A 115,343-nucleotide genomic window follows, 5' to 3' on the forward strand; every position below is an offset into this window, starting at 1 on the left:
CATCATACTTATTCATATCGTTCCCTCCCCGAAAAAATGAAAAAATTCCCGGCCGACGAATAGGGTATACCAAAACTGCCCTATTCGTAGCCGGGAATTTACGGTTCCCTGTAGAGACCCTCAAACCATATTTCTGAGGATATACGAATACAAATTACTATTTCATTCGTCAAGCCTATGTTGTTCTTCACAACAATATGTATAGTAGCTTATAAGCTGAATCAAGTCAATCGAAAACAACCCATTCATTCGTCTTTTAAAGTTAATTTTATCGTAAACATGCCTTTACAATCCGTAAATACAACAAAACACGAACGTTAAAAAACAAACATTCGTCATTTCTGTTCATGCCCCTCATTTGTCAGGAAGGAATCAAATATAAACGAATAGAATAGATAGAATTTTAAGAAATATTTGCAATTCATTATTTCATTCAAATCGCGTGCAAAAAAGGATGAGGCCTGTACATGCGGGATTATCGCTATTATCAGTCTGCCTTTGCTGGTGTTCCCAAGCCGTTCGCTTTCGTCGATCTAGATCTGCTGGAGGAAAATGCGGAGCAAATCAGTTTGCAAAGCAATGGAAAACCCGTTCGAATCGCGAGCAAGTCGATCCGAAGCGTTGCCATTCTCAAACGTGTATTGCAGGTGAACGATTGCTTTCGTGGTCTCATGTGCTATTCCGCTCCTGAGGTGCTTCACCTGTGCGAGGCAGGCTTCGATGACCTGCTACTTGGCTATCCGCTCTGGGAAAAAAGCTGGCTTTTGTCAATCGCCTCCGAGATTAAGAACGGACGCTCCATTACTTTGATGATCGACTCTCTCCCTCATGTCGAACAGCTCGAACAAATCGCCCGGGAAACCGGAACCAGGCTGCCTGTCTGTCTCGATATCGACATGTCGTCTGATGTGTTGGGGCTACATTTCGGCGTCTGGCGCTCGCCACTTCGCTCTCTCGAGGCGTCCCTCTCCCTAGTCAAGCGCGTTGCTTCCTCCGATCATCTCTACCTAGATGGTGTCATGGGGTACGAAGCTCAAATTGCTGGCGTAGGTGATCGATACCCTCGTCAATTCCTGAAAAACAGCATCATCCGTCTCCTCAAGCAATATTCCGTGAAAGAAGTGGCTGCTCGACGTGCCACACTGGTGCATGCCATTCGCGAGCTAGACATTCCTCTCCGCTTCGTAAACGGTGGAGGAACGGGCAGCTTGCACTTGACCGGGAAGGAAGACGCCGTTACAGAGGTTACAGCAGGCTCCGGATTTTTTTCGCCAGGGCTTTTTGACTACTTTCAGGACTTTCGGTTTCACCCTGCCGCAGGATTTGCTTTGGAAATTATCCGTAAGCCCGCAGCGCATATCTACACATGTGCGGGCGGGGGCTACATCGCATCTGGTTCTGCTGGGCGTGACAGACTCCCTAAGCCTTACTTGCCAGTGGGAGCAAAGCTGTTCCCCAACGAAGGAGCAGGTGAAGTACAGACACCCATCCACTATCAAGGCATCGAAACGCTGGAGCTGGGAGACCCGATCTTTTTTCGCCATGCCAAAGCAGGAGAGCTCTGCGAACGTTTTACCCGGCTGTATTGTATCTCTGGCGGGAAAATCATTGAGGAAGTGACCACCTATCGGGGGGATGGATTATGCTCACTGTAAAGAAGCACGCGAATCACTGGACCAATTGGACAGGAAATGTACAAAGCCAGCCGAAACAAATCGCGATGCCAAAGTCCGTAGATGAGGTCGTGCAGCTTGTCCTTGCTTGCAAGAAGGCAGGCACACGGATTCGAGTCGTCGGCTCCGGTCATTCCTTCACTCGTCTCGTCCAGACAGAAGACTGCTTGCTATCCTTGGATCATCTCCAAGGAATCGTCAGTGTAGACCCTGCCTCTGATACCGTTGAAGTCTGGGCAGGCACCAAGCTCAAGACACTCGGACAACTCCTGCATCAAGCGGGCTACTCTCAAGAAAACCTCGGAGACATTAACGCCCAGTCCATTGCAGGGGCTGTCAGCACCGGAACGCATGGCACTGGCGTTCATTTTGGCAGCATCTCCACGCAAGTCGTCGGGCTGACAGTCGTGACCGCATCCGGGGAGGTTTTGGAAGTATCCGAGCAGGCCCAACCGGACCTGTTCAAAGCCATGCAAGTCTCGCTTGGTCTCTTGGGCATCATCGTACGTGTCAAGCTGCGTGTCCTCCCAGCCTATCGCCTGCGCTACCAAAGCCGCCGCATGCAGGTAGAGGAGTGCTTGTCTTCTTTAGAGACGTTTAAAATCGAGCATCGGCATTTTGAATTTTTTATCTTCCCGTATTCGGACACCGTCCAGGTGAAATTCATGAACGAAACCAGCGATCCCCCCAGCGGCAATCAACGATGGAGCTATTTGAAAAAAATGGTGGTAGAAAACGGGCTGTTTTGGCTCTTGTCGGAGAGCTGCCGATTGCGTCCTTCTCTCACCAAAAGCGTCAGCAGGCTATCCGCTCAAAGCGTTCCCTCTGTCCATGAGAGCGGCTACAGTCATCAGCTTTTCGCCACTCCTCGGCTTGTTCGTTTTTACGAAATGGAATACTGCTTTCCTGCCGAGCATATGGGCGAAGCCATACGGGAGCTGCGTCGGGCGATTGAGCAGGAACGCTTTGCCGTTCATTTTCCGCTCGAATGCCGGTACGTCAAAAAGGACGACATCTGGCTCAGTCCCGCCTATGAGCGTGATAGTGCCTTCATTGCCGTCCACATGTACAAGGGAATGCCGTACGAAGCGTACTTTGCCCGGATGGAGGAGATTTTCGCCCGATATGGTGGACGTCCACACTGGGGGAAGATGCACAGTATGACCACCGAGAAGCTTCATCAGGTCTATCCTCGCTTGCCCGATTTCCTCGCCATTCGCTCTGAGCTCGACCCTGACGGCTTGTTTGTGAACCCGTATTTAGCCGAGTTGTTCGGCATCTCCTGAAACACTACGACCTACACATAAAAATGCCCCGACCACATTACCCGGGCTGTTTACAAAATCTTTACCCATAGATCTTCAAATGAAATATTCATACAAAAACACCATATTCACCTTTTATAGACATAGAGGACAATAGACCAGGTGGGCGTTTTAGGCAGTATGGACAACAAAACAGATGTACTTGGTCGATCTTGCTGTTGCCATAGGATTTTGTACTAGAACAATTAGATTAGCAGAAGCTAATAAACTTAAATTTTCACCCGAGCCTAAGACGACTCTCCAAAGTGCTTGGCGTCTCAGTTGCTTTTCTCAGTTGTTTTGAGAAAGTACCGGAATCAACTTTTGGGGAACGTATTATTAAAGCGTGCGCTTGTACTATGGGTACTCCAAGAAAGAATTTGCTGCGCTTTTAGAAATAAGTGAGCGTACTCGGCCCTTTTCTCATTTTAAAAGGGCTTTTTTCATTTAATTAACCGGAGACCTATCTCCATAAAGCAGGACAAATGATTTTGTTGCCTTTAGGAAGAAAGTGGTATTTGCAAAGAAACTGTAAAATGATACCATTAAGTAACGCTACAATTAATCCCGTTTAATTTTTCCACAGAAGTCTGCATTTCCTGTCTTGTTAAGGAGATGCTCTTATAAAGGAGATGTAAGCCGTGAAAAAAGTCTATATCCTTATTCTCTCTCTCATAGGAATATTTGCGCTGAGTAGCCTTATTTACTTTCCTGGATTAAAAGTAAAGTCATTTGACGAGCTTGGTTGGTTCAATAAAGAGAAGATCACTTATCTGAGTATTAATAAAAATAATGATAATGAAAACGTAGAACTAACTGCCGGAGATATCCAAAAGGTACTAAATGATTTCTCTAAAATGGAACTTCAAAAAATAGCAAGAGAATCTGATGCTTTTGATTCTGATCCAAAAAAAACAAATGAAGAATCTCCTAAATACGTTATTGACCTGAAAGAAAATAATCAGGACATTGGTACAATATATCTTAATGACACCAATTATATAAAGTTCTATCAGAATTCTAAGGAAGAAGTCGACATATACAAAATTGTAAATAACCCTGACCTAGAAATTCATTCTGTTTTCGCATCTGCAAAAAATAAATGACCTGTCTCCCACCTACAAAAGGGGTTGTTCGGTTTATCTTCCGAACAACCCCTTTTTAAATTACATCTCTACCCAGCCGCCCTTACCGTACACGCGAGTAACTAATCCCTTACCAGTAATGAGGCGAATGTCGTCATAGTCCATAAACGGAAATTCGATCTCAATCTTTGTGTATTGCGGATTATCCCTCATGAAACGACGAGTTTTATGCAAGTCTTTAACCGCAATCTCGATATTTTTTTCAAGATCTCCCCGCAAATTTATTGATAAAGATGTAACCAAACTAATAATACCTACCGCGATGGCGGCCGGTCTTGAAAGATTAAACACGATGCCAGCTAAAGCAGTTCCAAGAGAAATATTACTTTCCAGTTTATTATCATCCATCTGGATTACACCATATTCCAGAACAGCCTCCATGGTTTCAGCCAGATCATCAAGTTGCCTTTCGTTCACAATAATCGTATCTGAGTATTGTTTGAGTTTTGTTCGTGCCATATTTTATCTTCCTCCAATTTTTTATTCCAAGCTTATTTTCCGCGCGGTTATTCACTTGGTATTAATTAAAGTGAATCGAAGATGAAAAATAACAACCCGAACTCAAAAAAATTTATTTTTTTCTTATAAATGAGCGATTTCTGTACTATGACGGCTCTAATCATCCGAAATACTATCTCTTGACGTATGTCCAAGGCTGAAGCTAATAAACTTAAAGTTTCACCTCCAAGCCTAAGGCTGCTTTCCTATGTACTAGGATGTGTTAGTTACTTATTTAGGTGGCTTTGAGAATTTACAAAGCAATTAGTAGTGTCTAATAAAAAATTCGGCCTTTTTCTCAATTTTAAAAGAGCTTTTTCATTTAATTAACCGAAGACCTATCTCCTTAAAGCAAGACTTGTACTTTTGTTGTTTTTAGGAAGAAAGTGATATTTGCAAAATTACTGTAAAATGATACCATTAAGTAATGTTTCAATTAATGCATTAATTTCCCATCAAAGCTATGCATTTCCTTCTTGTTTAAGGAATGCGCTTATAAAGGAGATGTGAAACGTGAAAATAGTTCGAATCCTTATTTTCTCCCTCATCGGAATTTTTGCACTCAGTAACCTTATTTATTTTCCTGGATTTAAAGTTTGGGCATTTAATGAGCTTAAGCTGATTGATAGCGAGAAAGTAACCTCACTTACGATTAATAGAAGAGAAGAAAAAGTAGAGGTAGAAATAACCGATAAAAAAGAAATTCAAAAGGTCCTCAACGATTTTTCCAAAATGGAACTTCGCAAAATTAAAAGAGAGTCTGATGCAAATGACTCTGATACGAAAGCTGTAAAAGAAAATAATTATACTTATAACATCTATGTTTATGAAAATAATCAGGATGTAGGGACAATTTATCTCTCTGGTACGAGTTACATGGTGTTTTATAGTAAATTTTCAGATGAAATCCCTATTTATAAAATCGAAAACAATCCAGACTTAGAAATCCACGAAGTGTTCAATTCAGCAAAAAACAAATAGCTTGTCACCATACAACTTATTACTCCCTGCAATATTTAGATCACGGACAAAGAACAAAAGGAGATATTCAGCTAGTTAGCCGGATATCTCCTTCCTCATTAATTACAGGGTTTCCCAACCGTCTTTACCAAGTACGCGAAGAGCTTCTCCCTTACCTGTGATCAGTCGAATGTCATCATAATCCATAAACGGGAATTCCATCTTAACCTTTTTGTATCCATTTCGTTTCATGAAACGACGAGTATCATCCATATCGTTAATAGCAATCTGAATATTTTTTTCCAGTTCATCTCTCAAATTCGTTGTTAAGGATGCAGCCAAACCAACAACACCAACTGCAATACTGAGAGGTCGGACAAGATTGAATACGATCCCAATTACAGTCGCCGTAAGTGAAGTCATAGTCGCCAGTTTGTTATCATCCATTTTGATTACACCGTATTTGAGAACGTCCGACATAGCTGCGGCAAGATCATCAAGGTCGTCTTGGGTAACAGTAATCGTATCAACGTATTGTTTCAATTTTGTACGTGCCATATTTTATCTTCCTCCAAATTTTTATTCCAAGCTTGTTTCCCGCGCGGTTATTCACTTGGTATTTATTAAAGTGAAGCGAAGATGGAAAATAACAACCCGAACTCAAAAAAATTTCTACTCTTAACATGATCGATTTTTTATGCTATAGGTTTTGACAGCTCTAACCATCCGAAATACTATCTCTTGACGTATGTCTTCACGTACACCTATATCTGTGAATTTCAAGGACTTCCGAATCTTTGGCTCAAATCTTTCTATGATCTCTACCATTGCACTATCATCATTATTTTGTGCTCGCTTTACCAGTGTTAACAGGCTCATGTACTATCCGCCCCCCTCTAGCTGTTTTCTGAGCTTCAGTAGCGCTCGTTTCTTTGTTTTAGATACCGCTTGCTGGCTAACACCTAACAGACTCGCAGCTTCCACTTCTTTGAGATTCCTCAAGTATAGAAGTGTAAGCATCTCCTGTTCCTTTTCTGTAAGTGTTTGAACAGCATCCAAAATTCTTTTGTCTGCTAATACATCTTTCCACTCAAAATTGTCCTCCCGCTCACTTTTATCAGGGTCACTAACAAGACTGTCTATCACCCTTTCAATTTCGTCAGTAGGCTGGCATACGTTGCTAGTCTTTTGGTTGCGTACAGCCAACTCGATAGCTGTAAAACGGATGAGCGAGGAGATAAACTTAGTAAATCGGATTTCACCGTAGAATTCCTGAAATCTACTATCCAATTCATCGTTCCTCTGCGTATCGTCCGGCGAATTAAACACTCGTTCATATAGCTGTTGATTGTCTTCTTGCGCTAGAAATGCATCCAGCAGCCTCCGATTAGCTACGTCTGTAAATTTGATATCTAAATCTCTCCTCACCATTAGTATTTTCAGGCAAAAAAATAGACGTGCCGTATTCACACAGCACGTCCCGAACCACTCTATCCATTTTACCAAACAGCCCTCTTTTTCCGCTTAATATCCCTGTAGTGTAAACTTTTGTAAACGTGTGTAATTTCGAATACTCATGCTTTACAATTAAATCCAATTGGAAGCTGTTTACAAATCTTTTACTAATAGAGTTTCCAAGGGACCGTGTAGAGTTAAGTTATAAAAGTCTTTGCAGCATAAGATACCTGCCAGTTCACATACGCTAAGAATACAAAATGGGTTAGGGACAAAAATCCCTAACCCATTTTGTCTACAGCCACTTTATCCATCGCAGGGGCATTTTTCTATCGAGCAGGACAACTTAGCCTTGCGTGGGGAAATTCGGTTTATGCGCCTTTTTGCGTCCATAGCGCACATAGTAGAAGGTATAGAACAGCACCAACGCACCAATTCCATAGAAGAGTCCAATTCGCTGTGTCGGGTCAAACGCCGGGAAGATAAGAATGAACGTACAAAGAGCCAGACACAGGAGCGGCATCACCGGGTAAAACGGTGCTACGAACTGCAAATCTTCTATTTTTCCACCCTCTCGCAAGTATTGACGACGGAAATTAAATTGAGAGAGAGCAATCCCCATCCACGTGAAGGTGACCGCAATACCGGATACAGACATGAGCAGCACGTATACCGTATCCGCTGCAACCACGCTGGTTAATAGGGACAGAAGTGAAAACGCCAGCGTCGCCAAGAGTGCGTTCAAAGGCACTTTACGCTTGGTCAGCTTTCCAAAAGCAGGATGGGCCATATTGCTATGGGAAAGGGACCACAACAAACGCGTGGCTGCGTACAAGCATGAGTTGCCGACAGACAACAGAGCCGTCAAGATGACGAAGTTCATGATATCCGCTGCAAAAGGAATCCCCACTGCATCAAATACCGTCACAAACGGACTTTCCAAGAGCCCCAGCTCGCTTGAGGGAAAGAGGGCGGACAAGATCGTGACCGACGCCACATAGAACACGAGAATGCGAAACACAATGTTGCGGATCGCCCGCGGAATGGTCTTTTGCGGGTCTTCTGCTTCCCCGGCTGCAATTCCGATCAATTCAGAGCCTTGATAAGAGAATACGACGTTCATCATCGTCACAAAGACGATCGCAATGCCAAACGGGAATAGTCCCCCATCTGCCGAGAAGTTGGAGAGAAACGGAGCGGGTCTTCCTTCCATACTGACAATACCGAATATAGCACCTAGTCCGACAATGATAAACATAAGGACAGCCAATACTTTAATTCCGGCAAACCAGTACTCCGTTTCTGCAAACCCTTTTGTCGTCAGCGCATTGAAGGCAAAGAGCAAAACGATAAAGAGCGCGCACCAAATCCAGATCGGTGTATCCGGGAACCACCGTTGCATGACCATGCCCGCGGCAGTGAACTCTACCCCGGCCGTTGTAGCTGACCCTAGCCAATACATCCATCCCAGTGTAAACCCGCTCGCCGGACCAATATACTTGCTGGCGTAGGCTTGGAAAGAGCCTGTTACTGGCATTTTTACAGAAAGCTCACCCAGGCACGTCATGACCAGATACAGCAAAATCCCGCCGACGATATAGGCAACAAGCGCTCCGCCAGGTCCAGCCTGATTAATCGTGAAGCCAGCGTTGAGGAAGAGCCCTGTCCCGATGACACCGCCTAACGACAGCATAAACAAGTGGCGACTTTTCATCGAGCGTTGCAGCTGTGTGTCTCTTTCATTCCCAGTGTTCATATGATTCCTCTCTTTCACCTGCTTTTTAAGAGGTCTATCAGGAGTCTATAAACGAAGAGAGAACTGCCTGCGCTAGAAACGCAGGGACAGGCAGCTCAATCCTCCGTCTTGTTTCTGGAATTCAGACATATCCAGCTCAATCACATGGTAGCCAGCGTCAGTGATTTGCTTTTTCGTGCTCTCAAAGCCTTTTGGAATAATGACATAGTCGTTGATATGGATGCAGTTCGCAGAGTACTCGACTTCTTTTTCCACGACCAGATGCTTGTACATGCTAAATACTTCAGAATCAATGAACTCCCCAGCCAGAACCAGCAAATCATTGCCAAGGTAAGCGATTCCTGTTTTCAGGTGAAAAAACTCTTTCAACGGTACAATGGTGACCTCATATCCGTATTTGGAGAGAATCTCGCGGAACTGGATGGCTCCTTCTTCATTGGTGCGTGTAGACAGACCGACGTAGAAATGGTTGTCTACCTGCATGACGTCTCCACCATCGAGGAAGCCTGGGGCTTGAATATACTCAATCGTGTCATAAAAACGAGGAAGCACTAATTTCATATCCTCAATTTCACCATTGCGGCTCTCTGCACCAGGATTGGTGATGATGGCGCACTTTTCCGTGAGAACAGCTGAATCTTCCACAAACGTAGAATCTGGGAAACGCTCGTCCGCTTCCAGAACGGTTACATCCAGACCTGTCTGTTTCAGCGCTTCTACATAAGCGGCATGCTGTTTAAGAGCAAGTTCAAAATCAGGTGTACCCAAATCAGAAGTCGTCAAACCATTTACATAACTCTTTCCCGGTTTTCTTACAATCGCACGTGAAAATTTCATGATGATAGATCTCCCTTCTGTTTTTGAATCTTGCTTTTGTCTAACAGTATTCATTCTCCTCTGAGCAATCACCCAGAAATATTCCGCATTGTGGAATCACTTCTGCAATACAAAATTACACTCTTAATGTAAAATAGTTTCAAATTTTTTGTCAACGGATTTTTATCTAGTTTAAATGATATTGATTCGGTTGAAAAATTCTGATAGATTGAGGTCATATTAAGCTGGCGTGACTTTCAACGAGTGGTCACTATGCAACAAAGCCAGGAGGTAACCCACGTTGGTACAATCGATTGACCGGGCGATGAGCATCATCTCCGTCCTGGTATCAGATCCAAACAAGCAGCATTGGTCCATCTCGGAAATTGCTGAACAAACGGACCTGCCGCTTAGCACGGTACACCGTTTAATCAGCAGCCTCATCAAGCATGGCCTCATCCTCCAGCTTCCTGAGAGCAAGCAGTACAAGGTCGGCTATACGTGGATGGAAATCGGGCTGCGCATTCTCGACAAAATGGATATGCGTGCTGTCGCACGAACTGTCATGGAGCGATTGGCAGCAGATGTACGAGAAACTGTCTATCTGAACATTCCACAGAACTCTCATGCCATCGTAGTCGAACGAGTGGAAGGTCCCATGTCTGTCAGAAGCATGGATAATCTGGGCGAGCGTATTCCGCTACACATCGGTGCGGCAAACAAAACGATTCTCGCCAGCATGAATCCGAACGAAGCAGAGCAAATCGTGACCGGTTTAATCCCGGATGGAGAAAAACGTCACGAGCTGTTAGAACGATTGCCTGAAATCAGAAAAAACGGCTATGCAGTCAGCTACGGTGAGAAAACCGAGGGCACCGCATCCATTGCCGCTCCTATCTTCGGTGTCAACCAAAAGGTCGTAGGCGCTTTGAGTATTGGTGTGCCGAGCTACCGGATCAACGAGCAGCTCTTGTCCTCACTCATTGAACAAGCCCAACAAAGTGCCAAAGAAATTTCCCACAAAATCGGTGCCTTACCTTAATTTTTTTGCCCACTAACCGGAAACAGTTTTCACTATACGGAAAACGGAGGCGTTTTTTATGCAAAAATGGCAAACAAAAGAGCAGCTCGTTGATCTCTTGTGCAATTTGGTAAGCATCCCAAGCATTACAGGATCATCTGCCGAGAAGGACTTGCCTGGCTACGTCGTCGATCAGCTGCGTACCCTGCCTTATTATCAAGCCAATCCCGATCATGTACGTGCGAATCCGACTGAAGACGGGCGCCATTTTGTCACTGCTTTGGTCAAAAAAGAAGGCGTACGGGACACCGTCATTCTCGTCAGCCATTTTGATGTCGTCGACGTCGAGGATTACGGTGCCTGGATGAAGCATGCTTTTGATCCGAAGACCCTCACTCCTCTCTTCCAGCAAAACCAAGCGGATATGCCAGCAGACGTTCAACAGGATATTCGCACCGGCAACTGGCTGTTTGGCCGTGGCACTATGGATATGAAGTGCGGACTGACACTGCACATGTCGATGATTGAGCAAGCGATTGCTGGTGAGTTCGACGGCAACATTTTGCTACTGACCGTCCCTGACGAAGAGGTGAATTCTGTCGGGATGCGGGCAGCAGTCCCAGCACTTTTGAAAATCGCCGAAGAGTTCGACCTGAGCTACACCACCGTGCTCAACTCCGAGCCGATGTTTACCCGCTATCCAGGGGATACGAATACGTACTTGTACACAGGCTCCATCGGAAAAGTGCTGCCTGGCTTCCTCTGCTACGGAAAAGAAACACATGTCGGCGAGCCTTTTGCTGGGTTAAACGGTAATTACATGGCCTCTCAACTGACATGTGAGCTCGAGCTTAACACATCCTTTTGCGAGGTCGTTGAGGGGGAAGCATCTCCTCCGCCGACGAACCTGATTCAAAAGGATCTGAAAAAAGAGTACTCTGTGCAAATTCCGCACCGTGCCGTGACGCTGTTCAACCTGTTCCTGCTGGAAAAGCAGATGGAGGATGTCGTAGAACCGCTGCTGGAATCGGCAAGAAATGTCGCAGAGCGCATGAAGCAAAACTACCTCAAGCACGCGAGCCAGTTTGCCAACTTTGCGCCGTTTAGCCCGCGTGATCTGTCCATTTCCGTCATGACTTACGAAGAACTGTATGCCTACGCGAAGAAAACGTACGGGGAAGAAAAGCTACGCCAGCTGGAAGCAGATGTGATCGCCAACCGCGGCGACAAGGACGACCGCGACACCACGATTGAGCTGGTGGATCAATTAGCGATTCTGTGCAAAGAACTGTCGCCGATGATGATTTTGTTCTTCGCTCCACCGTTTTACCCGGCAGTCAGCTCGCGCAATCATCCTCTGATCCAACAAACGATGGAAGAGATGAAAGCATACGCGAGAGATCAGCACCAGGTCAATTTGGTGAAACAAAACTACTTTGGCGGAATCTCTGACTTAAGCTACGTCGGACTCCAATATCCGGCTGCATCCATGAAGCCATTGGTAGCAAACATGCCTTTGTGGGACAACGGCTACTCCATTCCGCTTCAGGAGCTCGAAGCTTTTGATGTACCTGTCATGAACCTCGGTCCAGTCGGACGTGACGCCCATCAATGGACAGAGCGTCTGGACATCGACTATGCATTCGATACGTTAAAAGACATGCTTCCTCGTTGCATCCAGTCTCTCTTGCAAAATGGGAAAGCAGTAAAGGAATAGCAAAAGAGAAGAGGTTCCCGTACCGATAGATGACTGTCGCACGGGTGCCTTTTTCCTTATAATGAAGAAAAACCATTTCAAGGGAGGGTTACCCATGGAATTTCAAGCGAAAGAAAATGGCTTTGTCACTCAACTGTCCTACGGTGAGCTGCACGTATCGGGTGATGAACAGTATGGATTTCGCCCCTATCAGCTCTTGGTCTCTTCCATCGCTGTTTGCAGTGGCGGTGTTCTGCGAAAAGTGTTGGACAAGATGAGAATGCCGTGCACGGATATGAAAGTAACAGCAGATGTTCAGCGGAATGAGGCAGAGGCAAATCGCGTTGAAAAAATTCACCTCCACTTCATCATCTCGGGTGAAAATATGAAAGAAGAAAAAGTACAAAAAGCCATTGAAGCCGCGAGCAAAAACTGCCCGATGGTCCAATCTGTCAAGGGAAGCATCGTCGTAACCGAGTCCTTCGAATTGGTATCATGATAGGAAAAACCGTGCTACCGCCCACTCCTTTGTTTCTACTTCAAGACATACAGCAGGTCACCTTGTCACCGACAGAAGCATGGACGTTTTCCGGCGAATCAACCCATGCTGTGCTCATCGTGACAAAAGGATCGGGTCGGATGCTGAACGAGTCGGATCAAGCCGATCTACTTGATGGAAGTGCGCTGGTTCTTTCGCAAGAATCTGCGAGACAAATAAGCGCTGATACGGATGATCCACTCCGTTTCCTCGTATTTTATTTTGACACCCTGCAACAGCAAGATCAGGTCAGCAACGACTACAGCCCGAGTCTTTCCTGGCATCTCGGCCACAGCTCGTGTGCATTTCACCAGGTAGATAACAGTACGGAGCTTGCCCTCACGCTGTATGCCCATCGACAAGCCAATGATCCGTTGGAAGCTTTTCAAAATCAAATTCGCTTTCAACAATTGCTGCACCTGATTTGGAGCCATGCAGAACGGCAGGCTACCGTAGAAACTTCAAGCGTTGTCGATCAGACGATTTCTTACATGCATACGAATTATGCGGAGCCAATCACCTTAGATGATTTAGCAAATCGAGCTGGCCTTACCCCTCGGTATTACACCGAGGTTTTCAAGAAAAAGGTCGGAAAAAGCCCGATCGAATATTTGACGAGCTGTCGGATGGAGCATGCAAAGACACTTCTGCGAGAATCGAATAAGCGATTGCGCGAGGTAGCACGTCTGGTCGGGTATGCCGATGAGTTTTACTTCAGCAGACGCTTTAAGCAGCAGGTCGGCGTGTCCCCGACTGTCTTTGTCCGCATGAATCAGAAGCAAATGGCACCCGTCACCTTCCACTATGCCGAGTATTTATTGGCACTCGGAATCAGACCGATTGGCGCTCCGGAAGAGCAAGTCACTTATTTACGCGAGCAATTACGGATGAAAGAGGCAGATGAGATTGTCAGCCTGCCCGAAAACACACCAGACTTGATCAAATCATTGCAGCCGACGTTTATTTTGACCGAATCGACGGGAGATAGCGCTGCTTTCTCCAAGGTTGCACCTACTCTTGCCCTTCCATGGCTGGATCATGATGTATTTGGTCATTTGAACATACTAGCCGACGTGCTTGGCTTGAAAGACCAGGCACACCTGTGGCTCAAGCAGCATGAACAGAAGGTTCTGAAGGCGAAGCGATGCATCGATGCTCATATTCAGAAGAAAGAAACATTCTTGATCCTCAATGTGCGTCCACAGAGCCTATTGGCATACGGTGCCAGAAATATCGGGCATGTGCTGTACAAATCCTTGAAGCTGACGCCACCCAAAAAGATTCAAGAAGAGTTAACACGCAACCCCAATTTCTGGGCAACTCCCATCAATGAGGATCAATTAAGCCAGTACGCAGCAGATTGGCTGTTCGTTCATATTTTTGATGATGATCTCTCACGGGCACACTTCCTAGAGTTGATGAAACAGGATGTCTGGCAACGAATTCCTGCTGTACAAAAAGGGCAAGTAGTCATTCTCAACCCGATTTGGTTCTCGTATGACCCCCTCTCCCTCGACATCCAGCTGGAAGAGGCCGTCCAAATTCTGACCCATGCAAACACCGCCACATTGTCCAAAGAAAAACGGAACATTCTCCATGGATGAAAAGAGTACGTTCAAGGTAAGATGGACTCTATTAATGAGAATCATTTTCATTCACGGAGGATATACGATGAAACGATTACGCATACGAGCTTGGTTGCCCGGATTGATGATTCTTTCCTTGTTCTTGCTCACGGCATGCGGCCAGACAGCCAGCCCCAATCCAACGGCACCTGCCCAAGAAAATAAAAGCAGCGAGACTCGTGTCCTGAAGCACGCAAAGGGCGAAGCCACCATTCCTGTGAAAGCTCAGCGCGTCGTAGCCTTGCAATATTTGGGCCCCATGCTTGCTCTTGGGGTGAAGCCAATCGGTGCAGTTAAGGGACATATGGAAGGTCCAGACATGGAGCCACTGGTTAGTGGAATCGAGGTCGTGGGAGATTATGATGCCTATAATCTGGAGAAAATCCTCGAGTTGCAGCCTGACTTGATCCTCACCGGAACCGAAGTCGAGCAACAGGTATATGAAAACCTCACAAAAATTGCGCCTGTCGTGGCGATCGCCTTCGATCAATATGATGTCTACGGGCATGTACAAAAGGTAGCGGAAGCGCTAGGTCGCGAGGAAGAAGGAAAGGCTTGGGAGCAGAAGTACAAAGCAAAGGTGGAAGAAGCGCGTAAGCTGGTCCATGCCAAGGTCGGGAAGGACGAGACCGTTGCAGCATTAAACGTCCGTGCGAAAACAATCAAAATGTACGGTGCTCGCAACATGGGCCATGTTTTGTACAACGATCTTCAGTTGACTCCACCGCCACTCATTAAGAGCGAGATCGATAAAGACCCACTGTTCTGGTCAAAAGACGTGTCTATGGAGCTTTTACCGGAATATGCAGCCGACCATATTTTCCTGATGCTGTTCCCAGGAGAGGATGCCGCTCAGTATTTGAAAGAAATCGAGCAAAGCAGTCTGTGGAAGAGCTTGCCCGCTGTCAAAAAGAATCAGGTTTATGTAGTCAATGTGGATAGATGGCTTGGCTACGACCCCATTCTGATTGAAAAGCAGCTGGATGAGGCTGTGCAGGATTTGACTGGAGCCAAGAAATAATAAGATAGGGCATTCTGGTTTGAGTCAACATAGGGGAGGAGAAGAAAAAGCACAGTTCTCTTCGACTCTGACACGCCCGCAAGGGAGGGTTGACTGTCCGTCTCCACTTCAAAAAGGGGACCTTCGAGCCAAAGCCACCCTACGGGCGGAAGGTTCTCAAAGAAGAAGTGTTCGACAAGCGGGTCCCCTTTTTGAAGTTCCGACTGGGTAGGCGTTGTCAAGGTCTGCGAGTCCTGCGCTTTTTCTTCTCACCAGCTTTATTGGTTCATCGATACCTTTTAAAACTTAGGATGATCATAACTGCCGCATCCGATGGGAGTTACGTTAGAAACCGCATAACGTGACGAAGAAAGGACCTGCCAGCCCGTGTTTGTTCACATAGGCTAACAGGTCCTCTCTTACTTTCCAGTCCAGCTATTATAAAAGCGGAGACAACAGGCGTGCCAACGATTCCAGCAAGCGCAAACGCAGTGGTCGGTTCACATACTCTCCCAATGTCATTTCCCGGCAATCAGCCAGATCGGAGACGAACAGTTCCTCCAGCTCCTTTGCCATCTGCGAATCGTACATAAACGCATTCGTCTCGAAATTCAGCTTGAAGCTGCGAATATCGACATTGGCCGTTCCCACAGACGACAACTGGGTATCGACCACGATGGCTTTAGCGTGCATGAAGCCTTTTTCGTAGAGGAAGCAGCGCACACCGCTCTTTAACAAATCGCCGAGATAAGAGTGAGTTGCCCAGAATACCAACAAATGATCTGGCCTTCCCGGGACCATCACCCGCACATCTACCCCAGACATTGCCGCCATTTTCAGAGCGGTCAGCATACTTTCATCGGGAACGAAATAAGGAGTCTGCAAGTAAATCTTCTTCCGTGCCTTGTAAATCATCTTCAAAAAGGCATGCTTGATTTGCTCTTTTTCCGAGTTTGGCCCGCTCGATACGATCTGAACGCCAATCGTGCCCTCGGCCTCATGAAGCTCCGGAAAATACGCGAGTGACTCATGCATTCTTTTCGGTGCAGACAAATTCCAGTCCAGGAAAAAGCGTGCTTGCAGCATGTATACCGCTCTTCCATCAATCAGCAAATGGGTGTCACGCCAATACCCCAGCTTCTTATCCTTGCCCAAGTATTCGTCACCGATGTTGAAGCCTCCAATGTAGCCGATCTTGCCATCAATAATCGTCAGCTTGCGATGATTCCTGAAGTTGACCCGAAAGTTCAGGAATGGAATCTTCGCCGGGAAAAAGGAGGCGACTTCTCCCCCCGCTTCTACCAATGGGCGCAAAAATCGGGATGAGACACCAGAGGAACCTACCGCGTCGTAGAGCAATCGAACCTCGACGCCCTCCTGTGCCTTCTTCGTCAACAGTTGAATGAGCTGTTTCCCTAAATCATCGTCATTCAAAATGTAGTAGAGCAAATGTATATGCTCCCGTGCTTCCTCCATCTGTTTGAACATGAGCTCGAACAGACTATGGCCTTCCTTAAAAACCTGAATGGTATTATCCTGCGTATAATACGCGCCATCACTTACCACGTTCATGAAAATCATGTCGCGGTGTTTCTCCATTTCCGGGTCGTTCACTTGTAGTTCACCATGGGCAAGCAACTGCTTTTGTCTATCAACCGCAGCTCGAAAATGGGAAAACTCCCCTTCCTTGAGCCGATACAGCTTTTTCTTGCTTAGCTTATGTCCAAAAATCAGGTAAACAATAAACCCAATACCCGGCAAAAACAGCAAAACCATCAACCAGGCCCAGGTTGCCGCAATGTTACGCCTCTCCATGAAAATAAGAACGGCACCCAAAATCAGGTTACCTATTGTTACTATCACAATTATCTTTTCGGACAATGCCATCACACCACATCCAGCTCTAGGATTCCTCCCATATTACAACATTTGCTATCGGGATTCATCCTTCCTATCCATCTAGTTTATCCTATGTTGCCAATAGTTTTCCGTTCTTCATGATACATTTGTCGTCCAAATACACATCCGGGTCTTTGACAACCAGATCAATATGTACCCCCGCAACAATCGTCCCGCCAAACGTGTTGTTGCTGCCAAAGGCTACGTGAATCGTTCCGTACACCTTCTCGTCCTCCAGCACAACTCCCGTAATACGCGCCTTATCATTCGTTCCGATTCCGAATTCACCCAGCATCCGCCCGTCTTTGTCTCCAAGCATTTGCAGGAGGCGTTCAGCCGATGTTCCTTCTGCCTCTGTGATCCGACCATTTTGAACCGTCAGTAGCAAGGGTGAATCGATTTTTCCGATACCTGCGATAGAGCCATCGACGAGGATTTGTCCCTCTGCTGCCCCTTCCAATGGGGCGATATACGCTTCCCCGGAAGGTAGGTTGCCCGATTCTCCAGGATTGACGTACATGCCTGTACTCGGCACCCCATTGCGCTCTGCGATGGAAAACGTCAGTGACTTGCCCGCTTTTTCGATTCGCACGGTACTTGCCCGCGTCAGCATCTCGGTCACGCGCTCGGTGAGTGCCTTTACTTGTGTATAGTCAGCGGAAATCGCTCCCGCAAGGAACATGTCTTCCGTAATAGCTGGCATGGTAGCCAGTCTCGTACCATTTGCTGCTGCTTCTTTGCGTGCTTTTGTATGCGTCAAAGAGTGCTGGGTCACACATACGACCACATCCGCGCTCTTCATCGCCGCTGCAACAGCCGCAGGTGGCTCCTGACCGGACTTTTCCCGCTCCTTCATGACCATCAGCATCGCTTCTGCCCCGAGCTGTTTACCAGCCTCCCAGATCGCCTCACCGATGTCCCGCTTCCGCTCGTCGGCCACCACTAAAAAGGTCTCATTCGCTTGTAATGCCAAGCAATTCATCAAAATGGCTTTGCTGGATTCTATCAACGTCATGTCAGAATCATTCCTTTTCATCTATCTTATGGTTAGATTATATCCACTTTTTTCTTGCAAACTCTTCTGTCTTCGCTAGATCGGATCGTTAGTCCTGCCCTTATTATGTTTATCGGAATCTTCTTGCTTTTGCTGTTAAATTTAGTATGATTAGAATACAAATGAAAACGCTTAAGACAATGAGGTCTTCTACCCGCGCTTTATCCATAGGCGTGGGGAAGACCTTTTTCTTTTGAAAAAATGATAACGTTTTCATTTGGGGGATCGAGAAAAAGAAGAAGGGGATGACAACATGTCACACAGAAAAACACAACCCAAAACGTGGTGGCTGACCATGCTGATGATCGTCGCTCTACTCGCGATGCAGATGCCAGCATTGGCCAAGGACACCAACGTGCAGATGCTCGACAAGGGAAAATGGGCACCTGCGACTTATCAAGCCGTCCACGAAATGATTGAGAAAAACGGCATCAAAAGTGCCTCCTACAATGCCAAAAAGAAACCGTATGCCGTTTTTGACTGGGACAATACGAGCATTATGCATGACACAGAGGAAGCTCTACTTGTTTACCAGATCAACCATTTGGCTTACAAGCTCACACCAGAAGAATTCGGGAAGGTTATCCGCACGAATGTACCAGAAGGACCGTTTTCCGATTCGTATAAAAATGTCGACGGCAAGCCTGTCACACTCGATGCCATCGCGACTGATCTCGTAGCAGACTACAAGTACTTATATCAAAATTATCAAGGTCTTAAAGGAACAAAGTCGCTGGAGGAAGTGACAGCAACAGAGCAATTCGCAGATTTCAAAGCCAAACTGTTTTTCTTGTATGAAGCGATCAATGATACGCACAGCACCTCAATTGGCTATCCGTGGATCCTCTACCTCTTCACGAACATGACAGTGGAAGAAGTGCAACAATTGGCGGAAGCATCCAATGATCTCGGCCTGGGTATGGCGATTGAAAAAGTAACCTGGACGAGCCCGAAATCGTTGGCAGGCAAAGCAGGCGTGGTGAAAGCCTCCCATACAACAGGACTCCGCCTCACTTCCGAAGTCGCAAACCTGATGAACACCCTGCGTGCCAATGGCATCGACGTATATGTCGTGAGTGCCTCCTTGGAGGATGTCGTTCGTGTCTTTGCCACTCTCCCGAAATATGGCTACAATCTGCCAGCGGAGAACATCATCGGCATGCGTCTGAAAACAGACAACGGACTGATCACGAATGTGTACCAGCCTAACTACCCGATCACGGTCGGCCACGGCAAGACCGAAGTGATCCAGGATGTATTGGTGAAAAAGTATGGTCATGGGCCTATCTTCATCGCAGGCGATAGCAACGGTGATTTCGAGATGATGACAGAGCTGGACAGCGTGCAGCTCGCGCTCGTCGTGAACCGCGTCAAGGGCGGCAAAATTGGGCAGCAAATTGCCAAAGGTGCCGAACAGATGGGTAAATCCAACCCGACGGTAGTCCTGCAAGGACGTGACGAGAACACAGGCATGTGGATTCCCGGCGAAGCCACGATCCGACTTGGGCAGACAGAGCCGCAGTTGGTCGCGAAATAAACAGGAAAAACCGCCCTTTGTACGGGGCGGTTTTATCTTTATGGACGGGTAACCGGAATTCGCCACTCGAATGGATATTTTTTCTGTACGGCATCTAGTCGTAGTGTAAGCTTCTCCGGGAGCTTGTCAATTTCGTCTTCTTCCCAGCTTTTGCTGTCCACTATCAAAAATTTGTACGTTACTCGCTCGCGTCCTGACTGGTCAGTAGGTCCTGTGGATTGAGTACTTCTTCTAGCACGGTAAGTGGTTCCTTGCCCATCTTGGGCTACCCACCAAGGCAAATAAATTTCTGAAATATCTTTGGATAGTACCTCAACCTCCATTTCTATTTGCTGTTTTTCCGAAAACTCATCTTTTGCCAGCTTGATGCCTTTCACTGTGAAGATATCTTCTCCCACTTGTTTGATTACGGGCTTCTTGTTCAACTCATCTGGACGGAAGGTGACACTCATATCATACGGTATTGCCTTGTGGAAGCTGTTTAAGACAAGCGTCGCTGCTTTGCCTTTTGGCAAAGGATCGTCGTCCATGATCCAGCGGAAATGCCCATAGCGATCAATGGCATGTGATCGTTCTATGAGCCATTCCTTCCCCTTGCTGCCATCTGCTCCCTCGTAATAATATCCCAGCTTGTACTGCTGATACGGAAGAAATGGAGCATAATCGGGGTCCGTCGTCTTTCCGGTTAGCTTTTTCGCTTCTTGTTCCAGCTGTTTTTTGGCCGCCTCTGTCCACTGTGTTTCCAGCTCAATTCGGGTTGTCGTTGGCGTGTTGACGATCTGGTGCAAGGTCATCTTCAATCCATGCTTCGTCACTTGCGTTTGATTGACAGGCAGCACAGTCGTTGCGGCCGTTGTTTTTGCCATCGTGACCGGAACTTGCAGCTTCCAGTTTCCTTTTCTATCACCGATTTTATCAAAATGAATCGACAACGTTTTCGGAAGGGGCTCCTGTCCTTTTTTACCAAGGATAAACCGGATGAATCCGACATTGTCTTCAAAGCTTGTTCCCCCATCGTCAGAGATGACCGTCCCTTTGGCATCCAGCAATTCAACGGCATTGGATTGAGAGTTACTTGCTGTCTTCCATTCAGGACCGAGCTGCTTGCCATCCGACTGTTTAATCATTAAAGCTACTATTACCTGCACCGGATCAGCAATGATTTCCTTTACCTCCAAGGTGATCCCTTGATCGGTAACAGAAACATTCGATGTTTCAGAGAAGCCTTGTCTCGCCGCCTGTTGCAGTCCTTCGTCATTGAACACACCTTGAGCAAAGATCGATTTGACATAGGCCGCAAACGTTGGGGACACTTGCATGGTTCCGAGCAGCCCGAGTACGACAGCGGAAGCGATGCCGATGGAAGCCCATTTTTTGCTTCGGTAAAACGGACGCCTTCTCACCTGCAACGCGTTATTCTGGCTTGGCATTTGAAAACTCGGCGTATCAACAGCTCCCGCTACTTTCCTAAGCGTCTCTTGGATTTGCCGCTCCTCGTTAGTCATGCGTCATTGCCCCTTCCCGCAAAAAATCAGATCGTTTGCAATCCTTGTCCAATTGTTGTGCGATCAGCTTCCTCGCCTTGTGCATGCGCGATTTGACCGTTCCCTCGAAGGAGCCCGTAATTTTGGCGATCTCCGACACACTGAAGCCCTCATAATAGTAAAGAATAATGACCGCGCGATGCTCCGCCTTCATGCTGCGAATCGCCTGCCATATTTGCCGCTGCTCCTCACGCTGGATCACGTTGTCCAACGGCGTCATCGCTTCTTCCGGGATCATCTCTTCGTATTCCACCACAGGCTTCTGCTTACGTACCAGATTCAGAGCCCGAAACGTAATGATCCGGTATAGCCAATTGCGAAAGGCCACTCCCCGTTTTTTATCGAGTCGGTCTATGTGCTGATACGCTTCGATGAGCCCTTCCTGAACGGCGTCCTGCGCCAGATGCTTGTCATGAATGATCAAGTACGCTGTCCGGTATGCCATCTCCAGATAGGGCTTGACCAATTGTTCAAAGGCCTCAGGCTCGTTCTCTTGGCATTTGGCAATCAACTCCCACTCATTCACAGCGTTCCCTCCCCTCGTTTTTCTCTACTGTATATTCACGAGAACGCGGAGTTTGGTTCACGTTACATAGGCGAAAAAATATGAAACACGGAAAAAAACGTCCCCTGAACAGAAAGTATGCTCCGCTATGCCATTACAACAAAAATAGGGAGCACCTAGGCTCCCAGTTTCCTTTGTAATTATCCGTGATCTCCTTTTTCTATCTCCTTCGTAATGATCTTACGGTTGAGAGAACCTTTGGGGAGTTAATTGGGAGAGGATGCAATGAGTTGTTCAACTTCGTTTCTAAGTTCAGAAATATTCTGCCCTGAATAACTTTCCTGGAGGAAATAAAGATTACCATGCTGATCTATTGTCTCTAGAGAAACTTGTGAAACCAGCGTGTTCTCGTTATTAATTTTTATCTTTCCTTGAACGGACCCTACTATGTTATAGACGTCATTTTTATCTTCTGTTAAGAAAACAAAATATGTATTTCCTTCTTTCATAGGAATACTTCCTCCAATCCCTACCATTATTATTCTAGGATCACCAAGATTATCATTCAATTCAAATCCTCGCTTTCCTGAGAAATATTTGGTCACCTCTCTTTCATCGAATTCCCCTCCAGTTTCCAGTACAGATACTGTATCATCTATCTCTACATCACCTTTATAGACTTTCGTTAATCTTAATTCAGAGACTGTATACACATCTAATCTTTCATAATTAGGGTTATTTTTTTGAGAAATAACTTCAGCTTCGGCAATGATATCTGCATTTTCAGCGAGACCCTCCACGTCAGTGAATGTCTCAGTAAACATTGCTTCACCAGAAACTATTCTATATTCTGTATCACTGGAATAAAGAAAACTCTGTTTTTTCAAGTCACCTATATAGTAAACAGCCAGTCCTGCAATTGTTATAAAACCAATAGTAGCCAATGCTATTTTTTTTTGGGATTTTAAATTCTTAATGCTAATCATTCGTATTCTCCTTTCTACAAAATGATAGATAGAATAGTTTGAACCCATCTAAGTTACTAAAGCGATTGATCAGTAGTAGAGGTTCGTTAGTCAGTCTACCGAAAGAATAGCGTATTTCCTTTTGAGAAGGTAGCAAATTCCTTCGCTTGATGGGCATGAGGTTTGCTCACGAAAAAAAATAAGATATGAACCGAACCTTTTTCCGCTAAAGAGGCAATATAGTGTGTAAGCTGCTTATTCAGAAAACAAATAGAACAATCCAATTCACATTATTTACAACAAAAAAGGAGCGAATTAATTATGAAAAAACGTTTAATTGGTGGAGTGGTTGCTACTGCGATTTTGATTCCAGTTGCAGCATTTGCGGCTTCTGGCGTGATTGACATGCCTACAAGAACACCGATGACTACTGAACAAGTCAAGGTGGATGAGGTTGGCAAATCAACGCTTGAGAAGCTGTATCTCGCATATCCTGAAACAAAATCGTTTGAGATTATCGATGCAAGCAACGTTAAAGGTGATGTATCCAAAGGGAAAAATGTAACTAACATGAAACAAACAAGCATCGTACTACAAGAAAAAGGAGGAACCGGCAAAAAGATTACCCTCCATACAAACGGTAGTACGAATGAGATTGAACACGTGATTCAAGAGAATTGGGAGCCTAAGGAGAAGTCACTCATTACTTTAAGCGATCAGGAAATCAAGGCGAAGGTATCTGATCTTATTAATAAAATGTATGGCAACGTCGAACAATACAAGGTTGCTATCGAGCAAATGGAGAATCCAAACCAAAAAACATGGATGTTGAATTACACCAATGAGATGTTCGATAAACCGGTCTTCCAGGTTTTTGTTCAGGACAATACCATTAGTCTTACTAAGATTGTAGGTATTCCTACAGCTGATACACCTTCAAACATGAAAGTAGAAGGCCTATTCTCTTTAAATGGTAAGCCTGATTATACTGCTGATAACTTTTTAAACGATGAAAAACTGTTTGCTTTACTAAAAATGAGCCCGACAGAATTAAAACAAGAATTAGCAAAAGGTAAAACTGTTGTGGAGATTGCAGCATCTAAAAATGTCTCGAAACAACAAGTGATTGATGTGATTGCAGAAACACAGGCTAAAGGACAACTTCAAGGTGATGGAGTAGCGATCACCGAGAAAGCACTGAAAGAAATGATGAAAGCAATTGAACCAAAAGTATTGCCAGTCATTGAACATAAAACGGAAACGGAATGGTAGAAAAACAGAGTTAACTGGGTTACACAAGTAAAAGAAGAGGCGGGGGAACCATCTCTTCTTTTATGGACTAATTTTTCAGACAGGTGGTTCTTCTCTTGATGGGTATAGGGTCTGCTCATGATATAAAAAAATAAGATATGAACCGAACCTTTTTCCGCTAAAGAGGCAATATAGTGTGTAAGCTGCTTATTCAGAAAACAAATAGAACAATCCAATTCACATTATTTACAACAAAAAAGGAGCGAATTAATTATGAAAAAACGTTTAATTGGTGGAGTGGTTGCTACTGCGATTTTGATTCCAGTTGCAGCATTTGCGGCTTCTGGCGTGATTGACATGCCTACAAGAACACCGATGACTACTGAACAAGTCAAGGTGGATGAGGTTGGCAAATCAACGCTTGAGAAGCTGTATCTCGCATATCCTGAAACAAAATCGTTTGAGATTATCGATGCAAGCAACGTTAAAGGTGATGTATCCAAAGGGAAAAATGTAACTAACATGAAACAAACAAGCATCGTACTACAAGAAAAAGGAGGAACCGGCAAAAAGATTACCCTCCATACAAACGGTAGTACGAATGAGATTGAACACGTGATTCAAGAGAATTGGGAGCCTAAGGAGAAGTCACTCATTACTTTAAGCGATCAGGAAATCAAGGCGAAGGTATCTGATCTTATTAATAAAATGTATGGCAACGTCGAACAATACAAGGTTGCTATCGAGCAAATGGAGAATCCAAACCAAAAAACATGGATGTTGAATTACACCAATGAGATGTTCGATAAACCGGTCTTCCAGGTTTTTGTTCAGGACAATACCATTAGTCTTACTAAGATTGTAGGTATTCCTACAGCTGATACACCTTCTGATACACCTTCAAACATGAAAGTAGAAGGCCTATTCTCTAGAAATGGTAAACCTGATTATTTTGCTGATAACTTTTTAAACGATGAAAAACTGTTTGCTTTACTAAAAATCAGCCCGACAGAATTAAAACAAGAATTAGCAAAAGGTAAAACTGTTGTGGAGATTGCAGCATCTAAAAATGTCACGAAACAACAAGTGCTTGATGTGATTGCAGAAACACAGGCTAGAGGACAACTTCAAGGTGATGGAGTACCGATCACCGAGAAAGCACTGAAAGAAATGATGAAAGCAGCTGAACCAAAAATATTGCCAATGATTGAACACAGAACAGAAACGGAATGGTAGAAAGAAAAACAGAGTCAACTGGGTTACACAAGTAGAAGAGAAGAGGCGGGAGAACCGTCTCTTTTTTTATGCACTAATTTTTCAAAATTCAGGCCACAATAAGCCAGGTAGTCTACCTTATTGGACTCGAAGGGTAACATACTTTACTGGACCTTCTTTTGAATCAAACGTAAATCTTAGTAGGTTTCCATTGTTTTCATATTCCAATATAAACGTATGATCACCTGAGTCATCCATAAACTCTCTAGAGGGTTCTCCTAAGTTTTTTTGATTTCCTCAGGTTTTCCAGTCATTCCAACAGTCTTTGGTTCGGCATTCATTAGGACGACTTTACTCGTATCCTTTACTTCATCAATTGAATTAGCATAGTCTTCGAATTGTAAATGAAAACCCTCATAGTATATTGTGAATCCATACTCAGAATTTCCGCTCTTGACGGGAGTTCCGATTTTATCCAGAACCTCTTTCTTTGTTGCTCCAATGCCAATTAAGACACCTTCTAATTGCCCATTTTTTACTTTCTCCAAAGTGTCCGATTGAGCAGAATTAACAGGAATATCTTCAGTTTTTTCAGACATATTGGAGCAGCCAAGTAATGTCATTGAGCTAAGAACTACAACAAGCAAAGCATTACGACATATTTTAGGCAGATCAACCATGCTCCTCATAAAACTTAAATTTGTCAGTGATAGGATCAACGACTGATTACGATTAGAAATGCAATAGGAACTACTATTAATATTAAGATGGTCGAAAATAAATCATGTTTTATGGGCCTTTTCTGTTTAGCACTTTCATACGTCTTCATTCCATAAAACAACGCTGGACTAATGCCAAGTAGGATGGCGAAATTTGTATGCACAGACATAATTAAAACTACTGAAACTAGAACACCAGTAAAAAGAACTAAATATTTATACACCATATCACCCCATTTTAATCGTTTGATAGAAACGTGCATAAAATTAAGGTGCGAAAACAATTTATTCAACGATACTTTAAAGTACGGATATGCAACAATGGCTAGGAAGCTATCAAAAGGGTCCTAGCCATTGTTGCTTTTATTATTGAGCCACATACTTTAAGTAAATAGTTTCGGTGTGATCTATACCTTCCTCATCAGTCCAATCAATTTTGAAAACAGGATAGTCACCAAAAAACGATTTTACTTCTTCGTCCGTTACTCCATTCTTAAAATCATTTTTAGTGCTATCCGTGTTAGGTACATCTTGAAAGATGATGATATAACCCTCTTTAAAATTGGGGGTTTGAACACTACCTGTTTGTTGACTTGTTTGGGTTAATTCAGAAATAAATTTAAGCTTCTTAACATCACCATTTCCTAAATACTTAATTTTACCTACAAAGCGTGCACCATTTTCTTTATCGTAAAAAATTTCAGTAACTCCATTCCAATTGTCAGTAGCTCCTTCGTACTTGTAGGACCATTCCTTTTCAGAACAAGCGCCGAGTAAAAGAAATGGGAGAATCAGAAATACTAGTATCGTTTTTTTCAAATGTAAACCTCCTATCTCAAAGTATGATTTGAACATGGCAGTATCAAAATTTTTAGCAAGACCGAGAGTTAACGTTCCCTCAATGTTCCTCTTCTTCTCTGGGAATTGGAAAGACAGTTGTTGCCTCAAAATATAAATCCCTCATCTCATCTTCCTGTATTTCAGAGTGCAATTCCTTTCAATAAAAGTATGGACTGCCACCTAGATGACAGTCCGTTTTTTAAATTTTTCCGGTAACTTCTCCACCAGTCAGTTATTTCCTCATGTATCAGGATGTAATCGTTTTTGTAACCGTCTTTGAGAAGCGGAATCATGGGATGGATCACTACTTCGCTCCAACTGAAATATAGAGCGACGGTTTACAAGGTTAAGAAGTTCTAGAAACCAAAATAGCTGGTTAGACTGTAGTGTTAACCCTCTAACTAGAGGCAAATTCATTGCTAAACCACCCGCTGACCTGATGCCCAAGATGAAGGAGTTAGTCAGGCAGAAAAATACTATCTAGCCCTAAGGATAGAAGATACTTTCGAGTGTGGGGAATCTATTCACATTTTCGTTTGATCAAAGTATGGTGCATAAGGAGCTAAAATAAAAAGTACAAAATTGTAGTAACTACATACAATTGCCATACTTTTATTTTGAACTTGATACAAAACTTCTCCAATACGCCAGATAACCATTCACAACATTTTAGTAACAGCAAGAAAACTCCCATACCGACAACTAAGGCGAAATCTAGTGGGGTAAGTATATTCTCGATAAAGTTATACACTTTCGTGATTACAAGGAAAAGCACAAAGACGAGAAATGAATAGTATGTCACAACAGATACCTCCACTATGTAATCTCAACGAAAACAGGGAGCGCTTAAGCTCCCCTTTGAAGTTATCAGCTATCTTCTTTTTCTGTCCACTTCGTAATATTGGACATCTAAAGTTCTCCTATAAGTATCATCTTTATAGTGGACGATGGTGTCGTAATAGATATCCCATTTGCCGTCTGGAACTCGCCATTGCCACGCTCCAACGTAAGTATCTTTTATTGTTGAATCTGCCCAACCACTCAATCTAGAAAATACCCATGAAAATGGCGCCGTTTTCGGACTCTTAGACGCCAAAAAAGCAATAATAATATGTGCGGCTTCTCGTGCAGCTTGATTATTATAGCTATGATACATAGGCCCTATAACTATTTCTGACCCAGGACCTCCTGGATCGACTTTATCAGAACCAACTTTCTGTGCGCTATTCTTCGTATTTATATGAAGAGCTTTAAACATTGATGCTAATTGTTCATCACTTAAAGGAGCGTTCCCTCTAAATGTTACTCCTAGATAATTATATACGTATTCATTTTCATATTCACTTGATGTACTTGCTGTAGGAGAATTTAAAGCAAAAGCACTTACTGGTAAAGCTGAAGCAGATAATAGTACCGTCGAAAGGACTGAAACTGTTATTTTCCGAACTAACAATTAGATCACTCACCTTCACTTGGAATATTATACAGAAAATAATAATAAGTGTAAATTTTGCATCTTTTTATCTTGTAAGTTTCTTCTCTTTTCATCTTAAGATCGCATCATTTTTGTTTGAATTACCAGAACGTACTGATCCAACTGCTGGCTTAATTCCACGACTTCCTCATCCAAGAAATCATTCTTCTCTAAATACAATTGCACCAGTTGTCCGCGCAATTGTTCCACAATGTTTTTCAAATGGTCAATATCGTGATAGGTTACTCCTTCTCGATCTAGAGGTAGCGTGATACATTTACTTATAGGAGCTGTAACTGCTCCTCCTGCGGGCGTTCCTTTAACCTGTCGAAGGGGTGGAACGCCCCTTTTAAATGCAATTGCTGCTATAAGACTCACCCTCCTTCCTTTACCATCGGATTATTCGCTTGGTTTTAGTGGCACCAGTGGCTCCTCTTTTTAGAGATATTCTTAGATTTCTATTGCTTCATGGAATATCTTCATCTCGCACCTCCTTCATTTTGAGATTTATTACATAATTAACCATAAGTTGATATGCGAGTTTTCACCAACTGCAAAAAATAGAATAAAAAAAACATCCTGCCAAAGGATGTTTCATCAATCTACAGCATATTCACAATGACCTCACAGGATGCTAGCCACCTAACTCGTTTTGGTTACCTATTCGCTTATTCAAATTCCCTAACCATCCAAACAGGGCTATGTATGTAGGGATCTCGTCTTAAAATGAAGTTGTAGACACAAACAGTCTACAACTTCATTTTTGATAACCGGAATCTAATATTTCTCCTTTTTTCAGAAGAAACTGGCCATATTAAGTTATGGCGTGCAAGACAAAGGGTGCACTTTTTGATTGGGCTATTGGTTCAGAATCTTACAAGTGCCCTTTTATTTTTCCAAATCTGGTTCGTCACTTTCTGCTAATTGAGGTGGCAACGGATCGTTTTTGTGATCCTCAATTTTTTCGAGTAAATTTTCCAAGGATGAAACTTTTTTATCTGCTTTTCCTTGAATAAACACTTTAGATTTCGAATCACTAACCTCATACTTTCCTTGGTAATTACCTAAGGTTATATAATGATCGGTTGAGCCATCTTTATTTTTCAGGGAGTCGTCTACAATTAAGAAAAGAACAACTTCTTCATCTTCTGTAAACGAAGCCTCATAGTCAGCTCTGATTACTGTATTATTTATCTCACCACCATACATCCGAACGACGACTATATCACCTTTTTCCTGGTTTCCTTTGAGAACTTCGTCTATTTCTACAGAAACATCTCTGTAGATCGAATCAGAAACCCCAATTTCTTCCGGTTGTCCACCATCTTCAGTATTCCATTTATCCTTATCAATATCAACGATAGTACCTTTAATAATCAACTGACTTCCGGCGGCTAACTCTTCGATACTATATCTAGGGACAAGTCCATGTCTGTTGATTTCAGTTACGTTTCCACTGACTAAACTTTGTGATTATATATTCAATCCGAACCCTAATGAAAAGCTGAAAGCTAATAGCCCGATAGCAATTGCTTTTTTATTAGTCATTCTTATCCCCCCTACCAGGAAATGGTATGGTAGCCATTTTCGTCGTCTTTACTAAGATTGTATCTAATTTCATTAGTTGATAATGATTCGTACATAACAGAGTCACTATATTTTAGCTTAGTTTCGTCATCTAGTCCCACAACATGCCCCATTTCATGTGCCATAGTAGATTTCAAGTCAAAGCTTGATTTTGAAGGAGATGTAGAAGATATATTATGAGAGACATTAATCATAATATCTGCCTCCTTTTTTATTCCTGATTTATTACCCCAAGAAGGCGTTACTGTTTTAGATTTGTTAGTTTTCCCTATGCTAAGAAACTAAGCACTTTTAACTTGCGCGAAACCTAAATGTGCAGATGATGCAATTTTTGTACTTTGAGATAGTGTGGTAGATTTCAACACTTCTACAAATGCGATATAATTCCAATATAAGGAATTCGTACTAAAAGGAGGGTTTTACATTTGAGAATGATACTTTCAGCTATTTTGCTATTGTTCAGCTTGACCGCATGTTCATCTGGAATTTCAGAAGATGAGTTAAAAGAACAAACTAAGAAGCATTTGGTTGAATATACTAAAATTCTTTACGAAGTCAAAAAAGAAGAATATGTAAAAACCCCTGGAGATTTTACTGCATATATACCAGTGATCCAAGAAAAAGCAAAGCCCTATTTAACTAAAAAGGAAGAGCCTGAAAGTCTGATCAAATTAAATATTGGTTTTACAGCTGCTTATTTAGCTTATAACAATATATTTTTGAAGGTAGAAGATGTAAAAATTACAGACTTCAAGAGAGATGAAACCACCGGATCACTAAATATTAGTTATACAATATTTTTACAAGACTCTTCAAAAAGCGATGTTAAGCAACAATCAGGTAGGGTAACTTTAATAGCTGAAAATGAAACTTTTAAAATTGATTATTATTGGGACGATATTAGAACAAAACAGTTTGAAAATTAATTCAATATTAATTCTTCGGATAATATAAAGAGAAGTACTACATTTCACTGTAGCACTTCTCTATTTTGTTCATAAATTTACATGAAACTATGACCTGGAATCGTGTCGTCGGTAGTTGATTCAATATCACTTGGATCAACAAAGATTGTAATAATACCACTCATTCCCACACCATCCATGTAGTGGTTAGTTAAATAATCCATAACCGGTTCACCGAGTTGCGGAGCTCCACTGCAAGCAAACAAGTTTCCACATTTACATCTGTAATAACTCCAATGTGAATTGATTGTTTTGCCCGTGTTTTTGTTCTTAATGATAGCCCGCGAGACAATCTTCATTTTGTGAATCCCATACAAAGTGCAATCATCTACTCCCATAAATAAAACCTCCTTGTTAATAGTAGAGACAAAGTATTTTTATAGCTCTTCACCGTTAAACGTGCTTGATCTTCCTCTAACGTAGTTTTTCACTATTTTACATGGCTGGTTTACACTCCAGCCGAATTCGAATCTTGAATCGCTCAATGTTGCGATAGCCATAGGCTCGTCTCTTAATGACTTTCACTTTGTTGTGTGTCCCTTCAATCGGAGCATTCGTGACCCGAAACGAAAAATAATTCTGAATCGACTCGCGCCATTGGACAACCGTTTTTGCAATCGACCGAATGGCAGCGGTGGGGGAAGTGAGATGCTCAGCAATCCATTGTTGGAGTGCTTCTTTCCCTGATTCTTCTGTATGAGCTGCATACACCGTTCTCATGTGCTGAAGGGCGTTGTAAAGGCGTTCTGGATGGGGATCTTCGGCTAACCAGACTTTTAATTCGTCCTGTTCCTCAGCTTTCAGTTTATCAGGAGAGGTATGGAGCAGACGTTGTTCATGCCTTCCCCGCGAATGGGTACGTTTACAAGCAGCTTCTAGCGATTTGGAGAAGAGCTGAATGACAAGGGGTGGAACGCCCTTTTTAAATGCAATTGCTGCTATAAGTCTCACCCTCCTTACTTTACCACCGGATTACGCACTTGGTTTTAGTGGCTCCTGTGGCTCCTGTGGCTCCTCTTTTTAGAGCTGTTCTTAGATTCTATTGCTTCATGGAATATCAATATTCGCCACCCCTTATTTTGAGATTTATTACATAATTAACCACAAGTTGTTATGCGGGTTTTTACCGACTGCAAAAAATGGAATAAAAAAACATCCTGACAGAGGATGTTTCATCAATCTACGGCATATTCACAATGACCTAACAGGATGCTAGCCACCAAACTTGTTTTGGTTACCTATTCGCTTATTCATATTCCCTAACCATCCAAACAGTGCTATGTATGTAAGGGTTTCGTCGTGTCGATTCATCAAATCCGCTAGAGAAAGGCAATATATCGTTTCTTCAATTCCTCTCTCTATCCTTCCCTTACCGAACTCATAAATAGCCATCTGATATCGAAACCGCAGATGTCGATCCAATCCTATTGCTTCTGTAAATTGATCGAAACTAGCAATTTGGGAGGCAAAGCGCTCTAAAATCTCATCCACGCAAAAATGGTAGGTGTTAGCGGATTTCATAATGGCATTTAAACCAGCAAGAACTTCATTGGTGGGAAGACTATCGAGATAGTCTGCGTACTCTTCAATGATGCTAGTATTGCCAGACAACACCTCCAATGTGTAGGAGTTCGCCTTTGCCCATACTTTGAATCTTTCTACCTCTTTACGTCCGTCTTCATCAAGTAATTCAAACCATCCTAAATCAGCGTAAACTTGCACATACTTCTTCGCCTCTTCATACTGTCCTTGCATTTCCAGTGTTGCGCCTTTATATAAATGTCCCATTCCATAGTAATAGACAAGATGGCGCTCTGTTTTCAGGGGTTCCCCTTTTTTGTTTCTTTTCAACCTCTCCACTTCATGTATGGAAACAGTTTCTGCAAGAAGCCGTAACTCGTCACCATACTCCCCTGATTTGTTCCACTTTTGCAAAGCATAACAAACCCGTGCTAATTGGAATAAAGCATCGAGTTGGTAGTTTTCAGGAAGCCGATTGCGATACGGAGAAAACCGAATGACATTCTCCCAATTTTCTTCTGCATTTGTCCCAAGTACAACACGAAATAACCGATACTGACTCATCACGAAGTGGTCAGAATAGCTATCTTTTTCATTCTCAATGACATATTCATAAAAGGGCACTGACTCTTTCCGTTGCCCTTTCTCATATAGCTGTTCTGCAAGGGCAAACAGAATCGATATGTTTTTCGGATTCTCCATCATTTGGGGGACAGCAGCTTCTATGCAATCCTTTCGCCCAACCTCCACGCATCGAATCAAGTATGGTATTAATCGGGGGCGCGATATTCTCCCCTCTGATATACATTCTTCCGGGTATAATTCATACAACCAACCGGAATCGTGACCAAACACCTTGGCTAGCGCGTCTAACTGACCAATGGTGATTGCACGCGGAGGATTTCCATTGAGAATCTCACTCAAACTCCCGGGGTTAATGCCAGTTAATTCACCCAGCTTGCTTAATGTATAACCGTGCTTTCTCCGGCATTTTTCAATTTCTGACCGTAGCGACCGATGCATTGTCCCTTGCAGCCCCCTATAAAGAATCTTCCTTTCTATTATTTACTGCTTTTATAATTTTTGTAGTTTTTCAAAATGCACTATATGACCTTCCTACCAATTCCTCATCCAGCTCGGAACTTTGACTCAGATTTATCTAGAGTCGGTAAATACAGAAATAGTAGGTTAATGGAAGGGTTTGGGAGGCCTTGAGGTGTGAGAAGGACTTACTTTTCCGTTTTCAATCTGTTTTGTGCAATGACAATATATTTATCCAATTGTTGGCTTACAGCCAAAACCTTATCATGTGAAAGACCGTACTTTCCTGCCAACTCCATCATTTCCCGTCGCAACTGTTCGATTCTATTATCCAACTCTAAATGGCAACCGATTTCCTTTACCATGCCCCGGATCGTACACTTACTTTTAGGGGCTGATGCTGCTCCTCTTTTGGGGGAGTTTACACTGTGAAAAGAAACATCCCTATCTAAAACATTTGCGATAGCAGTAATATCCAACGCCCCCTCTCTTTTACAATTTATTACATATATTTACTATACAGGGATGTGCAGAAATTCACCGATTAAGAAAAATTGAATAGAAAAAAACATCCCATTTAGGGATGCTTTTAGGAGTGCATAAATACTAAAATAACAAATCTATGACTGCAATTTCTTTAGCCATCACTTCCATGCTGATATGCCTTAGCCTTAATTAGACCATCATGGAATGGTTCAAAAGGTATACCGCTAATAATTCCTATCGTTAGTAAAAATGCAAGAATAAGAGCCTTCATTCTCCCATCCCCCTTTTTCTAATGACTGTTATAGAGTCGTTTCATTTTACCTATTTTGAAAAAGAAGATTAGCAACCATTCCCGTTACAATTCCTTGGTATTGTTCCTCTTGTGCTGTTGATGCGTATTGACGGTGCTCTTCAAATAAAGCTACGCATTTAAGAGCATCTTGATATCTGTTCATTGAGTCAGCTAGAGAAAGGTAGCTCAACGTTTCTTCAATCCCTTTCTCTATACGTCCTTTATTGAATTCATAAATGGCAGTTTGAGACCGGAACTGGAGTTGCCTGTCCAATCCAATTGCTTCAGTAAATTGATCGAAAGTAGCAATATGCGAAGAAAAACGTTTAAGTATTTCATCCACACAAAAATGGTAGGTATTTGCGGATTTCATAATGGAAATTAAACCCGCGAGTATTTCATTCGTTGGAAGACTATCAAGATAGTCTGTATACTCTTCTATGATGCTTGTATTGCCACCCAATACCTCTAACGTGTACATGTTAGCCTTCGCCCAGACGCTGAACTTCTCAACCTCTTTGTACCCAACTTCATCAAGTAGTTCAAACCAACTTAGATCTGCATAACCTTGTACATACGTTTTTGCTTGTTCGTATAGCCCTTGCATCTCCAGTGCCAAGCCTTTAAATAAATGTCCCATACCATAATAAAAGACGAAATGACGCTCTGTTTCTAGAGGTTCTCTCTTTTTGTTTCTTTTCAACCTGTCCAACTCATGTATGTAAATCGTTTCTGCAAGAAACCGCAACTCATCTGCATACTGCTCTGATTTCTTCCATTTCTGCAAAGCGAAACAAACCCGCGCTAATTGAAATAAAGCATCCAACTGATAGTTCTCAGGAAGCCTAATCCGATACGGGGAAAACCGAATAACTGCCTCCCCATTTTCTTCAGAATTGGTCCCGAGTGCAGCCCGAAACAATCGATACTGACTCATTACGAATTGGTCAGAATGTCCATCCTTCTCGCTATCAACGACAGCCTGATAAAAAGGTACGGACTCTTTTTGCTTCCCACTCTCATATAGCTGTTCCGCCACTAAAAAGAGGGTCGAAATATTTTTAGGGTTGTCCAACAATTTAGGAACAACCTCTTCTATGCAATCTTTCCGCCCAACCTCCGCACATCGAACCAAATATGGTATCAACCGAGGGCGCGATATTCTCCCCTCTGATATGCATTCTTCCGTATACAATTCGTACAACCAACCTGGCTCGCGACCAAACACCGCCGCTAGCGCATCTAATTGACCAATGGTCATAGCCCGCGGTGGATTTCCGTTCAAGATTTCGCTTAAACTCCCATGGTTGATGCCCGTTAATTCACCTAATTTACTCAAGGTATAGCCGCACTCTCTACGGTGTCTTTCAATTTCTGACCGCAGCGACCAGTGCATTGTCCCTTGCAGCCCCCCCATAAAGAATCAACCCCTACTTTTTTCCTTAATTTTACAACAAAATATATTTTTTTGATAGATTTTTCTTTACAATCCTTAACATTTCTGTAATCTACTTCGTCACTCTTCGCACAATTCCTCCAGTGTTTTACAGGTGTTTGCACTTCGTGACAATTACACTCAATTGAATCAGTTGAATCAGCTTTCATGCGAATACAGTCTCGAAACTCTACTTTTGAAGCGCTCCCGCTATTTATTTCGGAGCGAACAGTACCCGCCCTCAGCAGGGCGTAGGCCGAAGCGTAAACTGGAAATCCGCTTCTTCCCTCCACTACAGCTACTCTATCCACATTGTAAAAAAAGCTCCGCCAAGATATCTGGCGAAGCTTTCATTTTCATACTGTGCTTATGGCATAGCTACTTTCATAACCGCACGAACGGAATCTGCGGATTTATCCAAGGCTGCTTTCTCAGCAGCAGTCAGATCCAGCTCGATGACTTGCTCGATACCGTTTCCACCCAAGAGGGTTGGTACGCCCAGGTAGATATCGTTGTAGCCATACTCGCCTTGGAGTAAAGCGATAGATGGCAGGATGCGCTTCTGGTCTTTCAAGATCGCTTCTGCCATTTCTACCAGAGCTGCCGCAGGTGCATAGTAAGCGGAACCGTTGCCCAAGAGAGCTACGATTTCGCCGCCGCCTTTGCGTGTTCGCTCAACGATGGCATCCAGACGATCTTGTGGGATCAACTTTTCGAGTGGGATGCCACCAGCGTAGGAGTAACGCAAGAGTGGCACCATGTCATCCCCGTGACCGCCCAATACGAAGCCTGTTACGTCATTTACGGATACATTCAGTTCCATTGCTACGAACGTACGGAAGCGAGCTGTATCCAGTACGCCGGATTGACCGATTACGCGGTGTTTCGGGAAGCCGGACGTTTTGTAGAATGTATAGGTCATCGCATCTACCGGGTTGGACAGGATGAGTACGATGGAGTTTGGTGCATATGTTTTCACTTGCTCAGCAACCGAGCGCATGATGGCTGCATTCGTTGCTACCAAGTCGTCGCGGGACATACCTGGCTTACGAGCAATCCCTGCTGTGATGATTACGATATCGGAGCCTTCGATGTCTTTGTAGTCAGAAGTACCTGTAATGCTAGCGTCGAAGCCGAGAACGGGAGACGCCTCCATCATGTCGAGTGCTTTCCCCTTCGTTGGGTTTTCCAGTTGTGGAATATCCACCAATACGATGTCAGCCAGCTCTTTTTGCGCCATGATGAACGCAGTTGTCGCTCCCGTAAAACCACTACCGATTACGGCTACTTTTTTTCTGCGGAATGTCATGTAGAATCCTCCTCGTCGTCATTGGTTCTATTACAAGACTAGTTTTACACCACTTGCTTTTTGCTCCAACATTTTGGAGAGGATTGTCCCGATGTGGGCCCCCGCCTCAACCGGAGATGTACCTTGACGATGAATATTCGAGATCACTGTACGCTCTGATTCTACCATACCTTTGCGTGGACGGTAGCACATGTACGCACTCATGGAATGTGCCGTAACTAGTCCTGGTCGTTCTCCGATCAAGAGCACCAATACTTCTGGCTCCAGAATCTCGCCGACGTGATCCATGCTGGCTACGCGCCCGCCCTTGATAAAAAACGGAGTGCCGCAGGTCAGTCCGTAGCTTTTCAGAGAGTCCATCAGAGATGGAAGCACGTCTTTCAGGTTCGCATCCACCGCAGCGGCACTCAAGCCGTCTGAAACGACGATTTGTACCTGTGGCTTCTTTTGACCGCGCTCTTGCAGCAAGCGCACGCCTTCCTCGGTGAGGACACGCCCCATATCCGGACGCTTCAAATAGTTTTCCGTGTTGTCATACTGTGTTTCCACTGTGAACAGGGAGAATTGGTCGAGCACAGCTTGACTGACTTCACCGTATACAGCATCTACAGCCGCAGCATGGTCGCGACGCAATTCGAGCATGGTTTTGGTCAAAGGTCTCACACCTGTACGCCAAACCCCGATGCGCGCTGGCGTGCTGGACAGCAGCTCATCCAAGCCTTCCTTGTACTTCGGATTCGGTACATGTGTGGTTCTCTCTGGTTCTGCTGATGGAGCAAGCTGCTCGTTCACTGCAGGAGCCGTTGTTGGTGCGGCTGTCGCATTTGCTACTGGCTCTGCCTTTGGCTCGGATCTCAGTTGAATCAAGCCTGTCTCTGCTTTTGGTGACGGAGCTTGTTCTGCGGCTTGTTCTGTGGCTTCTCCCAGCTTCTTTTGCAGCTCTGCTACTACTTTATCTACTAAGAAATCTAATTGTTGTTCCATCCGTCTTTCACCTCCTGATCTTACATGAAGATTGTCGGATCGCCTGCTTTTGCAGTCAGCCTACCGTTTTCCATGATGCCCATTTTCTCCAGCCATTTTTCAAAATCAGGAGCAGGTCGCAGTCCCATCACTTCACGGAATGCTGCAATATCATGGAAGCTCGTCGATTGATAGTTGAGCATGACATCGTCTGCCATCGCTACGCCGATTACGAAGTTAACGCCTGCCGACGAGAGCAAAATGCCGAGATTGTCCATGTCGTTTTGATCGACCTTCATGTGGTTCGTGTAGCATACGTCACAGCCCATCGGCAAACCGTGCATTTTGCCCATATAATGGTCTTCCAACCCTGCGCGGATTACTTGGCGGCTGTCGTATAAATACTCAGGTCCAATGAAGCCAACTACTGTGTTTACGATAAACGGATTGTACTTGCGAGCAAGTCCGTAGCAGCGCGCTTCCATTGTTACCTGGTCCATGCCGTGATGCGCCTCTGCAGACAGCTCAGAGCCTTGACCTGTCTCGAAATACCAGAAGTTCGGCCCGTAGGAAGTGCCTTGTTTGCGCATCAGCTCATCTGCTTCATCCAGCAGTGCTACATCAATACCAAATGCATTGTTTCCTTTTTCACTACCCGCCAAGCTTTGGAAGATCAAGTCTGCTGGTGCCCCATTACGGATGGCACGCATTTGCGTGGAAACGTGAGCCAATACGCAGTTTTGCGTTGGGATATCAAACTTGGTCATCACGTCTTTGGTCATGTTCAAAATATCCTTGACGCTGTCCGCTGTATCGATAACCGGGTTGATCCCGATAACCGCATCGCCGATTCCGTAGCTCAGTCCTTCGTACAGGGATGCTTTGATGCCTTGTACGTTATCGGATGGATGGTTCGGCTGTACACGAGAAGCCAATACGCCCTTATGACCGATTGCTGTGTTGGCATGCGTCACAACTTTGATCTTGGACGCAGCCGTGATCAAGTCCAGGTTGCTCATGAGCTTGGCAGTCGCTGCGATCATCTCGCTGGACAAGCCGCGGCTGATTCGCTTGAGTTCATTATCGCCTGCTTGATGGCTCAAGATGTACTCGCGCAGCTCAGCTACGCTCCAGTTTTTGATTTCGTTGTAAATCTTTTCGTTGATGCCTTCTTCGATCACACGCGATACTTCGTCTTCTTCTGCCGGAACCATCGGATTGTTGCGGATATCCGCCAATGTCAGGTCAGCCAAAACTTGCTTGGCAGCTACACGTTCCCGGGAATCAGCAGCGGCAATACCAGCCAACTGGTCGCCTGATTTATCTTCATTAGCCTTCGCGAAAACTTCTTTCAAATCGCGAAATTGATAGGTCTGTCCAAGCACAGTCGTTTTCGTGTTCATCACGTCCACCCCTTCTTACGTTACGGCCTTTCATCAAACGCGAGTGTTTTGACGACGACGGGAATGATCGTTCCCGAGATCGGCTCCCCGAGATCGATGTAATCGCCGTATTCCACACGCACCTGATCAATGCAAATGATTTCCGGTGCCCCTTTGCAACGCAGCGCCAAGGCCTGCCCGAGTGCTTTCGCCATATCTGTTTCACAGATCACAACCATGGTTTGACTCTCGGGGAAAGTTGCCCGGTATTGCTCCGACAGCTCCTGGGACAGCGTCTGCAGCAGAGCATACGAGCAGTACCCGATGCCGGAGATCGCGAGTGCGAAAGGAATCCCTGTCGTTTTTTCAAACAGGCGCTCACCCAGTTGGTAGATCGATGCCACTTCCTGTCGCAGTCGTGTGGCGTCTGCCAATTGTTCCTCGGTAAGCTCTAGCTTGAGAATCGGAATATTTTTAATCGGCAACAGCTCCGGCTTGATATGTACGGTTGAACCACTAATCTCCGTACTCTGCATCCCCGCGCCAATTACCGTTGCCCGTACCGTTTGATCCGGGTCTAGCCACTGTACCGGATACGATCCTTTTTCGCGCTCCTGCTGGAGTACATATCCGAGCAGTGGGCCAAAATCGCCATATCGGCTCGCATCCGAAATATTTTGGACGGGAGGTCCGCTCATGAGTAGACCCACACCGCCTGAGACAGTCAGTTCGTTAACGGGGATGGCATCGCGCAAATGCGGTCCCACTACGAGCAAGCCTGATACTTGGCGCTCTTTCCCCGTCAAATAATCCAGCATACTGCGTCCCAGCTGTTCGGCAACCTCTGTGAGCTGCGCGAATCCGATTTCCTGTCCGACTTGAATACGCAGTCCTTTTGCCGTCAGCCATTGTTGAATGTTCGGCGACACGTATTGAACGACACCTTGCGGACTGAGACGGATCAGCCTTCCTCCGACGTGGAATGTAACCGTTGCAATCGCTCGGCCACGTTGGAAGTAGGCTGCATTCGCTGTTCCTCCGCCAATATCGACGTTGACGATCACACCTTGTATGGCTTGCGAGCGTTTTTCTGCGCCTGCACCCTTGCCCGCCAGCACGCCTTCGAGGTCAGCACCTGCTGTCGCTACCACGAAATCCCCGGAGCGTTCAGCCAGCAGATGAACGATATGCTGTGCGTTCTTTTTGCTGGCTGTTTCTCCGGTAATGATGACCGCCCCGGACTTGATTTGAGACAAGCTGATTTGTGCCTTGTCGTACTCGGCTGCAAGAATTGCTCCGATTCCGTCAGCGTCGATTTCATCAAATCCGATGAGCGGTGTGGAATGTACTTCACTCGCATACAGCAATTGTCGCTCCACGATCTGATAACGCGGCAGCGAAAACGTGCTGGACATGCGACCCAATCGCAATCGGCTTACGATCATTTTGGTCGTGCTTGTTCCCACATCGATCCCGACGCTTTGGATCCATTGTTCGTCCATATGAACCTCCTTGAACCATTGGCGTGTCAGACGGGCCCTACGAAAAAACGCTTGAACAGCCGGTTCCTTGCTCCCGGTCTGATTCAAGCGCCTTTGCTCTCTTCGTATCTACTTGTCACTGCTTTTTATGATAACGTCAGTACTAGTCTTGTGAAAAAATGGCCTGCTCGCCCAACAAAATTTCCTCTGCCAGCTTCACAAGCGGCACGCGCCGTTGCATGCTTACTTGCTGCATCCATTTGTATGCCGCATCCTCTTCCAAGGATAAGGCACTCATCAGCTTTCCTTTTGCCTTTTCCACTGCCTTGCGATCCTCAATCTTTTGCTTCAGATCATTTATATCCTTCTTCAGGGAAACGACTTTTTCCTTTTGGCTGAGTGCGATTTCTACTGCGGGAATCAAGTCATCCTCCGACACCGGCTTCACCAGGTAAGCCGTCACACCTGCTTTTCTGGCATCCTGGACAAGTTCCTTTTGGCTGTAAGCCGTCAAAAGAAGAATGGAACTGTCTGAAAAGGAACGAATGATACTACTTGCCTTGATTCCATTCAAGACAGGCATTTTCACATCCATGATGATCAGATCGGGCTTGTGACGATGGGCCTGTTCGACTGCCTCTTCTCCGTTTTTCGCCTCGGCAACCACTAAATACCCTTCATTTTCGAGCATCTCGCGCAAATCCATGCGAATAATCGGCTCGTCATCAACCACCATAATCTTCGGCTGTGTCATCTTCATCCTCCTTTTGGATCGGATAGAGTATGGTAACCTCTGTTCCGTTCCCAGTGTTGCGGAAATGCATCGTGCCTTCGAGGTCTTCCCTGACCAGTGTATCGACAATTTTCAGGCCGAGATGGCCCTTTTTGTGGATTTGCTCCATGTCCTCGATGCCTACCCCGTCATCTGTCACAGACAGACTAACGAAGTCTTCTTTGGCAACCAGTGCAATAGAGATTTTCCCTTCTTGCTGCTCAAGAAAACCATGAATCATGCAATTTTGAATCAGCTCGGTGACGATCAAGGCAAACGATGTTGCTTTGTTGGACGGCAGATACACCGATTCGCCCGTCACCACGACGTGTATAGCTTGCTCAGAACGTCTCATCGAAGAGACGATTATTTTCGATATTTTGGTTAAAATCTCTTTGAAGTCAATCTGCTCCAGACCATCCTGTGCCAAGTATTCGTGAATAATGGCGATGCTGTTGATGCGATTGATGCTTTCCCGGTATACCTTTTCAATCTCGTTGGACTGCGAACGCCGCATTTGCAGGCGCAACAGGCTAGAGATGGTTTGCAAATTGTTTTTGACCCGGTGGTGAATCTCTTTGATCACCGCGGATTTGATCATCAATTGCTTTTCTTTTTCCCGAATGTCCGATATGTCTCGCAGGAGAATGAATCCTCCAATGATGTCTTGTTTGCGGACGGACGAAACCGCTTTCATCATAATAAAATGTTTGCCTTTTGACAGCTCCTCCTGAATATAACCCCCGTTGCGTACAAAATTCTCCGGGGAAACTCTCCAGGAAAAAATACGTTCAATGCTCTCTCCCTTTTCTGGCCGTTCAAAGCCAATCAAAGACAGCAGCTTATGGGCACGGCCATTGGCGTACGTGATAACCCCACTCTGATCAAACAAAATCATGCCCTCGTGCAACAGCGACGAAATGGGCAGATCAGGCACAGCGAACTGGATGAGCGTCTCGCTTAAATGCTCTGTTGTTTCCTTGAGCATTTCGACGTTCTTTTCTTGTTCCACCTGTTTGGATATATCTTGTTCAGTTATCAAGGTCCCGATTGTTTTTCCAGCCGCATTCGTGATGGGTACGACACTTTGCCGCATCACGACCTGCTCCTGTGAAACCCCACGCGAACCGATGACGGGCTTGCCTGTAGTCAGACAATACATAACGGCCGGCTCATTAATCGCCGTCGCCAAATGCCCTACGACCGATCCACTGTACATAGAGCGTGCCGTACTCGGTGCAGCTTGTGCGACTACCATCGCAGCGCTCCGATCTACCGTTGGACAATCGATAAACATGTCCGCTTGAGACAGATCAGCAAAAATCTGAAGCTTGGAAGCCAGATCCTCCACAATCCGAATGTCGTCATCACTCAACGTCGTGGACGCTTTGCACACTTCTCGTATTGATTGCATGTGAACCTCTTTTCACCTGCTAGGAGTTGATATGACTTCATTTTCTCACAGACACGCTACGGCGGAAAGGGGTGTAATACTGGTTAATCACGCCTACTCGTTTACAATTTGTTGCAAATACGCTCGCAATTCTGGCACTCCCTCACTCGTGAGCGAGGAGGTCCGGAAAATTTTCGCATTGCCGAGCGATTGACGCAGGAATTGTTCTGCCCTCTCCACATTTGCATCAGGATGATCCATTTTGGTAATGACCCCGATGCACGATTGCGGAAACCCTTGTGAAAAGCCAGGAGGGAAATAATTGCGCTCCCGCGTAGCATCCTGCACCATCACAATGATCTTCGCCTCAAGAGAGGTAGCCATAAGCGTGCGGTAAAACATCGGGTTTTCGCTGTACTCACCCGGAGTGTCAATCGCCCAGTCCCGATATTCGAGCGCTTGTGTCTTCCGGGCAGGCTGTTCGTCATTGAACAGCGCCCGCACCAGAGAAGACTTTCCTGCTTCAATTGCACCGATAATCATTACACGGCCGGTCATGATTTCGTCACCAATGCCGGTGTAAACCGCAGTTTTTCGCTCAGCACCTGATTGACCGCTTCGACTGCCATCTCAACAGCGGATACATCTCCTACGACAATCAGTGAACCTGTAAAACGATCGAGAAACCCAAGCTCGACGCCAGCAGCCTTTGTCGCAATATCCGCGGCAATAATGGCTGTTTCGGTAGGCGTCAAAGTCAAAATGCCGATAGCACCGGCCTCATTGATACCTAGCTTGGTATAGAGCATTGGGTCAGGGTTTGCGATTACATGAGCCAACGTGACCTGTTTCCCTGGTACGAATTCCTGGATGACTCGTGAACGTTCCTGTTCCATTCCTATTCCTCTCTTCCTGCGGCACCCGGCACCTCAAACGAATCCACGATGCCTACGATGATCGCATCGATCGGCACACTGGTGCCGGAGAAAAGGATTCGGGCAGGCGTCCCACGAGAGACGATAACCTGCTCCCCGATTCCCGCACCGATCCTGTCCGCTGCGATAACGGTTTGTCCGCCTTCTTCGCCACGCCAATCAATCGGCTGAACCACCATGAGCTTGAGATTTTCCATACCTGCTTCTTTTTGCGTGGCCCAGACGCTGCCGATCACTTTTCCCAAAAACATGCGATCACCCTTTTCCTAAATAGCTGACCGTAATGCCGCGTTCTCTCATGCTGTCATAAGCAAGCGGAGAAACAATTGCACCTTTTTTCACGATCAAAGTCGTATCGCGAAGCTCAGGCTGCGATCTGATCCAATCCGCTGTCAACAGCTTCCCGGAAAAGACGGCTTCTTGCTCATCCAAAGGAGTCAATGTCGGTTGTTCTGTCTTGCTAGTAGTCTCCACTTTTTGTAGCTGAGACTTCAGCTTGGAAACCACGCGATCAGCCAGACGGCGTTGCTCCGCAAACTCCACACCCAGCTCTTTCATGCCTTCAACGTGACGGTTGAACAGCTTTTCATAAGCAGGTGTCAGTGTCAATGTTTGCAGGGTGCGACGGTCTGCACGCTTGATTCCTGGCACATCGGAACCAGCAATGACGAATTTACCTGTTACCAACGCGGAAAAGACGATTTCCGCTTTGATTGTTCCTTTTAGACCGGAAGCAATTCTCGCTGCATTATCCAAATCGATTTCTGGAATCACGATACCGACATAATCTTTCGGCACTTCCAACGGGGCAGGAGCGTACTCGTCTGCTGTAAGAATTTTGCCTGCTCCCCCACATTCGATCTTGTGCATTCCCAACCAGGAAGAGGTTTCTCCGTCCAGGAAGAGAATGTCATGGCAGATCCCGTGGTTTTTCAGTTGGATAAAATGATCCTGAAACGCCTCATGAGCCTGGCTGTCGCAAAAAACGTACAGGACACGAGGCGCTGTGCTGCTTTGCTTTTCTGTATTCATCGATTGCAAAATTTCTTTCGTAATCGACGCCACCATTTCTCTGATGTCCATCAAGCTCAACCTCCGTTAGCCGGAGTAAAATTGCCCGTTCTTGCCGATCACTTTTACCCGGTCGCCCGTTTTCAAATTAGCGGCATTTCCTTCATCCGTATCCACGTGGAAATCAAGTGCAAACTGCGGATGTACACGAACGACTACATCTGGATAGATGATAGGACGATCGCTTTGCGTCGCCAGAATCAGCGTATCGCCATCCTTCACTTGATATTGCTCGGCATCTGCTGGAGACATATGAACGTGGCTCTTCGCAACGATTACGCCTTTGTCCATTACTACTGTCCCTTTTGCCGTTACAAGTACCATACCTGGTGTACCTTCAATATCTCCAGACATACGCACAGGGGCTTGAACACCAACTGCAAAGCCGTCTGTTCTGGAAATTTCCACTTGTGTCGCGCCACGAGCTGGTCCCAAAACGCGAACCCCATGGATGCTGCCTTTTGGTCCCACGATGGTGACTGTTTCCTGGCAAGCAAACTGGCCCGGTTGCGACAAATCACGCATTGGCGTCAATTGATGTCCGGCTCCGAAAAGCTTCTCGACATCTGCTTGCGACAAATGAATGTGACGATTCGATACGCCCAAAGGAATTTCTCGCACTGCCTCGGCAGCTTGATTGGTGGAAGGCTGCTGGTTCTGATCAACTTGTTTCACTTGAATCCCTCTTCCTTTCAAGAAATCTGCCGCTGCTGGTGTTATTTTATCCCCTTTCTCAACGAGAAAGGGGTTTGGAATGCCTGACTTATGCATGGCTCTCAAGGATGCTTCTGTAATCACTGCCATAAGGATTTATTACCCTTCGAGTTTAGGCAGAATCAGTTCAATGTCTCCATGAGGGCGTGGGATAACGTGAATAGATACGAGCTCTCCTACTTTTTCAGCAGCAGCGGCACCTGCGTCTGTGGAAGCTTTTACTGCACCTACGTCACCACGTACCATAACAGTCACGAGACCGCCACCTACGTGTACTTTACCGATCAGTTTTACGTTCGCTGCTTTTACCATTGCGTCAGCAGCTTCAACTGCTCCTACCAAACCTTTTGTTTCTACCATTCCCAATGCGGACATTTCTCCAGCCATTTTCATTTCCTCCTTAATTATATCTCCAAAATTTTAGTGTTTTACGACATTAAGACGTCATTTCTGTTAACACGGATTTGATGATGTTCTTGATCTCATCACGGCTCAAGCCAACGTTCATGGAAGAGACAGCCTGTAGGACAGCTTCTTCCGCTTGTGTCGCAGGAGCTTGTGGTGCTGGTGTTGATTGTGGCATTTCTTTGATGCCAAATGCAACACGCTTGATGTTGAACATGTGCTTCGCACCGATGTTATCGGAAGTGATGTTGCCCCCTAAAGAACCGCATCCAAGAGTGAACGCTGGTTGTACACCAGTCGTTGCACCAATTCCTCCGAAGGTCGTACCCGTATTGACCGGAATTCTAGATGCTGGCATTGCTTGACCATACGCTGCGATGACATTCTCATCCTGGGCGTGAATACCCGCTGTATGTCCAAGACCACCATGCTCCAGCAATTCGCGGCAACGGGCAAACGCTTCGCTGTCGCCGTGAACAGTGTAGAGGGCAAGGACCGGAGCCAGTTTTTCAACGGACATCGGATATGCTTTACCTACATTGTTCTCCTCCGCAATCAGGACACGCGTATCAGCAGGGATGGTAATACCCGCCATTTGCGCGATCACATGCGGAGAGCGGCCAACGATTTTCGCGTTCAGCGAGCCGTTTATCGTGACGATGGCAGCTACCTTTTCCTTTTCTTGCTCGTTCAGGAAGTAGGCGCCTTCACGCTTCAGGGCAGCAATCAATTGGTGTTTAGTAGATTCCTCTACTACCAATGCTTGCTCAGAAGCGCAGATTGTACCATAGTCAAACGTTTTGCTCTGCACGATGCGCTTGGCAGCAGCAGCAAAGTCCGCACTGTGGTGGACGTAGACTGGAACGTTACCAGGTCCCACACCGTAAGCAGGCTTGCCGGAGCTGTATGCTGCGCGTACCATCGGCGTTCCGCCAGTCGCGAGAATCAAATTGGTCAGCTTGTGCTTCATCAGCTCGTTTGTCGCTGGAAGCGTAGGCTTGGTAACGCAATGGATCAAGCCTTCTGGTGCTCCAGCCGCTACTGCCGCCTGTGCCATCAAACGCGCTGCTTCCAGCGTGCACTTGGCTGCCGACGGATGCGGGCTGAAGACAATCGCATTTCTCGCCTTGAGGGAGACCATCGATTTATAGATAACCGTGGACGTCGGATTGGTAGAAGGCACGATACCAGCTACGATACCGAATGGCTGCGCCACTTCCCATACCTTGTTTTCTTCGTCCTTACGGATGATGCCAACCGTTTTTACATCTTTCACAGATGCGTACACATCTTGAGCAGCAAACAGGTTTTTCATCCGTTTGTCCGCGATGTTACCAAAGCCTGTTTCTTCTACAGCCATCGCTGCGAGTCGATCTGCATGCTCCACGCCTGCTTTGGACAGGGCTTCGATGATTCTATCGACTTGTTCTTGGCTGTAAGTAGCGAACTTGGCCTGTGCTTCCTTCGCTTGTGCGAGGTAGGTACGCACTTCCTGTATGGAATACAGATCAGCGTCGAGTGTCATTAGGCTTTGTCACCTCCGCCTTGTTTCTCTTCCAACAGACGAATGAGATCTTCTTTCTTCGCCATGTTGATTTCGTTCGTTGTCAGCGGGAAGTCCGCATAAGAACGAGCCATCTTGCGCAGATCATTGATAGACTGATCTTGCAATTTGGTCGCTGGCACTTGGGCCGGCTCTGCCTTAGCCTCTTCTTTTGCTTCCGGTTTCAGCAGGTTTTTAAGCATTTTGGGTACATTTTCGTCAGGACGTGGAATCACGTGTGAGTGCAGCAATCTTCCAACACGTCTCGCAGCGTCAGCGCCAGCATCTACTGCTGCCTGTACGGAGGAGACATCTCCGATTACATACACGGTAACGATCCCTGCGTCCGCGCCTTCATAAGAGACAACTTTGACGTCAGCTGCTTTGGCAGCAGCATCTGCGGCAGCGATGAGAGCAGGCAAGCCCAATGTCTCGATCATGCCGAGTGAATATGACGTAGCGCGCATTTACATTACCTCCCCTTCAAGAGGGAAATTCCCTATTATCGTTTGACAGGCTGTTGGGCGACACTTCTTACGGCATCAGCAAAAGCATCGGCGGCTGCCGTGCATGCTGACTGGCTACCAGTGAGTAGCGCTCCCCCAAAGTTCGTTTCTGTTGGTGGACCAAAAAATTGAACCATTTCTACATCTGCAGCCTTGAGGGCGGCATCAATACCATACATGGCTTCCAGCGGTGGTGCGATCAAGTAGGCAAGCGGTTCACCTTCTCTGATACCCGCCAGTTGGGACAAATAGCTGCCCGTCCGCGACACAACATGGGCGTAATACGCATGCGTCCCTTCATCATTCAAAGAGTAAAAGCATGCTCCGCTCTCCATAAATGCAACGGCTGCATCCAGTCCGCTCTGCACCTCCGATGGCGTCGCGCCTCCGATCATCCCGATGAACTCGCCGGACAACGGTCCAGACGCATGGCCTGAGCCTGCATAAAACGACTTGGCATAAACAACTTCCACCGCTGCACTTTTGGTCGCTTCATCAATGGCCGTATACCCCACATCGTCAATCGTAGAGGTCAAAAGCCCCAGACTTCGGATATGAGAAGGCAGGTTCAGCTTCTCCGCAAATTGAGGATCGACATTGGGAATCAGTCGGATCGCAAGCGGCGTCGCTCGAATTGGTTTTTCCATGCGTGTCACTCCTTTCAAGACAACTTCCCTTTTCAAAAGCAAAAAAAGGTGCCTAAACACGAAAAAACAAGCCGTGTTCAAGGGCACCTTTGCCTTTTGATTATTCACTTGTGAGTAGAAGATTACACGCGATTTACGTGGTCTTTTACCTGTCTCTAATGTAGAACAAGGTACAGAAAAATGCAAGCGTTTTCGGCATTCCGTCACTTTTCCATATTCCGGTCATATTACGGACACACGCCCCCGTTAAATTTGTGTTGTAGCCGAGACGGGCAAGCCCACAAACAAGGCTCACCACAATCTAAAGACCCCCCAAGGAGGAATTTTACAATGAAAAAGAAAATGGCAATGACAGTTATGGCTTTGGCAGTATCTGCAATGGCAGGTTCCGCGTTTGCAGCAAATGAACCAGCGAAAACGACTGGTTCTTCTGCTCCACTGAAAATGGTGAACACAGATGGTACAGATGCTCTTCTAAAACCGATTTTTAGTCTGGAGGAAATGGCGAAAGAAAAAGGCATATCTGTAGAAGAGTTGATCGAGCAGCTTGAAAAAGAAGGCAAACTGACGAAAAGAGTAGCTACCATCACGAAAGACGGCGATCTGACAACCAGCTTCTCCTTCATGAAATTCGATGCCAATTACGATAACCATAAGATGATGAACCTGGAAGAAATGGCGAAAGAAAAAGGCATATCTGTGGAAGAGTTGATCAAGCAGCTTGAAAAAGAAGGCACGATCGCCACTGGTGAAGCAGCTTCCTTTACTCAACCTGCAATCAGTTTGGAGCAAATGGCAAAAGAAAAAGGCATCTCCGTGGAAGAGTTGATCAAGCAGCTTGAAAAAGAAGGAAAAATCACAAAAGGTACAACAGTCTCCGTATCTGCCATCAAAAAATAAGCGTTGCCTTTCAAGCACACACAAAAACCTCTGACAGGAAACTGCCAGAGGTTTAGTTACGCCCTGCTAAACAACTGAACAAGAGCATTTTTTACAAATGGTTACAGTCAAAATGATGTCTATCATTGCTATGATAAGTACAAATTGACTTGAGATAGATAGGAGGTGTTTCTTCGTGAAACGAATTCTACTCATCGAGGATGAAATGCCGATCGCCCGACTTGTCCAGGTCTACCTGGAACGGGCGGGCTATGAGGTAAAATGGAATGAGGGTAATCACGAGGCAATCCCGACTTTTTTCTCCTGGAAACCAGATCTTGTCCTGCTTGACCTGATGCTGCCCGATCATGACGGCTTGGATATACTCGATCAGATTCGCCAATACGGCAGCTGCCCTGTCATTATCATCACGGCGCGCGGTACCGTACCAGACAAGCTCCAAGGGCTAGCACAAGGTGCAGATGATTACATCGCCAAGCCATTTGATCCAGAAGAAGTGCTCGCACGTGTACAAGCTGTGCTCCGCCGTTCCTCTTATATCTCCGAAGCAGATACGATCAGACTCGGGACACTTTCCATAGATGTTACTGCCCAAAATGCCTTGATCGGGAAAACACCCCTTGCCTTGATGCCACGAGATTGGCAGCTGCTCGTTTTCCTGGCGCGACATCCGAACCAATGCTTTAGCCGCGATCAATTACTGGATCAAGTGTGGGGAATGGATTTTGAAGGAGGGGATCGTTCTGTGGATACCGCTGTGAAACGTTTGCGTAAAAGCTTGTTGCCTTGGCCGACTTCCGAAGGGGAGATTAGCACAATCAGAGGAATGGGGTACAGCCTACGTGTTTACTAAACGATTCTCTGCCAACAGGACTGCCGTGCCGCTCTTGCGCTACTGGACGTGGCGCTATGCCTTGATTTTATCGATCATTCTTTTTGGTATCGGCTTTTTTGGAATCTATTGGATTAACAAAGCAGCTACAGAACAACAGTTTCAAGTATTACAAGCAAGAACAGAGTTGCTCGCTGATTCGTATACCAAGGTGTTGCTTGCCAAGGACACCTCGACTTCTTCTGTAAAGATAGAGGATTTGGCACAAACAACTGTAGGTATCTCCAATCAGGCTGTCACTGCTGTGACTGGCCCTGCGTCTCCGGCTATTCCTGACACCGCAACACCCGCAGTCACTACCGCCATGATCGCATTTCGAGTCATGCCGACTGTTCCAAGCGATCACGTGGTACAGATTTACGATGATGCAGGCAAGACGTTCAAGAAGGAAATGGTGAATCAGACGATGACCGCTACCATTGCGCAGTTGCCTACTCCTGCCCAACCGGTGGACAAAACGAAAGAAATACGGGAGGTTGTTGCCACAAAGGGAGCTACCTGGCTGCGTGTGGGTGTCCCTTACTATGAACACAATACAGTCGCAGGCACCTATTACGTCAGTACCCCCCTTAACAATGATTTGGTTCACACTTATATCACGATCATGGTTTCCATCGGAATCATCACTTTGTGCGGTTGGGCCATCGTCTATGTCCTGTCTCGCTCGTTAACACAGCCCCTGCGGCAGTTGGCAATAGCGGCAGAGCAAATATCCAGCGGAAATTATACGCCTTCCTTGCCCAATTCCTCCAAAATCAAAGAAGCAGAAATCAGTCAGCTGGTTCATTCCTTTGACGAAATGGCGAAACGGCTTGGACAATTAGAGCGGATGCGCACCGACCTTTTGGCTGGTGTGTCCCATGAGCTACGTACCCCTGTCACCTCGATCCGCGGGATGATTCAAGCGGTCAAAGACGGCGTAGTGAAAGGTGCAGATGCGGATGAATTCATGCAAATCAGCATGGACGAAGCCAAGCGACTCCAGACAATGGTCAATGACCTGCTCGATTTTTCCTCCATGGAAGCAGGTGAGGTATTCGCCGAGAAGCAGTCCATACAGATCGACAGCACATTGGATCAGATAGTCGCACAGGTGCAAGCCTTGCCCTCATTTGCCAACGTATCTGTGACAGTTAATCCGACTGGACAAGATACTGTATGGATCGGTGATGAATCACATGTCAAACAAATTTTGCTCAATTTATTGGGGAACAGTGCTGCCGCAAATGCAACGCAAATCAACATCGGCGTCCATAATCCGAGTGACTTCCTCTCCATCGATATAACCGACAATGGAAAGGGAATTCCTGAGTCAGAGATTCCCTTCATTTTCGAACGGTACTATCGCGGAGATAGCAAACGGAAAAAGAAGCAAGGCCTGGGGCTGGGCTTGACGATCTCCCGCCTATTGGCAAAAACACACGGCGGCAATGTCGACTTGGTTCAGACATCTCCAGAAGGAACAACCTTTCGACTTACACTCGCCCATCCAGACTCGTCCGCATGAAAATGAACAGAGGAAGCAGCACTGATGAATCGTGCCGCCTCCTCTTTTACGTATGGGCACCCTCCGGCACATGTGTGCGGATGAGATCCATGAAGATGTCCAATGCTTTGGTATGAAACTCTTCAGACTTCGTGACGAGCGAAAAATCACGGGTAACCGGTGTCCCCGTCACCCTCAATGTACAGAGTGTACCAAGCTTGCGTTCTTTGCGAATGGCCCAATAAGAAAGCAGGCTGATTCCCAAGCCAGCCTCCACTGACTCCTTGATCACCTGTGTACTGCCGAACTCCATTCGCTTGTGCGGTGTGAATTGCAGTTGGCGAAACATTTTTTCAGCCGCTTCCCTCGTGCCTGACCCTTCTTCCCGTACAATCCACGTTTCCTTCATCAGCTCGTCAATACTGACCTCCGACTGCCCGGCCAATCGATGCTCTGGCGAAGCAATCAAATACATACGATCATCAGCAAACGGCTCTACGCACATTTTTTCGTCCACATACTCGCCCTCAACAATCCCGACGTCGAGTTGTCGCTTCGCCACCAGTTCAGCAATGACGGTGGAATTGTGGATCGTAATCGTGGGGGTAATCATTGGGTAATACTGACGAAGACGGGCAATGACGTGAGGCAGCACATACTCTCCATACGTGTAGCTGGCGCCAATCGTCAAATGCCCGCTCGGTGTATTCATCAAATCATCCACAAGGCTCTGCATCCGCGTATACAAGCCCAAGATCTCCCGAGCGTGATGATAGACAATCTCTCCAGCTTTATTCAAGCGAACATATTTGTTGCTTCGCTCCAGGAGCTTTGTCCCTATCGTGCGCTCGAGCGCATGAATATACTGACTAACGGCAGGCTGCGTCATGTGGAGCTCTTCTGCAGCTCGGGAAAAGTTTTGTCTGTCCGCAACGGTCACGAACACAAGCAAATGCTGATCCAACTGCCTTCACTCTCCTTTCCACCACTAATCATTCATTTCACTTATGATGATCATCGCAATGATTTATTTTTCTTATTATAACAGTTGCCGTATGCTGAGTTTGTAAAACTTTTCGAGGAGTGATGGCAATGGCAACTCAGATCAAAAACAGCGTGCCATTGAATGAAAGCAATGCCAGCGTACAGCCCGCAAAAAACAACGAAAGCAAACCTGCATCCTTCTCGCTGTGGATAGCTGGAATCGCTTTTACTTTTTTCATCGCCCTGACAGGCTACGGCTTAGCAAAAATACCTGGCTTTCAACAGGTCGGCCCTCTCGCCTGTTCGATCCTGATCGCGGTCGCCTACCGGCATTTTCGTGGATATCCGGAAGCATTGCGATCAGGGATTCAATTTTCCGCCAAACGTTTACTTCGTCTGGCTATTATTTTGTACGGGCTCAAGCTCAATATCGACGTCGTCTTGAATCAAGGTCTCGGGCTTCTCGTCTATGACGCTGGTGTCATTATTTTTGCCATTGTGGTTACGATGCTGATAGCCAAGTGGCTGAAAGCAGACTCTTCCCTCTCCCTCATGCTCGGAGTCGGTACAGGTGTCTGTGGAGCAGCGGCCATTGCAGCCGTCTCCCCTATCATTGCTGCCAAGGATGAAGATACCGCTATTGGGGTAGGTATGATCGCACTCGTCGGAACCCTGTTTGCCGTTGCCTACACGATCCTGCGGCCATTCCTTCCCCTGTCCGCGGTCGAATACGGCATGTGGTCAGGAATTAGTCTGCATGAGATTGCGCATGTTGCATTGGCTGCTGCACCAGCGGGTCAAGATGGGCTAGCGATTGCCCTGCTGGCAAAATTGGGGCGTGTACTCCTGTTGGTTCCGCTCTGTTTTATCCTGATGGTTTGGATGAAACGCTCCGGGAAATTACAAAGTGGCACCAAGATCGAATTCCCTTGGTTCCTGATCGGCTTCCTCGCCATGAGTGTTTTTGGAAGCTACGTTCTCGGCACATCCATTCCTGTCTCAGAAGCGTTCCATAATGGCATCGCCAATGTCACAACCTTCGTGCTCACCATGGCGATGGTCGGGCTCGGGCTCAATGTCAATCTGCGTGCACTGCGGACAAAAGCGGCGCGCCCACTGATTGCCATGAGTATTACCTCGATTCTTTTGTCGGTGCTCTCCTTTGCATTGGTATAAAAACTGTGGATAACCAAACACCCGAATTCGAATTCGCCGATTTCTTGATGATCGGCGAGTTTTTTTGTGGATAAGGACAAAGATTATCCCCATATGTTGATAAAGATGTGTACATCTTTGCCGAGGGGGATCTATATGTCGAGAAAATGGTTGAGGAGACGACCGAATATCTTATTCATCATTGTGGATCAGGAACGATTTCCCCCTGTTTATGAAGAGCCTGCGATACGTGAATGGAGGGAGGATACACTCCACGCCCATGCTTTTTTGCGAGAGCATGGGTTGGAATTCAAGCGTCATTACGTTGGCTCCACAGCCTGTTGCCCTAGCAGAGCTACCTTATTCACTGGTCAGTATCCCTCTTTGCACGGCGTCACCCAGACCAGCGGCGCCGCTAAACGCTCTGCCGACAGCGACATGTTCTGGCTTGATCGCAATACTGTCCCGACGATGGGAAATTATTTTCGCCAAGCGGGCTATCGTTGTTTCTATAAAGGCAAGTGGCATTTTTCCGATGCCGACATTTGGGTACCGGGTACCCATGTTCCTACCCCCAGCTATACCCTTGGAACAGGGGTCCCTGATCCCGATAAGGAACGCTTATACTTGCTTGCCGATCGGCTGGACGGCTATGGCTTCTCCAGTTGGATTGGTCCCGAACCGCACGGAATAGCGCCGCATAACTCCGGTTCGTCCGCAGCCATCGGAGTAAATGGTCGTGATGTGGTGTACAGCAGTGAAGTCATCGAGCTGCTCCATGCATTAGATCAGGAGAAAGGCTCCGCGGAAAGCTACCACCCTTGGCTGATCGTGGCGTCCTTCGTCAATCCACATGATATCGCCATCTATGGGGATATCTCTGCGAGCTCACCGTTTTTTCGCTTCCATGTGGATAAGTCCGTTCCCACAGTTGCCCCGCCCCCTACTCAGTACGAATCACTTGCGACAAAGCCGCGCTGCCAAGCCAGTTATCAAGAGGTATATCCACAAGCGTTTCAACCCATTTCGGACCAAGCCCATTACCGAAGACTGTACTATCAACTCCAAAAAAACGCCGATCGGGAAATGATGCGTGTCCTTGAAGCACTCGTCGCCAGCTCGTTTTATCCCGAGACACTGGTCGTATTCACATCCGATCACGGTGAATTGTTGGGTGCTCACGGCAAGCTGTATCAAAAATGGTACTGTGCCTATGAAGAGGCGATTCACATTCCCCTCATTATCCACAACCCGCTCCTTTTTCCACTCGCGACCTCCACAGAGCTGTTAACCAGTCATGTGGATATTCTTCCGACACTACTCGGGATGGCTGGAGCAGACACAGACAGGCTGCGTGACGAGCTGACCTATACACATAGCGAGGTACGCCCTCTTGTTGGTCGTGATCTTACTCCCATCATCTTGACCCACGAAACGGATACTATCCCCAGCGTGCCGATCTACTTCATGACGGACGACGATGTGACAAAAGGACAGCATCAGGTGAACGTGCAACACCAACCCTATGACTCTGTCATTCCTCCGAATCGGATAGAAACCGTCATCGCCTGCATGAATTCTGCCGGGCACAGCGCTTTATGGAAATACTCCCGCTATTTTGCCGGAGATGTATACAACCCTACGATGAATGATTACGAATTGTACAATCTCACGACCGACCCTTTGGAAACACGGAATATGGTTATCCCCCTTTACAAAAACACACACTCGGAGCGCGTCCGCCTGAAAATGGAGCTGCTTTTAGAGGAACAACGCGCCCAAAAACGACTGACCCCCTTTTCTCCCCCTTTCGCACAACTACTGTCTACGTAAAATTTCCCTGAACAACAGAAAAACCCCTCAAATAGAGGGGCTTCTCGTCTTTCCTTTTCTCTTCCCTATTCCTGTTCGGTCAATGCTTTTTCCAATGCTGCCATCGCTTCCTGTTCATCGGCACCATCGGTGATCAGAGTAATTTCTTCCCCTTTTCCAATCGCTGCTGCCATAATGCCCATGATGCTCTTGCCATTTACATTTTTCTCATTTTTGATGATTTTAATTTCGCTGGAAAAAGACGTGGCCACCTTCACAAAGTTCGCAGCAGGACGTGCATGCAGGCCGTGCGCCAATTGAACCACTATTTTTTTCTCTACCATTCTGATTTACCTCCTTCCCTACACTCTCTCAAGCCATTCCTTCACGAACGCCTCTACTTGCGCAGAAGTGCTCATCTGCAAAACCGTATCAATCTGTTTCGCTGCGTCCTCTGCACTCAAACGACTCAGCTGTTGGCGCGCAGGCAAAATGCTCCCTGCACTCATACTAAATTCATTCAGACCCATTCCCAACAAAATCGGGATCGCGATTGGATCGCCAGCCATCTCCCCGCACATACCGACCCACTTGTTCTGCGCGTGCCCTGCTTTAATGACGTTGTGCAGCAAGCGCAAAACGGCAGGGTGATAAGGCTGATAGAGATAAGCGACCTTCTCGTTCATACGGTCGGCTGCCATTGTGTATTGAATTAAATCATTGGTACCAATGCTGAAAAAGTCAACCTCGCGTGCAAATTGATCGGCCATCAGTGCCGCAGCAGGGATCTCAATCATGATACCCACTTCGTACTGATCGGATACTACAATTCCGCGATTGACCAACGATTTTTTCTCTTCCTCCAAAATTGCTTTCGCTTGGCGGAACTCCTCTAGTGTCGCAATCATCGGAAACATGATTTTCAGATTGCCGTGTACACTTGCGCGCAATAGAGCACGCAGCTGCGTACGAAACAGTTCTTGGTTGTCGAGACACAGCCGGATGGCGCGATGTCCAAGAAACGGGTTCATTTCTTCTGGCAAAGCCAAGTAAGAGAGATGCTTGTCCCCGCCAATGTCCAATGTACGAATAACCACCGGGCGGTCGCCCATATGCTCCAGCACGTGCTTGTACGCGAGGTATTGCTCCTCTTCCGTCGGGAAATCATTACGTCCCATGTACAGAAACTCCGTGCGGAACAGCCCGACACCTTCAGCTCCGTTGGCGATTGCCCCAGCAACATCTTCAGGACTTCCGATATTGGCGGCAAGCTCGACATGATGATTGTCCAACGTGATCGTTTTATCGTTCACAAGCTTCGCCAGTTCGGCTTTTTGCGCTTCGTAATCAGCCTGCTTGCGTTTGTAGTCAGCGATCTCTTCTTCACTCGGGTCGATAATCGCGATTCCTTCATGCCCGTCGAGAATGATGAGCGTTGCTGGCTGAACTTCACGAGTAATCCCTTGTGTTCCAACAACAGCAGGAATCTCGAGAGAACGTGCCATAATCGCCGAATGCGAGGTTCGACCCCCAATGTCTGTGACGAAGCCTTTGACATAGCGACGGTCTAATTGAGCCGTATCAGAAGGCGTCAAATCATCTGCTACAATGATCACTTCTTCTGTCAGCTCACCGAGTCCTGCAAACGGTACACCGAGCAAGTAAGATAGTACACGTTTGGTCACGTCACGAATATCTGCTGCCCTCTCCCGCATGTATTCGTTGTCCATTTGCTCGAAAAGTCCGATGAATGCTTGTGCGACATCATTCAAGGCACTTTCGGCGTTTGTCTTTTCACTCGTAATTTTATCTTTGACGGTATCGACTAGTTCCGGGTCTTCCAAGACGAGCAGGTGAGCTTTGAAAATGTCTGCATGATCCGTCCCCATCTCCTGCTCCACGCGCAGAACGATGCCCTCCAAATCATTTTTCGCTCGAGCCAACGCCTCTTGAAAGCGCTGGATTTCATTCGCCGGATCTTCAATCGCTACGGTATTGATCTGTAAATCGGGCGTTGTCAGTAAAAACGCCTTGCCAATGGCTATACCTGCTGAAGCTTTTACACCTGTGATCTTTTGGGACATCGTAACACCAGCCTTTCTCAATGGCTACCTGACCATTCCTTCAATCTGCGTGCCTGTTCGCGCACGATCTCCTCAAGCGGATGACCTGCCGGAATGCCGGTACAATTGTGTAATGTATTTTCCCATCCAAACTCTTTCAGGCTTGCTTGTATCCGTGCGGACTCCGCATCCTCGGGATAGTCGAATGCCAGTGCCGCTGCAATCGCTAGTCCCAAATGCTCTGGATTCATTCCTTTATCCATGCATTGCAGCGCTGGACCGACCAAACGATCATGCTGCGACAGCTTGCGAATCGGCGAACGTGCCACCCTGACAATATCGTCAGAAAGTAGCGGGTTGGTGTATCTGCCGAGGATTTTTTCTACATACTGCCCATGAACTTGCGGGTCAAATCCGTACTTGGCAGCAAGCAGTGCACCTGTCTCCTGAAGAGCCCCGCGTGTCGCCTGAACAATCCGGTCGTCTCGCATCGCTTCATCAATCGTTTTCATCCCCAACTGATACCCCAGGTACGCGATGACCGCATGACCCGTGTTGACGGTGAACAGCTTTCTTTCGATGTACGGCGCCAGATCCTCTACATACGTAACGCCCTCAATAGCCGGGACTTCTCCAACCATCTGCGACGAATCTACTACCCATTCGAAAAACGGTTCCACCATAACCAGAAGCTTGTCAGCATGCTGCTGCAAAGGAACAATCCGGTCTACGGCTGCATTGGGGAATCCGATCCACTGTGCTGCCTGGGCTTGAACCGATTTCGTCAGATGCTCATACACATGCTCCTTCAGCTTCTCGCTGCCGCCGATCATATTTTCGCATGCAATCACATTCAGTGGCTTTGCATGAACAGTAAGTCTTTGGGTAATGCCGGCTGCGATGGCCCCTGCAATGTGCTGAAGAATGTTAGGACCAACTGCCGTTGTTACCAAATCGGCAGCTGCGATCGCTTCAGCTACCGCCGCTACATCCTGACCATTTATCGCTCGAACTCCTTCCACGACCGACTCCGGTTTTCCTGTTGTTGCTAGTTGCACGCGATACATTTTTCGCTCATTCAGCTCATCGACCAAAGCCGCATTGACATCCACAAACGCAATTTCATAACCAGCCTTTTGCAATAGTTGTCCGATAAAGCCTCGCCCAATGTTCCCTGCTCCAAAATGTACAGCTAGCATAGGGGATTACACCTCCTCGGAGAACATCGCGATGATTTCTTCCGCCGAAGCCGCGTTCACAATCCGCTTGACGTTTTCCTCCTCGGAGCAAAGAATTGCGATGTTCGAGAGCACCTCCAAATGCTCATCTCCAACAGCAGCAATGCCCACCAGCAAATAAGCTGTATTGCCCTCTCCAAAATCTACGCCCTCGGGAACCTGAATGATGGAGATCCCAGTGGATTGAATCTCTGCCTTGGATTCGTTTGTTCCATGCGGGATGGCTACGCCGCTTCCGATATATGTGGTCGCCAACTGCTCGCGCTCCTGCATTTTCTCTAGATACGCCTCCGTTACGTGGCCTGCACGCACAAGCAATTGTCCTGCCAGTCTGATCGCTTCTTCTTTATTGGCTACCTTTGCGTTCAACATGATTTTTTCTGCTGTCAGTATGTTTTTCATTTCGTTCTCTCCATTCCTATCTTTTTGAGGCAAAACCCATACATTTTGCCCGCTATATAATCAGCAATTTGCTGTGTTTCTCCTGTTTTCAAAACTGCTTGCATTTCTTCTTCAATCAAAAGGGAGCTGATCTCGCTGAGTACTTCCAGCCCTTCCTTCGGCACTTCTTTCGGCCCTAGAAGTAACAGAAGCATATCAATGGATATCACTTCTTCATCCATCGAGCGAAGAAGCACTGGCTCTCGTAATTGGTGAAAGGTAAAAGACGCCTTGTTCACTGCTTCATTTCTTCCGTGAAAAAGGGCCAAGGATGTTCCCGGAATCCCTAAACCGCCGAGCTTTTCCCGCTCAATCAGCTGCTTGACTACCGGTTCGACCTCCTCAATCGTTCCGCGCTCTTTTTGCCTCTTGATGATTTGGCTCAAAAGCTGGGCGATGTCCTGATCACGGTTATCCCATCTCATTCCCCACAGCCCATCGTAAAGCTCATTGGCATACGCAGTGTAGTATTGCATGGCCCTTAGTTGTTCGATGGACTGCTGTCCTGCGGGAACCGGCTGACTTTTCTCCTGATGGGATTGTTTTTGGCTCGTCGTGTGCAATTGATATTTAATTTTTTGGATATCGTCTGGCGGAAGCAGCGGGCTGACCACGACATATTCCGCTGGATCGAGCGGCAATGGAAGGGTGGAAATGATCAAGTCATAATCCGTTGCCGGAACCTCTCCCAAATCAAACATGGACAGATTTTTCAGGCTGACGATTTCCGGTATTTCTTTTTTAATGCGCGTTGCCAAAATCTTGGAGGAGCCGATCCCGCTGGAGCATACTACCAATGCCCGGTACCATTGCTGCTCATGGCGCGTTCTCTCCAATGCCGCACCAAGATGCATCACCAGGTATCCGATCTCTTCATCTGGAACCTGTAGCTCTGGCAAAATCGTATGGACTGCTTCACTTGTTACAGCAAATAGCTCTGAATAGTTTTGCTTGATCTGTTCGAGAATCGGATTGCGAATCTCCATCTTCCGCTGTAATCGGTACAACGCTGGCTCCAAATGTGTCAGCAGCCCATGGAATAGCGAGGCGTCATTACTAAGCGGAATGTCCAAGCGTTCTTCGCAGGCTTGAATGAAGCGTTTCGTAATGACCATAAGCTCCGTATTTTCGGGCCATACCTGATCATCCGGAGAATGCCGCAGCTTGGCTCCCCGCAAATGCATCGTAATATAGCCGATCTCATCCGCCGGGATTTCCATTTGGAAAATTTGCTTCAGCCGCTCCATGATGTTGCTGGCAATTTCGTATTCAGGAGTTCCAATCAATTCACTAAGGGTATGCTCGTCAAAATGAATGCCTTCCCCTTTTTCAATCCGTTCCATGGCCAACGCCAAATGTGTGACCAATCCGAGGTAGGCGCTGTCTGCCAAAGGATAGGGAAGCTCCTCGTCCAGATGGCTCAATGCATTCTCGATCTTGATCAGCTTTTCCCGGTCAATCAAGCCAAGTAGCCGTTCCGCTATCGAGTCGATGTCTCGCAGTGCCTTGTTTTGAATATTTTCTTTGATAATCCCTATCAGCTCGTGATCATCCAAATGCTCGGCAATCAGTCGACTAATCGCTCGCCGCTTGGACGACTCTGTACCTTGCAGCTCTACGCCGTACCCTCTTTTTCGCAAGAGTGACAAATCGTAACGAGCGAGCATGGTCTCCAAATCATCCAGATCATGGCTGATGGTCGCGGTCGTCACTTTCAAATCGATCGCCAGCGAAATCAGCTTGACTGGCTCCGATGCCTCCAGGAGCGCGCACAGGATGATGGCCTTACGTTCCTGCGCGGTGTATTCCTTCGTCATGTGATGCAGGACAGACATTCTGAGTGCGCTCTTTTGGTCGTCGGTCCCCACCACTTCAAGTCCTGAGCCTGTTTTTCTTACTAACTCCAGTTCAAATTCTTCAAAAAAGGAATCCAGTGCATCCAATTCCCTGTGAACGGTACGGCCGCTTACCCCAATCTGCTCGGCGATCGAACCAACGGTAACTCCTTTTTGTTCCTTCAATAAAATCTCGATAATGGATCGCTGTCGAGAGGATACATGCATGTCTTCGTTCCCTCCTAAACGCCAAAGAGGGAAGACGCTAGCTCTCACTAGCGTTGATTCCCATTACCCCAGGCGTTTGACCAACTTGTCATACTCGGGACTATTCAAGAAATTTTCAATGGAGATATGCTCCGCAGAAGGCGCTTTGACCTGCGCTCTCTCTGTTAAAGACTTGTGCGTAATGACGATATCAGCGTCACTTGGAATGTCGTTGATCGCCGTATTGATGACCGTAATCTCGGTCAGGCCCGCATCCTTGAACTTTTTGCGCAAAGACGCCGCTCCCATCGCACTGGAGCCCATACCCGCATCGCAGGAGAAGACGACTTTCTTCACGTCAGCAGCAGCAACCTCATGCTTCACGGGAGCTTCTACTACTTCTTGTTCCTGCGCTTTTTTGCCTTTCATCTCTTGCATTTTTTCTGTCGCTTTTTCCAGTTCATCTTCGTCTGTCTTCGCGCTCATTTTCAAGAGAGCAGATGCGATAAGGAAAGACACGACAGTCGCGGCCAACACACCAGCCAGTACCGGTAGCAATCCACCACGCGGTGCCATTGCAATCAAGGCGAAAATACTACCTGGAGACGGTGGCGCCACCAATCCTGCGCCAAGCAGCGTGAAGGTAAACACACCAGCCATCCCGCCACCAATGGCCGCCAGAATCAAGCGCGGATTCATCAGCACATACGGGAAGTAAATTTCGTGGATACCTCCGAAGAAGTGAATGATGACAGCACCCGGAGCCGATTGCTTGGCACTACCTCTGCCAGCAAGCCAGTATGCCAACAAAATTCCCAAACCTGGCCCCGGATTGGATTCAAGCAGGAAGAAAACCGATTGACCTATCTTCGCCGCTTCATCCAGACCGATTGGGCTCAAAATACCGTGGTTAATCGCGTTGTTCAGGAACAGAATCTTCGCTGGCTCGATGAAAATGCTGGCAAGCGGCAACAGCCCTGCACCTACAATGACTTCTACACCCGCTGCAAGCGCCTTGCTCAAGCCTACAACAACAGGCCCAATTGCCTTGAATGCCAAAAGTGTCAGTAACCCACCAACAATACCCGCGGAAAAATTATTTACCAGCATTTCAAAGCCGGAACGAATTTTTCCTTCGAACAACTGGTCTACTTTTTTTATGACCCAGCCGCCCAAAGGACCCATGATCATGGCTCCCAAGAACATCGGGATGTCTGCACCTACGACAACCCCCATCGTAGCGACGGCACCTACGACCCCGCCTCGAACATCATGGACCATTTTTCCGCCGGTATAACCGATCAGCAGTGGCAGTAAATACGTAATCATCGGTCCGACCAATTTGGCCAACTCTTCGTTAGGCCTCCAACCTGTCGGAATAAATAAAGCGGTAATCAATCCCCAAGCGATGAAAGCACCGATATTTGGCATGACCATCGCACTCAAGAATCGTCCAAACTTTTGTACCGAGACCCGTATTCCACCCGAAGCGTTTTTTGCTTCCACGCTCTCCATACTGCACCCTCCTTTACCCCTATTTATGAGATGTTGACATGATTGAAAAGGTAATGTGTTCATCTCAAATATAAAGCGTTTTCATAGAGGCTAACAACAAAATCAAAGCGCGAATTTGTCTGACTCGTTGTTGCCAAAACTTAATAGCCCACAGTAAAAAGACCTCTGCTCAGCTGCAGAAGCCTTCTCCTTACAAATTTTCCGATTCAACTTTGATCACTTTTCAACCTAGTTTTTCACGGATTTCCCTAAATATTCGCAGGTAGTCCACACAAAAAAAGACCGATGCGCACATGTGCACATCAGTCTTTGCTTGCTATACCGCTCGATTCCTAGCTGCGTGGTGGACGGGAGTCACCGCTGCGTGGACGAGAGTCACCACTGCGTGGACGAGAGTCGCCACTGCGCGGACGAGATTCGCCGCCGCGAGGACGATATTCGCCATTGCGTGGGCGAGATGGACGTTTTCCACCAAAACCGGAACCGGAACCAAAGCCACCTTTTCCTTTTGGAGGTAGCTTTTTCTTCCCTACACGAAGTGGAGCCTCTTCTGTCAGGCGAACAGGAGTCATATCTGGCTCTTTGGTCAACAGCTTGAGTGCTGCGGATACGAGTGTTACGGAATCGACATCCTCCAGCAATTGCTCTGCCAGCGTTTTATAAGCAGACAGATCGTCTCTTCCAGATGCTTCGAGAATTTTGTCTACCGTCATCTTTTGTTGACCTTCCAAAGCCTCAGCCATCGAAGGAACCGCACGGCGCTCCATGCGACGGTTCGTTGTTCGCTCAATCAGACGCAGATGGTCGATTTCACGGGAAGTCACAAACGTGATTGCCAGACCTGTTTTACCAGCACGTCCCGTTCTACCGATACGGTGAACGTAGCTCTCGGAGTCCTGTGGAATATCAAAGTTAAATACATGCGTTACACCGCTGATGTCCAAGCCACGTGCAGCCACGTCAGTCGCTACCAGCACTTCGATCGTACCTTCCTTGAACTTGCGGAGCACGCTGTCGCGTTTCGCTTGGTTCAAGTCACCGTGGATACCTTCTGCACCATAACCGCGCTTGGTCAGGGCTTCGGACAGCTCATCAACTCTGCGCTTGGTTCTACCGAAAATGATAGCCAGCTCAGGGGAGTGAATATCCAGCAAACGGCACAGTACATCGAACTTCTGCTTTTCAGCTACTTCCATGTATTCCTGTGCAATGTTTGGTACGGTTACTTCTTTTGCTTTCACTTGAATGATGGTTGGTTCGTTCATGAACTGCTGGGCGATTTCCTGAATCGCTCTCGGCATCGTTGCGGAGAACAGCAGGGTTTGACGACTTTCTGGAACCTCTTTCAAGATTTCCTTAATGTCGTCGATGAAACCCATGTTCAGCATTTCATCCGCTTCGTCCAAAACCACTACCTCGATGGCATCCAGACGAATCGTTCTTCTTCTCATGTGGTCCATGAAACGACCAGGTGTTGCTACGATGATTTGCGGGCGTTTTTTCAACGCCTTGATTTGACGCGTGATGTCTTGACCACCGTAGATTGGCAGGGCAGAGATGTTTTTAAATTGGGCAATTTTATTAATCTCTTCTGCAACCTGAACAGCCAGCTCACGAGTTGGGGTCAATACAACCCCTTGAATATTTCCGTTTGTTTCATCCATGCGTTCAATCAGCGGAATACCAAATGCAGCCGTTTTACCTGTACCTGTTTGTGCTTGACCGATCAGGTCACGACCTTGCAGTGCTACAGGAACCGTTTGATCCTGAATCGCTGTAGCTTCTTCGAAACCCATGTTGCTCAAAGCTCTAACAATGGAGTGGTGTAAGCCAAAATCATTAAAAGTCGCCAATGAATGTCAGTCTCCTTTATCAATACCTTCATCTATAAAATTCTCAAAAAAAAGGGCACTATTCCTTACGATCCGGAACATGCCCTTTTATCCCGATTGTACGTAGCGCCCTAAAGAACATAGCTGTAATCGTACCATGCAATGACCAAAAAAGCAAACAGCTTATATACCCAAATTGTTTGATTTTTTGGTGATGAATCTTGTAAAAATAACAAAGCAGCCCAGAATCAGGCTGCTTGTCTGTTATTCGACTATTTTACCCATTTGTTGTAAAGCTCATCAAACTTTCCTTGCAGTTTCATTTCATCCATCCACAGATCCAAGTAGTTTGCGAAAATCGTATCTCCGCGGTGAATCATGTACGCTTTTTCACTCTTTGTGAACGGGTTGTCGGTCAGAGCAGCGTACAGACGGGAATCTGCTTTGGAATATACAAGCGCTTCCAGCGTATCCGTGATCATCACATCGTATTTACCGCTTGCTACCAGACCAGGAATGTCGAGGTTGTTTTGTTCAACCGTCACAGTTGCTTTTGTCAGGTGCTCACGAACGAATTTTTCGTTGGTGCCGCCTGGATTCACACCAATACGCACCTCTGGCTTGTTGATGTCTGCTACACTCTTGTACTTGTCTTTGTCTTCTGCACGGATGAGTGGAGCTTTACCGAACATAATATAAGGATCGCTCATATGCGCTTTTTTCTGACGGTCTGTGTTGCGCGTAACGCCTCCGACAGCAATATCGAATTTATTTGCCAACAAATCATCCATCAGTGTCGGCCAAGAGGTTTGGACAAAACGCGCCTCTACGCCCAGGCTTTTTGCGAATTCCTTCATCGCATCGATATCGTAACCTTCGAATTGGTTTGTTTTCGGATTCAAATATGTAAACGGTTTGTAGTCACCTGGAGTACCTACGAGGATGTAGCCTCTCGCAATGATTTCGTCCAAACGAGACTCAAACTTCTTCACTTGTGGTTTTTTAGCAGCTTCAGCCGCTACAGTTTGGACAGGCTTAACCGCTGTTGCGGCAAAAGCACCTGTTCCTGATGTCATGAGCATAGTTGCAGCGAGTGTGCTCGCCAAGATTGTTTGTGTGATTTTTTTCATCTGGGTTCTCCTCCTGTTAAACGGTAATGAATTTAGTTATAGAAACAAACTCCATCATCCCCTAATGGCATCCCCCCTTTCAAAAAGAGGACTTACAATCTGATGAGCTGCTTCTTACACCGAAAACCTGCCGATTCCTTGCTGTAATTCTTCCGCCACTGTGTTTAAATGCTCGACAGACTTGCCAATTTCTTGGATGGCTTGAAGCTGCTCTTCGGTTGCCCTTGCCACAGTTTGCGCGTCGAGTGAAGCATGCTTTGCAATGGTATGCATTTCATCTACAGAAGCACTCACCTGTTGGGAGCCTGCTGACATTTGCTCAGATGCTGCGGATACTTCCAAAATGTGCGCGGCAACGTTCCGGGAAGATTCCAAAATATGCTCGAAGATTTCGCGAACCTCTTCGACCAGTTGGATACCTTGCTGTGCGTTTTGGTTACCCTCGGTCATAACCTCTACTGCGTGATGAGTATCCTGCTGGATTTCGCCGATCAGCATTGCAATTTTCGATGCGGATTCCTCGGATTGGTTCGCCAGTTTTTTCACTTCACCAGCAACTACAGCAAACCCACGTCCATGCTCGCCAGCACGTGCTGCCTCAATCGAAGCGTTCAAGGCAAGCAAATTGATTTGCGAGGTCAACTGACTAATCGTATCGAGAATGCCTTCGATTTCTTTGGAGCGATTGTTGAGCTGCTCGATGGCTACAGTCGCCTTCGAAGTTCCCTCGCCAATGCTTCCCATCTGGCGAACTGCCTGCTCTACCACAGCAGTCCCTTGCTCAGCCTGCTCTGTTGCGATCTGGGCAGCCTCAGAAACATGTGCAGACGTCTCCGCGATTTTCACGATGCCTGCTGCCATGTCAGTCATCGACAATGCGATTTCCTGCGAGCTGGATGCCTGCGCCTCTGCTCCCTCAGAAATCTGTTCGATAGACAACCCGATTTGGTTGATGTTTTCCGTCGCTTGTTTAATACCTTCGGAGACTTCCTGACTAAAACGCTGAACTTGATCAGACGACAGTGATACGTCTTCGATCAAATTTTTCAAGTGTGATACCGTCTGGTTAAAGTCACGGGACAGAACCGCAATCTCGTCTTTTCCGTCAACCGTTACGGTCTCTTTCAAGTTCCCCTGCGCCACTACATTTACTGCGTGATTCAGACGCTCAATTGGTTTCACCATGCGTACAGCCAAGAAATAAACGAGGACAACCCCAAGCCCCAATACGATGAGGGAAATAACCGTCAATCGGACTAACAGTTGATCGACAGGTGCATGTAGCTCCGCTACGGGTGCAGTGATGAATATCCCCCAGTTCAAATTGGTTGGCGCATAGGAAGCAAATCGCTCTGTATTCTCGTATTCGTATTGGGCGATTCCATGATTCCCTTGCTTGATATCTTCAAAAGCAGTCTGAAGTTGAAGAATACCCATATTGAGAATGGATTCCTTCAGAATGTACTCGCTATTCGGATGATAAATAAATGTTCCTGTTTTGCTTACTAAAAAGGCGTAACCTAATTCGCCAAATTTCTCTTCAGACACCTTTTTTTGGATCTCATTGATTGGAATCGTAGAACCGATGTAACCGTATTGACGGTTGTCCTTCATCAATGGAACGACCAGTGTCACGATGTTATTCCCTGTCCGCTTCGAAACGACTGGCTCAGAGACAACAACCTTCCCTTCCCCTTTGCTGGCTTCCTTAATATGCGGACGATCCGAGATGTCGGTCACTTCACCCTTGAAATTGATCACTTTCTTACCGCTTAAGTCATGCGAAAAGAAGAACGTCTCAAACTCGGGGTTTTTCTTTTGGGCTTCTTGAATGAGTTTCAGGTCTTGTTCGACATTTTGATCTGCCGACATCAACCCTCCTATCGCTCGTACAATCTCAATTTTCTCTTGAAAGAAACCATCGATACGAATCGAGAGATTGCTAGCTGACAGCTCAGCTTCTTTGTCCAGACTGTTTGCCAAAAGGTTGGAAGCACTCCAATAGCTTGCACCGCAAACCGTACCCAAACTTATCACCAACAGCAGGCACAAAACGATAATTAGCTTATTCTTCAAACTATTTTTCATACCGAATCCCTTCTCCCTTCTCTTTTTTCAACAAAAAAAAGACTGCCCACCGACAGCCCATCATGACTACGGTATGGCAACCCGGCTGTCCTAGCTGCGAAAGTCATTTGACCTTCGTCCTTAGACCCGTGGCTTTGCGTCCCTGCCTTTCAGCAAGTTTGCCTTTGTCATTCCTTGTTGTTTTTCAATTAAGTGCACATTTTTTCAATCACACCTTTCATTTCCCATAACTTTCCGCCGATAAACCTCAAAATGGAAAAAAAGCTGACAACCTTTTACAGCTGTCAGCTTTTTGTCACACTTTTTGATTAGCTTAATCCAATCACTTGGCCATCCTCGTCTACATATAACGATTCCGCAGCCGGCTTTTTCGGGAGGCCAGGCATGGTAACCAAGCTTCCGGTCAGTGCCACGATGAAACCAGCTCCTGCTGATATGCGCACTTCGCTCACATGAATCGTGAAGTCTACAGGTGCCCCCAACAGATCAGCGCGATCCGTAAAAGAGTAAGGTGTTTTCGCCATGCACACAGGCAGATGGGACATGCCCATTTCTTCTACCTTTTGCATCGTTTTTAATGCCAACGGCGAAAAGACAACTCCTGATCCACGGTATACTTCTTTCACGACAGTCTCAATCTTGTCTTTAATGCTGAGGCCTTCCTCATACAAGAATCGGAAAGACGAAGGCAGCTCTGCTGCCCGAATGACTTTTTCAGCCAGCTCGACACCGCCTGCTCCTCCTTCTGCCCACACTTTAGAGAGCGCTGCTTCGGCTCCAGCCGCTTGGCACAGCGCAATGACAGCATCAATCTCTGCTTGGGTATCTGTCGCAAAATGATTAATGGCCACCACTGCTGGCACACCGAACTTCTGTAGGTTTTCCAGATGTCGCTTGACGTTTTCGAAGCCTTTTTCCAGAGCAGACAAGTTCTCCACTGCCAAGTCTGGTACTTTTACCCCGCCGTTGTATTTCAACGAACGAACTGTAATGACCACGACAGCAGCCGATGGAGTCAGACCTGCTTTTCTGCACTTGATGTCAAAAAACTTCTCGGCTCCCAAGTCGGCACCAAATCCAGCCTCTGTTACGACGTAATCTGCCAGCTTCAAGGCCATTTTGGTTCCGATCACACTGCTGCACCCATGTGCGATATTGGCAAAAGGTCCACCGTGAATGATGACCGGGGTTCCCTCGATTGTCTGTACGAGATTGGGCTTGATGGCTTCCTTCAAGAGAACACACATCGCATCAACCGCGTTGATTTCTTCTGCCCGTACAGGCTGATCATTGAAATCGTAGCCAATAATGATATGGTTCAACCGCTCGCGCAAGTCTGCTAGATTCTCACTCAAGCATAAGATCGCCATGATTTCCGACGCGGTCGTAATCATGAAGCCATCCTCACGCGTCATACCATTACCTTCACCCAGACCAATCACGATGTTTCGCAGTGCGCGGTCGTTCATGTCCATAGCTCGTTTCCAGACGATTTTCTTTGGATTGAGTCCGCGCGGATTGCCATGAAAAATATGATTGTCGATCATCGCTGCCAACAAGTTATGTGCAGCTGTAATCGCGTGAATGTCCCCTGTAAAATGCAGGTTAATTTCATCAGCCGGGAGAATTTGTGCCTGGCCGCTTCCAGTTGCGCCTCCTTTGATCCCCATGCAAGGACCCAAGGACGGCTCGCGAAGTGCTGCCATTGTTTTCTTCCCGAGATGATTTAAAGATTGTGACAGACCAATCGTCGTGAGCGTCTTGCCTGCTCCCGCCGGATTGGGGTTCATCGCTGTAACAAGAATCAGTTTGCCATCAGGGCGATCCTTCACTTGCTCCCATAGTTCATCTGATAGTTTGGCTTTATATTTTCCGTATAGCTCCAAATGCTGTTCTTCAATACCTGCACTCTTGGCAATTTCAACAATAGACTTCATTTTTGCCTCCCTGCCACACCAGAATGTAATGCACCAGTTACCAATCTTCTACATTCTGCATAATCATCCTTTCTCCTCTCCTCTTCGACACATTACGCAAAAGAAAAAGCCCACATTCCGACAAACGTTCAGAATGCAGGCTCTCTGTTATCTCCCGAAAATTTTTCCTGGATTCAAAATGCCGTTCGGGTCCAGCACATGCTTCATGGCTTGCATAACGTCCAGTGCTTCTCCATGTTCCTTGCGCTGGTATTTGATTTTCCCCACACCCACACCATGTTCTCCGGTGCAGGTTCCTCCCCGACTCAATGCGTACTCCACCAGATGGGCATTTACTTCCTCGGCACGCGCAACTTCTTCGGGGTCATTCAGGTCGATCATTAGGATGGCGTGATAGTTCCCATCCCCGACATGCCCTGCAATCGCTCCATCCAGCCCAGCGCGATCAATGGCTTGCCGGGCGTCCACAACGGCTCCTGCCAGCTCGGAAATCGGCAAGCAAACATCTGTCACCATCAGCTTTTTCCCGGGGGATTTGTGCAGGAAGGCATACGCCAGGTTATGACGAGCGTCCCAGAGCTGCGCCCTCGCTTTTGAATCGGTTTCAAAGAGAAACTGAGTGCAGCCATGTCCATCGGCGATGTTCTGCGCAAAATCGATATCATACGCGAGCCCTTGTTCACTGCCGTGGAACTCGATAAACAGCGTCGGTGCTTCCGGGTAGCTCGTTTCTTTGTACAGATTCACTTGGTGGATGGAACGTTCATCCACCAGCTCAATTCGCGCTACTTGAATACCCGCTCCGAGAATATCTACGACGGTATCGACAGCATCCTGAACCGAAGGAAAGCTGGCACGCGCCGCCGTTGTCGCCTCAGGGATGCCGTAAACACGCAAGGTCAGCTCTGTGAATACTCCAAGCGTTCCCTCCGACCCGACAAACAGCCCAGTAAGATGGTAGCCTGAGGAGGACTTGGCTGTCATGCTCCCTGTACGGATGATACGTCCGTCTGCCGTCACCACTTCCAGATCGCGAACCTGATCACGCATCACGCCATAGCGAACAGAAGTCGTTCCACTGGCGTTTGTAGCAGCCATCCCACCTAAAGTTGCGTCCGCGCCAGGATCGACGGAGAAAAACAATCCGTGCTTTTTCAACTCTTTATTGAGCTGGGTGCGCGTCACACCTGGCTGGACTCTCACGAGGAAATCCTTCGGTCGCACCTCCCGCACTTGGTTCATCAAGGAAAAATCCATGCTGATTCCACCCGCATAAGGAATCGCATGGCCTTCCAGACTGCTCCCCATGCCAAACGGCGTTACTGCAATGCGCTTTTCGTTTGCCAGCTTCATGATTTGGCTGACTTCCTCTGCCGTCTGCGGAAACACGACCACATCGGGAAGATGCGGGGTATGGTACGATTCATCATGGCTGTGATGCTCCAGTATTGTGGGGTTGGTCGATACTCGTTCTTCCCCCAGCAATCCCACTAACGCTTGCTTGTAATCCACGTTGGTTCCCCCTCCGTTACTTGCTCAAGTTAACAAGGAATAAGCTAATTTCAGGAATGTAGGTGATAAGCATCAAATCGACGATCATAATGACCAAAAACGGGATCACCGCTCGCTCAATCTCCGTATTCTGGAGCTTCGCAATATTTCCTGCTACCAACAAATTGATCCCAACCGGTGGCGTCAGCATACCGATGGCGGAGTTGACGACCATGATCACTCCGAATAGCACCGGATCAATGCCCAAAGAATTCGTGATCGGCAAAAGGATCGGTGTCAGGAGAATGATCGTAACCGCCGTTTCCATGAACGTCCCCAAAATGAGCAGCAAGATGTTAATGATGAGCAAGGTGATGATCGTGCTATCGGTAATCCCTAGCATGAATTGTGCAATTTCCTGCGGGATGTTTTCCCTCGTCATCAGATAGCCAAATGCGTTGGCGGTCGCGATAATAAGCATGATGACCGCTGTCATACTGGCAGAGCCCGCGAATATTTCCCCCAAGTCCCTCCACTTGATCTCCCGGTAGACGAAAAGCCCAACAATCAGACCGTAAATCACGGCTACAACCGCTGCTTCTGTCGGAGTAAAGATGGCTCCGTATATACCGCCAAGGATAATGATCGGCATGAGAATCGCCAAAATGGCGTCCTTGAATGCCTCCCATATTTCTTTAGGCGTATGCTTCTCACCGCCACCCCAGCCGTTTTTCTTACTGATCCAATACGAGTACATAATCAGTGAGATCGCTACGAGAATACCCGGTCCGATCCCGGCAATAAACAAGTCGCTAATCGAGGCACTCGCTGCTACCCCGTACAAAACCATCGGCACACTCGGAGGAATCATGACACCGATCGTTCCTCCTGTTGCATGCAAGGCCGCAGAAAACCGGACATGATACCCTTTTTTGACCATGTGCGGGATCAAAATTCCCCCTACGGCTGCTGTTGTTGCGGCAGAAGAACCCGATATCGCTGCAAAAAAGGTACAACCCATGACCGCCACGATAGCCAATCCTCCCGGAAGGTTCCCGACAATCGTATTCGCAAAACGAATTAGCCTCGCAGAGATTCCGCCTGTTTCCATCAGCTTTCCTGCCAAGAGGAAGAACGGGATCGCCATCAATGGAAAGGAATCTGTCCCGTTAAACATTTTCTGAATCACAACCAGAAGAGGAATGTTCCCCTCCAGCATAAACACGACAACGACAGACAATCCCAGTGCCACCCCGATCGGTACGTTCACGATCAGGAGCACCAACAGTGTTAAAAACAAAATCGTACCCACAATCTGGTCACTCCTTCCCGGTAATGTCTTTCCATGTCACATGGATCACGTTCATGATGAGTAAGGCACCGCTGATCGGAATCACCATGTATACATAGCCCATTGGGACGAGCAGAGTGGGTGAGGTTTGTGTCATGCTTCTCGCTGATAACAAGTAGCCTTGCTGAACCATGACGGAAAAAAAGACAAGACTACACAAAGCGGCAATAACCAGCACCAGCTTGTTCATGCGCGGCGACAAGTACTTTTGAATGTATTCCGTACCGATGTGTGCTTTGATCGACATTGCGTACGCTGATCCCAGAAACGTGATCCAGATCAGCAAATACCGAGCCACTTCCTCCGTCCAGGCCAAGGGCTGGTCGAGCAAAAAACGGAAAAGCACCTGCAGGAAGACAGCGATCACCATAATAGCCAGAAGGGCAATGATGAAAAAACGAAGGATGCTGTTTATTTTGGAAACAAGGTTGCCCACACACAATCTCCTTTCGCAGGAAAAAAGGGGAGAAAAGCCAGAGTGGCTCGTCTCCCTTCTGCTGTTTATTTTGTATTTACAATTTGATCCACCAGCTCTTTGCCGAACTGACCGGAAAACTTGTCGTAGACAGGCTTCATCGCATCGCGGAAAGCTTGCTTATCGACGTCTTCGGTAATGACTACACCTTTTGCTTTAATAGTGGTAATGGCCTCTTCTTCCATCTTGATCATCAACTCGCGCTCGTACTGACCCGCTTTTTTGGCTTCCTCGGCAAGAAGTTGCTGGACATCTGCCGGGAGCTTATCCCATACAGGCTTGCTGAACAAGATCATCGCCGCTGAGTAGACGTGCCCGGTGAGGGCCATTTGCGTTTGCTTGGATTCATACAACTTGTAGGTCTGTGCGACAATCGCCGGATTTTCCTGGGCATCGACAACTCCTTGTTGCAGCGCCGTCAGCGCCTCTGTCCAAGCCATCGGGGTCGGCTTCGCTCCCAATGCTTCGAATGCAGCCAGATGAATCGGATTTTCCTGCGTGCGTATCTTCAGCCCTGCCACATCCTCCGGCTTCTTGATCACCTTTGAACCGTTCGTTATATGACGGAAGCCGTTTTCAGCCCAAGCCAGCCCGACCAGATTGGCGTTTTCCAAATCCTTGAGCAGGTCTTGTCCGACTTGACCGTCAAGTACCTTGTACGCCTGCTCACGGCTCTCAAACAAGAACGGAAGATCCAGCACGCCCAGCTTCGGATGGAAGTTCATTACAGGCGCAGTCGAGGTAATCGACATATCCGCCGTTCCAAAGGTCAGCGCCTCTGTCAATTCACGCTCCGCTCCTAGCTGGCTCAGCGGATACACCTCGATTTTTACTTTTCCGTTCGAGCGCTTGTCCACATCCTCGGCCATTTTTTTCAACGCCAAATGGTATGGATGATCCTCTGTCAGTGAATGCCCTGCTTTGAATACATAGCTTTGTCCGTCACTTTTCGACGCTTCAGTCCCCCCAGCTTGTCCAGCAGGCGGAGCAGTCTGTTGACCGCCTCCTCCCCCGCACGCCGCTAGAAATACAGACACAGACATGATGCTCGCTAGTACGAAGCTCCCCTTCTTCCGAAACATGCGATAGTACCCCCTGTTGATTCTCCTATTTTTAAAATAATATGAAAATTTAGTTCATTTTACTAAATGCCCCTTCCACCGTCTACATTCATGACCTCGCCTGTGACAATTTTAGATAGATCAGAAGCCAAATAGAGAGCCGCCTGTGCGATATCCTCCGGCTGAATCAACATGCCCAATGGAACACTGCTGATGAAAATATCCTTTTTCCCGGCTTCAACTTCCGCTTCATCTCCATTGATAAACTTACCCAGCATCGGCGTCTCTGCCGGCCCTGGATTGATGACATTGACCCGGATTTGAAAAGGAGCAAGCTCTATCGCCAATGCCTTGCTCAACATGATAGCGGCCCCCTTGGACGCGCAGTACGCATTCAGCCCCGGACGGGCTCTGATCCCGGCAATCGAAGCGATGTTGATGATGCTGCCTTTCCCCTTCTCCTTCATGTGGGGGACCGCATACCTTGTCGTCAAAAAGATCGACTTCGTGTTCACAGACATGATGCGATCCCATTGCTCCAAGGTCAGCTCCTCAATGGGGGTAAACGCTTGGGGAACACCCGCGCAATTGACCAGGACATCGATCGAGCCGTACGCTTCGAGCGTCTCCTTCACAAGTGCAGCGACACTCGTATCGTCTGCCACATCTGTTTGTACCGCATGACCTTTCCCTTGTGGCAGCTCTTGGGCGACTGATACTGCCGCTTCTTTGTTCAAATCAGCCAGGATGACGTTGGCTCCCTCGTCTGCAAAAAGCTTCGCAATGGCCTTGCCCATTCCTGAGGCAGCCCCTGTTACAATCGCCGTTTTTCCTTGCAAAAGCTGACCGCTCATAGGTTGATCACCACCATTCGCTCTTCCGTCATCTCTTCGACTGCGTAACGTGGACCTTCCTTGCCCAGTCCGCTGTTTTTGATTCCGCCGTATGGCATGACGTCATTGCGATAGGTCGATACGTCGTTGATCACCACGCCACCGTACTCCAGCACGCGTGCTGCTTTCATCGCGACGTTTAAATCACGGGTAAAAATCCCTGCCTGCAAACCGTACTCCGAATCGTTGGCTTGGGTAAAAGCATCTTCAAGGTCACTGTACGGAATGATCGTGACGACGGGCGCGAACACTTCCCGGCAAACCACCTTCATCTCTGGCCTTGTATCCACCAACACAGCCGGATAAAAGAGAGCACCCTCCCGTTTGACAGGCAAAAGCGATCTGGCCCCTTGGCTAATCGCTTCCTGTACCCATTCCTCTGTGCGGCTCGCTTCTTTTTCACTGATCATCGGTCCGACATCCGTCTCCGGGTCCTCCGGATTCCCTACCTTCAATTGAAGGACATGCGAGATATATAAATCACTGAACGCCTGCATAACAGATTCATGCACGTAAATGCGCTGGACAGCAATGCACGCCTGACCCGCATTGTGAAAGCTGCGGGAGGCTGTTTGGCGGGCCGCTAACTCCAAATCTGCATCGAGATGCACGATATTGGGAGAGTTGTTGCCTAGCTCCAGCGCAACTGGACGCATGCCACTTCGCTCCTTGATGCGGCGACCAACTTCTCCCGACCCGGTAAAGGTGTACATGGCGATGCGTTCTTCGTCCAGCAGCCATTCCCCTACCTGACTGCCTGCCCCTGTCACGATATTGACGTACCCCTTTGGCATGCCCGCTTCCTCCAGGATTTCCACCAACAGAAAGGTTGCAATAGGCGTGACTGTAGCTGGCTTAACCACCAGCGTATTTCCTGCGGCTAGCGCTGGCGCGATCTTGTGCGTGCTGAGCAGCAAGGGATAGTTAAACGGCGTAATAGCACCGATTACTCCTTTTGGCACCCGAATGGTAAAGCCCAGACGGTTTTCCGAGCCTTCCGTTGCTTGCAGCGGAATCATTTCCCCGTGAATTTTCTTAGCTTCCTCTGCCGACAAGCGAAGTGTATTGATCGTACGATCCAGCTCATTCCTGGCGTCCTTGCGCGTTTTGCCCACTTCGCGAATCAAGGATTGCTCCATCTCGTCCCGGCGTTCCTCCATGAGCTCAGAGGCTTTCAGCAAGATTTTGTATCGTTGAAAAGGTGTTAATTTGTCCGCCTTAAACGTCTCCCACGCAGCTTCCACCGCTTCTGTTACATGCTGCTGACAAGCCTTGGCAATACGTGCGATGCACTCGCCTGTGTACTTGTGAAGGACAGGGATGTAGCTCTCGGTTTTCACCCATTCTCCACCGATGTACAAATCATACGATCTCGCTTCCATGTCCTCTTCCTCCCTTATATTTATCTCGTTGTTTGATAGATGTGGCGAACGATTTCGTCTCCTAATTCTTTTGTGGTCGCCGTCCCCCCAAGATCAGGAGTGAGCACCTCGCCATCTTGCAGCACGTTTTCGATAGCGTTCATGATGACAGTACTGAGCTCTGGCAAATCGAGATGATCCATCATCATGGCGAGGCTCCATACTTGTGCGATCGGATTGGCGATTCCTTTGCCCGCGATATCCGGCGCAGAGCCGTGAATGGGCTCAAACATGGAGGGATACTTGCGCTCCGGATTGATATTCGCGGAAGGGGCCAAGCCCAAACCTCCTACGATTGCCGCCCCGAGATCAGTCAAAATGTCTCCAAACAAGTTGCTCGCGACAACGACATCAAACGTTTCTGGTCGCGTGATGAAATAGGCAGCGAGTGCGTCGATATGATACAGATTGGTCTGGATACCCGGGTATTCCTGACTGACTTCCTTGACGATCTCATCCCAGAACGGCATGGAATGGTTGATGCCGTTGGACTTCGTTGCTGCGGTCACGCTCTTTTTCGAACGCTTTTCCGCGAGTGCGTAAGCGTACTTGAGGATGCGCTCTGTGCCATACCGGGTAAATACGTTGTTTTGCACCGCCATTTCGTACGGTGTACCCTGGTGCATCCGCCCGCCCATATTGGAGTACTCACCCTCTGTATTCTCCCGCACCACGACGAAATCGAGATCAGCATGGTCCTTATAGCGAAGAGGACTTTCCAGACCTTTTAGCAGCTTGACCGGGCGAAGGTTCACATACTGCTGGAATGCCCGGCGTATAGGCAAAATCAACTCCCACACAGAGACATGGTCAGGAACCTCGGGCGCACCGATTGCACCAAGCAGAATCAAATCATAGTCTTTTAATATACGGAGTCCATTCTCCGGCATCATTTTGCCGTGTTGGAGATAGTAGCTACAGTTCCAATCCATGACATCACGGGCAAACCGAATGCCGCCGTGACTCTCTTCTATGGCTCCCAACACCTTCAGACCTTCTTCCATGACCTCGGGACCGATTCCGTCTCCTGGAATTACTGCAATGGAATAGTGTAACAACGGTCTCCCTCCTAAAAATCTAAATTTTTCGACTTCATATCACACTATCCACTTGCATGATTAATGCCAAGCTCCGTATCCTGCACCCTGACCGGATAAAAGTCTTCCATCCGTTCCACTCCATGCATCACTCGAATGGTGACATTGCAAGACAACGCAACAAAATGTTGCAACACACATTGCAACATTTGTTCAGGCCAAGCTATATCGTTTCATCCATTATGACTCTTCCTGATTAATCGGCGCTCCAATCTGGTATTCTTCTATTTTGCGGTACAAGGTATTTCGCCCGATTTGCAGCATTTTGGCCGCTTTACTGACATTACCACCACTTTTCTCGAGTGCCTTTTTGATTGCGATTCTCTCTATTTCACGCAAGGAAGGAATGGCATGATCTAAAGACTCAGGCGTATCGGCTTCCATCAATCCCTCCAGCTGGATGTGATCGCAATCAATGGTGTCCCCCTCTGCCAAAAACACCGCTTGAATCAGAACGCCTTGCAGTTCCCGGATATTGCCCGGCCACGAATAAGCACGCAGCTTATCCTTTGCCTCCGTGGTCAGTATGTACGGTTGTTCTGTGTCGATCTGCTGTAATAGATGCTCCGCCACCTGGATGATATCACTGCGTTTTTTCAACGACGGCAAATGAATGGAGACTCCTTTGAGCCGGTAGTACAGGTCAGCCCGAAAACGTCCCGCCTTGATCTCCTCTGACAGGTTTCGATGCGTAGCGGCTATTATCCGCGCATAAATAGGGCGGGATTGATTGCTCCCCACCGGGGTGACGACCTTTTCCTGCAAAACGCGCAAAAGTGCCGCTTGCGCACGCAAAGACATATCCCCGATCTCATCCAAAAAAATCGTGCCTTTTTTCGCCGCTTCAAACTTTCCGATTCTACCTTCCCGATGCGCCCCCGTGAATGACCCGCTTTCATATCCAAACAATTCACTCTCGATTAAATTTTCTGGAATCGAACTGCAGTTCACTGCGATAAAAGGCTCATGCGCGCGCGGCCCTGTCTCATGGACCATTTGAGCGAACAGCTCTTTTCCCGTACCGCTCTCCCCCAAAATGATCACAGGAAAATCTACCTGAGCCGCCTTTTGTCCGAGCATCTTTGCCTGCAAGAAGAGCGGACATGAACCAGCTAGGCGTGGAAACGGCTTCAGCTGTACGTTGGGTGCCGCAGACCAAAAACGCGGGCGATGATCTTTCACATGACGGCCAGCACGTTCTTGCTCCGCACTTACTCTTGTTCCCAAGGCTTCCTTTCCGAGCTGCTGCTGCGAAGCCTCATTTAGGCCCACGATACGCTCGTCCCGATCCAAGCCGACGAGCGCCAGCTTCCCTCGACCATCTCCTGGGCGGGATAGAGTTGGTAAGGCAATCACGCGCTCCGCATCTGTTAACAAAAAGCGATTTTGCAGAGCCTCTGCGATCATGCAAGCAATGGTTAGGGCAAACGGATGGGAATATTCTTTACGCGTACTAATGTCAATGATGCCTAATAGCTCACCCGCAGGTGAAAAAATAGGTGCCGCTGAGCATGTAAGAAAGCGATTTTCCAAGAAGTAGTGTTGCTCTCCCTGTACCTGAATCGGCTGTTGTGCAATCAGCGCTGTCCCAATCGCATTGGTCCCTTTGTAGTTTTCTGTCCAGTTCGCTCCGATTTGCAGCTGTACTTTTTGTGCCTGGTTGGCGAAGACCGGGTCCCCGATCGTTTGAATAATATTGCCTTCCCGGTCAGACAAGAGTGCGATGTGCTCTGTCGATAACAAAAAGGGAGCAAGCTTGTTAAAAAGCGGGAGACTCTCACGAATCAGAGGGTGATTATCCTGAATGATTTCTTTGATTCGCCGGGCAGAAATGATTTGATCATTGGCCTTCTCCGTAGTCTTGAGGTTCGATTCCTGACAGCGCTTCCAAGATTGCTGAACAATCGTCGACAACACGATTCCCTCCCCCAAAAATCATTCCCCCTCAGTATAACATGAGAGTCTTTGCTATAGAAAAAACCAGTCGAACCACGAGCACATTTGCCGTCTGGCTGCTAGCCGTCATCGGTCATTTTCCAATAGAAACCCACTTTTTTGTCCCAATACGGAACATGACATGATCCATTATGGAACAATTTCTACCCTCATCCACGCAAGAAAACGCTGTCATTTCGAGCTTTTTCACGTTGGTACGAGACTTGCTTTTAGAGAGGGCTGTAAAGAACTATGTGATAAATGAGGAGGCGCTCGCAATGATCTATGCTCAGCCCGGTCAAGCCGGTTCTAAGGTGACTTTCAAAAATCGTTATGAAAACTACATCGGGGGTAATTGGGTTCCGCCAGTAAAAGGTGAGTATTTCGAAAACGTATCACCTGTAACAGGCAAGGTCTTTTGCGAGGTAGCCCGCTCGACAGCCGAAGATATTGAGCTGGCACTGGACGCTGCCCATGAGGCAAAAGACGCGTGGGGTCGTACCTCTGTTGCACAGCGCGCAAATATGTTGTTAAAAATCGCGGATCGGATGGAAGCAAATCTGGAGATGCTGGCAAACGCAGAGACGTGGGAAAACGGCAAGCCTGTTCGTGAAACACTCGCGGCCGACATCCCGCTGGCGATTGACCATTTTCGTTACTTCGCCGGAGCGATCCGCGCGCAAGAAAGTACACTCGCCGAAATCGATAACGATACGGTCGCTTATCATTTCCATGAGCCACTCGGTGTGGTTGGTCAAATTATTCCCTGGAACTTCCCGCTCCTCATGGCTACATGGAAGCTGGCTCCAGCCTTGGCTGCGGGCAACTGCGTCGTCCTCAAGCCAGCGGAGCAAACACCCGCCTCCATCATGGTGCTGATGGAGCTGATCGGCGACCTGCTCCCTCCTGGCGTCGTCAACGTCGTGAACGGCTTTGGTCTGGAAGCGGGTAAACCGCTCGCTTCAAGCAACCGCATCGCGAAAATCGCCTTTACGGGTGAAACGACGACAGGTCGCTTGATCATGCAATACGCTTCCCAAAATATTATTCCGGTGACGCTGGAGCTGGGCGGAAAATCGCCAAACATCTTCTTCTCGGATGTGGCTGCAAATGACGATGCCTTCTTTAACAAAGCCATTGAAGGATTCGTACTGTTTGCGCTCAACCAAGGCGAGGTTTGCACATGCCCATCCCGCGCGCTCATCCACGAAAGCATCTACGACCAATTTATGGAGCGTGCCTTGCAACGCGTAGCCAATATCAAGCAAGGAAATCCACTCGATACAGATACGATGATCGGCGCACAGGCTTCCTTGGAGCAGGTAGAAAAAATCCTCTCCTACCTGGATATCGGCAAACAAGAAGGAGCCGAATGCCTGATTGGAGGCGCTCGTGCACAGCTTGCAGGTGAACTCGAGGGCGGCTACTACATCCAGCCAACTGTCTTTAAAGGCCACAACAAGATGCGTATCTTCCAAGAGGAAATCTTCGGTCCGGTCGTCTCCGTAACGACCTTCAAGGATACAGAAGAAGCGCTCGCTATGGCAAATGATACGCTGTATGGCTTGGGGGCTGGTGTATGGACACGCGACACAAACACAGCCTACCGCATGGGCCGCGAAATCCAGGCTGGTCGCGTATGGACCAACTGCTACCATGCTTACCCGGCTCACGCAGCGTTTGGCGGCTACAAAATGTCTGGTATCGGCCGAGAGACGCACAAAATGATGCTGTCTCACTATCAACAAACGAAAAACCTGCTGGTCAGCTACAGCGATCAAGCTCTGGGCTTCTTTTGATCAATGAGCCAGCCAGAAAAAGTGCTCGCAACAGATGCTGCACTGGCACTCATTGAACGGCTCCGCGCCAAGCACGGTGACCTGATGTTTCACCAGTCAGGGGGCTGCTGCGATGGGAGCTCCCCCATGTGTTACCCGCTCGGTGAATTTCTCGTGGGTGAGCAGGACGTTCTGTTAGGCGAGATCGGTGGCTGCCCGTTCTACATGGGCAAAGCTCAGTATGAGTATTGGAAGCATACGCAGCTCATCATTGACGTCGTGAATGGGCGTGGCGGAATGTTTTCGCTGGAAGGACCTGAGGGGGTACGCTTCCTCACACGTTCACGGGTATTTCCAGACACGGAACCAGAATAAAAGGAAGACCGCTCCTGCCTTTTTACTGGCTGGAACGGTCTTTTTTGCTTGGATAGCTATCTCGATTTTTTGCGAGAGGTACGATTTGCAGGAGCCTTGCTTGCTCGATTGCCTGGATTTGCATTCGGGCGTGCAGAGCCGCGTTGAGCAGCTACTGGCTTCTTGCTAGAGCCGCTAGACTTGCGATCAAAACCGCTTGCTGCTCGGTTTCCTTCCTTCGGCTTACGTCCAGTACCGCCTGCTGCTCGGTTACCATCCTTTGGCTTGCGATCAAAGCCACCTGTTGCTCGGTTACCATCCTTTGGCTTGCCATCGAAGCCACCTGTTGTTGCTCGGTTACCTTTCTTTGGTTTGTACTCAAAGCCACCTGTTGTTGCTCGGCTTCCGTCCTTTGGCTTGCGCTCGAACCCGCCTGCTGTATGGTCTCTGCCCTTTGCCTTGCCCTCAAAGCGACCTTCTACACGTTCACGTTTCCCTGAATTACGCTCAGAACCGCCACCTTTTGCTTGGCGTCGTCCATCTCCATCACGACGCCCCCTAGAACCTTGCTCCCTTCCCTCAGCTGACTTTCCTTTCCCTCTTCCCTGCTTATCCCCTTGCCGATCTGCTTTCTCGGCTCGCTCCCTCTCAGGCTTTTGCTTTTTCTGATCACCCGGTTCCCCGCGATCCATTTCACGCCGCTCCAGAGACAGATTGATCCCTTGTTCAATCTCCCTGAGCTGCCCCCAATCCTTCGCTGCTACCAGAGTAAAAGCGGTCCCTTTTTCCTTGGCTCGCCCCGTTCTGCCAATCCGGTGTATATAGCTGTCCACATCTTCCGGGATATCATAATTGAAAACGTGCGTGACTCCCTCGACATCAAGCCCACGCGCTGCCACATCCGTTGCGACCAAATACTGAATCCTAGCCTCGCGGAATCGCTTCATGACATCCTCGCGCTTCGCCTGTGACAAATCGCCGTGTAGCTCGTCAGACATATAATCGAGACCTTGCAGCTCCGCATTTAACTTACTGGCTCTGCGCTTTGTTCGGCAAAAGATCACGGCCAGAAACGGCCGTTGTTCATCCAGCAGACGGCACAGCGTAGCTTGCTTCGCACGATCTGTGGTCTCCACTGCAATTTGGCGAATATCATCTAACGTAATTCGCTTGCCCTGCACTTTGATGTTTTCCGGCTTTTGCATAAAGCGCTTCGCAAGAGATTGCACCTGCTCTGACATGGTGGCCGAAAACAGCAAGGTTTGTTTTTCAAAAGGCGTATTTGCCATAATATCTTCTACCTCAGGCAAAAAACCCATATGAAGCATTTGGTCCGCCTCATCCAGGACAAACATCGAAACTTGCGATAAATCGATCGTCCCTCTTCGCAGATGATCCAGCAAACGGCCCGGTGTCGCGATGACCACATGTATTTTTCCTTTCAGCTTTCTCAGTTGCTGATTGACATCTTGTCCACCATAGACCGCGAGTACTTGGATGTCTTCCAGCTTTTCCGTCAGCTTCTTTACCTCTGCCGTAATTTGCAAGGCAAGCTCCCGCGTAGGAGTAAGAATCAACGCCTGAACATGCGTCGCTTGTGGATCCGCGTTTTCCAAGATCGGCAGGACAAATGCGAGTGTCTTCCCGGTTCCCGTCTGTGCTTGCGCGATTACATCTTTTCCTTCCAGCACAACAGGAATTGCTTTTTCCTGAATCGGTGTAGGCTCGGTAATCCCGTTTGCTTGCAGAGCATCTATCAGTTCCTTATGTATTCCCAATCCCAAAAAATCAGCCAGTTTCGCCATCTCCATTCATAAATCGATCCGTTATTATTTCGTACATACTGCCATGCCGATAAAGTACCGTATGCCATCGCGAGGTGTTTTTTCAAAGGTAACGCCTCTCTGATAATACATATCCACGTCAGAATAGCGTACAAACAGCTCCGCGAACTCTTCCGGCGTCAGCTGATGCACATGGAAGGGCTCACTCGTCTCTTTGCCCCGCCCTCTACCAAATGGACTGGAAAGCACGAGCGTACCACCTGGTTTCAGCATCCGATACAAGTTATCCATAAACAGCAAATCGTCTGCGACATGCTCAATGGTCTCAAAGCTCAAAATCGTATCAAACAACCCCAATAGCTCGGGAAGCGCTGGATCAAGCGCGTCACCCTGCTGATACGTAATCTTTTGATGGTTGTATTCCCGATTGGCATAAAAGATCGTCGCCTCATCGTTGTCGACACCGATCAGTTCTGTCAGCTCTCGTTTTCGATCCTTTGCGATCATATGACATCCGTAGCCAGTACCGCAAGCGATATCCAGCACTCGACCTTTTACATAAGGTGCGGCAAAATAATATCTGGCTATATGCTCCAGCAGCATGCCATTCGTAGGTTTTAACAGCTTGGGGATGATTCTCTCCCCTGTCCATTCCAGCAAAGCCATCACCAATTTTCTCTTATTCTTCCTCACATCTTACCTTATTTATCGGCTTGATCCTATCAGCTAGCATTTCCTGAACGGGGTTTATTAAGAAATTTGTAAGACATTTCATTACTGTTTTGTTAGAGCTGGGCGTTAAGATAGTACCATGAATGCATTCATAAGGTGGGACGAATCATGACCAAATATCAAGTCCTCGTAGTCGACGACGAGGAAGAAATCCGCGACGCAATCGAAATCTATCTCAAAAATGAATCCATGACCGTATTCAAGGCTAGCAATGGACAGGAAGCGCTGGACATACTGGAACATGAAGAGATTCAGCTCATCCTGATGGACATCATGATGCCAAAAATGGACGGAATGACCGCCACCTTTCAAATTCGCCAGAAAAAAAACATCCCGATCATCATGCTGTCTGCAAAGTCAGAGGATACCGATAAAATTCTCGGGTTAAACATCGGTGCCGATGACTATGTGACGAAGCCTTTTAATCCCTTGGAGCTCATCGCCAGGGTCAAATCTCAGTTAAGACGTTTTACCAATCTGGGAAGCGCTCAAATAGCAGAGGATGAGATTCAGGTGCGCGGCTTGACCTTGAACAAGAGTACAAAAAATGTAGCAATTGACGGCAACGAGGTCAGGCTGACGGCTACCGAATACAAGATCCTGGAGCTGTTGATGGAAAACAAGGGCCGCGTTTTTTCCATTGAGGAAATTTATGAGCGAGTCTGGAGAGAGCCTTATATGAACGCGGAAAACACGGTGGCTGTCCACGTGAGACGCATTCGGGAAAAAATAGAGATCAACCCGAAGGAACCTAAATATTTGAAGGTGGTATGGGGAATTGGATACAAAATCGAAAAATAAACGCTTTGCGGTGCCCGTGCTCGTTGTTATGATCGTGAGTATTTCGCTTGCTCTCCTAACGATGGCCGATCTGTACCATAAGCGCGAGAATCTCCAAGAGAATAATTATTTTCAAAGCTCAGGCTTCAATCGTGAAATAGAGACATTTGCTGAGCTGGTGAAAAAGGTTCATGTAGATTATACAAGCTACACTCCAGGAAAGCTCGACGAGAAGACAGCGAATCAGCTAAAAAAAGAGCATGAGGAAACCCTCCGATCGATTAAGGAAGATAACCAGTTCTTAGATCGGATAAAACAAGCAAAAAGTGAGGGAGACAACGAGAAAGTCGCCCAATTAACTGAAGAATATTCACAAAGCATGCAAGAAGACATCGCGAAAGCAACGTTGTATTATCAGGAGCAGGTGAACAACAGAATCGCCGAAAAAGATGCCGAGTACGAGGAACAAAAAAACAGCCTCACCTTGCGAAGCGGCTCCTTCAAATACTATGTCACCGATAAAAAGAACAACAAAGTTTACACCAATCTCGCACAAGAACCTACAGAATGGGAACTGGCCCGATATGCGCGCTATACAATCAACCTCCCTAATACGAACGGGGATTTGGAAAGCATCAATCGCACTTATCAACTGAATCAACTTAGTGGTATCTTTTATGTCCCAAAAGAACCAGACGGATATAGTCAGGTTCATGCAGATGCCCTTTACTATGATTCCATTCGGGAGCGGCTGATTGCCGAATTCGGCTTGCTTACGGTCACTCTCCTCATCATTGCTTTTTGCTTTTTGTACTTGCGAACAGGCAGGCCGGCGGAAGTACCTATTGTCACAAAAAGCATGGCTCTGTTCCGCCTTATCCCGCTGGATATTCGGATGGGTCTGTTGTTCGTTCTTGGAATTACGTACTTCATTATGTTAGCGAACCTACGCTTTTTCTTCTTGCCGATTGATGGTGAGCATATCTTTACCCTTGCGTTCGTATCCTTGTTCACCGCTTACCTGCTTTTACAACTGCTGGAGGCGCGGCTCATGTACAAAGAACCCGAGAGAATTTTGCAACAGTGGCAAAAAAGTATCTTCGCCAGACAACGTGTCCTTCTTCAAGAAAGCTATGCCAATCGCGGCATGTTTTTTAAAGTATCCACGTTGTTCATCCTGACTGTCATGTTCGGGATGAGTATCGGTTTCGGATTCGTCGGGCTTGTCAAAGGGTCTGGTGGCTTACTGTTTTTCAGCTTTTTGTATGGCATGTTTTACATGATCGTAGTTTTCCCATACGCGCTTAGACGCTTGGGACTGATGAACCGCATCATGCGAGGTGCCTCCGAAATGGCTGGCGGTAATCTGAACACTACGATCCGAAAGGTAAAAAAAGGGAAGTTATCTGATCTCGCGCACTCTCTTAACAACATCACAAAGGGACTCAAGCACGCGATGGAAGAGCAGATGAAAAGCGAGCGCATGAAATCCGAATTGATCACCAATGTTTCTCATGATTTAAAAACACCGCTGACGTCGATTATCAACTACGTGACCCTGCTCAAGCAGGAAGATTTGACACCTGAGGAACGCAATAGCTACGTCGATGTCTTGGATCGAAAAGCAGATCGACTGCGCGTCCTCATCGATGACCTGTTTGACGCAGCCAAAATGTCCAGCGGCGCGGTTGAGCTGAATATCGAGCAAGTGAATGTAGCGTCCCTGCTCAACCAATCCATCGCTGAATTCAGTGACAAAATCGACCAATCGACGCTCACTTTCCGCGTAACGACGGAACAGCCGAAGATCGTCGCTCCTCTGGATGGCAAGAAAACATGGCGTGTATTCGAGAATCTAATCGGCAACGCCCTGAAGTATTCCATGCCGAACACGCGCGTCCTGATTCATCTGGCAGAGACAGAGGACGAGGTTATCCTGACGTTCAAAAATGTCTCCGCCTACGAAATCGACTTTGATGCACAGGAACTGTTTGAACGGTTCAAGCGCGCTGATCAATCCCGTCATACCGAAGGCTCTGGCCTCGGGTTGGCTATCGCAAAAAGCATCGTAGAGCTGCAAGGCGGCAGGCTGTCGATCGATATTGATGGCGATTACTTCAAAGTCACGGTCGTATTCCGCAAGCACGCGTAAGGAACAAATAGGAAAGCCAGTGCCCGATCGTCAGGCACTGGCTTTATTACGTGGTTTTCTCCCTGTTAGATGGCAAAGTTCCTTTCAAATAGGGCCTCAATGCTGGCAGCCACTTCTTGCTCATCGGCCCCCTCCACCTCAAACATAATTTCATCTCCGGTCTTTGCCCCCAGAGCCATTACGCTGAGGATGCTTTTGCCATTAGCCTGCTTGTCATTGTAGATCATCTTGACCGACGAGCTGTATTGATTGAGCAGGTTCACCAAGACAGAAGCAGGGCGAGCATGGAGACCTCCACTCACGGCTACTTCCAGATTCATTCGGATCAATTTCACGCCTCCCTTCCTGTCCTTGTACATGCAATCCTCTTACAAGAAAAACTTCTCGATCACTTCTGCCACCCCATGCCGATCATTCGTTTCCGTGACATGCCGAGCCAGCTGTTTCAAATCATCGGGAGCATTGCCCATCGCCACACCCATTCCGGCGAATTGGAGCATCTCTGCATCATTGTAGTTGTCTCCTATAGCAACGATCTCGTCAGGCTGAATCGCAAGCCTCTCACTCACTACCGCAAGACCACTTGCTTTGGAGATGCCCACAGGCAATATTTCCAAATTATTCGCGCCTGATGCCGTCACGCGAATCCCCGAAAGCTCAGCTTTCTCAAGCTCTTGTCTTGCTTCCAACAGACGCTTCTCGTCTCCCGTGACGAATATTTTCGGAGCACACACCTCATGTTTTCGAACGTATCCGGCTATCAACCGCGAAGCCTGGATTTTGAGCGGGTATTGATTTTTCCAGAGCTGGCGCAGTGTCCAGGCATTTAACAGCGGAAACAAATCCGTCAACTTCCAGGTGCGATTCGTTACAGCATAAGCCTCATGCAGCAACATGACATCCAGGCCATGCGATACGAGTATATCTGTAATCCTCGCCGCTATCTCATGCGGAATACGCTGTACATACAGCACCTGATCCGTCTTGGGGTCTGCGACGTATGCGCCATCATGGGAAACAAGCGGTGCGCTGATCCGGAACTGCTGCGCCAACGATTTGGCCGATGGGTATGCCCTGCCGGTTGCCAGTGTGACGTGGACTCCTTGCTGCACTAACTGGGTAATGGCCCGCTCTGTTACTTTGGATAAGGTGTGATTCGACATCAAAATCGTTCCGTCCACATCCAAGGCGAGGAGTTTGTATTTCACACGAGTTCCATCCTTATGTGACAGGCTTGAAAAACTGGGGCAGATGCTCCTTGTGCGCCTCCAGCATTTCATCGAGTATTTTTTTGGCGATCACATCAGACGGCACCAGCGGGTTAATATTCATCGCCAATAGCGCCGTATGGTAATTACCCGTTACAGCCGCCTCAGCTGCCACTCGCTCAAACGATTTGATTTGCTGTACGAGTCCACGCACGGGAACGGGCAAGTCACCAACAGCCAAAGGAATCGGCCCTTCTCTTGTAATCACGCAGTTCACTTCGACTGCCGAATCATCCGGAATGCTGGCAATCGCCCCATTGTTGCGAACATTTACCGTCTGGATATCGCGCTTGTCGTTGTAAATGGAGTAAATCAGATTGCAAGCAGCCTCACTGTAATAAGCCCCGCCACGTTTCTCCAACTGCGGAGGCTTGATATCCAAGTCTGGATCTTCGTAGAGCGCAAATAGCTCCGCTTCCACCTGCTTGACCACTTCAGCCCGCGTACCCTTCTGCTCCGCTTCTTCCAGCTCATGCTCAAGCATCGTGCGCGTCTGGTAGTAATAACGATGATACGGGCACGGGAGAATCCCCAATGCTTTGATGAAATCCTTATCCCAACCAAGGTCCAAAATGTTTTGCATCGTAATGCCCGATTGGTCGCCCGTTATTTTATCCATTACCTGGGAAATGACATTTTCCCCATCCAGGTACACACCCAGTCCGAAGATCATATGATTCAAACCGGCAAAGTCAATATGAACCCGTGATTGCTCGACGCCTAAAACAGAGGCAACACCCATTTTCATCCCGATGGGAACATTGCATAGTCCAATGACCTTTTTGCGGTTGGTATACCGCAGCACTGCCTCTGTGACCATTCCAGCCGGATTCGTGAAGTTAATCAGCCAAGCATCTGGACATAGCTCTTCCATGTCACGACAAATGTCCATAATGACCGGAATGGTACGCAGGCCTTTGAACAAGCCTCCAGGTCCATTCGTTTCCTGACCGATCACCCCGTATTTCAAAGGAATCCGCTCATCCTTGATTCGCGCATCCAATAGACCCACGCGCATTTGTGTCGTAACAAAATCTGCGCCCGCAAGTGCTTTTCGCCGATCCTGCGTCAAATGGATCTCGATAGGCACCCCTGCCTTCTCTACCATCCTTTTTGCCAGGGCACCTACTGTTTGCAGCTTTTTCTCGCCTTCTGGAATATCAACCAGCCACAGTTCTCGCACGGGCAATTCATCGTAGCGCTTGATGAAGCCCTCCACCAGCTCAGGTGTATAGCTAGACCCTCCACCGATCGTTACAATTTTGATTCCGCTCATACTCCTGCCTCCTTGCCTGCATGGATTTGGCTGTACAGCTCTACAAACTCCGTTGCCAAATCCTTGACTGTAATGGCGTTCATCAAATGATCCTGGGCGTGAATCAAGAGCATGCTGATCTCAGTCTTTTCGCCCGCAATCTCCTTCTGGATAAGTTCCGTTTGATTTTGGTGTGCAAGACCGAGCTCTTCTCCCGCACGCTTCAACGCATCTTCTGCGCCTGGCAAGTCTCTATTTTTAGCCAGAGCGATCGCTTCCATTGCCAGACTCCGTGCGTTTCCTCCGTGAAGTATTAGTTGAAAAATAACGTCTGTATGGTCCAAATCTATCTCCACCTATCCAAGTTCGCTAAAAGTCACGAGCTGTATTTTTTGATCACGAATGTACTGCTTTAACTCTGCTGCTGTTAAGATCTTCAATTCTGTGGTTCGTTGCTTTGCGTATGAACTGCCTGTCAGTACCGCTTCGTCCAAATAGGCAGGGTGCGTCATGATCTCAACCACAGGATAATCTGCCATATCCTCTACGATCCTGACGAAGGATTGTACGGTTAGGTCGTCTCCATAAAAATGATGAGAAAAGCCTTCTGTCGTCAAAACACTCAACTGGTCCCGCTCCTCCTGTTTCCCGAACAGCCAGGGATAGCGAACTGGCACCCTATATTCCTCTGCCAGCTTCAGAACAATCGGCAAAACGGCTGGATGTGCATGTACATGGTGGTGGCTGTCGATATGCGTCAGCTTGAGCCCCGACGCAACAAACCTCCCCAATTGAGCCCGCAGCTCCCGCTCAATCTCCTCCGGTGCAGCAGAAATCAGATGATCTTGCCCGCGGCGGAAACGCCCCTCTCCATCCGTTAGCGATGGTACATCCTGACTAACTGGCGATCCGCATGTAAGTACCAGATGAATGCCTACTCCGAGCGTCGGATGTTCTTTGGCCAGCCCTACAGCGTGCTCGAACCCCTCCATATTGACCATCAAGGTCGCAGAAGTAACGACTCCTTCCCGATGTGCTTCGACGATGCCCAGATTGACGCCTTTGGAATACCCAAAATCGTCTGCATTCACAATCAATTTCATAGATAGCCTCTCCTCTAGCGTTTACATAGACACAGCATTACTATCGGAAGCAGTGCTGGCTTTTTCTTCGCTTACCTTTTGTTTATCCCACAAACGGAAGAACGGATAGTAGATCGCGAGCGCTATCACGAAGTTCACCGCTTGGAGAACCATACCCGATACCTTCCCACCAGTAGCCAAATATCCACTGATCAACAATGGTGTCGTCCACGGAACTGCTACCCCGCTTGGTTTTGCCACCCAACCGAATGACATGGCCAAATAGCTGATAATGACCAATACGACAGGCGCCAGAACAAATGGGATGATCAAAAGCGGATTCATGACAATTGGCATACCGAACGTGACAGGTTCATTGATGTTAAACAAACCAGGTCCAAGCGAAAGACGGCCAATGTTTTTCATCTGTTTACTGCGTGCCCGAAATACCATTAAGACGACGAGAGCTAACGTAGCACCCGATCCCCCAGCGAATATCCACATGTCAAAAAATTGCGTAGTGACGACGTTTGGCAATTCACCGTTGGGATTAGCCTGGAATGCGGCTCGGTTCTGGTCCATCAGCGTCAGCCAGATGGGACTCATAATGCCACCGACAATCGCCGCACCGTGCAAGCCAATGGCCCAGAGAATGTGAATAAGCAGCACGCATATAATGGCCCCAATCAAGCTGCTACCAACAGCGCTGAGTGGTGCGACGAGCAAATCCTTCACAATATTGTGAATACTTTCGAAGGACGTGTTTTCAAGGAGGATACGCAACAACCAAACCACCAAAAGCACCGCACCAGCTGGGATCAATGCCACAAAGGAACGGGAAACTGCGGGAGGCACTCCGTCTGGCATGGTAATGACAATTTTCTTTTGAATGATTTTGCGATAAATCTCTGTCGACAATATACCCAATAGCATTGCGACAAATAATCCCTGACTGCCCATCAGTGTGAGAGGAATGACTCCGCCCACCTCTTGGGCTGCACTCGCTCCTTCCGGGGTGAACATGATTTTATACGGAGTAGCGAGCAAGAAGGATGCGACAGAAATGGCTCCTGCCGATAGCGGGTCGACCTTGTATTTCTCCGCCAGTCGGTAGGCGACGCCGAAGCTGACGATCAAGGCCATGACGTCAAACGTAGCACCTACCGGATACAGCAGCTTGGTCCGCCATTTTTCACCGAAAATCCCAATCATGAATTCGTCATAACCAGGTATAGGTATGAAGCCAATGATGAGGAACATTGAACCAATGATCAACAAAGGCAATGTAAGGATAATTCCGTCACGAATAGCCTGCAGATGCTTTTGCTCCGCAATTTTTCCCGCTATCGGCATCATGCGGTTTTCCATAAAAGAAACAAATCCGCCCACACGCATCCCCCTCCTACTGTTTTAGACGAAGCGCAAACTCAAGCACGTTTTTCCCGTTCAATGTACCGTAGTCGACCGTGCTGATTACATCTACAGGAATTCCTCTGGATGCCCCTTCTTTTTTCATCTCTGTCAGCTTGTAACGAACTTGTGGTCCCAGCAAGAGCACTGCTGCTTGATCAATATGATTTTTTACCTCATCTGCGGAAACTGCCCATATTTTAGCGTCCAACCCTTTTTCTCTGGCAGCCTCCTCCATTTTTTGAACCAACAAGCTTGTCGACATACCCGCTGCACAACACAATAAAATATTCATTGTACCCCCTCCTCTCAACGAGTGATGCCTTACTGAAAGAGCAAGTTTCGTGCCAAAACACCAAAAAATGTATGCGCTTACCAAAATAACCGCATGGTCAGGCATATTTCGCTACCTCATCGCCTGGCACCCTCATTAGTGTTTTTATGTAAGCGCTGTAGTGTTTGATTTTGAATAGGGAAAAGTCAAAAAATAAAACACTGGTTACGCCAGTGTTTTATTGTGTATGAAGAAATTCATGATAAAACAAACATCGTCTTCGCTGATTACTACCTCATACTTATCTTCCAGGGGCAATAATTCATGTCGGATTAAGCTGTACAGCTTGCGGTTCTCCAGCAAAAAACTGTCTTTTTGAATATACGCCACGGATTGCGTTCCTGCTTTCAAGCGATCCACCAGGCAGCAGATGTGCAAGTAGGCCCCAATTCGCGTGTCAAAAACCAAGTAATTGTTCAGTCGCTCCTCCATACGGCCGACACACATCCTCACGTCTGCGAGAATATCTTGTCCGTCTACCATTTGCAGGTGCTCTCCTAGCGACTCTTGCATCTTCAAGTAAGCCTCTTCCAGATCGATCACTTGCTGGATATCAGACATCGCCTCTCCGTTCAAAACATCGTCCATGCTATGGTGGCGCAACTCGCGGTCGAGAATGTAATTGCTCACCACGAAGAGAATTTTTCTCTCCGCCTTGATTTTTCGAAGCTGACTGCGGGCTTGAGCCTTATCGATCAGTTGCAGCGGCACAAATTCCAGCAGGCTCTCATCGTACCTGAGCCTCGATTCCAGCAGCTTTTTCAAAAACAAGGCACTGCCTTCCCCAGACAGGCAGGCAGCGACGATCGTCAGCGCCGGAATATGCTTTTGCACCTGCTCTTTCGGCTGCTCCTCCCGCTGGTAGAGCGAAATGCCCAAAACATCACGGTAAACATCCTCGAGTGAATGACCGAGCATGGCTTTTCGAGTGGCTTCAATTACATGCGGCGTGCTGACCATCGGAATGACCTTGACCGGAATGCCGATCTCCCGCTCAATAATCTCGCCAAAGCCGAGTAGCGACCCCATATCTACGAGCAACAGCAGTCCAGCCTTGCTTCCGATCTCTCTGGCTACTTTCAGTGCTTTTTCCAAAACACTCATGGAATCTTCTTCAAGCGGCAGGTCGATGGCTCTCGCATATTGTGTGACCAGCAATCGGTTCGTCACATCGACCATCGCTGTCGCACCACCGCTGCCGTGCGTAATAACGAGCACCCCGATTGTTTCCCGTTCTTCCTCCATGCTGACATCGTCGAGCACGAAAAACATGGTCAAATATCCAGCCTCACCAATCGGCAGATCCATGAGTATCGCTTCTTCTATCATGCGCACGCACTCTAGCGCAACGGCAAACTCTTTCTTGTACTTGATTCGGACGTGGTTGATTTGCGGATTCACGATCTGCTTGCCTTGTGCAAGGCGCTCCTTCGATGTCTGAATATGCAGCGCGAGACCAAAGATCACCTTCTGGCTCAAAATCTTCTCCAGCTTGGCCTCTGCAAAGCGAACGATCTCTTCCACAAGGTGAATGATGAACGGGTCGATAATTCGGGCCATGTCGCCCTTATTCACACGTTGATGGACGCCTTTGATAAAGGTCGTAAAGTAATTCTCGATGTCAAACTCCAATTCTTCTTCACTCACACCGAGGTTTTGCAGCTCATATATTTTTTGCTCGATTTTTTCATAAACACTGTCCGTCGTATCCCCTGTTTCTCGTCCGATCCAGATGCCCTCTTTTGATGGCTGCACGACAAAGCAGTTGTGCTCCGTCCCAATGATTTCATCTAGCTCCTGCTTGTAATCCTTCACCAAAAGCAGCCCTTGCTTCACATGATGCGGCAGATCCTGAACCGATACGTGCAGCTGATTCTTTTTTAACGAAATGAATTCCGCATAGGCGCTGGCGCAGGTGAGCTGAATATCCGTTTTTAACTGTCCAATGTTATTCGGGCAGTGATAGCACAAGAATGCCTGCACAGCATTGGCCGATATCTGAATCTCTCTCCCCAACCGAAAAGCTTCTTCTTGAAAAATTTCCATCGTAATACGAAAACGCTCTTCCAAGCCACGCTCCACTAAGGATGGCAGCTTGATGACCATGGGAATGCGCCTCATGAACGTTTTTAAGAGACTCGACTCCGGATTTTCTGTCGTGGCCATGACAATCTGGACGTGAGCCGTTCGCTCCATCTCTGTTTCACCTACGCGGCGGAATATGCTCTTATCCATAAAGGTAAAAAAGATTTCCTGTCCTTCCGCCGGTAGCCGATGCACTTCATCGAGAAAGAGAATGCCACCATCCGCCTTCTCCACAAGTCCTTTGCGATCCATCTCCGCTCCGGTGTACGCCCCTTTTTTGACTCCGAACAATTGACTGATTAAGAGCTGCGGGTTGTTGGCATAATCGGCACAGTTAAAAATCACGAAAGGAGCATGCTTTTCCAGGCGTCCAATATCAACGGCAAACTCGTGAATCATCCCGGCGAACCACGACTTCCCTACACCTGTTTCTCCCAAAATCAAGCAATGCATCCCTCTCGGCGGATACAAAACGGCCGCCTTTGCCTGCTCAATACGCGTGATCAGGCTCTTGTTGGTTTTCGCCAGCCTGTCCAGCGACGTCTCCGCCAAATAGAGCGAATCGTTTCCTTGCTTGGCAAAAAACAGCGTCGGACGCCCTTCTTCCTTCTCAATTCGGCCTTCCTTCCACAAACGGTTCAAATCGCTGCTCACATTCGCTCGACTCAAACCAAGCCTCTCAGCCAAATCTGAAGCGCTTACTTTTTTATCAGGACCAGCGTCTACTAACGTCTGGAATATTAAATCTAATCGTTTCACTCTATCACCCGCCGTTGAATTGATAGAAAGTCACGAAATGCACAACCAATCCTTTTCATTTCCACGAATATTTGGAAAAACCTGCATGCTGCTTTTTCCCCTTCCCCCGTTTTTGTCCCGATGATTTATTTTTCCGTCTCCTTTCCCTGGTGTACGATATAATAGATAAATAATGATTGACAGGAGATAGCAAATCCATGATGGTTTTCATCTTGTTTACCATATGGGCGTTAGGTCTGTTTGTGCTGTTCACAGACCCGAAACGAACGTCGATCCGCTGGGCTTGTGCGACTGCCTTTGTTGGGGCTGGGGGCTTTATCTCAGGCGTGATTGACGAGACGATCATGCCCTATTTTGCAGAATATCTGGCCGCACAGCCCGGGACCACAAACACTCTGATATTGGTGAGCCGCGCCTCCTCCTTTATTTGCCAGGTGGGTTTGCCTTACACCTTTCTCATGTTTGCCGTACACTCAGCTGAATTTTTGTCTCGCAGAGTAAAGCTGACGATACAATATGCTGCTCTCATCCTGCCGCTTGGGATGCTTTGGATTACCCCCGTTTATCCCGAGCTGCTTTTTAACTACTGGATTATGGTGGCATGGGTGATTCCGTTTTTTCTGTTCTCCTGTACGCTACTGGTCGTGCAGTACATGCGAGAAAAAGATCCACTCGTGAAAAAGAACAGCTTTTTCACGAACGTACTCATCATCATTCCGTTGTTTTTCGTCTTTATTTTCATCTATATCATGCGTATCCAGAACGATTACGAGGCTTGGCGCTACAACATGCTCGTGGTCACGATCCAGTTTATCCTGATCGTTGCCATCAGTCTGAAATACGGCTTCCTTGGCGTCCGTCTCCGCGTGGAGAAAAAACGTCTGGACAGTACCTTGCGCGCCTTGACTTCCGGTGCACAAATCATTAACCATACGATCAAAAATGAAGCAGGCAAAATATCGCTGTATGCCGACCGTATCGAGACATATGCGGATGAAACCAACCAGCCGTCGCTAAAAGAAGACGCGCTTGTCCTGATGCAATCCTCGCAGCATATGCTGGACATGATGAATCGGATTCAAAACCAGCTGCGAGACGTCGAGCTGCGCGAAGAACCATGTGACCCCGGCCAAATCATCGAGCAAGTCACACAAAATCTGACGCCCTATATCCTGAAACAACAGGTAGAAGTCGTTAGTGAATTGGACGAAACACTTCGCTTGTATGGGGATGGCGTACAATTGCGCGAAGTCATCACCAACTTGTGCATGAATGCGCTAGAAGCCATGAAGTCGGGTGGCAAGCTCCATCTTCAGCTATTTATGTCTCACAAGCATCTGATCATCACTGTCGCAGACACAGGCACAGGCATCACAAAAGAGAACCTGCCTCATGTGCTCGATCCTTTTTTCTCGACAAAAAGGACAGGGCAAAACTTTGGTCTCGGGCTCTCCTATTGCTACAATGTCATGCAAAAGCATCAGGGCCAACTGGAAATCTACAGTGAGCAAGGCAAAGGAACTACCGTTTTCCTGTTCTTCCCGAAAAAGCGCGTCATCATAAACGACTCTGAATAGCGAAAGGACGCTCACAATCATGAATCCAATCAGGGTATTTTTAGTAGAGGATGATCCCGTCTGGCGCAAAGGTCTCATTGACTTCCTGAACAAAGAGCCGGATCTCACTGTAGTAGGGGAAGCCGGGTTCAAGGCAGAAGCAATCGAGCGCTTTTTGCCTGCCAAAGCGGATGTCGTCCTGATGGACATTAACTTGACCGAGAACAATCTGGACGGGATCGAGACAGCAATCGAATTCATGGCCCTCCAGGCTGACAGCAAAATCATCATGCTCACCTCTCTGACAGACGAGGCAGTGATCGTGGAATCATTCTCAGCAGGTGCCGTCAACTACATCAGCAAATCGAGCTTCAAGGAAATTCCCGACGCTATCCGTGCCGCTCACAACAGCCAATCTGCCATTCACCCTACGGCCGCTGCGGCACTGCGCAACGAATTTTTGCGTTTGAAAAACGATGAAAATCAAAAGCTCTTATCTCCCGCAGAACGGGACATCCTACAGCTAATCCACCAAGGTCATACGCAGACGCAGATTGAACAATCTCTCCACATCACGAAGCGTACGATCAAAAATCACATCAACCGAATCCTCAAAAAAATGGGCGTCAAAACAAGCAAGGAAGCGGCCGCAAAAGCCAGCCAAAAAAAGCTATTCTAGGTCTTATTACCAGGTACCAATGAATGTTGGTACTTTTTTTACATGCTCCACTCTTTACAATGAAAGCTATAGAGCAACTCACTTATCCCTTGTAAAGGTGTGGTCCACATGGCCCTTATTTATTCTTTCTTAAAATCGATTCTGATGCTGTGGTTTCGTCCTCGTGTGCTTGGACTTTCCAAAATCGACTTGTCGAAGCCATCTCTTATTACTCCCAATCACGTCTCCTTGCTAGATGCGGTACTCCTATCCTTTTGCTTGCCGAAAGAAGCGACCTTTGTCGTCAACACGGAGATCGCCAAGCGGTTTGCGTTTTTCCTCCGCTTCCGCAAGCATATCGCGATCGATCCGCTCAACCCGTACTCCATCCGCCACATGCTCCGCGTAATTCGCAACGGACAGACGCTGGTGATTTTTCCAGAAGGCCGGATCACGACGACGGGCGGCATCATGAAAATCTACAGTGGTGTTGGCTATCTCGCTCTGCGAACTGGTGTAACGGTTTACCCAATCATTATTAATGGCCTGGAACGTTCGATCTTCTCGTATTTGAAAGGAAAGCTGAAGCTCTCCTGGTTCCCAGATGTAACCATGACAGTAGGCACTCCGTTCACGATCGAGCGTGATCCAAACCTGTCGATGCGCGAACAAAAAGCCACGGCCAATGATCGTATCCTGCGTACTCTTCAAGAAGGCTTGTTCGAGAGCCGAATGAAGCAAAACGTGAATCTGTTTGATGAAGTTCTCGAAGCAGCTCGCCTGAACGGTGCAAAGATGGAAATCGCCAAGGACCTGACGTCCGCGATCGACTACAAGACCTTGTTAATCGGCAGCTACTTACTCGGCAACAAATTGCAGCCAATGCTCCTGGGAAAACCGGTTGTCGGTGTATTCCTTCCCAATTCAGTGGGTCATCTCGTAACGTTGCTATCGTTGTTCCGCATCGGAGCCACTCCAGCCATCCTGAACTTTTCGCTTGGTATTCGCTCCTTGCTGGATTGCTGTGAGACTGCCCATATCGATACGATCCTGACATCGCGTGTATTCATTGAAAAAGGAAAGCTGGAGCACATCATCGCAGGTCTTTCACCGAGCATGAAAATCATTTATCTCGAGGATTTGAAAGCATCCGCGACTGCTTTTGACAAAGTGTCCGCACTCTTCTCTTATTTGCGGAAGAAAAAAGCTTCAGCGGCAAGTAACGAGCTGATCCTCTTCACCTCCGGCAGTGAGAGTAAGCCAAAGGGTGTCATTCTGACGCATACGAATCTGTACGCGAATATTCAACAAGTAACTAGTGTGATTGACATTACGAGTCACGACAAGTTTTTCAATGCCCTGCCTATGTTCCACAGCTTTGGGCTTACTGCGGGAACACTTTTACCGGTAGTGAAGGGTATCCCGGTTTATCTGTATCCAAGTCCGTTGCATTACAAGGCAATTTCGGAATTGGTTTACGATCAAAACGCAACGATCCTCTTCGGAACCTCGACCTTTATGGCTGGTTACGGACGTATGGCCCATCCTTACAACTTCTACACCTTGCGCTACGTATTTGCAGGTGCAGAAAAGCTAAAGGACGATGTTCGCAAGCTGTGGATGGAAAAGTTCGGTGTGCGGATTTTTGAAGGCTATGGGGCAACGGAAACAGCTCCGATCCTGTCTCTCAACACCCCCCTGGCTAACAAACCAGGAACCGTCGGGCGTTTGATGCCAGGGATGTCCGCCAAGCTGGAACCAGTCGAAGGAATCGATGCTGGCGGAGAGCTTTTGGTGAAGGGTCCAAACGTCATGAAGGGTTATATGATTCACGGAAAAGGCTTTGTTCCCGCGGAGGAATGGTACCACACAGGTGATTTGGTTACCGCTGACAAGGACGGCTTTCTCAGCATTCAATCCCGCTTGAAGCGCTTCGCCAAAATCGGTGGCGAGATGGTTTCACTCAATCTGGTTGAGGAACTGGCTATGCAATGCTTCGGACACTCCGGTTTTGCTGCAATCACAGTGAATGATCCGCGAAAAGGTGAGCGTGTCTTGCTATTTACCACAGATGAATCTGTTCAGCTGAGCCAATTACGCGCGTATTTGACGGAAAAACAATACTCGCCACTTCTCATCCCAGGTACAATGCAAGTCATCAAGGCTCTACCACTTCTCGGTAGCGGAAAAACGGATTACGTCAGCCTGAAACAACTGGTCGAAACGGGAGGAAAATGATGTGAATATACGATTAAAACCACTACAAGCCCTGTACTTCACTCAATTTCTATCGGCCTTTGCCGACAACATGATTTTGTTTGTCATCGCGAATCTGCTGCGGGAGAACGGTTTTTCTCCCGCGATGCTTGCACTCGTATCGATTTCATTCTTTCTCCCTTACATTTTTCTCGCTCCATTAGTTGGGCCTTTTGCCGACAAGCATGCCAAGTCAATCGTGCTGGTGATCGGCAACCTGATTAAAGCGCTTGGTGTCGTCTTGCTGTTTTTCATTGACCAGTCGAGCATCATCATGCTGATGTTGTGTTACTTCACAGTAGGAGTCGGAGCGGTCGTGTATTCTCCAGCCAAGTACGGAATTTTGCCGGAGCTGACTCGAAATGAAGATGAACTGTTTCACGCGAATGCACGCATCGAAGCCTATACGATCTTTGCGATTTTGACTGGAATCGGTGGTGGTGGAGCCATCGCGAACATGACGGCACCGCTTATCTCGTCAGGAATTTGTCTGCTGATCTATCTGCTGTCGCTCGGTATGACTTTCTTCATTCCGCGTATGAGAGGGAATGCATCCATTCGCTATGGAGCAGAAGCACGACGCTTTTTCATCGACTTCCAGCACTTGATGAATCGTCCGGAAACGAGCTTTGCCCTGATTGGAACTGGAGCATTCTGGATGTCCTCAGCTGTCTTGCGCGTGGCCGTTCTGGCCTGGATTCCTCTCGCGCTAGGAATTAACCCGGAGAGCTTCTCCGTATCGCTGATTCTCGCAACGACATCCATTGGAATTATCGTGGGGGCTTTTCTCGCTCCGAAGCTCATTCCTTTGACACATTTCACTCGATCGCTGACATACGGGTTCGGAATGTTTCTCATCATCGTGCTATTTCCTTGGACGAATCTCACCTTTGTTGCCATCAGTTTATTGCTTCTCGTCGGGTTCATGGGCGGCGTGTTCATTATCCCGATGAATACGGTCTTGCAGGACGAAGGCAAACGGATGGTCGGTTCAGGAAAAACGATTGCGATTCAAAACTTCATCGAGAATCTGCTGATGGCAGTAGGCTCCGGCATTTACTACCTGATCACCTATATCGGCATCTCCATCTCCGGTGCGATTGTTGGTCAAGGGCTGCTGCTACTCGGGTTCCTGTTGTACTTGGTGAAGTATCGCAGACGTATCGTGCGTTGACAGATTGGCGTGATAGAAAAAGAAAAAGCCGTGACCACTAGTGTCACGGCTTTCTGGCGTCTATCTATGTTATTTCTTTTGCTGGGTATTAGTTGTCGGTGTACCCGATTTCTCCGCAGCCTTTCTCGCTTCGTTCAGCTTATGATAAAATTCACCTTTTGTTTTGAAGGTCGAAAACTTCGCTGCATTGATTTTTACTTTTGCAGACAGCTCGGTGATTTCTTCTTTGGTTACCACGTCCTTGATGTTGATGGAAGCGATATTGGTGTATTTGCCATCTGCCGTTTTCGGAACGCTCAAAATGCCTGCATTGATCAGCTCTACTATGTCCTTGCGTACAGGTGCTGTGGTGTCCACACCTATAATCTTCCAATTGTTTTGTACTTTTGGCTCGTAAACGCCCTTTTTCACTTCTTTCAGGTACGCAATCGCACGGTTGCGGATCGTTCCACCTGTTTCACCAAACGCACTGTTGTCTTTGGAAGACCACAGCTGTTCGAACTTGCGTCCTTCCAACGCGCCACCTTTTGCCTGCAAAGCTTCCATCCGGTATGCGTTCATTCCGAGCTTCAAGGTATCTGTAGCCTTGATCGGTGTCTCATCGAGCTTGCGCAGGTTCGTGATGCGGCTGCCGTATGGCTTGGTCAGGTCGATTTCGTATTTCACGCCACCGAAGAAATCGTTGGTGCTGTATTTGGAAGCACGGCGTTTTGGATCAAAGCTGACTGTCACGTCGCCAGGGCGCGTGGAATTGAAGTAGCCCACAGCCCATTCCATATAGTCCTTCAAGTCTTTTCCGGTTACTTTGTATACGGTAATCTCGCCACCCGCGTATTGGTAGTTGTAGGCGATATCCTTTTTCTTGATCGGACCGACATCCAGCTTGGCTTTGTCGTTGTCAATCTGGTGAGCAACCACGTCTGCTTTACTGTAGTAGAGCATCACTTCATGGAAAAAGTCAGACAGTGGCGTCTCCTGAATTTGGACCGTCGGGATACCCTCGATCTCGTTTTTCTCTACCAGGTTCATGCCTTTGAGCTCTGCTACGACGATGTTGGCATCTGCACGCGCGAACTCATGAAAAGGCTGGAGCTTGGTCTCCAGCGCTGCATCAGATACCGCTGGTGTGCCATCTGCGCCTTTTACAGGGACCGCAGTCGCTTCCTTGTCAGTCAGCACGAGCTTGCCGTCTTTCTTCTCAAAAGTCAGGTCAATGCGAGAGAGATGTGTACCGTATTTATCCGGCTCTGTAATCAGAACGCCGTTGATCTCTTCCTTTTTCACGAGCTTGTGCATGTGCCCCGCAAAAATCGCAGTCAGTTCTGGAACAGCGTTCGCGATATCTGCTACGCCCGTACCCGGAATACCGTTTTCATTCTCGATGCCCATGTGCATGAGACCGATCATGACGTCTACTTTGCCTTCCAGCTCTTTTACGGCTTTCTTGGTTTCTTCTACCGGGTTTTTGATCACGAGGCCATCCAGATGGTCGGTACCTTTTTCGAAATCGGTAATCATCGGTGTGTTCATCCCAATAACGCCGATTTTTATACCGCCACGCTCAATGATCGTGTACGCAGGCAAGAAACGCTCGCCATTTTCCTTGTAAATGTTCCCTGCCAAAACAGAGCCTTTGTATTGGCTACTGACCTTATCCAATACATCGAGTCCAAAATTAAATTCATGATTGCCAAATGCCCACGCGTCATAGTTCATTTCGTTCATCGCGACCATGATAGGAGACTGCGGTTGGTCGTTGAAAAGCTCTGCCGAGTTGTCTTGGATCGAATCGCCTGCATCTAGCAACACGGTGTTCGGATTTTCTTTGCGAATCTCTTTAATCATCGTGAACAACTGCGTCATGCTGCCATTTGGATTCGGGCCATCCAAAGCATAATCCCACGGCATGAAACGTCCGTGAATGTCAGATGTACCCAGCAGTGTAATTTTGGTAGGTGTTGCTGCGGCCTTTACCGGTGCGGGGATCCCCATCATCGCACTGCCTAGCACCATGGATGTAAGTGCTACACTTAATAAACCCTTCGCTAGTTTTTTCATGTTTTCCCCTCTGTCTCTCTTAATCTGTCAAAACCCCTCGATAGTGTTGCTCTAATTGTCCTCCTGTTCTATTTTGTATGAAAATTCTGGGTGCTATCTAACTATAGCAGGCATGCGAAAGGAAAAATAGCAAAAAAAGCCGTGACGTACATGTCACGACTTGATCGCTGCATAGTTCTGCAAACACTCCAAAAAGAGTTCTCCGTACTTCTCAAATTTCGCCTCGCCTACTCCTTTGATCTGGAGCATGGCCTGTTTGTCAGTCGGGCAAACACTGCTCATTTCCTTCAAGGTACTGTCTGGGAAAATCACGTACGGCGGTACTTTTTGTCGCGTCGAGATTTCTTTACGCAACGCGCGCAGTTGCTCGAACAGCTCGTCATCCTCAGTCAGTTGTACAGGACGTATCGAGATTTTTTGCACAACGCGCTCTTCACCCCGCAGAACAGGCAATGCCCGCTCCCCTAGCTTTACGATTGGATATTGGCTCTCCGTCACTTGCAAATACCCTTCGGCAATGAGGAGCTGGATCAAGTCTGCGATCTCTTTTTCCTTGTATTCCTTCATCAAACCATACGTCGGCAACTGATCGAAGGAAAACTGGGTGACCTTCTTGTTTTTGGAGCCTTTCAGTACCTGCGCGACGAGTGCGGCACCAAAGCGCTCTCTCATACGTTTTACGCAGGAGAAAATCTTTTGCGCTTCGAGCGTAATATCGGACAGCTCGGTCTCATCGGTGCAGTTCGCACAGCGTCCGCACGCGACAGCATCTACTTCGCCGAAATATTGCACGATGTTTTGCTGCAAGCAACGGGGCGTCCGGCAATAGTCGATCATCGCGTACAGCTTTTTGTACTCCAGCTCCTTGCGCTCGTCCAGCAGTTGATTTTGCTCGATAAAAAAAGTTTGCGTCTGGATATCCTGGGGCTGAAACAGTAGAATACACTCACTTGGCTCCCCATCGCGTCCCGCACGGCCTGCTTCCTGGTAATACGCCTCCAGGTTTTTCGGCATGTTGTAATGAATGACGTAACGCACATTGGACTTGTCGATGCCCATACCAAATGCATTGGTCGCGACCATCGTCCGGACATCATCATACAGAAATGCTTCCTGGTTGGCCGCACGCTCCTCCTCCGTCAGTCCTGCATGGTATTTGGTCACAGCAAAGCCACGCTTGTCCAAATCTGCATGCAAGGCGTCCACGTCTTTTCTCGTTGCCGCATAAATAATCCCCGCCTGCTGCTTATTCGCCCGCAAGTACGCCTGAATGAATTCTCGACGGTTCTCCCCCTTGCGTACAGACAAGATGAGATTGTCTCTGCCAAATCCTGTGATAAAAAGGCGTTCGTCCTGTAATTCTAGCTGTCGCTTGATGTCCTCGGTTACCTCCGGTGTCGCTGTGGCGGTCAAGGCTGCGACGAGCGGACGCTGTGGCAAGGATTGAAGAAAACGGGCAATTGCCAAATAGCTCGGACGGAAATCGTGCCCCCACTGCGAGACGCAATGCGCTTCGTCCACTGCCACAAACGAGATCGGAACATCTTGAATCAGGTTTTGGAACGCTTCGGATTCCAAACGCTCTGGAGCGATATACAGCAGCTTGTACTCTCCTCGGGCCGCCATACGGAGTCGGTCGCGAACCTCGCTATAATCTAGTGAGCTGTTAATTTGGGTGGCGGGAATGCCCATGCTGACCAGTACGTCGACCTGATCCTTCATCAGTGAGATGAGCGGGGAGATCACGATGGTTACGCCGTCCTGAAGCATCGCTGGGACTTGATAGCAGATGGATTTCCCGCCGCCGGTTGGCATGATGCCTACTGTGTCATGTCCGGCTAACAGGCTCGTGATGATTTTCTTCTGGCCTTCTCGGAATGATTCGTAGCCAAAGTACTTTCGTAAAATTTCTTGCGCTTTATTTAACAAAGAGAATCACCTTCTCTTTCGACGGATTTTCAATGGGTTTCTTACTAGTGTAAACATAGGGATTGGGACAAAACAAGGGGGGACTGCTTTGTTTGAGGTCAACATGGTGGAGGAGAAGAAAAAGCACAGTTCTCTTCGACTCTGACACGCCCGCAAGGGGGGATTCACTGGCCGTCTACATTTCAAAAAGGGGACCGTCGACCAAAGCCACCCTACAGGCGGACGTTTCTCAAGGGAGAAGTGTTCGACAAGCGTGGTCCCCTTTTTGAAGTTCCGACTGGGTAGGCATTGTCAAGGTCTGCGAGCCCTGTGCTTTTTCTTCTCGCCAGCTTTTTTTGTTCTTCGATACCTTTTTATAATAAATAAAAAAGCACCACAGGGGTGCCTTATAAGTAGCCTAGGAAGAGACGGACAAGATGAACCGTTTTTTCTGTAGAAGCCAAATGAACATGTATACGATATACCCGATCATCCCTCCCGCTGTATTCAGGAGTAAATCATCGACATCGAACGTTCCAACGTTCATTACGAGTTGTGTCAGTTCAACACCGAGGCTTAGCATTAGGGATAGCAGGGTGACTCTGAACAGGGAACCGGCTTTTTTCGGGAACAGGAGTGGTAGCAGGAAGCCTAGTGGCATGAAGGCGATCACGTTGCCTACGAAGTTCACCGCACTATGCCAGCTTTGGTAATCTCGTATCGATTTGATATAGTTCTCGATTTCGTGAAAGGGCACCAAATTGCTCCGGTAGCGCAAGCGCTCTACAATCACAGACGGGTCGCTCCAAATGATTTTACACTGATCCAATAGCAAGCTGCTATCCAAACTACCGAATTTAAGCAGTAGTACCTTCACGACGAGAAACAAGTAAAGGGCAAACACTGCATAACCTGCAATAACAAGCAGTTCTGTCGGTGTCTCCACTTTTTGCACGTTATCCATTGTCAAACCCTCTCTCCATCAGTTTTTTGAGCCGCTTCTCGTAACCTTCATGTTGTCAGGATAGACTTTTCGATTAAAATTTACAGAAACGAAAGGTAAAGAAAAAGTAAAGCTTTCTCAAATGCTTGAGATTGTACGTGGTAGCCAAACGGTAAAGGTCGTCCATTCGCTTGTGCTTTCGGCAGAAATGCTGCCTTGGTGCAGATCGATGATGCTTTTGGCGATAGCGAGACCAAGACCCGAGCCTCCTGTCTCTTTCGAACGGGAGCCCTCCACCCGAAAAAAGCGTTCAAACAAGCTCGGCACATATTCAGCCGGGATCGGCGCTCCGTTATTGGCAACAGAAATCGCGACACCTTCTCCTTGACAGAAGACACGTATGATAATTTCCGTACCATCTTGCCCGTATTTCACGGCGTTGGAAATGAGGTTTTCCAGAACGCGAACGAGCTTGTCAGTATCTCCTGCCATTTCGATTTTTTGATCGGGCGTATCTACGATTAAGCGCAGCCCTGCCTCATTCGCCACGAGTCGAAAGCCGACCGATACTTGCTCAACCAGTTCTACCAAGTCAAACTGCGTTCGCTTCAAATACGCCCCGCGATTGCGGACCTTCGTGTACTCAAATAGATCATTGACGAGCACGTTCATCTGTTTGGCCTTCTCATAGGCGATATGGGCGTAGTGCTTGAGATTCTCCTCGTCCTTGTGTTTGTTCTGCTCAATCAGCCCAAGGTAGCCAATGATGGAGGTCAACGGCGTTCGCAGATCGTGGGAAACGTTGGTGATCAGCTCGTCCTTCGATTGTTCCAGCCTCCGCTCCTCTTCCATCGCATCCAAGGCGCTTTTGACCAGAGCATGGATGCTATCGACGACTTGACCCAAGCTGCCGTTCGGACGAATGGAAATCTGGTGATGATAGTTGCCTTTTGCAATGAAATGCAGCTCGTTTATGATTTGCTCCATCTGCTTTTGTTCCAGATACTTGCGGATACGAACGACCGACCACGCCGCAAACATACCGGTTGCCAACAAAACAATTGGGATTTTAAAGGAATTGATATCGAAATTGACCCGCAACTTCCAAATGAACTCTCTGATTTCCGGAATGGTGTACAAATAGTTGTTGGCAAAAAAATCAGCCATTTGGAAAACAGCGTAGATGATCATGAGGCCAAGCAGCAAATCAAAAAGGATGCGAATAAAATCCTTGGCTCTAAGCTTCAATTTTATAGCCGACCCCCCAGACCGTCTGTATCACCTTCTCGCCATTGGTCGCCTTCTCCAGTTTTTCCCGCAAGTTGCTGATGTGAACCATTACCGTTTTGTAGGAAACGAAGTTCTCCATTTTCCAGCAGCGGTCAAAAATTTCTTCCGAGCTAAATACCCGATTCGGATGACTTGCCAGAAGATGCAGGACAGAAAATTCCAATGCCGTCAGCTTGATCGGGGTGCCTTCTTTGGTCTGAACGAAGTGGCTTTGCTTGTCGATAATTAATGGTCCCGCCTCAATAACATGATCCTGTTTGCTCGCCTGTGTGTAGTTCGACCGTCGCAGGAGAGACTTGACCCGCGCAATCACTTCCAGCGGATTAAAAGGCTTCGCCACATAATCGTCTGCACCCGTCATCAAGCCCAGGATTTTGTCCATATCATTTGTTTTTGCACTCGCCATCAGGATGGGGATGGTCGAGTTTTTTCGTATGCGCTTGGTAACTTCCAGCCCGTCCAAATTGGGCATCATGACATCCAGAATGACGAGATCGATGGACTTCTGCTCCAGCTTCTCCATCGCTTCTAAACCGTCAAAAGCCTTTTCGATCTCATACCCTTCGTTGCTCAAATATATCGCCATCAGCTCTACAATCTCTTTGTCGTCATCTACAATCAAAATCCTCACAGACAAACACCTCCGAACTCGTGCGTAGTAGATATAGATAGCATTACTATAACAAGAATTGTTAAAGAAAAGGTAAAGCAAGTAAGACCAACCGTGCGAATGAGAGAGCAATATTTCAAACATCCCCTTGTGTTATAACTAACTTGAATTTCAATCAAGGGAGATGAAACCATGAATAATTTGAAAGAGAAAATTGCAGTGGTAACCGGAGCAAGCCGTGGGATTGGTCGTGGCATCGCATTACGTCTGGCGCAGGATGGCGCATTGGTCGTCGTACACTATGGAAGAAGACAGGAAGAAGCAGAAGCAGTCGTACGTGAGATTGAACGAGCTGGAGGTCAAGCATTCGCGATCGGTACAGACTTGCGCACAATGGACGGCATTCGTGATTTCTATGCGGCATTGGACGAAGCATTGCAGAAACGCACAGGAGATCATCGTTTTGACATTCTCGTCAATAATGCTGGGATCGGACAAATCTTAACGTTGGAAGAGGCTACCGAAGAATCGTTTGACGAGGTCATGAACATCAATGTCAAAGCACCGTTTTTTATGATCCAACAAGCGTTGCCCCGCTTAAGAGAGGAAGGCCGTATCATCAATCTCTCATCCTTTGTGACTCGTGCAGCTTCCCCAAGTGTGTTCACTTACAGTATATCGAAGGGGGCTATTAACACACTGACGCTAGCGCTGGCAAAACAACTGGGGAGCCGTCATATTACGGTAAACGCGATCCTGCCGGGCATTATTAACACCGAGATGAATGCTAGCACATTGCAAAATAACCCAGATGGGCAGAAGTACGCCGCTGGACTTTCCACCTTCAACAGATGGGGAGAGCCTGATGATGTAGCGGATATTGCCGCTTTTCTCGCTTCCTCGGACAGCCGGTGGGTAACGGGACAGCTGATTGATGCCAGTGGCGGATCGCATCTGTAATGGTTCTCAAAAAATAACCGATGGTCACAAGCACGGGACCATCGGTTTTGTTTATGAAGATCCTATTCTTTTGGATGAATCATTTGTTCAGGGCGCACGACTTGATCGAATTGCTCTTCGGTCAGCAAATTGCTCTTGATTGCCGCTTCCTTGAGTGTGATGCCTTCTTTGTGAGCCAGCTTTGCAACTGCTGCCGCATTTTCATAGCCGATATGCGGGTTCAGCGCCGTCACCAGCATCAGCGAGTTGTTCAGATTTTCTTTGATCACTGTCAGATCAGGCTCGATGCCTACTGCGCAATTGTCGTTAAAGGACTTCATCACGTCTGCCAACAGTCTTGCGGATTGCAGGAAATTGTAGATGATCACTGGTTTAAACACGTTTAGCTCGAAGTTCCCCTGGCTTGCAGCAAAGCCAATCGCAGCATCGTTGCCCATCACTTGGCATACGACCATCGTCATCGCTTCGCTTTGGGTCGGATTCACCTTGCCTGGCATGATGGAGCTGCCTGGCTCGTTTGCTGGAATGATGAGTTCACCGATTCCGCAACGTGGGCCGCTCGCCAGCCACCTCACGTCATTGGCGATTTTCATCAGATCCGCAGCCAGTGCTTTGAGGGCACCATGTACATGAACGAGCTCGTCATGGCTGGTCAGCGCGTGGAACTTGTTTTCAGCAGTTACGAATTGGTGCTTGGTTTCCGTGCTGATTTCTGCTGCGACCATTTCACCGAAGCGCGGATGCGCATTGATTCCTGTTCCCACTGCCGTGCCGCCAATCGCTAGCTCACGGAGGTACTCATTGCTCTCCTTAATCATCTTTTCGGATTTTTCCAGCATGCGTACCCAACCACTGAATTCTTGGCCCAGAGTCAGCGGAGTCGCGTCCTGCAAATGCGTGCGACCGATTTTAATGATATCCATATAGGCTTCGCTTTTTGCTTTCAGCGTTGCCTTTAACAGCTGGAGTGCGGGCAGTACTTGCTCCTCGATAGCGACCAGTCCAGCCATGTGCATCGCTGTCGGGAATGTATCATTGGAGCTCTGCGATTTATTCACATCATCGTTGGAGTGGATGCGTGCTGTGCTGCCTTTCGCTTCGAGCAATTGGTTCGCGCGATGAGCAATGACTTCATTGACGTTCATGTTGGATTGCGTGCCGCTACCCGTTTGCCAGACTACCAGTGGGAAATGCTCATTCCATTTTCCTTGGATCACTTCATCTGCTGCCGCCACAATCGCTTCTGCCTTTTCATTATCGAGTTTGCCCAGCTTTTGATTCGCCAGCGCAGCGCTTTTTTTCAGGATGGCAAACATGCGAATCAGTGGAAGTGGCATTTTTTCTTCGCCGATTTCAAAGTTTTGGAAGCTGCGTTGTGTTTGGGCGCCCCACAGCTTATCCGCCGGGACCTTGATTTCTCCAATCGTATCCTTTTCAATTCTGAATTCCATCTCGCATCCTCCTCGTTATCAAGCGTTTTCTTATGTAAAAAAGATAAAGCAGTTCTTCTTCATTAAAATGATAATGATTTTCATTCTTGTTAGCAAGGGATGAAGTGTTTTTTCGGGAAAGCCAAAAATATTGTTGTCTTCAAACGGTTGGGGTCGGGGGAAGCCCTGCCACATGTCTTCCAGTCGCCTGTATCCTCTCTTCGTTCGGGCGGTCTCCTTCCAGACATGTGACAGTGCTTTCGTACAGCTTATGTTTAGTAGGAGCTTTTACAACGTTTGGTAAGCGATTCAAAGAGACTTCATGAACTTCCTTTCAAGAAGTAACCAAAAAGCCGCGTAGAAGAAGCGCATTTCCAGTCCAAGCGCCTCTGGAGCCCGACCTAGCGTAGGAAAAAATGGCGGGGGTTTTCAGCTTCACTTATGGAATCCTTCTTCGAATCATCTACGTTTGAAGCGCTCCCGCCATTTTATCCGAAGCGGACAGTCTTCACCCCCTTGCGGGGCGGAGGCCGAAGCGTAGACTGGAAATGCGCTTCTTCCTTTACGACAGCCACTTGAATAATGAAATGAAAAAGACGAAAGCTACATTAGCCTCCGTCTTCTAGTATTCCATATTATCTGCTTTCTACTTCTACCGAAATGACATGATCGACAGCCTTCAACAGGCTGTAAATATCCGTTGTATACGTATTTTCCGACGCTGTAATCATCATTTCCAGCTTTTGCAGACTATTGTCCAAGTCTTTAACCTTCACCCGCTTCACTTGCAATTCAAGGTGCTTAATCTGCTTGAACACCAAATCCAAATTGCCCCCGCCTTCGACCACAATCTTGATCGACAAATCTCTTTGTCTGAGTGATTCTGGACCAACCAAGCGAAGGATGACCGGGAACAAATTAATCGCCAAAATAATGAGGATCGTCGCGGTCACTGCCTCAAAATAAAACCCTGCACCTACTGCAATCCCAAGTCCAGAAGCCGCCCAGACCATCGATGCTGTGGTCAAACCTGAAATGACATCATTACTCCGGCGTAGAATAACACCAGCCCCAAGGAAACCTACACCGCTCACAATTTGAGCAGCCAAGCGCAACGGGTCCATATTCGTGTGTCCGGGCAAGGAGAACCGATGAACGGATTCAATCGAGACAATCGTAATGAGACAGCTCGCAACCGAAATAACCATGCTGGTTTTTACACCCAGTGGCTTGTGCTTGAGCTGCCGATCCATACCAATCATCAAGCCTAGAAATAATGCAACTCCTAGTTTTAGCAAAAAATCATACGTCGTGAATACCGAGAGTGACATGAGTCTCTCCCCCCATCTGCATTGATGTCAGGTTATCTTCCATCGCCTATGATAAGAAGTATATCTGGTCTTTTACTTAGTGTAAACGGGGCTTTCATTCTTCATGCAAAAAGCGGAAAACCCCCACTCCAGGGATTTTCCGCTTATCTGTTTCCTTATGAATGACTGCGAATCATGCGTTTCTGTAACGACAGCAGACGTCCAAAAAGGAAGATGGCACCGGCAGCCAATCCCGTAATCAGACCAATCCAGTATCCGAATGCGGCAAGCGAAGTGAATTTCGCCAGAATGTATCCCAAAGGCAAGCCAATCACCCAATAAGATATCAGCGCAACGATAAAGGTAATGGTCACATCCTTGTACCCGCGCAGTACCCCTTGAATAGGAGCCGCGATGGCATCAGAGATCAGGAAAAGGATCGAGTACATCAAGAAATGCTGGGCAAGCTCCAACACCTCGATGTCGGTCGTGTAAAAACCAGCCACCTGCTCGCTAAATATCAGCAAGCTGATTCCGAACAAAAGGGCGATAACAACAGCGATGCCTATACCCAAGTAACTGTACTGCTTCGCGTCTCGGAACCTTTTGGCTCCCACCTCAAAGCCGACGACAATCGTCAACGCCATGGATATGCTCAATGGCACCATGTACAGGAAGGATGCGAAGTTCATCGCTGCCTGATGCGCAGCAATCGTTATCGTGCTGTATTCACTCATGAACAAAGTGACGGCCGCAAAAATGCTAACCTCGCAGAAGATCGAAAATCCGATAGGAAGCCCTAGCTTCAGCAGCTCTTTCCATGCTTTCATCGAGATGCGATGAAATTTGGAGAACAAACCGAACTCAACGAATGGGTGCACGCGATTCACGACAAATAGAGTAATCAGCAAAATACACCAGTATGTGATGCCAGATGCAAGCCCGGCACCGATTCCACCCAGCCTGGGCAATCCGAAGTTACCAAAGATAAGAGCGTAGTTCAACAAGACATTAATCGGCAACGAAAGCAGGGTAATGAACATCGTTACCCGTGTTTGTCCTAATGCGTCGATAAAGCAACGGAGCACCGTATAAAGAAACATCGGAATAATTCCAAGAGAGATGGCATGCAGGAAGCCGCGAGCAATCGTACGCACCTGTGACTCCAATTGCATCCAGTTCAGGATCGGATCAAGCACCAAACCACCGACGATGATGACACCGACCGCAATCCCCACACTCAAATACAAGGCTTGCATAACCGTGTAAGACACCTGATCTTGTTTCCTTGCACCAACCATCTGTGCAACCATCGGCATGACAGCCATCAGAATCCCCGTCAAGCCTGCTTGAACAGGTGTCCATAGACTAGCCCCAATCGCTACCCCCGCCAAATCTGTCGGACTGGCGTGTCCAGACATGATGGTATCGGCGAACGTCATCGAAAACAGCGCAAGTTGCGAGATCAAGATCGGAAGCAAAACAGCCAAAAACTGTCGCCATTTTTCTTTTAGCGAATAGGTTTCATTCATTTTTCATTTCCTTCTAACCTTATAAGATGGGCTTATCGTTCAAATTATAAGTATAGCAAAACAAGTAGGAATCAGCAAAATAGTGACTGCACTTAGACAAACAAAAGCCCAGGTAGTTCACCCGGGCTTTGCTACATTATTCAGCCAGCTTCCATACATCGGCTTTCCCTGGCTCTTCGCCCTTGGTCCACCACTTTGCCTTATAAATCTTGTCTTCGTAGTTCACTTCCGCTCCACCATCATACGCTTTGCTGGAATCCCACGACAGTACGACATCGCTTACCAGCTTCCACGCATCGGAACGGTCTGGCTTTTCACCAGTTACCCACCATTTTGCTACGTACTCCAGTCCCTCATACAAGACGCGGTTGCCCTGTACATACACAGCAGAGGAATCCCACTCAGCGATTTCACCTGGTACTTCAGGTTTTTTCTCCTTTGTGCTTGCAGCAAAAGGTGCGCTCTCTTCGGAAATATTTCCTGCTGCATCAACTGCCTTGATCGTATACGTATAAGCTGTTCCTGCCGTTAATCCTTTATCGACAAAGGAAGGCTTCTCAACTGTTCCTACGTGGGTGCCATCACGGTAAATTTCGTATTTCACCACACCCACATTGTCACGAGAAGGACTCCACATGAGGTCGATTGCTGTCTCTGTTGGATGGTGAGTCATGATTCCTGCTGGTGCTGTCGGCGCTTCTGTATCCACGATATCTTCTGCTTTTGTGCGAACGGTAAGTGCTTTGCTCGCATTAGATTCTTTCCCTTTGCTATCGACTGCCACAATGGTATAGCTGTAAGCCGTAGCAGGCGTCAAATCTTTGTCCGTGTAAGCTGTTTCTTTCGTTGATGCGATGAATTTACCATCGCGATACACATCGTATTGTTTGATTCCCTCAGATGCCACGGATTTTGTCCAGCTAAGGTCAATGCTTGTAGCTGTTTGCGATACGGAAGTCACATTGTCTGGAACGGTAGGCTTTTCTACGATACCTGTTCCAGGATTAATCAGATTCACATCAATGGCCTGGTAAAAAGCCATGCCTGTATCAGCAATTTCCCAAACAGCCAAAATAATGTGGTAACCGCTACGATCTGTCGGTACATTGCACGTTTGCGTTAACGTGAATGGCGGTCTTTTCCCTCCGTCCTGGAACGAGCAGAACAGTTCCAAATCCGCTCGGGCAAGTGGCTTGTTAGGATTCCAGCCTTTTTTCGTGATGTAATATTTCCACTCCGCTGTACTATGCGGGGCTGTTAGATTCCAAGTAAACGCATTTTGTCCACCCTGCAAGGTAACCTTGGTCCAGCGATCTGCTGTCTGTGCGTAAAGCTCAGGATAGCGGCCTCCACCGGTAAATTCACCATCGGCAGGACCAGATTGCGGGAACCCGCCAATGCCTTCCACACTTTGCGGTTCCCACTGGATTTGACCGCAGCCTTTGTTTTGCCCCGTCTTACACAAGTAAGAGCGACTCGCTGGCGATTCGATGTACCCGTGAGCCGAGGCTTTCTCAGCGAACACGAGAGTAGCTGCGCCCGCCACAAGCATCATTGCCAGCATGAATAAAAGCGACAGCCCTTTACTGAACAGATTGTTTCTCAACCCTACGTTATCCATTTATTTATCTCCTCTTTTCTGGATTAGGATCGAATACCATGTTACAGAAAAATTTTCCAGTATTACAGATTCCGAATACCTAAACCA

102 protein-coding genes, 1 pseudogene and 2 riboswitches (1 of these 105 running past the window's edge) are annotated in these 115,343 nt (G+C 47.5%); of the genes and pseudogenes, 27 read left to right on the top strand and 76 right to left on the bottom strand.

Translation table 11 applies throughout. The features are described from left to right. Positions 1-16, bottom strand: the 5' end (the start) of a protein-coding gene (locus tag ODZ53_RS08015) for an NAD(P)/FAD-dependent oxidoreductase (protein WP_372676567.1). 1,418 nt of this gene lie to the left of the window's left edge; 16 of the gene's 1,434 nt are visible here — the first part of the coding sequence; its start codon is at positions 14-16; the stop codon falls past the left edge of the window. A gap of 51 nt (positions 17-67) precedes the next feature. Further along, positions 68-167: riboswitch (purine riboswitch) on the bottom strand. A gap of 300 nt (positions 168-467) precedes the next feature. Here ODZ53_RS08015 and ODZ53_RS08020 point away from each other — a divergent pair. From ODZ53_RS08020 to ODZ53_RS08030, 3 genes are all read left to right on the top strand, one after another. Continuing rightward, positions 468-1,655, top strand: coding sequence for an amino acid deaminase/aldolase (locus ODZ53_RS08020; protein WP_372676568.1), 1,188 nt, complete (start codon positions 468-470; stop codon positions 1,653-1,655). After that, on the top strand, positions 1,643-2,959 hold the full coding sequence (locus ODZ53_RS08025) for a D-arabinono-1,4-lactone oxidase (protein ID WP_372676569.1): 1,317 nt from the start codon (positions 1,643-1,645) through the stop codon (positions 2,957-2,959). The genes ODZ53_RS08020 and ODZ53_RS08025 overlap by 13 nt, the downstream gene beginning before the upstream one ends. Positions 2,960-3,618: 659 nt before the next feature. Then, positions 3,619-4,083, top strand: coding sequence for a hypothetical protein (locus ODZ53_RS08030; protein ID WP_372676570.1), 465 nt, complete (start codon positions 3,619-3,621; stop codon positions 4,081-4,083). Positions 4,084-4,143: 60 nt separating this feature from the next. On the opposite strand, the gene ODZ53_RS08035 is transcribed toward ODZ53_RS08030, so the two are convergent. Next, positions 4,144-4,581: a hypothetical protein gene (locus tag ODZ53_RS08035; RefSeq protein WP_087351285.1), complete on the bottom strand. Its 438-nt coding sequence runs from the start codon at positions 4,579-4,581 to the stop codon at positions 4,144-4,146. A gap of 552 nt (positions 4,582-5,133) precedes the next feature. Between ODZ53_RS08035 and ODZ53_RS08040 the strand changes: the two genes are divergently transcribed. Further along, entirely contained in the window at positions 5,134-5,601 is a 468-nt protein-coding gene (locus ODZ53_RS08040) for a hypothetical protein (RefSeq protein ID WP_372676571.1), read from the top strand. 102 nt (positions 5,602-5,703) lie between these two features. Here ODZ53_RS08040 and ODZ53_RS08045 read toward each other — a convergent pair whose 3' ends face one another. The 5 genes from ODZ53_RS08045 to ODZ53_RS08065 all read right to left on the bottom strand — a co-directional run bounded on the left by ODZ53_RS08045 (position 5,704) and on the right by ODZ53_RS08065 (position 9,628). Continuing rightward, on the bottom strand, positions 5,704-6,138 hold the full coding sequence (locus ODZ53_RS08045) for a hypothetical protein (RefSeq protein WP_372676572.1): 435 nt from the start codon (positions 6,136-6,138) through the stop codon (positions 5,704-5,706). 120 nt (positions 6,139-6,258) lie between these two features. Further along, positions 6,259-6,459 carry a helix-turn-helix domain-containing protein gene (locus ODZ53_RS08050; protein ID WP_372676573.1) on the bottom strand — a complete coding sequence of 67 codons (201 nt, stop codon included), beginning with the start codon at positions 6,457-6,459 and terminating at the stop codon, positions 6,259-6,261. A gap of 3 nt (positions 6,460-6,462) precedes the next feature. Beyond that, positions 6,463-7,086: a sigma-70 family RNA polymerase sigma factor gene (locus ODZ53_RS08055; RefSeq protein WP_372676574.1), complete on the bottom strand. Its 624-nt coding sequence runs from the start codon at positions 7,084-7,086 to the stop codon at positions 6,463-6,465. A 295-nt stretch (positions 7,087-7,381) separates the two neighbouring features. Continuing rightward, positions 7,382-8,791 (bottom strand): amino acid permease, encoded by a 1,410-nt coding sequence (locus ODZ53_RS08060; protein ID WP_199928017.1) that lies wholly within the window; start codon positions 8,789-8,791, stop codon positions 7,382-7,384. 72 nt (positions 8,792-8,863) lie between these two features. Then, entirely contained in the window at positions 8,864-9,628 is a 765-nt protein-coding gene (locus tag ODZ53_RS08065; RefSeq protein WP_372676575.1) for a dimethylarginine dimethylaminohydrolase family protein, read from the bottom strand. A 280-nt stretch (positions 9,629-9,908) separates the two neighbouring features. On the opposite strand from ODZ53_RS08065, the gene ODZ53_RS08070 reads away from it, so the two are divergent. The 5 genes from ODZ53_RS08070 to ODZ53_RS08090 all read left to right on the top strand — a co-directional run bounded on the left by ODZ53_RS08070 (position 9,909) and on the right by ODZ53_RS08090 (position 15,508). Next, positions 9,909-10,649: an IclR family transcriptional regulator gene (locus tag ODZ53_RS08070; protein WP_372676576.1), complete on the top strand. Its 741-nt coding sequence runs from the start codon at positions 9,909-9,911 to the stop codon at positions 10,647-10,649. Positions 10,650-10,707: 58 nt separating this feature from the next. Then, complete coding sequence (locus tag ODZ53_RS08075; RefSeq protein WP_372676577.1) at positions 10,708-12,345, top strand: M20/M25/M40 family metallo-hydrolase; 1,638 nt, start codon at positions 10,708-10,710, stop codon at positions 12,343-12,345. A gap of 94 nt (positions 12,346-12,439) precedes the next feature. After that, positions 12,440-12,823 carry an OsmC family protein gene (locus ODZ53_RS08080; RefSeq protein WP_016741956.1) on the top strand — a complete coding sequence of 128 codons (384 nt, stop codon included), beginning with the start codon at positions 12,440-12,442 and terminating at the stop codon, positions 12,821-12,823. A 62-nt stretch (positions 12,824-12,885) separates the two neighbouring features. After that, the gene (locus ODZ53_RS08085; protein WP_372676578.1) at positions 12,886-14,466 is read left to right on the top strand and encodes a helix-turn-helix domain-containing protein; all 1,581 of its coding nucleotides are present in this window, start codon (positions 12,886-12,888) and stop codon (positions 14,464-14,466) included. A 67-nt stretch (positions 14,467-14,533) separates the two neighbouring features. Further along, positions 14,534-15,508, top strand: coding sequence for an ABC transporter substrate-binding protein (locus ODZ53_RS08090; protein ID WP_372676579.1), 975 nt, complete (start codon positions 14,534-14,536; stop codon positions 15,506-15,508). A gap of 417 nt (positions 15,509-15,925) precedes the next feature. Here the strand turns inward: ODZ53_RS08090 and cls are convergent, their stop codons facing one another. Together cls and ODZ53_RS08100 are read right to left on the bottom strand one after the other, a co-directional pair. After that, positions 15,926-17,374: a cardiolipin synthase gene (cls, locus tag ODZ53_RS08095; protein ID WP_372676580.1), complete on the bottom strand. Its 1,449-nt coding sequence runs from the start codon at positions 17,372-17,374 to the stop codon at positions 15,926-15,928. Between the two features lie 82 nt (positions 17,375-17,456). Then, positions 17,457-18,401, bottom strand: a complete 945-nt coding sequence (locus ODZ53_RS08100) for an aminopeptidase (protein ID WP_372676581.1) — start codon at positions 18,399-18,401, stop codon at positions 17,457-17,459. 292 nt (positions 18,402-18,693) lie between these two features. On the opposite strand from ODZ53_RS08100, the gene ODZ53_RS08105 reads away from it, so the two are divergent. Beyond that, a complete protein-coding gene (locus ODZ53_RS08105; protein ID WP_372676582.1) occupies positions 18,694-19,977 on the top strand; it encodes a haloacid dehalogenase-like hydrolase in 1,284 nt (427 codons plus the stop codon). 38 nt (positions 19,978-20,015) lie between these two features. Here ODZ53_RS08105 and ODZ53_RS08110 read toward each other — a convergent pair whose 3' ends face one another. The 3 genes from ODZ53_RS08110 to ODZ53_RS08120 form a co-directional block, all read right to left on the bottom strand. Then, positions 20,016-21,482 carry a DUF4179 domain-containing protein gene (locus ODZ53_RS08110; protein WP_372676583.1) on the bottom strand — a complete coding sequence of 489 codons (1,467 nt, stop codon included), beginning with the start codon at positions 21,480-21,482 and terminating at the stop codon, positions 20,016-20,018. After that, positions 21,475-22,047 (bottom strand): RNA polymerase sigma factor, encoded by a 573-nt coding sequence (locus ODZ53_RS08115; RefSeq protein ID WP_372676584.1) that lies wholly within the window; start codon positions 22,045-22,047, stop codon positions 21,475-21,477. The genes ODZ53_RS08110 and ODZ53_RS08115 overlap by 8 nt, the downstream gene beginning before the upstream one ends. Before the next feature lie 245 nt (positions 22,048-22,292). Continuing rightward, positions 22,293-23,012, bottom strand: coding sequence for a hypothetical protein (locus ODZ53_RS08120; protein WP_372676585.1), 720 nt, complete (start codon positions 23,010-23,012; stop codon positions 22,293-22,295). A 300-nt stretch (positions 23,013-23,312) separates the two neighbouring features. On the opposite strand from ODZ53_RS08120, the gene ODZ53_RS08125 reads away from it, so the two are divergent. Together ODZ53_RS08125 and ODZ53_RS08130 are read left to right on the top strand one after the other, a co-directional pair. Then, complete coding sequence (locus ODZ53_RS08125) at positions 23,313-24,263, top strand: hypothetical protein (protein ID WP_372676586.1); 951 nt, start codon at positions 23,313-23,315, stop codon at positions 24,261-24,263. Positions 24,264-24,515: 252 nt separating this feature from the next. Continuing rightward, on the top strand, positions 24,516-25,478 hold the full coding sequence (locus ODZ53_RS08130) for a hypothetical protein (protein ID WP_372676587.1): 963 nt from the start codon (positions 24,516-24,518) through the stop codon (positions 25,476-25,478). A gap of 257 nt (positions 25,479-25,735) precedes the next feature. On the opposite strand, the gene ODZ53_RS08135 is transcribed toward ODZ53_RS08130, so the two are convergent. The 6 genes from ODZ53_RS08135 to ODZ53_RS08160 form a co-directional block, all read right to left on the bottom strand. Next, on the bottom strand, positions 25,736-26,137 hold the full coding sequence (locus tag ODZ53_RS08135) for a DUF4309 domain-containing protein (protein WP_372676588.1): 402 nt from the start codon (positions 26,135-26,137) through the stop codon (positions 25,736-25,738). Positions 26,138-26,542: 405 nt separating this feature from the next. Continuing rightward, on the bottom strand, positions 26,543-27,124 hold the full coding sequence (locus ODZ53_RS08140) for a hypothetical protein (protein ID WP_372676589.1): 582 nt from the start codon (positions 27,122-27,124) through the stop codon (positions 26,543-26,545). 763 nt (positions 27,125-27,887) lie between these two features. Then, complete coding sequence (locus tag ODZ53_RS08145) at positions 27,888-28,469, bottom strand: hypothetical protein (protein WP_372676590.1); 582 nt, start codon at positions 28,467-28,469, stop codon at positions 27,888-27,890. A 96-nt stretch (positions 28,470-28,565) separates the two neighbouring features. Continuing rightward, positions 28,566-28,868 (bottom strand): Spo0E family sporulation regulatory protein-aspartic acid phosphatase, encoded by a 303-nt coding sequence (locus ODZ53_RS08150; RefSeq protein WP_372676591.1) that lies wholly within the window; start codon positions 28,866-28,868, stop codon positions 28,566-28,568. A gap of 510 nt (positions 28,869-29,378) precedes the next feature. After that, positions 29,379-29,870 carry a hypothetical protein gene (locus ODZ53_RS08155; RefSeq protein WP_372676592.1) on the bottom strand — a complete coding sequence of 164 codons (492 nt, stop codon included), beginning with the start codon at positions 29,868-29,870 and terminating at the stop codon, positions 29,379-29,381. 179 nt (positions 29,871-30,049) lie between these two features. Then, positions 30,050-30,349 (bottom strand): matrixin family metalloprotease, encoded by a 300-nt coding sequence (locus tag ODZ53_RS08160; protein WP_372676819.1) that lies wholly within the window; start codon positions 30,347-30,349, stop codon positions 30,050-30,052. 153 nt (positions 30,350-30,502) lie between these two features. On the opposite strand from ODZ53_RS08160, the gene ODZ53_RS08165 reads away from it, so the two are divergent. Further along, a complete protein-coding gene (locus tag ODZ53_RS08165; protein ID WP_372676593.1) occupies positions 30,503-31,003 on the top strand; it encodes a hypothetical protein in 501 nt (166 codons plus the stop codon). Positions 31,004-31,080: 77 nt separating this feature from the next. On the opposite strand, the gene ODZ53_RS08170 is transcribed toward ODZ53_RS08165, so the two are convergent. The 20 genes and pseudogenes from ODZ53_RS08170 to eutL all read right to left on the bottom strand — a co-directional run bounded on the left by ODZ53_RS08170 (position 31,081) and on the right by eutL (position 48,938). Next, positions 31,081-31,380 carry a hypothetical protein gene (locus tag ODZ53_RS08170; RefSeq protein ID WP_069849760.1) on the bottom strand — a complete coding sequence of 100 codons (300 nt, stop codon included), beginning with the start codon at positions 31,378-31,380 and terminating at the stop codon, positions 31,081-31,083. Between the two features lie 97 nt (positions 31,381-31,477). Beyond that, a pseudogene (locus ODZ53_RS08175) lies at positions 31,478-31,945 on the bottom strand (ISL3 family transposase); the annotation flags it as partial. Positions 31,946-32,254: 309 nt separating this feature from the next. Then, positions 32,255-33,586 carry a helix-turn-helix domain-containing protein gene (locus ODZ53_RS08180; RefSeq protein ID WP_372676594.1) on the bottom strand — a complete coding sequence of 444 codons (1,332 nt, stop codon included), beginning with the start codon at positions 33,584-33,586 and terminating at the stop codon, positions 32,255-32,257. A gap of 206 nt (positions 33,587-33,792) precedes the next feature. Beyond that, positions 33,793-34,083, bottom strand: coding sequence for a Spo0E family sporulation regulatory protein-aspartic acid phosphatase (locus ODZ53_RS08185; protein WP_372676595.1), 291 nt, complete (start codon positions 34,081-34,083; stop codon positions 33,793-33,795). Positions 34,084-34,407: 324 nt separating this feature from the next. Further along, complete coding sequence (locus ODZ53_RS08190) at positions 34,408-35,799, bottom strand: helix-turn-helix domain-containing protein (RefSeq protein ID WP_372676596.1); 1,392 nt, start codon at positions 35,797-35,799, stop codon at positions 34,408-34,410. A 385-nt stretch (positions 35,800-36,184) separates the two neighbouring features. Further along, positions 36,185-37,126, bottom strand: a complete 942-nt coding sequence (gene mdh, locus ODZ53_RS08195) for a malate dehydrogenase (protein WP_015893779.1) — start codon at positions 37,124-37,126, stop codon at positions 36,185-36,187. Between the two features lie 30 nt (positions 37,127-37,156). After that, on the bottom strand, positions 37,157-38,110 hold the full coding sequence (gene eutC, locus ODZ53_RS08200) for an ethanolamine ammonia-lyase subunit EutC (protein ID WP_372676597.1): 954 nt from the start codon (positions 38,108-38,110) through the stop codon (positions 37,157-37,159). A gap of 20 nt (positions 38,111-38,130) precedes the next feature. Beyond that, complete coding sequence (locus tag ODZ53_RS08205) at positions 38,131-39,492, bottom strand: ethanolamine ammonia-lyase subunit EutB (RefSeq protein WP_064200062.1); 1,362 nt, start codon at positions 39,490-39,492, stop codon at positions 38,131-38,133. Between the two features lie 20 nt (positions 39,493-39,512). Next, positions 39,513-40,973 carry an ethanolamine ammonia-lyase reactivating factor EutA gene (locus ODZ53_RS08210; RefSeq protein ID WP_372676598.1) on the bottom strand — a complete coding sequence of 487 codons (1,461 nt, stop codon included), beginning with the start codon at positions 40,971-40,973 and terminating at the stop codon, positions 39,513-39,515. 142 nt (positions 40,974-41,115) lie between these two features. Beyond that, complete coding sequence (locus ODZ53_RS08215) at positions 41,116-41,712, bottom strand: ANTAR domain-containing response regulator (protein WP_483862215.1); 597 nt, start codon at positions 41,710-41,712, stop codon at positions 41,116-41,118. After that, positions 41,678-43,138 carry a sensor histidine kinase gene (locus tag ODZ53_RS08220; protein ID WP_015893784.1) on the bottom strand — a complete coding sequence of 487 codons (1,461 nt, stop codon included), beginning with the start codon at positions 43,136-43,138 and terminating at the stop codon, positions 41,678-41,680. Before ODZ53_RS08220 ends, ODZ53_RS08215 begins: the two co-directional genes overlap by 35 nt. 93 nt (positions 43,139-43,231) lie before the next feature. Next, complete coding sequence (locus ODZ53_RS08225) at positions 43,232-43,675, bottom strand: EutP/PduV family microcompartment system protein (protein ID WP_015893785.1); 444 nt, start codon at positions 43,673-43,675, stop codon at positions 43,232-43,234. Further along, positions 43,672-44,013 (bottom strand): ethanolamine utilization microcompartment protein EutS, encoded by a 342-nt coding sequence (gene eutS / locus ODZ53_RS08230; RefSeq protein ID WP_007720097.1) that lies wholly within the window; start codon positions 44,011-44,013, stop codon positions 43,672-43,674. Before eutS ends, ODZ53_RS08225 begins: the two co-directional genes overlap by 4 nt. Positions 44,014-44,015: 2 nt before the next feature. Continuing rightward, entirely contained in the window at positions 44,016-44,303 is a 288-nt protein-coding gene (locus ODZ53_RS08235; protein WP_007720099.1) for a EutN/CcmL family microcompartment protein, read from the bottom strand. A gap of 4 nt (positions 44,304-44,307) precedes the next feature. After that, entirely contained in the window at positions 44,308-45,135 is an 828-nt protein-coding gene (locus ODZ53_RS08240; RefSeq protein WP_015893786.1) for a hypothetical protein, read from the bottom strand. A 15-nt stretch (positions 45,136-45,150) separates the two neighbouring features. Next, complete coding sequence (pduL, locus tag ODZ53_RS08245) at positions 45,151-45,927, bottom strand: phosphate propanoyltransferase (RefSeq protein WP_041749711.1); 777 nt, start codon at positions 45,925-45,927, stop codon at positions 45,151-45,153. Positions 45,928-45,936: 9 nt separating this feature from the next. Then, on the bottom strand, positions 45,937-46,224 hold the full coding sequence (gene eutM, locus ODZ53_RS08250; protein WP_007720104.1) for an ethanolamine utilization microcompartment protein EutM: 288 nt from the start codon (positions 46,222-46,224) through the stop codon (positions 45,937-45,939). 49 nt (positions 46,225-46,273) lie between these two features. Next, positions 46,274-47,767 (bottom strand): acetaldehyde dehydrogenase (acetylating), encoded by a 1,494-nt coding sequence (locus tag ODZ53_RS08255; RefSeq protein WP_199929656.1) that lies wholly within the window; start codon positions 47,765-47,767, stop codon positions 46,274-46,276. Beyond that, entirely contained in the window at positions 47,767-48,252 is a 486-nt protein-coding gene (locus ODZ53_RS08260) for a BMC domain-containing protein (RefSeq protein ID WP_064200067.1), read from the bottom strand. The genes ODZ53_RS08255 and ODZ53_RS08260 overlap by 1 nt, the downstream gene beginning before the upstream one ends. Before the next feature lie 35 nt (positions 48,253-48,287). Next, positions 48,288-48,938 carry an ethanolamine utilization microcompartment protein EutL gene (gene eutL, locus ODZ53_RS08265; RefSeq protein ID WP_173603969.1) on the bottom strand — a complete coding sequence of 217 codons (651 nt, stop codon included), beginning with the start codon at positions 48,936-48,938 and terminating at the stop codon, positions 48,288-48,290. Between the two features lie 330 nt (positions 48,939-49,268). Between eutL and ODZ53_RS08270 the strand changes: the two genes are divergently transcribed. The 3 genes from ODZ53_RS08270 (at position 49,269) to ODZ53_RS08280 (ending at position 52,237) form a co-directional block, all read left to right on the top strand. Beyond that, positions 49,269-49,838 (top strand): hypothetical protein, encoded by a 570-nt coding sequence (locus ODZ53_RS08270; protein ID WP_372676600.1) that lies wholly within the window; start codon positions 49,269-49,271, stop codon positions 49,836-49,838. A 175-nt stretch (positions 49,839-50,013) separates the two neighbouring features. After that, positions 50,014-50,691, top strand: a complete 678-nt coding sequence (locus ODZ53_RS08275; protein ID WP_372676601.1) for a response regulator transcription factor — start codon at positions 50,014-50,016, stop codon at positions 50,689-50,691. Beyond that, positions 50,681-52,237, top strand: a complete 1,557-nt coding sequence (locus tag ODZ53_RS08280) for a sensor histidine kinase (RefSeq protein ID WP_372676602.1) — start codon at positions 50,681-50,683, stop codon at positions 52,235-52,237. Before ODZ53_RS08275 ends, ODZ53_RS08280 begins: the two co-directional genes overlap by 11 nt. 46 nt (positions 52,238-52,283) lie before the next feature. Here ODZ53_RS08280 and ODZ53_RS08285 read toward each other — a convergent pair whose 3' ends face one another. Continuing rightward, positions 52,284-53,180, bottom strand: a complete 897-nt coding sequence (locus ODZ53_RS08285) for a LysR family transcriptional regulator (RefSeq protein WP_372676603.1) — start codon at positions 53,178-53,180, stop codon at positions 52,284-52,286. A gap of 128 nt (positions 53,181-53,308) precedes the next feature. Here ODZ53_RS08285 and ODZ53_RS08290 point away from each other — a divergent pair, with 128 nt between their 5' ends. Together ODZ53_RS08290 and ODZ53_RS08295 are read left to right on the top strand one after the other, a co-directional pair. After that, positions 53,309-54,376: a YeiH family protein gene (locus ODZ53_RS08290; protein ID WP_372676604.1), complete on the top strand. Its 1,068-nt coding sequence runs from the start codon at positions 53,309-53,311 to the stop codon at positions 54,374-54,376. A gap of 135 nt (positions 54,377-54,511) precedes the next feature. Continuing rightward, positions 54,512-56,188, top strand: coding sequence for a sulfatase family protein (locus ODZ53_RS08295; RefSeq protein WP_372676605.1), 1,677 nt, complete (start codon positions 54,512-54,514; stop codon positions 56,186-56,188). Between the two features lie 65 nt (positions 56,189-56,253). Here ODZ53_RS08295 and ODZ53_RS08300 read toward each other — a convergent pair whose 3' ends face one another. The 18 genes from ODZ53_RS08300 to ODZ53_RS08385 all read right to left on the bottom strand — a co-directional run bounded on the left by ODZ53_RS08300 (position 56,254) and on the right by ODZ53_RS08385 (position 80,156). Then, complete coding sequence (locus ODZ53_RS08300) at positions 56,254-56,511, bottom strand: HPr family phosphocarrier protein (RefSeq protein ID WP_064200074.1); 258 nt, start codon at positions 56,509-56,511, stop codon at positions 56,254-56,256. A gap of 18 nt (positions 56,512-56,529) precedes the next feature. Continuing rightward, positions 56,530-58,251 (bottom strand): phosphoenolpyruvate--protein phosphotransferase, encoded by a 1,722-nt coding sequence (gene ptsP / locus ODZ53_RS08305; protein ID WP_372676606.1) that lies wholly within the window; start codon positions 58,249-58,251, stop codon positions 56,530-56,532. Between the two features lie 17 nt (positions 58,252-58,268). Next, positions 58,269-59,429: a mannitol-1-phosphate 5-dehydrogenase gene (locus tag ODZ53_RS08310; RefSeq protein WP_372676607.1), complete on the bottom strand. Its 1,161-nt coding sequence runs from the start codon at positions 59,427-59,429 to the stop codon at positions 58,269-58,271. Positions 59,430-59,435: 6 nt separating this feature from the next. Continuing rightward, on the bottom strand, positions 59,436-59,870 hold the full coding sequence (locus tag ODZ53_RS08315; protein WP_016739619.1) for a PTS mannitol transporter subunit IIA: 435 nt from the start codon (positions 59,868-59,870) through the stop codon (positions 59,436-59,438). Further along, a complete protein-coding gene (locus tag ODZ53_RS08320) occupies positions 59,867-61,972 on the bottom strand; it encodes a BglG family transcription antiterminator (RefSeq protein ID WP_372676608.1) in 2,106 nt (701 codons plus the stop codon). Before ODZ53_RS08320 ends, ODZ53_RS08315 begins: the two co-directional genes overlap by 4 nt. A 63-nt stretch (positions 61,973-62,035) precedes the next feature. Continuing rightward, positions 62,036-63,466 carry a PTS mannitol transporter subunit IIBC gene (locus tag ODZ53_RS08325; RefSeq protein WP_087351155.1) on the bottom strand — a complete coding sequence of 477 codons (1,431 nt, stop codon included), beginning with the start codon at positions 63,464-63,466 and terminating at the stop codon, positions 62,036-62,038. Between the two features lie 332 nt (positions 63,467-63,798). Beyond that, entirely contained in the window at positions 63,799-65,319 is a 1,521-nt protein-coding gene (gene cshA, locus ODZ53_RS08330; protein WP_372676609.1) for a degradosome RNA helicase CshA, read from the bottom strand. A 251-nt stretch (positions 65,320-65,570) separates the two neighbouring features. Continuing rightward, entirely contained in the window at positions 65,571-66,428 is an 858-nt protein-coding gene (locus ODZ53_RS08335; RefSeq protein WP_087350417.1) for a transporter substrate-binding domain-containing protein, read from the bottom strand. A 114-nt stretch (positions 66,429-66,542) separates the two neighbouring features. Beyond that, complete coding sequence (locus ODZ53_RS08340; protein WP_372676610.1) at positions 66,543-68,516, bottom strand: methyl-accepting chemotaxis protein; 1,974 nt, start codon at positions 68,514-68,516, stop codon at positions 66,543-66,545. A 72-nt stretch (positions 68,517-68,588) separates the two neighbouring features. After that, positions 68,589-68,689: riboswitch (cyclic di-GMP riboswitch) on the bottom strand. A 135-nt stretch (positions 68,690-68,824) separates the two neighbouring features. Beyond that, positions 68,825-70,453, bottom strand: a complete 1,629-nt coding sequence (locus tag ODZ53_RS08345) for a formate--tetrahydrofolate ligase (RefSeq protein WP_199929644.1) — start codon at positions 70,451-70,453, stop codon at positions 68,825-68,827. Positions 70,454-70,600: 147 nt separating this feature from the next. Further along, positions 70,601-71,965 carry an FAD-binding oxidoreductase gene (locus tag ODZ53_RS08350; protein ID WP_372676611.1) on the bottom strand — a complete coding sequence of 455 codons (1,365 nt, stop codon included), beginning with the start codon at positions 71,963-71,965 and terminating at the stop codon, positions 70,601-70,603. 16 nt (positions 71,966-71,981) lie between these two features. Continuing rightward, positions 71,982-73,256 carry a TRAP transporter large permease gene (locus tag ODZ53_RS08355; protein ID WP_372676612.1) on the bottom strand — a complete coding sequence of 425 codons (1,275 nt, stop codon included), beginning with the start codon at positions 73,254-73,256 and terminating at the stop codon, positions 71,982-71,984. A 7-nt stretch (positions 73,257-73,263) separates the two neighbouring features. Beyond that, complete coding sequence (locus ODZ53_RS08360; protein WP_064200096.1) at positions 73,264-73,731, bottom strand: TRAP transporter small permease; 468 nt, start codon at positions 73,729-73,731, stop codon at positions 73,264-73,266. A 65-nt stretch (positions 73,732-73,796) separates the two neighbouring features. Next, positions 73,797-74,852 (bottom strand): TRAP transporter substrate-binding protein, encoded by a 1,056-nt coding sequence (locus ODZ53_RS08365; protein WP_372676613.1) that lies wholly within the window; start codon positions 74,850-74,852, stop codon positions 73,797-73,799. Between the two features lie 62 nt (positions 74,853-74,914). Continuing rightward, complete coding sequence (locus ODZ53_RS08370) at positions 74,915-75,685, bottom strand: SDR family oxidoreductase (RefSeq protein WP_372676614.1); 771 nt, start codon at positions 75,683-75,685, stop codon at positions 74,915-74,917. After that, on the bottom strand, positions 75,682-77,106 hold the full coding sequence (locus ODZ53_RS08375; protein ID WP_372676615.1) for an aldehyde dehydrogenase family protein: 1,425 nt from the start codon (positions 77,104-77,106) through the stop codon (positions 75,682-75,684). The genes ODZ53_RS08370 and ODZ53_RS08375 overlap by 4 nt, the downstream gene beginning before the upstream one ends. A 20-nt stretch (positions 77,107-77,126) precedes the next feature. After that, positions 77,127-78,203: a tartrate dehydrogenase gene (locus tag ODZ53_RS08380; protein ID WP_372676616.1), complete on the bottom strand. Its 1,077-nt coding sequence runs from the start codon at positions 78,201-78,203 to the stop codon at positions 77,127-77,129. Between the two features lie 219 nt (positions 78,204-78,422). Beyond that, positions 78,423-80,156 (bottom strand): sigma-54-dependent Fis family transcriptional regulator, encoded by a 1,734-nt coding sequence (locus tag ODZ53_RS08385; protein WP_372676820.1) that lies wholly within the window; start codon positions 80,154-80,156, stop codon positions 78,423-78,425. Positions 80,157-80,455: 299 nt separating this feature from the next. Here ODZ53_RS08385 and adh point away from each other — a divergent pair, with 299 nt between their 5' ends. Continuing rightward, on the top strand, positions 80,456-81,976 hold the full coding sequence (adh, locus tag ODZ53_RS08390; protein ID WP_372676617.1) for an aldehyde dehydrogenase: 1,521 nt from the start codon (positions 80,456-80,458) through the stop codon (positions 81,974-81,976). Positions 81,977-81,979: 3 nt separating this feature from the next. Then, positions 81,980-82,330 carry a DUF779 domain-containing protein gene (locus ODZ53_RS08395; protein WP_016739606.1) on the top strand — a complete coding sequence of 117 codons (351 nt, stop codon included), beginning with the start codon at positions 81,980-81,982 and terminating at the stop codon, positions 82,328-82,330. Between the two features lie 56 nt (positions 82,331-82,386). Here the strand turns inward: ODZ53_RS08395 and ODZ53_RS08400 are convergent, their stop codons facing one another. Then, positions 82,387-84,120, bottom strand: coding sequence for a DEAD/DEAH box helicase (locus ODZ53_RS08400; protein ID WP_372676618.1), 1,734 nt, complete (start codon positions 84,118-84,120; stop codon positions 82,387-82,389). Between the two features lie 18 nt (positions 84,121-84,138). Further along, positions 84,139-84,759 carry a class I SAM-dependent methyltransferase gene (locus ODZ53_RS08405; protein ID WP_372676619.1) on the bottom strand — a complete coding sequence of 207 codons (621 nt, stop codon included), beginning with the start codon at positions 84,757-84,759 and terminating at the stop codon, positions 84,139-84,141. Positions 84,760-84,933: 174 nt separating this feature from the next. Between ODZ53_RS08405 and ODZ53_RS08410 the strand changes: the two genes are divergently transcribed. Both ODZ53_RS08410 and ODZ53_RS08415 read left to right on the top strand, forming a co-directional pair. Beyond that, on the top strand, positions 84,934-85,626 hold the full coding sequence (locus tag ODZ53_RS08410; RefSeq protein WP_372676620.1) for a response regulator transcription factor: 693 nt from the start codon (positions 84,934-84,936) through the stop codon (positions 85,624-85,626). After that, positions 85,604-87,757: a sensor histidine kinase gene (locus tag ODZ53_RS08415; RefSeq protein ID WP_372676621.1), complete on the top strand. Its 2,154-nt coding sequence runs from the start codon at positions 85,604-85,606 to the stop codon at positions 87,755-87,757. Before ODZ53_RS08410 ends, ODZ53_RS08415 begins: the two co-directional genes overlap by 23 nt. Positions 87,758-87,822: 65 nt before the next feature. Here the strand turns inward: ODZ53_RS08415 and ODZ53_RS08420 are convergent, their stop codons facing one another. From ODZ53_RS08420 to ODZ53_RS08455, 8 genes are all read right to left on the bottom strand, one after another. Then, a complete protein-coding gene (locus ODZ53_RS08420) occupies positions 87,823-88,086 on the bottom strand; it encodes an HPr family phosphocarrier protein (RefSeq protein WP_064200285.1) in 264 nt (87 codons plus the stop codon). 39 nt (positions 88,087-88,125) lie between these two features. Beyond that, positions 88,126-88,965, bottom strand: coding sequence for a Cof-type HAD-IIB family hydrolase (locus ODZ53_RS08425; protein ID WP_372676622.1), 840 nt, complete (start codon positions 88,963-88,965; stop codon positions 88,126-88,128). Between the two features lie 13 nt (positions 88,966-88,978). Next, the gene (locus ODZ53_RS08430) at positions 88,979-90,301 is read right to left on the bottom strand and encodes a 6-phospho-beta-glucosidase (protein WP_064200105.1); all 1,323 of its coding nucleotides are present in this window, start codon (positions 90,299-90,301) and stop codon (positions 88,979-88,981) included. Then, the gene (locus ODZ53_RS08435; RefSeq protein WP_372676623.1) at positions 90,298-90,624 is read right to left on the bottom strand and encodes a PTS sugar transporter subunit IIA; all 327 of its coding nucleotides are present in this window, start codon (positions 90,622-90,624) and stop codon (positions 90,298-90,300) included. Before ODZ53_RS08435 ends, ODZ53_RS08430 begins: the two co-directional genes overlap by 4 nt. A 12-nt stretch (positions 90,625-90,636) precedes the next feature. Continuing rightward, a complete protein-coding gene (chbG, locus tag ODZ53_RS08440; protein ID WP_372676624.1) occupies positions 90,637-91,383 on the bottom strand; it encodes a chitin disaccharide deacetylase in 747 nt (248 codons plus the stop codon). 21 nt (positions 91,384-91,404) lie between these two features. Continuing rightward, complete coding sequence (gene celB, locus ODZ53_RS08445; RefSeq protein WP_372676625.1) at positions 91,405-92,757, bottom strand: PTS cellobiose transporter subunit IIC; 1,353 nt, start codon at positions 92,755-92,757, stop codon at positions 91,405-91,407. Between the two features lie 7 nt (positions 92,758-92,764). Then, a complete protein-coding gene (locus tag ODZ53_RS08450; protein ID WP_015893830.1) occupies positions 92,765-93,067 on the bottom strand; it encodes a PTS sugar transporter subunit IIB in 303 nt (100 codons plus the stop codon). 204 nt (positions 93,068-93,271) lie between these two features. Further along, positions 93,272-95,950: a sigma 54-interacting transcriptional regulator gene (locus ODZ53_RS08455; RefSeq protein WP_372676626.1), complete on the bottom strand. Its 2,679-nt coding sequence runs from the start codon at positions 95,948-95,950 to the stop codon at positions 93,272-93,274. A gap of 197 nt (positions 95,951-96,147) precedes the next feature. Between ODZ53_RS08455 and ODZ53_RS08460 the strand changes: the two genes are divergently transcribed. The 4 genes from ODZ53_RS08460 (at position 96,148) to lplT (ending at position 101,594) form a co-directional block, all read left to right on the top strand. Further along, complete coding sequence (locus ODZ53_RS08460; protein WP_372676627.1) at positions 96,148-97,527, top strand: HAMP domain-containing sensor histidine kinase; 1,380 nt, start codon at positions 96,148-96,150, stop codon at positions 97,525-97,527. A gap of 19 nt (positions 97,528-97,546) precedes the next feature. After that, complete coding sequence (locus tag ODZ53_RS08465; RefSeq protein WP_007724579.1) at positions 97,547-98,185, top strand: response regulator; 639 nt, start codon at positions 97,547-97,549, stop codon at positions 98,183-98,185. A gap of 108 nt (positions 98,186-98,293) precedes the next feature. Beyond that, positions 98,294-100,402 (top strand): AMP-binding protein, encoded by a 2,109-nt coding sequence (locus ODZ53_RS08470; RefSeq protein ID WP_372676628.1) that lies wholly within the window; start codon positions 98,294-98,296, stop codon positions 100,400-100,402. Position 100,403: 1 nt separating this feature from the next. Beyond that, positions 100,404-101,594, top strand: a complete 1,191-nt coding sequence (lplT, locus tag ODZ53_RS08475; RefSeq protein ID WP_015893834.1) for a lysophospholipid transporter LplT — start codon at positions 100,404-100,406, stop codon at positions 101,592-101,594. Positions 101,595-101,663: 69 nt separating this feature from the next. Here lplT and ODZ53_RS08480 read toward each other — a convergent pair whose 3' ends face one another. The 5 genes from ODZ53_RS08480 to ODZ53_RS08500 all read right to left on the bottom strand — a co-directional run bounded on the left by ODZ53_RS08480 (position 101,664) and on the right by ODZ53_RS08500 (position 108,430). Continuing rightward, entirely contained in the window at positions 101,664-103,589 is a 1,926-nt protein-coding gene (locus ODZ53_RS08480; protein ID WP_372676821.1) for a bifunctional metallophosphatase/5'-nucleotidase, read from the bottom strand. 216 nt (positions 103,590-103,805) lie between these two features. Further along, on the bottom strand, positions 103,806-105,581 hold the full coding sequence (recQ, locus tag ODZ53_RS08485; RefSeq protein ID WP_372676629.1) for a DNA helicase RecQ: 1,776 nt from the start codon (positions 105,579-105,581) through the stop codon (positions 103,806-103,808). Between the two features lie 397 nt (positions 105,582-105,978). After that, on the bottom strand, positions 105,979-106,524 hold the full coding sequence (locus tag ODZ53_RS08490) for a VanZ family protein (RefSeq protein ID WP_372676630.1): 546 nt from the start codon (positions 106,522-106,524) through the stop codon (positions 105,979-105,981). Between the two features lie 117 nt (positions 106,525-106,641). After that, on the bottom strand, positions 106,642-107,751 hold the full coding sequence (locus tag ODZ53_RS08495; protein ID WP_372676631.1) for a sensor histidine kinase: 1,110 nt from the start codon (positions 107,749-107,751) through the stop codon (positions 106,642-106,644). Continuing rightward, the gene (locus ODZ53_RS08500) at positions 107,741-108,430 is read right to left on the bottom strand and encodes a response regulator transcription factor (RefSeq protein ID WP_015893840.1); all 690 of its coding nucleotides are present in this window, start codon (positions 108,428-108,430) and stop codon (positions 107,741-107,743) included. The genes ODZ53_RS08495 and ODZ53_RS08500 overlap by 11 nt, the downstream gene beginning before the upstream one ends. 165 nt (positions 108,431-108,595) lie before the next feature. Here ODZ53_RS08500 and ODZ53_RS08505 point away from each other — a divergent pair, with 165 nt between their 5' ends. Beyond that, positions 108,596-109,363 (top strand): SDR family oxidoreductase, encoded by a 768-nt coding sequence (locus ODZ53_RS08505; RefSeq protein WP_372676632.1) that lies wholly within the window; start codon positions 108,596-108,598, stop codon positions 109,361-109,363. Positions 109,364-109,425: 62 nt separating this feature from the next. Here ODZ53_RS08505 and fumC read toward each other — a convergent pair whose 3' ends face one another. From fumC to ODZ53_RS08525, 4 genes are all read right to left on the bottom strand, one after another. After that, positions 109,426-110,814, bottom strand: coding sequence for a class II fumarate hydratase (fumC, locus tag ODZ53_RS08510; RefSeq protein ID WP_372676633.1), 1,389 nt, complete (start codon positions 110,812-110,814; stop codon positions 109,426-109,428). A 614-nt stretch (positions 110,815-111,428) separates the two neighbouring features. After that, a complete protein-coding gene (locus tag ODZ53_RS08515) occupies positions 111,429-112,124 on the bottom strand; it encodes an MgtC/SapB family protein (RefSeq protein WP_015893844.1) in 696 nt (231 codons plus the stop codon). Between the two features lie 155 nt (positions 112,125-112,279). Then, positions 112,280-113,635, bottom strand: a complete 1,356-nt coding sequence (locus ODZ53_RS08520; protein WP_372676634.1) for an MATE family efflux transporter — start codon at positions 113,633-113,635, stop codon at positions 112,280-112,282. A gap of 136 nt (positions 113,636-113,771) precedes the next feature. After that, on the bottom strand, positions 113,772-115,256 hold the full coding sequence (locus ODZ53_RS08525; protein ID WP_372676635.1) for a lytic polysaccharide monooxygenase: 1,485 nt from the start codon (positions 115,254-115,256) through the stop codon (positions 113,772-113,774). Positions 115,257-115,343 lie beyond the last annotated feature (87 nt).

It is taken from the genome of Brevibacillus sp. BD137, from assembly GCF_041644655.1.
In the GTDB taxonomy this organism is placed as follows: Bacteria; Bacillota; Bacilli; order Brevibacillales; family Brevibacillaceae; genus Brevibacillus; species Brevibacillus brevis_D.

Bases quoted from the DNA above. Each gene is read 5' to 3' on its own strand.
- ODZ53_RS08480 (WP_372676821.1), bottom strand. From the start codon at position 103,589: ATGATGGGGATCCCCGCACCGGTAAAGGCCGCAGCAACACCTACCAAA.
- ODZ53_RS08105 (WP_372676582.1), top strand. From the start codon at position 18,694: ATGTCACACAGAAAAACACAACCCAAAACGTGGTGGCTGACCATGCTG.
- ptsP (WP_372676606.1), bottom strand. From the start codon at position 58,251: ATGTCCCAAAAGATCACAGGTGTAAAAGCTTCAGCAGGTATAGCCATT.
- eutS (WP_007720097.1), bottom strand. From the start codon at position 44,013: ATGGAACAGGAACGTTCACGAGTCATCCAGGAATTCGTACCAGGGAAA.
- ODZ53_RS08395 (WP_016739606.1), top strand. From the start codon at position 81,980: ATGAGCCAGCCAGAAAAAGTGCTCGCAACAGATGCTGCACTGGCACTC.
- ODZ53_RS08465 (WP_007724579.1), top strand. From the start codon at position 97,547: ATGAATCCAATCAGGGTATTTTTAGTAGAGGATGATCCCGTCTGGCGC.
- ODZ53_RS08375 (WP_372676615.1), bottom strand. From the start codon at position 77,106: ATGGAAGCGAGATCGTATGATTTGTACATCGGTGGAGAATGGGTGAAA.
- ODZ53_RS08450 (WP_015893830.1), bottom strand. From the start codon at position 93,067: ATGAATATTTTATTGTGTTGTGCAGCGGGTATGTCGACAAGCTTGTTG.
- mdh (WP_015893779.1), bottom strand. From the start codon at position 37,126: ATGACATTCCGCAGAAAAAAAGTAGCCGTAATCGGTAGTGGTTTTACG.
- ODZ53_RS08170 (WP_069849760.1), bottom strand. From the start codon at position 31,380: ATGGGAGTAGATGATTGCACTTTGTATGGGATTCACAAAATGAAGATT.
- ODZ53_RS08020 (WP_372676568.1), top strand. From the start codon at position 468: ATGCGGGATTATCGCTATTATCAGTCTGCCTTTGCTGGTGTTCCCAAG.
- ODZ53_RS08290 (WP_372676604.1), top strand. From the start codon at position 53,309: ATGGCAACTCAGATCAAAAACAGCGTGCCATTGAATGAAAGCAATGCC.
- fumC (WP_372676633.1), bottom strand. From the start codon at position 110,814: ATGGAATTCAGAATTGAAAAGGATACGATTGGAGAAATCAAGGTCCCG.
- chbG (WP_372676624.1), bottom strand. From the start codon at position 91,383: ATGAAATTGATTGTGAATGCAGACGATTTTGGGTATTCCAAAGGCGTC.
- ODZ53_RS08080 (WP_016741956.1), top strand. From the start codon at position 12,440: ATGGAATTTCAAGCGAAAGAAAATGGCTTTGTCACTCAACTGTCCTAC.
- ODZ53_RS08240 (WP_015893786.1), bottom strand. From the start codon at position 45,135: ATGGACATCAGAGAAATGGTGGCGTCGATTACGAAAGAAATTTTGCAA.
- ODZ53_RS08515 (WP_015893844.1), bottom strand. From the start codon at position 112,124: ATGTCACTCTCGGTATTCACGACGTATGATTTTTTGCTAAAACTAGGA.
- ODZ53_RS08345 (WP_199929644.1), bottom strand. From the start codon at position 70,453: ATGAAGTCTATTGTTGAAATTGCCAAGAGTGCAGGTATTGAAGAACAG.
- ODZ53_RS08295 (WP_372676605.1), top strand. From the start codon at position 54,512: ATGTCGAGAAAATGGTTGAGGAGACGACCGAATATCTTATTCATCATT.
- ODZ53_RS08090 (WP_372676579.1), top strand. From the start codon at position 14,534: ATGAAACGATTACGCATACGAGCTTGGTTGCCCGGATTGATGATTCTT.
- ODZ53_RS08335 (WP_087350417.1), bottom strand. From the start codon at position 66,428: ATGAAAAAAATCACACAAACAATCTTGGCGAGCACACTCGCTGCAACT.
- ODZ53_RS08520 (WP_372676634.1), bottom strand. From the start codon at position 113,635: ATGAATGAAACCTATTCGCTAAAAGAAAAATGGCGACAGTTTTTGGCT.
- ODZ53_RS08340 (WP_372676610.1), bottom strand. From the start codon at position 68,516: ATGAAAAATAGTTTGAAGAATAAGCTAATTATCGTTTTGTGCCTGCTG.
- ODZ53_RS08180 (WP_372676594.1), bottom strand. From the start codon at position 33,586: ATGCATCGGTCGCTACGGTCAGAAATTGAAAAATGCCGGAGAAAGCAC.
- eutC (WP_372676597.1), bottom strand. From the start codon at position 38,110: ATGGAACAACAATTAGATTTCTTAGTAGATAAAGTAGTAGCAGAGCTG.
- ODZ53_RS08300 (WP_064200074.1), bottom strand. From the start codon at position 56,511: ATGGTAGAGAAAAAAATAGTGGTTCAATTGGCGCACGGCCTGCATGCA.
- ODZ53_RS08215 (WP_483862215.1), bottom strand. From the start codon at position 41,712: ATGAAGATGACACAGCCGAAGATTATGGTGGTTGATGACGAGCCGATT.
- ODZ53_RS08490 (WP_372676630.1), bottom strand. From the start codon at position 106,524: ATGGATAACGTGCAAAAAGTGGAGACACCGACAGAACTGCTTGTTATT.
- ODZ53_RS08130 (WP_372676587.1), top strand. From the start codon at position 24,516: ATGAAAAAACGTTTAATTGGTGGAGTGGTTGCTACTGCGATTTTGATT.
- ODZ53_RS08325 (WP_087351155.1), bottom strand. From the start codon at position 63,466: ATGGAGAGCGTGGAAGCAAAAAACGCTTCGGGTGGAATACGGGTCTCG.
- ODZ53_RS08110 (WP_372676583.1), bottom strand. From the start codon at position 21,482: ATGACTAACGAGGAGCGGCAAATCCAAGAGACGCTTAGGAAAGTAGCG.
- ODZ53_RS08460 (WP_372676627.1), top strand. From the start codon at position 96,148: ATGATGGTTTTCATCTTGTTTACCATATGGGCGTTAGGTCTGTTTGTG.
- ODZ53_RS08065 (WP_372676575.1), bottom strand. From the start codon at position 9,628: ATGAAATTTTCACGTGCGATTGTAAGAAAACCGGGAAAGAGTTATGTA.
- ODZ53_RS08255 (WP_199929656.1), bottom strand. From the start codon at position 47,767: ATGACACTCGACGCTGATCTGTATTCCATACAGGAAGTGCGTACCTAC.
- ODZ53_RS08270 (WP_372676600.1), top strand. From the start codon at position 49,269: ATGAAAAAGAAAATGGCAATGACAGTTATGGCTTTGGCAGTATCTGCA.
- eutL (WP_173603969.1), bottom strand. From the start codon at position 48,938: ATGGAAAAACCAATTCGAGCGACGCCGCTTGCGATCCGACTGATTCCC.
- ODZ53_RS08075 (WP_372676577.1), top strand. From the start codon at position 10,708: ATGCAAAAATGGCAAACAAAAGAGCAGCTCGTTGATCTCTTGTGCAAT.
- ODZ53_RS08505 (WP_372676632.1), top strand. From the start codon at position 108,596: ATGAATAATTTGAAAGAGAAAATTGCAGTGGTAACCGGAGCAAGCCGT.
- celB (WP_372676625.1), bottom strand. From the start codon at position 92,757: ATGCGTGTGGGCGGATTTGTTTCTTTTATGGAAAACCGCATGATGCCG.
- cls (WP_372676580.1), bottom strand. From the start codon at position 17,374: ATGGCATTGTCCGAAAAGATAATTGTGATAGTAACAATAGGTAACCTG.
- ODZ53_RS08050 (WP_372676573.1), bottom strand. From the start codon at position 6,459: ATGAGCCTGTTAACACTGGTAAAGCGAGCACAAAATAATGATGATAGT.
- adh (WP_372676617.1), top strand. From the start codon at position 80,456: ATGATCTATGCTCAGCCCGGTCAAGCCGGTTCTAAGGTGACTTTCAAA.
- pduL (WP_041749711.1), bottom strand. From the start codon at position 45,927: ATGGCAGTGATTACAGAAGCATCCTTGAGAGCCATGCATAAGTCAGGC.
- ODZ53_RS08210 (WP_372676598.1), bottom strand. From the start codon at position 40,973: ATGGACGAACAATGGATCCAAAGCGTCGGGATCGATGTGGGAACAAGC.
- ODZ53_RS08060 (WP_199928017.1), bottom strand. From the start codon at position 8,791: ATGAACACTGGGAATGAAAGAGACACACAGCTGCAACGCTCGATGAAA.
- ODZ53_RS08035 (WP_087351285.1), bottom strand. From the start codon at position 4,581: ATGGCACGAACAAAACTCAAACAATACTCAGATACGATTATTGTGAAC.
- ODZ53_RS08220 (WP_015893784.1), bottom strand. From the start codon at position 43,138: ATGCAATCAATACGAGAAGTGTGCAAAGCGTCCACGACGTTGAGTGAT.
- ODZ53_RS08470 (WP_372676628.1), top strand. From the start codon at position 98,294: ATGGCCCTTATTTATTCTTTCTTAAAATCGATTCTGATGCTGTGGTTT.
- ODZ53_RS08100 (WP_372676581.1), bottom strand. From the start codon at position 18,401: ATGACGTTGATAGAATCCAGCAAAGCCATTTTGATGAATTGCTTGGCA.
- ODZ53_RS08125 (WP_372676586.1), top strand. From the start codon at position 23,313: ATGAAAAAACGTTTAATTGGTGGAGTGGTTGCTACTGCGATTTTGATT.
- ODZ53_RS08405 (WP_372676619.1), bottom strand. From the start codon at position 84,759: ATGGCTTTGCTGGAATGGACAGGGGAGAGAATCATCCCCAAGCTGTTA.
- ODZ53_RS08315 (WP_016739619.1), bottom strand. From the start codon at position 59,870: ATGAAAAACATACTGACAGCAGAAAAAATCATGTTGAACGCAAAGGTA.
- ODZ53_RS08370 (WP_372676614.1), bottom strand. From the start codon at position 75,685: ATGAGCGGTCAGCTTTTGCAAGGAAAAACGGCGATTGTAACAGGGGCT.
- ODZ53_RS08205 (WP_064200062.1), bottom strand. From the start codon at position 39,492: ATGAACACGAAAACGACTGTGCTTGGACAGACCTATCAATTTCGCGAT.
- eutM (WP_007720104.1), bottom strand. From the start codon at position 46,224: ATGGCTGGAGAAATGTCCGCATTGGGAATGGTAGAAACAAAAGGTTTG.
- ODZ53_RS08310 (WP_372676607.1), bottom strand. From the start codon at position 59,429: ATGCTAGCTGTACATTTTGGAGCAGGGAACATTGGGCGAGGCTTTATC.
- ODZ53_RS08430 (WP_064200105.1), bottom strand. From the start codon at position 90,301: ATGAGCGGAATCAAAATTGTAACGATCGGTGGAGGGTCTAGCTATACA.
- ODZ53_RS08410 (WP_372676620.1), top strand. From the start codon at position 84,934: ATGACCAAATATCAAGTCCTCGTAGTCGACGACGAGGAAGAAATCCGC.
- ODZ53_RS08235 (WP_007720099.1), bottom strand. From the start codon at position 44,303: ATGTTTTTGGGAAAAGTGATCGGCAGCGTCTGGGCCACGCAAAAAGAA.
- ODZ53_RS08045 (WP_372676572.1), bottom strand. From the start codon at position 6,138: ATGGCACGTACAAAATTGAAACAATACGTTGATACGATTACTGTTACC.
- ODZ53_RS08365 (WP_372676613.1), bottom strand. From the start codon at position 74,852: ATGTTTCGGAAGAAGGGGAGCTTCGTACTAGCGAGCATCATGTCTGTG.
- ODZ53_RS08320 (WP_372676608.1), bottom strand. From the start codon at position 61,972: ATGCATGTATCCTCTCGACAGCGATCCATTATCGAGATTTTATTGAAG.
- ODZ53_RS08525 (WP_372676635.1), bottom strand. From the start codon at position 115,256: ATGGATAACGTAGGGTTGAGAAACAATCTGTTCAGTAAAGGGCTGTCG.
- ODZ53_RS08025 (WP_372676569.1), top strand. From the start codon at position 1,643: ATGCTCACTGTAAAGAAGCACGCGAATCACTGGACCAATTGGACAGGA.
- ODZ53_RS08225 (WP_015893785.1), bottom strand. From the start codon at position 43,675: ATGACCGGCCGTGTAATGATTATCGGTGCAATTGAAGCAGGAAAGTCT.
- ODZ53_RS08190 (WP_372676596.1), bottom strand. From the start codon at position 35,799: ATGGGGGGGCTGCAAGGGACAATGCACTGGTCGCTGCGGTCAGAAATT.
- ODZ53_RS08400 (WP_372676618.1), bottom strand. From the start codon at position 84,120: ATGGAGATGGCGAAACTGGCTGATTTTTTGGGATTGGGAATACATAAG.
- ODZ53_RS08260 (WP_064200067.1), bottom strand. From the start codon at position 48,252: ATGCGCGCTACGTCATATTCACTCGGCATGATCGAGACATTGGGCTTG.
- ODZ53_RS08120 (WP_372676585.1), bottom strand. From the start codon at position 23,012: ATGATTAGCATTAAGAATTTAAAATCCCAAAAAAAAATAGCATTGGCT.
- ODZ53_RS08135 (WP_372676588.1), bottom strand. From the start codon at position 26,137: ATGGTTGATCTGCCTAAAATATGTCGTAATGCTTTGCTTGTTGTAGTT.